The organism is Streptomyces sp. NPDC057697, assembly GCF_042799335.1.
GTDB lineage: Bacteria > Actinomycetota > Actinomycetes > Streptomycetales > Streptomycetaceae > Streptomyces.
The window spans coordinates 227,063-341,212 of sequence record NZ_JBHVJA010000008.1 but is presented as its reverse complement, the minus strand read 5'-3'; the positions used below and the strand labels follow the sequence as shown (position 1 = coordinate 341,212).

The following is a 114,150-nucleotide window of genomic DNA, read 5'->3' as shown; positions in this document are numbered from 1 at the left end:
CCGGTACCCGCTCTCCACTCGATGGTGACTGCACGTCGAGTACAGAGTGCGGGGCGTAGTCGGTGCGGTCCGGGCCACTGACCAGAAGTCGACCTCTATCGACACATTCTGACCGGACAGAACCTGAAGAACCTAACCTTCCGACCGTTTCTGCTCGCCTTGCCGGGTTGGGTCGGTCAGCTCTCCGGTCACCCTCTGTTCCGAGACCAGCGAGACGATGCGCCGTCCGCCCACTCCCATGGCGATCAGGCCGAGCCCGTCGAAGAGCAGCGCCAGCGAGAAGAAGAGGCCCAGGACGTAGAGGCTGCTGTGCGGCCAGTCGAAGAGCACCAGCAGACCCAGCAACAGGCCGAAGGCGCCCTGCAACAGCGTCCAGCCGAACTGCGGTCCGCGTACCACGACACTGCCCACCAGGCGGAACACCCCGCCGGTCAGGAAGAGCAGCGCGGCGAACATGGTCAGTGCCTCGGCGGTGCCCTGCGGATGGCGGATCACGACGACTCCGGCGGCGATGTTCAGCGCCGCCACCACGACGCCCAGCCAGAAGAAGTCGGTGCCGCGGGAGTCGATGGCGTGCAGCAGTCCGACGATGCCGCCGATCAGCAGCAGCCAGCCGAACAGGAGCATCGAGGTCAGCGTCGCGACGCCGGTGTAGACGAGACCGACGACGCCGGCCACGACGAGAAGGGTGCCGAGCAGGGCGAGCCAGCCGAAGCTGCGGCTCAGCCTCCTGCCCTCGGTTGCGGGATCGGCCACGGAAAGCTCCTCACGGTGCGTGCCTGGTCGGCGACCCCTTCTTGATCATAGGTTCGAACCGTACGGATAGCATCCGGCGCATGGACCGTACCGAGCCCGGAGTCGAGCACGCCGTCGCGGACGGCGTCGCCACCGTCGTCATCAGCAACCCCGCCAAACGCAACGCGATGACCGCCGCGATGTGGGGCGAACTGCCCGGACTGCTGGAACGGCTGGCGGCTGACCGGGCGGTCCGGGTGCTGGTGCTGACGGGCGCCGGGGACACCTTCTGCGCCGGTGCGGACATCGCCTCGCTCCGGGACCCGGGGACGGATCCGCAGGCGCTCGCCGTGGCGGCCGAGGAGGCGCTGGCGGCGTTCCCCCGGCCGACGCTCGCGGCGATCCGGGGCTACTGCGTGGGCGGCGGCAGCCAGCTGGCGGCCGCCTGCGACCTGCGGTTCGCCGAGGAGGGCGCGTCCTTCGGCGTCACCCCGGCCAGGCTCGGTGTCGTGTACGCCGCCTCGTCGACCCGGCGGCTGGTGGCGCTGACCGGCCCGGCCACGGCGAAGCACCTGCTGTTCTCCGGCGAGCTGATCGACTCCGCGCGGGCGCTGCGCGCCGGTCTGGTCGACGAGGTGCTGCCCGTCGGCGGGCTGGACGAGCGGGTCGACGCGTACGTAAGGACCCTGGTGGCCCGCTCGGGGCTGACGCAGGCGGCGGCGAAGGAGTTCGCCGCCGGACGCACGGACCGGGAGACGTACTGGGCGGAACAGGCCCGGAGCAGCGGCGACACCGCCGAGGGGGCCGCCGCCTTCCTGGAGCGGCGCGCGCCGCGCTTCACCTGGACGACGGGGCCGTGAGACCGGCGCCCTACTGGAGCAGGTAGTGGCGCTGGGACCGGAACTTCTCGACCATGGCGGCCGGGGCCTTCTCCGGTGAGCCCGCGTCGTAGGGCGGCTGCGGGTCGTACTCGGTCAGCAGCTGTACGGCCAGGGCGTGCTCGTCGCCCGCGATCCGGCCGGCCAGGGCGAGCCCCATGTCGATGCCGGAGGAGACCCCCGCCGCGGTGACGTACTTGCCGTCGAAGACGACCCGCTCCCCGGTCGGCTCGGCGCCCAGCTGCTCCAGTACGTCCAGCATCAGCCAGTGCGAGGTGGCCCGTCGGCCCGTCAGCAGTCCGGCCGCGGCGAGCAGCAACGAGCCGGTGCAGACGGAGGTGGTCCAGGTGCTGGTGGCGTCGGCGGCGCGCAGCCAGCCGAGCAGCGCCTCGTTCTCCATCTGGTCGCGCTGGCCGGGGCCTCCGGGCACGATAACCACGTCGGGTGCCGGTACGTCGGCGAGGGCGCGTTCGGCGACGAGCGTGAGGCTGCCGGTGTCGTTGCGCACCGGGCCGGGCCGCTCGGCGACGAACACGGTCCGGGCTCCGGGGGTGCGGGCGAGCATCTCGTGGGGGCCCACCGCGTCGAGTGCGGTGAAGCGGTCGAAGAGGACGATGGCGATCTGCATGGGTTCCCTTTCGTGAGCGAGCGGTCAGCCGGTGGCGGGCCGGGTGTGCGTGGCGGGCCGGCCGGGGGCGGGAGGGGTGCGGAAGCGCCGGCGGTACTCGGCGGGGGCGGTGCCCAGCGCCTTGACGAACGCGCGGCGCATCGCCTCCGGGGTGCCGTAGCCGCAGGCGCGCGAGATTCCGGTGACGCCGTCGGTGGTGTCCTCCAGCAGCCTGCGGGCCTGTTCGAGGCGTACGCGGTCGACGTACCGGCCCGGGGTGAGGCCCGTCTCGGCCTGGAAGGCGCGGGCGAAGTGACGGGGCGAGAGGCGGGCGCGGGCGGCGAGCGCCTCGACGCAGAGGTCCGCTCCGGGGTTCTCGGTGATCCAGTGCTGGACCTCGCGAAGCGGTTCGCGCCGGGCGGTCTGGGCGGTGAGCTGGGCGCTGAACTGGGCCTGGTTGCCGGGTCGGCGCAGAAAGACCACGAGGTGCCGGGCGATGGCGAGCGCGATGTCCCTGCCGTGGTCCTCCTCGACGAGCGCGAGGGCCAGGTCGATACCGGCGGTGACCCCCGCGGAGGTCGCCAGCCTGCCGTCGCGCACGAAGATCGGGTCCGGATCGACCTCGACGGCCGGGTGGGTGCGGGCGAGGTGCTCGCAGACCGTCCAGTGCGTGGTCACGCGGTGCCCGTCCAGCAGTCCGGCCCCGGCGAGCAGCAGGGCTCCCGTGCAGACGGAGACGAGCCGCTCGGCGCGCGGGGCGTGCGTGCGCAGCCACTCGACGAGTGCCGGGTCGGGGGCGCGGGTGCCCTCGCCGCCGGGGACGAGGAGGGTGTGGGGCGGCTCGGCGTCGGCGAGCAGGCCGTCCGGGACCAGGGTCAGGCCGCTGGAGGCGCGGACCGGGGCGCCGTCGAGCGAGGCGGTGCGCAGTTCGTATCCGGCCCCGGGGAAGCGGGAGGCCCCGGCGAAGACCTCCACCGGCCCGGTCACATCGAGGCTCTGGACACCGTCGTAGAGGACGACGAGTACGGATCTCTGCGTCATGACCGCCATCCTGGTGGGCGTCGCGTCGTGGCCGCAATGACGAGAATCCCACCTTTCCTGCCGTCTCGCGCTCCGGCCGGATCCGGGCGCCGTCCGGGGATACCAGCCGTACCGACCAGTCGGTAATCTGCCCTCATGAGTACTCTGCCGCCTCGCGCCGGACGCCGCTGCCACCACGCCGTCAACCCGCTCCACTCGACGGTCTACTTCTCCCCCGACCTCGGCAAGGAGCTGGGGGAACTGGGCATCACGGACCCCAACGCCGCCTACTTCGCCACGCGTTCGGCGGCGATGGGCGCCGTCGGACCGGGCACGGTCACCGCCGCGTTCTACAACTTCAACCACGACCTCGTGGCCCGGCACCTGCCCGCCGTGTGGTCCGTCGCCTCGCCGCAGGCGGTCCTGGACGCCCGGCTGCGCGCCGCCGACGCCACCCTGCGACGGCTGCTGGGCGAGGAGGCGATCGCCTCCCCGGAGCTGGCCGAGGCCGCCGGGCTGGCGCTGCGCGCGGCCGAGGGGTGCACCCGGCACGCCCGGCCGCTCTACGCCGCCCACGCCGATCTCCCGGTGCCCGACGAACCGCATCTGGCGTACTGGCACGCCGGCGGGCTGCTGCGCGAACACCGCGGCGACGGCCACATCGCCGCCCTGCTGGCCGCCGGGCTCGACCCGCTGGAGGCCCTGGTCAGCCACACGGCGACCGGCAAGGGGATGTCCCCGGCCTGGATACTCACCACCCGCGGCTGGGCCGGCGACGACTGGGACGCGGCCCGCGAACGGCTGCGCGGGCGCGGACTCCTGGACGCCGAGGGCGAGTTGACGGAGGCGGGCGTCGCGCTGCGGACGGAGCTGGAGGAGGCCACGGACCGGATGGACGCGGCCCCGTACGAGCGTCTGGGCGCGGCGGGCGTGGAGCGGCTGACCGAGCTGACGCGGGGGTTCCTGTTCACCGCGGCGTCGGCGGGCGCCTTCCCGGAGGACCTGATGGGCAAGGGCTGAGCCGCCGTCCGGCCGACTACGGGGTGGCCGGGCGACACGGCGCCCGGCCACCCGGCACAATGCACGAAGGGGCCCCGCCCCGGCATGCACAGCCAGTAGAGCCAGTACGAGAAGGCGAGTCGGTAGAACCGTGACGACGTCCATCGAAGGCAGGATCGCCGAGGAGCTCGGCGTACGCGAACGGCAGGTGAAGGCGGCCGTCGAGCTGCTCGACGGCGGGTCGACCGTGCCGTTCATCGCGCGCTACCGCAAGGAAGCGACCGAGATGCTCGACGACGCGCAGCTGCGTACGTTGGAGGAGCGGTTGCGCTATCTGCGGGAGCTGGAGGACCGCCGGTCGGCGATCCTCGACTCGGTACGCGAGCAGGGCAAACTGGACGCGGCGCTGGAGGCGCGGATCCGGGGGGCCGACACCAAGGCACGCCTTGAGGACATCTATCTGCCGTTCAAGCCCAAGCGGCGCACGAAGGCCCAGATCGCCCGGGAGGCCGGGCTCGAACCGCTCGCCGACCGCCTGCTCGGCGACCCGTCGGCCGAGCCGCTCGCCGTCGCCGCCGCCTTCGCCGACGCCGACAAGGGCGTCACGGACGGCGCGGCGGCGCTGGAGGGGGCCCGCGCCATCCTCACCGAGCGGTTCTCCGAGGACGCCGATCTGATCGGTGAGCTGCGTGAGCGCATGTGGTCGCGCGGTCGGCTGGCGGCCAGGGTGCGGGACGGCAAGGAGGAGGCGGGCGCGAAGTTCGCCGACTACTTCGACTTCACCGAGCCGTTCACCGCACTGCCCTCGCACCGGGTGCTGGCGATGCTGCGCGGCGAGAAGGAGGACGTGCTCGATCTGGTCCTGGAGCCGGAGGAGCCCTCCGGGACGCCGGGCCCCTCGACGTACGAGAACATGGTCGCCCGGCGCTTCGGGGTGGCCGACCGCGGGCGCCCCGGCGACAAGTGGCTCGGCGACACCGTGCGCTGGGCCTGGCGGACCAGGATCCTGGTGCACCTCGGCATCGATCTGCGGCTGCGGCTGCGCACCGCGGCGGAGGACGAGGCGGTCCGCGTCTTCGCGTCGAACCTGCGCGATCTGCTGCTCGCCGCACCGGCCGGTACCCGGGCCACGCTCGGGCTCGACCCCGGTTTCCGTACCGGGGTGAAGGTGGCGGTGGTCGACGCGACCGGCAAGGTCGTGGCGACCGACGTCATCCATCCGCACGTCCCGGCGAACAAGTGGGACCAGTCGCTGGCCAGGCTGGAGCAGCTGGCGAAGGCCCACGACGTCGATCTGATCGCGATCGGCAACGGAACGGCCTCCCGCGAGACGGACAAGCTCGCCGGTGAGCTCATCGACAGGCACCCCGAGCTGAAGCTCACCAAGGTGATGGTGTCCGAGGCGGGCGCCTCGGTGTATTCGGCGTCGGCCTTCGCCTCGCAGGAACTCCCCGACATGGACGTGTCGTTGCGCGGCGCCGTCTCCATCGCGCGTCGGCTCCAGGACCCGCTCGCCGAACTGGTGAAGATCGACCCGAAGTCGATCGGGGTGGGCCAGTACCAGCACGACCTGTCCGAGGTGAAGCTGTCGCGTTCGCTGGACGCGGTCGTCGAGGACTGTGTGAACGGTGTCGGTGTCGACGTCAACACCGCCTCCGCCCCGTTGCTCTCGCGGGTGTCGGGGATCGGCTCGGGGCTCGCCGAGAACATCGTCGCGCACCGCGACGCCAACGGCCCCTTCCGCTCCCGCCGGGCGCTGAAGGACGTGGCCCGGCTGGGTCCGAAGGCGTACGAGCAGTGCGCGGGGTTCCTGCGCATCCGGGGCGACGATCCGCTGGACGCGTCGAGCGTGCACCCGGAGGCGTATCCGGTGGTGCGGGCGATGGTGAAGCGGACCGGCGGCGACGTCGCCTCGCTGATCGGCAACTCGGGTGTGCTGCGGTCGCTGCGGGCCGACGACTTCGTGGACGAGAAGTTCGGTCTGCCGACGGTCACCGACATCCTGAAGGAGCTGGAGAAGCCGGGGCGCGACCCCCGTCCGGCGTTCAGGACGGCCACCTTCAAGGAGGGCGTCGAGAAGATCGGTGACCTGGCGTCCGGGATGGTGCTGGAGGGCGTCGTCACCAATGTCGCGGCGTTCGGCGCGTTCGTGGACATCGGTGTGCATCAGGACGGCCTGGTGCACGTGTCGGCGATGTCGCGGACGTTCGTGAAGGACCCGAGGGACGTGGTGAAGCCGGGCGACATCGTCAAGGTCAAGGTCATGGACGTCGACGTCCCGCGGAAGCGGATCTCGCTGACGCTGCGGCTGGACGACGAGGCGGCGGCCGGTTCGGGCTCCCCGGGCGGCAGGTCCGGGCGCGAGCGCGGTGAGCGCGGCTCCCAGGGCGGCCGGCCGCCGAGGCAGCGCCAGGGGCAGGGCGGTCAGGACCGCGACCGGCGCGGCGGCGGCTCCGCCCGCCAGACCCCGGCGCCGGTGAACAGCGCGATGGCGGACGCCCTGCGGCGGGCCGGACTGACCGACCCCGACCAGGGCGGCAGGAAGCGCTAGGGCGGGAAGGGGCGGGCCCCGCGGGGCCCGCCCCCTTTTTTGTCTCCTCCCGGGCCGGGTGAGTGCGCCCCGGTCCTGAACAGCTCCGCGCCGGACCGCGAAGTGGGGTCTCCTTCGCACCACCGGCATCCATTTCGCGCCATGCGCGCCCCCTCGCCCGCCCGGCGCCTCCCGAAGCGCCGGGCCGCCTTCCGGTAGGCACCCGGGCCCCCTGGATCGGTATACCAAAACGGTCTCGGTCGAGCATGAGCTCCAGCACTACATGAGACGCCTTGACCGGTATATCCAGCAAGATTCCAGCACTTACGGCAAACGGCATCTCATATTCCGATTGACGTTCGACCCTTCTGGTATACCGTTGCGCCTCAACAGCGTGCACCCGCGTCGGCGGCCGTCCGACCGCCCTGCCGTTCCGCTCCACCCTGCCGTCCTGCCGTACCGAAGGAGGCTTGTTCCCGTGCGTCGAATTCCGGCCACTCTCTCGGTGGCCGCCCTGCTGGTGATCACCACCGCGTGCAGCTCGCTCTCGCCCCCGGGCAAGGAAACCGCCGCCCGTGCGCGGCTCACCGACATGCGTCCCGTCCGCGACGGCGGCACGGTCACGATCGGGCTGAAGTCCGATCCCGACATGCTCGACCCGAGCCTGACCTCCACCCTGGTCGCCCGCACCGTGTTCGCGTCCATGTGCGAACAGCTCTACGACGTGGACCAGAACAACAAGTTCGTACCGCAGCTCGCCGCCTCGATGCCGAGGATCACCGACGGGGGCAGGACCTTCACCTTCGACGTCCGCAAGGACGCCACCTTCAGCGACGGTGCCCGGCTGGACGCGAAGGCCGTGAAGACCTCGCTCGACCGCCATCTGCATCTGCGTGGATCCGGGCGTGCCTCCGAGATCGACTCCGTGGAGAAGGTCACGGCGATCGGCCCCTACACCGTGCGGCTCTCGCTGAGCCACCCCGACGTCCCGCTGCTGGGACGGCTGGCCAACACGGCCGGACTCATCATGTCCCCCGAGGCGCTCAAGACGTACGGCAGGAAGTTCGCCACCCATCCCTCGTGCGTGGGCCCGTTCCGGTACGTCGACCGGGTGGTCGGCGACCGGATCGAGCTGGCGAAGGACCCGCTGTACTACGACGCGGACAAGGTCCACCTGGACCGTGTCATCTACAAGACGATCACCGACGGGAACATCCGGATGGCCAACATCCGGTCCGGCGACGTCCAGATCGGCGACCAGATGGGCCCGGTCGAGGTGCGCAACTCCCTGGGCGAGAAGGGCCTCCAGCTCCTCGACACCCCCTCGCTCGGCTACATGGCCCTGACCCTGAACGTCGGCAATGCGCACGGCATCGACAAGGACCCCGGCCCCGTCGACACCCCCTTCGGCCGCGACGTGCGGGTCCGGGAGGCCTTCGACCTCTCCCTGGACCGGGAGCTGATCAACAAGCTGGTCTTCCAGGGCATGTACGGGCCGGCCTGCGGCCCGGTGCCCCCGGGGACCCCGCTCAGCACCCCGCTCACCTGTCCGGGACGGGACGTGGCCAAGGCCCGACGGCTGCTGAAGGCGGCCGGGGTGAGAACGCCGGTGCCGCTGGAGCTGATGATCAACACGACTCCGGACGACAGCCGCCTCGGCCAGGTCGTCCAGGCCATGGCCGCCGACGCCGGGTTCGACGTCCGGCTGCGGCCCACCGAGTTCGCCACCGGCCTCACCCGCACCCTCGCGGGCGACTTCGAGGCACGGACGGGCGGCTGGGGCGGCCAGCCGGATCCGGCGGGCAACATCGACAGCCTCGTCGGCACCCGGGGCAGCAACAACCAGGGCAAGCTCTCGGACCCGACGATCGACCGGCTGATCGTCGAGGGCCGCAGCACCTCGGACGTCGCCGAACGCCGCGAGATCTACCGCAGGCTCACCACCGCGATCAACAAGCAGCACGGGGTCATCTACCTCTACCGGAACATCAACTACGTCTCCGCCTCGCAGGACGTGAGCGGGATCAAGCTCTCCGGTGACGGCCTGATCAAGGTCAAGGAAGCCGGCTACACGAAGGGGAGCCGGTGAAGACCCCGCGCGGACTGCTCACGTCCTATGCGAGCCGCCGGATCGGCATGTCCCTGGTGACCATGGTGCTGGTGAGCATCACCGTCTTCCTCGGGGTCCGCGCGATGCCCGGAGACACCGCCCAGGCACTCGCCGGTGAGCAGACCTCCCCGGAGGTACTGGCCGCGATCCGCCAGGAGTACGGGCTCGACGACAACATCGCGGTCCAGTACTGGCGTTACGTCAGCCACGCGGTCACCGGCGACTTCGGCACCTCGGCCCGCACCGGGCTCCCCGTGCTGGACTCCATCACCCAGGCGCTGCCCATCACCCTCGAACTGGCCGCGCTCTCCCTGCTGATGGCCGTGGTCGTCGGGATCGGCGCCGGGGTGCTGGCCGCCGTCCGGCGCGGCAGGCCGGAGGAGTGGCTGGCCAACGGCATCGCCCTGCTCGGCATGTCGGTGCCCTCCTTCTGGCTCGGCATCGTGCTGGTGCTGGTCTTCGCCATCGCCATGCCCGTCTTCGCGGCCTCCGGATTCGTGCCGTTCAGCACCGATCCGCTGGAGAACCTGCGCCGGCTGGTCCTGCCCGCCGTGGTGCTCGGCTCCGGCCTCGCCGCGGTGGTGATGCGCCAGACCCGGGCGGCGATGCTCGACGCGATGTCCTCGGACTACGTGCGCACCGCACGGGCCAAGGGGCTGGCCCCGGCCGCCGTGATCGGCCGGCACGGGCTGCGCAACTCGCTCGTCACCGTGATCACCGTGCTGGGCCTGCAACTGGGCCAGCTGATCTCCGGTGCCGTCGTCACCGAACAGGTCTTCGTCCTGCCGGGTTTCGGCAAGCTCACCATCGACGCGGTCTTCACCCGTGACTACGCGATGGTCCAGGGCGTGGTGCTGTTCACCTCGGCCGCCTACATCCTGATCAATCTGCTCGTCGACTTCCTGTACTCGGTGGTCGATCCGCGCATCCGGCTCGGAGGTTCCCGATGACCCTCGCCCCGTCCCCGGCGCCGCCCGCGGCCGCCGCCACGACGCGGCCCTCCCCGGTCCGCCTGGCGCGTCCGGCCGCCGCCCTGCGCCGGCTGCGCCGCAACCGCCTGGCACTGGTCGGCGCGGTGCTCGCCGCCGTCTTCGTGCTCGTCGCGCTCCTTTCGCCGCTGCTGGCCCCGTACGACCCCGCCCGGCCGGACTTCGACGCCGCGCTGGCCGAACCCGGCTGGTCGCACTGGCTCGGCACCGACGACCTGGGCCGCGACCAGCTCTCCCGGGTGCTGGTGGGGGTCACCGCGTCCATGCAGGTCGGCGTGTTGGCGGTACTGCTGGCCTTCGTGATCGCCGTCCCGCTCGGGCTGGTCGCCGGGTACTACGGCCGGTTCGCCGACACGGTGGTCTCCCGGCTGACCGACACCATGCTGGCCTTTCCCTTCCTGGTGCTGGCCGTCGGACTCGCCGCGGTGCTGGGCCCCTCGCTGGAGAACGCGACCCTCGCGATCGGGATCTCCCAGATCCCGGGGATCGTCCGCGTCACCCGCGCCGAGACCCTGCGGCTCAAGCACCTGGACTACGTCGGCGCCGCGATCGCCAACGGAGCCGGGGACGGCGTGGTCCTCTTCCGCCACATCCTGCCGAACGCGACCTCGACACTCATCGTGCAGGCCACCGTCGGCATCCCGTCCGCGATCATCGGGGAGGCGGTGCTCAGCTTCCTCGGACTCGGGGTGCAGCCGCCCGACCCCTCGCTCGGCGTGATGCTCTCCAGCGCCCAGCCCTTCATCGCGGACGCGCCCTGGATGGCGGTCTTCCCCGGCCTGGTCATCGTGCTCGCCACGCTGGCGTTCAACCTGCTCGGTGACGGCGTACGCGACGTCCTCGACCCCCGCGGAGGCTCCCGGTGACCGAAGTCGACATGCCCACCACGCCGGTGCCCGCGCCCCGGGACGGCTCCGGGCCCGTGCTCCGGGTCCGCGACCTGACCGTCTCCTTCCACGGCGCGGAACGCACCGTGCACGCCGTGGACGGGGTGTCCTACGATCTGTCCCCCGGCGAAGTGCTGGCCGTGGTCGGCGAGTCGGGATGCGGCAAGTCCGTCACCTCCATGGCCGTGATGGGGCTGCTGCCGCCGACCGCGCGGATCGGCGGGTCGATCACCCTGGACGGCCAGGAACTGGTCGGTGCCCCGGAGAGGCGGCTGCGCTCGCTGCGCGGCCGCCGGCTCTCGATGATCTTCCAGGAGCCGATGACCTCCCTCAATCCCGTGCTCACCATCGGCCGGCAGATCACCGAGGTCCTGCGCCGGCACCAGGGCATGGGCCGGGGCGAGGCGAGGGAGCGGGCCGTCGAACTGCTCGGTGTCGTCGGCATCCCGGCCCCCCGCAAGCGGGTGGACGAGTATCCGCACCAGCTCTCCGGCGGCATGCGGCAACGGGTGATGATCGCCATCGCGGTGGCCTGCGACCCGGCGGTACTGATCGCGGACGAACCGACGACCGCGCTCGACGTCACCGTGCAGGCGGGCATCCTCGATGTGCTGCGCTCCCTGCGGGACCGGCTCGGCACGGCCATCGTGCTCATCACCCACGACCTCGGGGTCGTCGCGGACACCGCGGACCGGGTCCTGGTGATGTACGCGGGCCGTCCGGTCGAACAGGCCCCGGTGGACGAACTGTTCGCCGCGCCGCGCCACCCGTACACCCGGGGTCTGCTCGGTGCCGTTCTGCGGCCCGGCAGCCGGGGCGCGGGCGGCCGGGCCAGGCTGGACGAGATTCCCGGGCTGGTGCCGGACCTGCGCGAACAGCCGGTGGGCTGCGGTTTCGCCCCCCGGTGCGCGTCCGCCGAAGCGGACTGCCTGGCGGCCCGTCCCCCGCTGTCGCCATCCGGCGGCAGCCATGCGACCGCCTGCTTCCACCCGGCCGGCGCGGCCGGTGCCGACCCGTCCCGACCCGACGCGAGCAAGGGAACCCTCCGATGACCGCCAGCCCCAACCCGCCCGCCGGAGCGGCGGGGGCCGTCACCCCGGTGCTGGCCGTGCGCGACCTCGAACGGCACTTCGACGGGGCCGGCGGCACCGTGAAGGCGGTGGACGGCGTCTCGTTGACGATCCTGCCCGGTGAGGTCGTCGGCCTCGTCGGGGAGTCGGGCAGCGGCAAGTCGACCGTGGGACGCTGTGTGGTCCGCCTGGACCGGCCGACCGCCGGCAGCGTGGAGATCGCCGGCACCGACGTCACCACGCTCTCACCGCGTGCGCTCAGGCCACTGCGCAAGGACTTCCACCTGGTGTTCCAGGATCCCTCGTCCTCGCTCAACCCCCGGATGACGATCGGCCGGATCATCGCGGAACCGCTCCGGCTGCACGGCATGGCGGACCGCGCCGGGGCCGCGCGGCGGGTGGCGGAGCTGCTCCGCCAGGTCGGCCTGCGGCCCGAGCTGGCGGACCGCAACCCCCATGAGCTGTCCGGCGGTCAGCGCCAGCGCGTCTCCATCGCCCGTGCCCTGTCGGTCGATCCGGCCCTGCTGGTGGCCGACGAGCCGACCTCGGCGCTCGACGTGTCCGTCCAGGCCTCCGTGCTCAACCTGCTCGCGGACCTCCAGCGCGACCGGGGCTTCGGCTGCCTCTTCATCACCCACGACCTGGCGGCGGTGGAGTATCTGGCGGACCGCATCGCGGTGATGTACCTGGGGCGGATCGTCGAACAGGCCCCGGCGGCCGAGCTGTTCGCCACGCCCCGCCATCCGTACACGCGGGCGCTGCTGTCCGCGGCCCCGGTGCCCGACCCCACCGTGCAGCGGGACCGCCGCAGGATCGTGCTCGGCGGCGATCTGCCGAGCCCGCTGGACCCGCCGCCCGGCTGCCACTTCCACACCCGGTGCCCACTGGCCACCGACCGCTGCCGTACCGAGTCGCCGGTGCTGCGCACCCTGCCCGGTGCGGCCGGTGCGGGGTCGGCGCCGCGTCAGGTGGCGTGTCACCTCGTCGCGGACGACGGCACCGTGCCGGATGCCGCGAAGGCGGTCGCGTAACGCCGGGGGCCGATGTGCCGGAGCCCGTCCATCGTGCGGTGGACGGGCTCCGGCACGTCGGCCCGGGGTCAGCCGACGAGCTCCAGGCCGTCCGCGACGACGCGTCCGGCGTGCAGCACCGTACGGTCGCCGCCGCGGTCCATCACGGCGGACACCACCGTCTCGCCGTCGACCAGCAGCAGATCGGCGGCGTCGCCCACCGACACCCCGGGCCGGTCGGCCACCGACGCCAGGCGCGACAGCTCCGGACGCAGGATCGAGGCGCCGCCCCGGCCCGCGACGGCCATGCAGTGCTCGATCAGCTCGTCGGCGCGGTAGCGATTGGTGAAGGCCAGTTGCCAGGTGCGGTCCAGCATGTCCCCGTTGCCGTACGGAGACCAGAAGTCGCGCTGGCCGTCCTCGCCGAGGCCGACCCGCACACCGGCGGCGGTCAGCTCCGCGAGCGGCAGGGCGCGGTGCTGCGCGGGTGCGACGGTCGCCATCGCGATGTCCAGCTCCGCGAACTCCTCGATCAGCCGTCGGGTCGTCGCCTCGTCGACCCCGCCGAGGTCGTAGGCGTGCGAGAGCGTGACCTGGCCGGCCATGCCGAGGGCACGCACCCGCTCCAGGACGAGGTCGACGCTGAACACGCCCAGCGGGCCGGGCTCGTGGAGGTGGATGTCGACCGGTGCGCGGTGGCGCTCGGCGAGGCCGAAGACGATGTCCAGATGGCGTACCGGGTCCCGGTCCAGGGTGCAGGGGTCGATGCCGCCGACCACGGCCGCGCCCGCGGACAGGGCCTGGTCCATCAGCTCCGGCACGCCCTTCTCCTTGAGCAGACCGGCCTGCGGGAAGGCCATGATCTCGACCTCGCACCGCCCGGCGTGCGCCTCCTTGGCGGCGAGCACGCCCTCGAAGCGTTCGAGGCCGCAGTCCGCGTCGATCTGCGCATAGCTGCGGACGCGGGTGGTACCGCGCTCGATCATGCGGCCCAGGGTGTATGTGGCCCGCTCGGCGACGCTCCATTCGTCCTCGCGCCAGTGGGCGCGGTCGTTCATGGTCATGGCCCAGACGCCGGGGGCGCCGGTGTGCGGGCGGAAGGGCAGCCCGATGCGGGTGGAGTCCAGGTGGCAGTGGACGTCGGAGAACGACGGCAGCGCGAGCCGTCCGCGTCCCGCCACGGTGTCGTCCGGCACGGCCCGGTCCGGGTCGTGCGGGGTGATCGCGGTGATCGCACCGTTCTCGATCTCGATGTCGCACGGCTCGCCGCCCCACGGGCGGACGTCGGTGATCAGCATGGTGCATCTCCTCGTATCGGGCACCGGAACTCGGGGGAACGGCCGCCGCACGGCCCCGCGGGGCCGCGGCCGACGGATGCGGGTCAGGCGCCGGCCGCCCCGAACGGCGGGAAGGTCGGCGGGAACAGCTCCTGGGTGCCGCGCCGCAGCGCGTCGCGCTCGCTGTACGCCGCACGCATCCGCTCGAAGAGGCTCTGGGCGCGCCGGCGCAGGCCGGCCGTGTCGATGCCGGGGATCCGGCCGTCGGTCATGACCGGGCGTCCCGCGACGACGGAGTGGGTGGCCTGGCGGGCGGTGCCGTTCAGGAGGAATGTGCGGACGGGGTCGTCCTGGACGCCGTCGCGGATGTCGTCCAGCCGGAAGGCGACCAGGTCCGCCTGGGCGCCCGGCTCCAGCCGTCCGAGGTCGGCGCGGCCCAGCGCGCGGGCGCCGCCGAGGGTGGCGGCCTCGACGTAGTGCTCGGCGGGTGCCGCGTCCGGGCGTCCGTCGACGAGCTTCGCGAGGTGGACGCCGAGGTCCATGCCCCGGATCAGGTCCGGCGGGAAGGAGTCGGTGCCCAGGCAGAGATTGACGCCCGCCCGCCGGTACGCCTCGAAGGAGTGCAGCATCTGGCCGTAGCGCAGGGAGGTCTGGGGGCAGTGGACGACCGAGACGCCGGCGGCCGCGAGCGTCGCCAGGTCGCCCCGGTCCTCGCCGTGCACGGCGGGGTGCCGGTCGATCACGATGCCGTGCGGGACGAGGAGCCGGGTGTCCAGCAGGCCGGTGCGTTCGAGCAGCCGCAGGGGGGTGGTGCCGTGCAGCTGCCGCACCAGCTCCCGCTCGTGCAGGCCCTGGAGGCAGTGCAGCCGTACGAGGGTGTCGCGCCGCCGGGCGACCGCGGCGGTCTCCCGCAGCAGCTCCTCGGTGAGCGTCTCGATGCGGCACGGCAGCAGCACGCCGTTGACCAGCGGGTCGTCCAGTCCGGCCGCGTGGTCGAGGAAGCGCACGGCGTCCCGGAGCCCGGCGCGGCCGCGGTCCTCGTCGAACGCGACGCCGCGGCTGCCGTCGGGCATCGTCACGTTCACTCCGGACCGGTAGGCGGGTCCCAGATACCCCCGCAGGCCGATCCGCCGGGAGATCCGCGCCATGGTGACGAGTTCCTCGTACGGCTCCGCCCAGGCACTGTGGACCTCCGACGCGATCGGCATGTAGGTGGTGATGCCGTGCAGGGCGAGCTGGACGAGCGCGTACGTGCGGACGGTGGCCCGCTCCTGCGCCGTGAGGACGTCGTGGCGCCGGTCGATGAAGTACTCCCGCGACCAGAGGAGTCCGGGGCCGGTCCCCGGCGGCACCCAGGAGTCCAGGACGAGGTGGTCGATGTCGGTGAGGGCGTCCAGGTCGATGAGGCCGGGCATCACCAGCGCCTCGCCGAGGTCCAGCTCCGCGTCCACCGGTCCGTCGTACCCCGTTCCGACGTACACGATGGTGTCCGCGTCCCACACGATCTCGCCGTCGCGCAGCAGCGCGTGGCCGCCGTCGCGGTGGGCGAGGACGTGGGTCGCGCGCCAGCGGGTTCGCACGGGGCCTCCTGCGGGTGCGTGCCGGGTCCGTCACGGCCGGACGGCGGTCCTTGACCGGACCGACACTAACACTTGGCATACCAAATCCCGAGGCCGGTACCATACAAGCCACCCACGCATACGGGCTCCACTCAGGGGGCGCCGGTCGGCGTGGGGCACGGGCTCGGGAAGAGCGCCCTATTCGGCATACCAGAATCGGCCGACGGGGGCCGGGGTCAGACCTCGGTCACCCTTCCCGCCGCCACCTCGACGCGTCGGGTGGTCCGTACCGCCTCCAGCATGCGCCGGTCGTGGGTGACCAGCAGCAGCGTCCCGGTGTACGAGTCCAGCGCCGATTCCAGCTGCTCGATCGCGGGCAGGTCGAGGTGGTTGGTCGGCTCGTCGAGCACCAGGAGGTTGACGCCCCTGCCCTGGAGCAGGGCCAGCGCCGACCGGGTGCGTTCCCCCGGGGAGAGGGTCGTGGCGGGGCGCGTCACATGGTCGGCGCGCAGGCCGAACTTGGCGAGCAGCGTGCGCACTTCGGCCGGTTCGGTGTCCGGCACGGCCGCGCAGAACGCCTCCAGGAGCGACTCCGTGCCGTGGAACAGCTTGCGGGCCTGGTCGACCTCGCCGACCACCACGCCCGAGCCGAGCGCCGCGTGGCCGGAGTCCAGCGGGAGGCGGCCGAGCAGCGCGGCGAGCAGCGTGGACTTGCCCGCTCCGTTGGCGCCGGTGATGGCGACCCGGTCCGCCCAGTCGATCTGGAGCGACGCCGGGCCGAAGGCGAACTCGCCGCGCACGGCCCGCGCTTCGCGCAGCGTGGCCACGACCGAGCCGGAACGGGGTGCGGAGGCGATCTCCATCCGCAGTTCCCATTCCTTGCGCGGTTCGTCGACGACGTCGAGCCGTTCGATCATGCGCTGGGTCTGCCGGGCCTTCGCCGCCTGCTTCTCGCTCGACTCGCTGCGGAACTTGCGGCCGAGCTTGTCGGAGTCCGTGGCCTTGCGGCGGGCGTTCTTGACGCCCTTGTCCATCCAGGAACGCTGCATCTGGGCGCGCCCTTCGAGGGCGGCGCGCTTGTCGGCGTACTCCTCGAACTCCTCGCGGGCGTGCCTGCGGGCCCGCTCGCGCTCCTCCAGATAGGCCGCGTAGCCACCGCCGTAGAGGTTGATCTGCTGCTGGGCCAGGTCCAGTTCGAGGACCTTGGTGACCGTGCGCATCAAAAATTCGCGGTCGTGGCTGATGACCACCGTGCCCGCGCGGAGCCCCGAGACATAGCGCTCCAGCCGCTCCAGACCGTCCAGGTCCAGGTCGTTGGTGGGCTCGTCCAGCAGGAAGACGTCGTAGCGGGACAGGAGGAGGGAGGCCAGGCCGGCGCGGGCGGCCTGGCCGCCGGAGAGCGCGGTCATCGGCAGGTCGAGACCGACGGTCAGCCCGAGGTCGGCCGCGACCTCCTCGGCGCGCTCGTCCAGGTCGGCGCCGCCGAGGGCCAGCCAGCGCTCCAGCGTCTCGGAGTACGCGTCGTCGGCGCCCGGCGCCCCGTCGACGAGGCCCTGGGTCGCGGCGTCCATCGCCGCCTGGGCCCCCGCGACACCGGTGCGGCGGGCCAGGAACTCCCGCACGGTCTCCCCCTCGCGCCTCTCCGGCTCCTGCGGGAGGTGCCCGACGGTCGCGGTGGGCGGGGAGAGCCGCAGCTCGCCCTCCTCCGGCCGGTCGAGCCCGGCCAGGAGCCTGAGCAGGGAGGATTTTCCGGCCCCGTTGACACCGACGAGACCGATCACGTCACCGGGCGCGACGACGAGGTCGAGTCCGGCGAAGAGTGTGCGGTCGCCGTGTCCGGCGGCGAGGTCCTTGGCGACGAGAGTGGCAGTCATCAGGGTGCCGATCCTAGTCGCCGCCGGGGGCGGGGCGGCCCGGCCGGTCCCGCTCCGGCCGGGGTGCGGGCGTCCCGGCCGGAGCGCTGCCCTCAGCCGTCCCCCGGCGGGCCCTCCGGGGCCGCGGTACCCGGCTCCCCGCCGTGGTCCCCGTGGAGCCCGGTGGTGACCTGGCTGCCGCCCGGACCGATCCGGATCTCGAAGTCCCCGGCGTACTTCGCGTGGCCCTCGATGACCGCGGACTCGACCGCCTCCACACCGAATTCGCGCCGCACGATCAGCGGGTCCTGGCGCAGGTCCCGCATCAGCGCCACGCACATGCCGATCATGACGAGGGTGAACGGCGCGGCGACCAGGATCGTCAGGTTCTGGAGTCCGGCGAGCGCGTCGCCCTTGCCGTTGCCGATGAGGAGCATGACCGCGGCCACGGCGCCGGTGACCACGCCCCAGAAGACGACGACCCAGGTGGCCGGTTCGAGGATGCCCCTCTGGGAGAGCGTGCCCATGACGATGGAGGCGGCGTCTGCGCCCGACACGAAGAAGATGCCGACCAGGATCATCACCAGCAGGCTCATCACCGTGGCGATCGGGAACTGCTGGAGCACACCGAAGAGCTGGGCCTCCTGGGTGACGGCCTTGCCGAGCCGGCCGGCCTCCTGGAGGTCGATCGCCGTGCCTCCGAAGATCGCGAACCAGACCAGGCTGACGGTGCTGGGCACCAGGATGACTCCGCCGATGAACTGGCGGATGGTCCGGCCGCGGCTGATCCGGGCGATGAACATGCCGACGAAGGGCGTCCAGGAGATCCACCAGGCCCAGTAGAAGACGGTCCAGTTGCCGAGCCACTCGGCCACGTCGCCCTTGCCGGTCGCTTCGGTGCGCCCGGCGAGCTGGGCCAGATTGCCGAAGTACGCGGCGATCGACGTGGGCAGCAGGTCGAGCACGATGATGGTGGGGCCCACGACGAAGACGAAGACGGCCAGAACCAGGGCGAGCACCATGTTGGTGTTGGAGAGCCACTGGATGCCCCGCTCCACGCCGGAGACCGCCGAGGCGACGAAGGCCACGGTCAGCACGGCGATGATCAGGACCAGGAGTCCGGTGCCGGTCGTCTCCTTCCAGTGCAGTTCGTGGAAGCCGCTGCCGATCTGGAGGGCGCCGAGGCCCAGCGACGCGGCGGAGCCGAAGAGGGTGGCGAAGATGGCGAGGATGTCGATCAGCCGGCCGAGGCCGCCGTGGGCGTGCCGGGTCCCGATGAGCGGCTCGAAGACCGCGCTGATCGTCTGCCGTCTGCGGCGCCGGAAGGTGCTGTACGCGATGGCCAGACCGACCACGGCGTAGATCGCCCAGGGGTGGAGCGTCCAGTGGAACAGGGTGGTGGCCATCGCCGTCTGCATAGCGTCGGCGGCGTCGAAGGGGTGCGTGCCGGGCGGCGGGTTGGTGAAGTGGGCGAGCGGCTCGCTGACCCCGTAGAACATCAGGCCGATCCCCATCCCGGCGCTGAACATCATGGCGACCCAGGACACGGTGCGGAATTCGGGCTCCTCCCCCTCCTGGCCGAGGGAGATCTTGCCGTAGCGGCTGACGGCGAGCCAGAGCGCGAAGACCACGAAGCCGGAGGCGGCGAGCATGAAGGCCCAGCCGCCGTTGTGGATCAGCCCGTCGAGCATGGAGCTGGAGACGTCCTCCAGCGAGTCGGTGGCGGTGGCTCCCCAGACCACGAAGGCGAGGGTGAGGACGGCGGTGACACCGAACACCACCCGGTCCGTCGTGGGATGCCGGTCCTGGGCCGGGTCGCCGGGGAGCTCCGCCGTCACCGGCAGTTCACCCCGGCCGCCCGTTCTCTGTTCGTCCTGCGACACGGATGGCGCCTTTCACGGAAGCAGTTTTTTCACTCTCCGTAGGCAGTACCACACGCGGCGCTCACCTCAGTGGACCAACAAGCCGTACCGTCGGCCCGGTCCGGAGGTTCGGCGGCGGATGTCAGGAGTGCGTGCCTCCCGGGACACGCGGGACGGGGCGCGGCGACGTCACGCCGGGGACCTCGGCCGCCCGGGGCGGGGCGGCCGGGGCGACCGAGCCCGTGGTGGCGCGGACGAAGGCGCCGGTGCCGCCGACGAACGGCAGCTTCGCGGACGTGCGGGCCAGGTCGAGGGTGAGCGTGGGCGTGGAGTCCGGCGGGTCGATGAGGTCCCGGTCGGTGCCCGCGACGATCAGGGCGAGGCGGTGTCCGGCCGGGACGACGTGGTCGGTGGCCGCCAGGTCGAGGGTGATCGTGTACGCCCGGCCCGGGGTCAGGGGGCGGCCCTTGCCCGCGGAGGCGTAGGTGCCGAGGTCGGCCCAGCCCCGGCTGACCACGGTCCGGTCGACGGCGGTGGTGTCGGCGCCGGTCTTCCTGTAGCAGGAGCTGTCCCCGGCCGTGCTCGGGCCCCAGCAGTCGCGGTCGGTGAGGGTGGTGATGCCCTCGCCGGAGGAGCCGTAGTCGCGGATGGTGTCCGGACCGATGTCGACGAGGACCGCCGAGAGATGGGCGGTCGAGGTGGTCGGGGTGGCGGTGACGGTGACGGTGGACGATCCGGAGAGCCGCAGGTCGGCGGTGAGCGGCGCGGTGCGGAAACCGGCCTTGGCGCCCGTGGAGCGGTCCAGGTCGGCGGCCCAGTCCGTCTCGCTCTGCGCCGGGTCGTCGGTGAACGTCTCGGTGGTGCCGGGGCGGGCGGGGCGCAGGGCCAGGGTGCCGACGCCCGGCGTGCTCCCGGCGGTGGGACGCACGGTGGTGGCGTGCGTGGCGCGGGGCGGCCAGACCCGGTCGGTGGACCACTGGTCGGGGTGGCGTTCGATGTCGGCCATCGGTTCCCGGTCGATGCCGTTGGCGTAGCCGAGGAGGTAGTGGTCGAACCAGCGGTGCAAGGTGTCGACCCACTCGGCGCGCCGGTAGTCGAAGGGGTCGACGTGTCCGGTCTGGGAGAGCCAGATCTTGCGTTCCACGCCCCGGTCCGCGAGCGCGTCCCACCACTGGCCGAGGTGCTTGGTGCGGACGTTGAGGTCCTGCATGCCGTGGACGGCGAAGACACTGGCCCGTACCTTGCGGGCGTCCTTCGCGTAGTCGCGCGCGGCCCACTGCGGCGTCCAGTCGCCGGTGCGCGGCGCCCCGTCGACGATCCGCTGCTGGGCGGCGGCGCAGCGCCCGCGCGCCTCGGGGCTCTCCACGTAGTCGGAGAGCCATTCGGGTCCGCTGTCGTAGAGGGGGGCGCCCTGGGCGAAGTAGTAGTCGTACCAGGAGGAGATGGCGCTGATCGGCACGATGGTCCGCAGCCCGTCCACACCGGTCGCCGCGACCCCGTTGGCGATGGTGCCGTCGTAGCTCTTGCCGATCATTCCGGTGCGGCCGTTCGACCAGCCCGCCGCGGCGCGGGTGGAGCCGGTGCGGCTGGTGTAGCCGCGGGCGCGCCCGTTCAGCCAGTCGATCACGGCCTTGGCGGACTGCACGTCGGAGCGGCCTCCGACGTCGATGCAGCCGTCGGAGCGGTTGGTTCCGGCCAGATCGACGGCGACGAAGGCGTAGCCGCGCGGCACGAAGTAGTTGTCGTAGTGGAGCGGGAAGCCGACCGGCCGCCCGTCGGCGTCGTAGGTCTTGAGCTGGCTCTCGTTGCCGCGCCCGCAGCAGGAGTAGTACGGGCTGGCGTCCATGATCACGGGGATCTTCCGGCCCCGCGCGGCGGGTTCCCGGGGCCGGATGATGTCGGCGGCGACACGGTCGGTCCGGCCGTCCCCGTCGCCGTCCAGCCCGGTGTCGACCCAGACCGATTCGCGGACGGCGTCCGCGTACGAGTAGACGGGCCTGCTCTCCTGCGGCCGGGCCTGGCGGGGGCCCGCGCCCTGCGCGCCCGCCGGGGAGAGCAGCACGGCCATCAGGGCGGCGACGGCCGCCACCACCAGCGATCTGTACCTCGGAAGGGGACCTCGCGCACATGTCGGCATGCGCGGAAGGTACCCCGGGTCAACTCCCGTGCGACAGAGGGCGATCAGCGGAAGATACGGCATGATCATGGCGCAAAGGTGACGGTCGCCGTGGCGGCCGAATGGCGATCGTGTGACAGCTGTGGCCATGGACACCACTGGTGCGGCAGTCGCTGAATAGTCTCGACGTGACGGTTCGAAGGATCATTCGCCCCGACCACTTGGAGTATTCCGTGCACCGCAGACTCATCGTCCCGAGCGCACTCGCGGCCTCCCTGCTGCTGGCGGTCCCGGCCTCGGCCTCCGGAGGCACCGTGGGCGCCCCGGGCATCGGCGACCCCTACTACCCGGCCAGTGGCAACGGCGGCTACGACGTCTCGCACTACGACCTGCGGCTGAAGTACCAGCCCGCGACCGATCTGCTGGAGGGCACGGCGACGATCCTCGCCACGACCACCCAGGAACTCTCCCGTTTCAACCTGGACTTCGGGCTGGACGTCTCCGAGGTCCGGGTGAACGGCAAGAAGGCCGGCCATGTGAAGAACGGCGAGCAGGAGCTGGAGATCACCCCGGCCGCCCCGCTGCCGAAGGGCAAGGCCGTCTCGGTGGTCGTGCGTTACGCCGGGAAGCCCTCCGAGGTGAAGATCAACGGCTGGACGTCCTGGGTCCGCACCCCGGACGGCGCGGTGGCCGCCCAGGAGCCGGAGTCGGCCGCGTGGTGGTTCCCCAGCAACGACCACCCGCTGGACAAGGCGACGTACGACATCTCCGTCTCCGTCCCGGACGGCACCCAGGCGATCAGCAACGGCACGCTGCAGTCGCGGAGTTCGAAGCTCGGCTGGACCCGCTTCGACTGGCGTTCCAGCAAGCCGCAGGCGACGTATCTGACGACGCTGGCGGTCGGGAAGTTCGACATCACCACGGACACCACCTCGGACGGGCTGCCGGTCGTCAACGCCTACAGCAAGGACCTCGGCGCCAACGCCGGGGCCGCCCGCGCCAGCATCGAGCGGAGCGCCGAGGTCGCCGAGTGGCTGACGGAGGTCTTCGGGCCGTACCCCTTCGACGCGCTGGGCGGATACTCCCCCAATGTGACCAGCGGCTTCGCGCTGGAGACCCAGACCCGGCCCTTCTACAGCCCGAAGCAGTTCGCCAACGGGGCGAACGTGTCGGTGGTCGTCCATGAGCTGGCGCACCAGTGGTACGGCGACAGCGTGTCGCTGAAGGGCTGGAAGGACATCTGGATCAACGAGGGCTTCGCCCGTTACAGCCAGTGGCTCTGGTCGGAGAAGGAGGGCGAGGGAACCGCGCGGGAGCTGGCGGACTACACCTACGCCCAGCACCCGGCCGACGACCCCTTCTGGACGGTGAAGCCCGGCGACCCGGGCCCCGACGACCAGTTCGACACGGCCGTCTACGACCGGGGCGCCCTGGCCCTCCAGGCGCTGCGCGAGGAACTGGGCGACGAGACTTTCTTCGCGCTGCTGAAGGGCTGGCCCGCCGAGCACGCCTACGGGAACGCGAGCGTGAACGACTTCGTCTCCTACGCGGAGCGGGTCTCGGGCAAGCCGCTCGTTGCCCTCTTCGACGCCTGGCTGTTCCGCCCGACCCGGCCCGAGGCCCTCGGGGCGGCCGGGGCGCATGCCCTGCGCGCCGCCGGAAAGCCCGCGCGGCCCGCGTCCTGGACGAAGATCGAGGCGACGAACTCCGTGCACGACCACCGCTGACGGATCCGGACGCCACCGCCCCTCTCCCCGGGGCGGTGGCGTCCGGCGGCGGGGCGGGGGCTCCGGGGCGGCCCTTATAGGCTGACGGTGTCGGTGCTGTCCGGCCGGCCCGGCCGTGTACCGGCCCGATCCCGCGTGTACGAGGAGCGTCACTTGTCCGGTCCGTCCCACGATGCCGTTCGCGATGCCCGCCCCACCCTGGAGGCCGTGGCGGCCCGCGCCGGGGTCTCACGGGCGACGGCCTCCCGGGTGGTGAACGGCGGGGCCGGGGTGCGCAAGCCGCTGGTGGACCAGGTGCGCAAGGCGGTCGAGGAGCTCGGCTACGTACCGAACCACGCCGCGCGGACCCTGGTCACCCGGCGCAACGGCGCGGTCGCCGTGATCATCGACGAGCCGGAGTTCCGTATCTTCTCCGACCCGTTCTTCTCCCGGCAGATCCGTGGCATCAGCCGTGAACTCACCTTGCACGACTCCCAGTTGGTGCTGCTACTGGTCGAGGGGCGGGGGGACTTCGACCGGGTCGCCCGCTATCTGGCCGGTGGCCATGTGGACGGCGTGCTGGCGTTCTCGCTGCACACCGACGACGGGCTCCCCGCGATCATCCGCCGGTTCCGGGTTCCGGCGGTCTATGGCGGCCGGCCCGGCCGGCCGGGCGCCGCCGACGGGCCGCCCGTCCCGTACGTCGACTGCGACAACCGCGGCGGCGCGGCCGAGGCGGTACGCCATCTGGTCGCCCTGGGGCGGCGGCGGATCGCGCACATCGCCGGACCGCGCGACCAGACCTCGGCGCTGGACCGGGTCGACGGCTACTTCGACGTGCTGCCCGACGGCGATCCGACCCTGGTCGCGGACGGGGACTTCACCGTCGAGGGCGGTGCGCGGGCGATGGCGGAGCTGCTCGGCCGCCACCCCGGCCTGGACGCGGTCTTCGCCGCGAACGACCTGATGGCCTCGGGCGCGCTGCGGGTGCTGCGCGAGCGCGGCCGGAGCGTGCCGGACGAGGTGGCCCTGGTCGGCTTCGACGACATGGTGTCCATAGCCGAGTCCACCGACCCTCCGCTGACGACGGTCCGTCAGGACGTGGAGGGCATGGGCCGGTTGATGGTGCGGATGCTGATGAATCTGCTGAGCGAGGAGGCGGGGGGCGACGACCGGGCGTCGGTCATCACCCCGACCGAGCTGGTGCGCCGGGCCTCCGCCTGATCACCGCCCCGCCCGGACGGCCCGGCGGTGGGCCGCCCGCGCCCGGCGCGCGTAGGGCAGATAGCGCAGCCGCTCGGGGAGCACGGGCACCACGCGCCGCACCACCCAGCCGAACCGCCGGAGCGCCCGCTCCTGGCCGTCCGTCCACTCCAGCCCGATGGCCTCCCGCGCCTCCGGGGGCATCAGCCCGATGGTGACGAAGCGCCGGAACCGGGCCAGCGGCGGGAACAGCAGCGGCCACAGCGCCCTCAGCAGCAGCCTGAGCGCCAGCGGCCCGCGGTCCGGCGGCGGTACGGGACGGTCGGTGGCGACCAGGTCCTCGACGACTGCGGTCGGCCCGATCTCCTCGGCGAGCATCCTGCGGTAGTACGGCCAGAACTCCTCGATCGTCTGTGGCATGTCCCGGTCGTGGATGCCGAGGATCCGGCCGACCCGGAGCCACTCCCGGTACAGGGCCCGCTCCTGCGCCGGGGTCAGCGGCCGGACGAGATAGCGCGCGGCGTGCTGGTAGACGGGGAAGCCGGTGGCGTGCACCCACGCGTAGTTGGCGGGCGACAGCGCGTGGTAGCGACGCCCCCGGGTGTCGGTGCCCTGGATGGTGCGGTGCAGCCGGCGCAGCCTGCGTCCCTCCTCGGCCGCCGCCTCGCCCCCGTACACCCAGAGCTGGAGCGAGCGCAGGGACCTCTCACCGCGCCCCCACGGGTCCGTGCGGAAGACGGAGTGCTCGTCCACACCGGCGCCGACCGCCGGGTGGGCGACCTGGAGGGTGAGCGCGGCGGGCAGCATCAGCAGGGCCCGGATGTCGCCCGAGAGGCTCCAGAGCACGCCGCCGGGCGGCGGCGGTGCGGGATTGCGGGCTTCGGCGGCTGAACTGCTCATCTCGGTGCTCCCGACGGTCGACGGGCGCGCGGCCCGGCGCCCGGCCCCCTGCGAGATCCAGTATGCGAGTGCTCCGGAAGTCCCGCGCACCGGCCCCCGCGGCCGTGGTCGCGGGTCCGCCCGTCGGCGGTGTTGACGGAACTCGTGAAACAAGTCGATAGTATTTGTAACTTTGACTCCCGGGCCGGATGGTTCGTCAGATTTCTTGCATGACAGGTGAGTTGGGACGCCGATCGGCGGCAGCCCACAGGAACGGTCCCGCGGGGAGTCGGCACCCGGACAGGAGAGCGCATCATGGGCCGATACAGCCGCCTGCACGAGATACGCCGGATGGATCCGGCACACGACTACGCGGAGATCCTCCGGCTGATCTCCGCGTACGAGTTCCCCTGGGACTACCGGCAGGGGGTGAGCGTCGCCTTCCTCCGGGACTACGGCGTCCCCCGGATCTCCGTGCTCCTCGACCGGACCCAGGAGTTCGAGCGGGCCGGACAGAAGCGGTACGACGACACGGTGCTGATCGGGTACGAGATGGCCGTCGACGGCTTCGACTCGGAGCGCGGGCGGGCGGCCGCCCGTCATCTCAACCGGATCCACGGCAGGTACAGGATCCCGAACGACGACTTCCGCTATGTCCTCGCGACCACGGTCGTGGGGCCGAAGCGCTGGATCGACCGGTTCGGCTGGCGGCCCCTGTGCGCCCAGGAGGTCCAGGCGCTGGTGGAGGCCGGACGCAGGACGGGGGCGATGATGGGCATCGAGGGGGTGCCCGAGACGTACGAGGACTTCGAACGGCTCCTCGACTCCTACGAGGAGCGGATGTTCGCGTACGACCCGGCGAACCGGCGGGTCGCGAACGCCACCTTCCGCGTGATCGCGAGCTGGTACCCGCGTCCGCTGCGGCCCCTGGTGGCACGGATGGCGCTCGCGGTGCTGGACGAGCCGCTGCTGGCGGCGCTGGGCTTCCGGCCGCAGCCGCGGTGGGTGCGGAGCTCCGCGTCGGCCGCTCTGCGGCTGCGCGCCCGCTGTGTCCGCCTGCTGCCGGCCCGGCCCCGCGGGCTCCCGGCGCGCCCGCGGCCCCGCACGTACCCCTTCGGCTGGCGGCTCGACGACCTCGGTCCGCACTGGGCCGCCGGCCGCCCCGTGGAGCCGCTGCCCGACGAGGTGGACGGCGGGACGGGAGGCGCTACCCGGCGGCGAGCAGCGGCACCAGATAGCGGCGGGCGAACGCCCGCACCCGGGTGTCGTCGTCCAGCTCGAAACAGCTGACGGGGTTGAGGAGGAAGGAGACGGTGATCCGCACCATCAGTTCGGCGACCGGGGTCGGATCGCTGACCGGCCGCCCCTCGGCGCGCCGGGCCTCGCGCAGCCGGTCGGCCAGGTACGCACGGATGGCGAGGAAGGCCGGTCCGCTCTCCAGGGTCAGGAACGGCAGCATCGTCTCGGGCTCCAGCCGCAGCAGACCGCCGATGAGCGGATGCTCGCGGATGTGCCGGAGCACCGCGGTGAAGCCCTCGACGAGCCGGTCCTCCGTCGTCGGCAGCGCGGCCACCGCCTCGTCCACCTCCACCACGAAGCGGCGGTACTCCCGCAGCAGACAGGCGGAGACGAGGCCGTCCTTGTTGCCGATCCGCCGGTACACGGTCACCCGGGAGACCCTGGCGCGCTTGGCGACGTCGTCGACGGTGGAGCGGCGCAGCCCGAAGGTCGTGAACTGCTCGCGCGCCGCGTCCAGGATCCGCTCGCTCAGCGCGTCGGAGGGCGGCGCGGCGCGGAGCGCCAGGGCCAGTCCCGCCTCGTCGGTGCTCCCTGCGGTCATGGGCCCTCCCCCGTTCCTGCGCGTCCACCCCACCATAGGAGCCGATACGGAGTGACTCACCCCGTATCCCTGTATCCATGCGGGCAGGGTGCCGGGCCGATGGCGGTGCCGTCGTGCGTGCCGTCCTTCATCTTCCGGCCGGTCACGCTTCTTCCGGCCGGTCACGATCGCGTGACCGTCGAAGGCCCCGGCGATCACGGCGGGACCGGCCCGGGAGAAAGGGCAGGCATGCGAGCAGCGGCCCGAGCGCGAGGAGGGCGAGGCGGCCCTCAGTCGAAGTCGTACACCGTCACCGCTATGTCCCGGGCGGTCAGCCGCTTCTCTATCAGGGGCTCGACGCGGGACCACGTCCCGCCCGCCAGCCCGCAGCCGATCCGCGGCATGTGGACCGAGGCCCCCAGCTCCTGCGCCCGGTCGGCCACCGCGCCCAGCGCCGTGTCGATCGCCTCGTAACGCACCGGGACTCCGTTGCTGCCCCTGCGCATCCCCCGCTGGCCCACCGCGTTGGCCACCCAGGTGTACGGGTCCACCTGCACGAACTGCACCGCGCCGAGGCCGAAGTCGTTGCCCGCGCGCTCGCGGTGCCACCGACGGTAGGCCGCTTCGGGCTCGGGCCAGCGGCGCGAGAGCGCCAGGACGAATCCCTTGCCCCAGCCGCCGAGGTCGTTGCAGACATGGACGATCAGCTTGACGCCCTTGCCGTGGGGCGCTGTCGCGTCCCCCTTGATGTAGGTAATCCCGGACATGGCTTCAGGTTAGGCGGTGCCTCTGACAACGGGCACTTTCACATCACTGGTGAGACAGCAATACTGTTGCACCGAGGTGGATCACGCGCACGGCGTCCCCCCAGGGCCGGACACGAGGAGCAGATATGGCGACCGGGGCCGAGGAGCCCACGCTCACCGTCGACGAGCTGGCGGCGCGCGCCGGGGTGACCGTGCGTACGGTGCGTTTCTACAGCACCCGCGGGCTGCTGCCGCCCCCGGTCATCGGAGCGCGCCGGGTGGGCCATTACGGCCACGAGCACCTCTCCCGGCTGGCGCTCATCGAGGAGCTCCAGCACCAGGGCATGACGCTGGCCGCGATCGAACGGTATCTGGAGCAGCTGCCGCCGGACCTGAGCGCGCACGACCTGGCGATCCACCGGGCCCTGGTGGCCTCCTGGGCGCCGGACTCCGCGGAGGACGCGACCCGGGCGGAGCTGGAGCGGCGGGCGGGCCGGGCGCTGACCGGGCAGGACATCGCGCGGCTGGCCGCGATGGGGGTGCTGGAGCGCGCGGAGCCGGTCGACGGCAATTACCGGGTGGACCCGGGGCTGCTGCGGCTCGGGGTCGAGCTGCTCGGCGTGCCGATCGCGCACGAGACGATCCTGGCCGCCCGCACGGTTCTGCTGGAGCACTCCCGGTCCGCCGCGCAGGAGCTGACCCGGCTGTTCCGGGACGAGGTGTGGGGTCCCTACCGGGAGCGGGAGTCGGACCCTGAGCACGTGGCGGCGATGAAGTCGCTGTCCGCCCATATGCAGCCCATGGTGCTCCAGGCGCTGGTGACCGCCTTCCAGCGGTCGTTGAAGGAGGAGCTGCGGGCCGCGTTCACGGCTCAGTGAACGCGGCCCGCGGTCCGGTCGTGGACGTCAGTCGTGGACGTCAGTCGTGGAAGGTCTCGCCCTTCTCGGCCTTCTCCAGGAGCAGCGCGGGCGGCAGGAAGCGGTCGCCGTACCGCTCCGCGAGTTCCCGGGCGCGGGCGACGAAGCCGGGCAGACCGCCCTCGTACCCGTTGATGTACTGGAGCACGCCGCCGGTCCACGGCGGGAAGCCGATCCCCATGATGGAGCCGATGTTGGCGTCGGCGACCGTGAGGAGGACGTTCTCCTCCAGGCAGCGGACGCTGTCCAGGGCCTCGGAGAACAGCATCCGCTCCTTCATGTCGAGGAAGGGGATGTCGGTGTCCGGCCGGGTGAAGTGCTCCCGCAGTCCGGGCCAGAGGCGGGTGCGGCCGCCGTTCTCGTCGTACTCGTAGAAGCCCGCGCCGCCGCTGCGTCCCGTCCGGCCGAACTCGTCGACCATCCGGTCGATCACCGCGTCCGAGGGGTGTCCGGGCCAGGTGCCGCCGGCCTCCTCGACGGCCCGCCTGGTCTCGTTGCGGATCTTGCGGGGCAGGGTCAGCGTCAGCTCGTCCATCAGCGAGAGCACCTTGGCCGGGTAGCCGGACTGCGCCGCGGCCTGTTCCACGGACGCGGGCTCGACGCCCTCGCCGACCATGGCGACGCCCTCGTTGATGAACTGGCCGATGACGCGCGAGGTGAAGAAGCCGCGTGAGTCGTTGACGACGATCGGGGTCTTCTTGATCCGGCGGACCAGGTCGAAGGCGCGGGCCAGCGCCTCGTCACCGGTCTGCTCGCCCTTGATGATCTCCACCAGCGGCATCTTGTCCACGGGCGAGAAGAAGTGCAGTCCGATGAAGTCGGCCGGGCGCGAGACGCCTTCGGCGAGGACGGTGATGGGCAGGGTCGAGGTGTTGGAGCAGAGCAGCGCGTCCGGCTCGACGATGTCCTGGATCTCCTGGAAGACCTTGTGCTTGAGCGCGGTGTCCTCGAAGACGGCCTCGATGACGGCGTCGCAGCCCGCGAGGTCGGCCGGGTCGCCGGTCGGGGTGATCATGGCCAGCAGCTCGTCGCGCTTCGCCTCGGTGGTGCGGCCCCGGGAGAGCGCCTTGTCGAGCAGCTTCTCGCTGTACGCCTTGCCCTTGGCCGCCGCCTCGGCGGAGACGTCCTTGAGCACGACGTCGATCCCGGCGCGGGCGCAGGAGTACGCGATGCCCGCGCCCATCATCCCGGCGCCGAGCACGGCGACCTTGGTGACCTGGCGCTCCTCGATGCCCTTGGGGCGGCTGGCGCCGGAGTTGACGGCCTGGAGGTCGAAGAAGAACGCCTGGATCATGTTCTTCGCGACCTGGCCGGTGACCAGCTCGGTGAAGTAGCGGGCCTCGATGGTCAGGGCGGTCTCGAAGTCGACCTGGGAGCCCTCGACGGCGGCGGCCAGGATGTTGCGGGGCGCGGGCATCGGGGCCCCGGCGAGCTGCTTCTTCAGGTTCGAGGGGAAGGCCGGCAGATTGGCGGCGAACTTCGGGTTGGACGGGGTGCCGCCGGGGATCCGGTATCCCTTGACGTCCCAGGGCTGCTGGGATTCGGGGTGGGCGTCGATGAAGGCGCGGGCCTTTTCGAGCATCTCCTCGCGGGTGGCGGCGACCTCGTGGACCAGACCGTTCTCCAGGGCGCGCCGCGGGGTGTACTGGGTGCCCTGGAGGAGGACCTTCAGCAGGGCGTCGGCGATGCCCATGAGGCGTACGGTGCGGGTGACGCCGCCGCCCGCGGGCAGCAGGCCGAGGGTGACCTCGGGCAGGCCGATCCGGGAACCGGGCGCGTCGAGCGCGACGCGGTGGTGCGAGGCGAGCGCGATCTCGTAACCGCCGCCGAGGGCCGCGCCGTTGATGGCGGCGACCACGGGCTTGCCCAGGGTCTCGATGCGGCGCAGCGAGTTCTTGATGGCGGTGCCGGTGTCGAAGGCCTGCTGGGCGTTCTCGGGACCGACCTTGATCATGTCCTTGAGGTCGCCGCCCGCGAAGAAGCTCTTCTTGGCGGAGGTGTAGATGATGCCGCGGATGGTGTCCTTCTCGGCCTCGGCGCGGTCCGCGACGGCCGCGATGGAGTCCTTGAAGGCCTGGTTCATCGTGTTGGCGGACTGGTCGGGATCGTCGAGTACGAGGGTGACGACGCCGGTCTCGTCCTGTTCCCAGCGGATGGTCGTGCTCTCGGTCATGTGTCTGTCTTCTCCGTAAGCAGGGGTGGCCGGGGACGGTCAGAGACGCTCGATGACGGTGGCGACGCCCATGCCGCCGCCGACGCAGAGGGTGGCGAGGCCGTAGCGCTGGTCGCGGCGCTCCAGTTCGTCGATGAGCGTGCCGAGGATCATCGCGCCGGTGGCGCCGAGCGGGTGGCCGAGGGCGATGGCGCCGCCGTTGACGTTGATCTTGTCGATCGGGAGCTTCATGTCCCGGGCGAAGCGGAGCACGACGCCGGCGAACGCCTCGTTGATCTCGACCAGGTCGATGTCGTCGATGGTCAGCCCGGCCTTGGCGAGCGCCTTGCGGGTGGCGGGGGCGGGGCCGGTCAGCATGATGGTCGGCTCGGAGCCGGAGACGGCGGCGGAGACGATCCGGGCGCGCGGCGTCAGTCCGTGGCGCTCGCCGACCTCCTGGTTGCCGATCACGACGAGCGCGGCGCCGTCGACGATGCCGGAGGAGTTGCCGGCGTGGTGGACGTGGTCGATCTTCTCGACCCAGTGGTACTTCTGGAGCGCCACCGCGTCGAAGCCGCCCATCTCGCCGATCGCCGCGAAGGAGGGCTTGAGTGCGGCGAGCGAGTCGGCGGTGGTGCCGGGCCGCATGTGTTCGTCGTGGTCGAGCACGACGAGGCCGTTGCGGTCCTTGACGGGGACGACGGAGCGCGCGAAGCGGCCGTCCTTCCACGCCTCGGCGGCGCGCTCCTGGGAGAGCGCGGCGAACTCGTCCACGTCGCGGCGGGAGAAGCCCTCGATGGTGGCGATGAGGTCGGCGCCGACGCCCTGCGGGGCGAAGCCGGTCTCGAAGTTGGTCATCGGGTCCATCGCCCAGGCGCCGCCGTCGGAGCCCATCGGGACGCGGGACATCGACTCGACGCCGCCCGCGAGCACGAGGTCCTCCCAGCCCGAGCGGACCTTCGCGGCGGCCAGGTTGACGGCCTCCAGGCCCGAGGCGCAGAAGCGGTTCTCCTGGACTCCGGCGACGGTGTCCGGGAGCCCGGCGGCGATGGCGGCGATACGGGCGATGTCGGAGCCCTGGTCGCCGAGCGGGCTGACCACGCCGAGGACGATGTCGTCGATGGCCGCCGGGTCGAGGCCGGGGAAGCGGCCGCGGATCTCATGGATGAGGCCGACGACCAGGTCGATCGGCTTGGTGCCGTGCAGGGCGCCGTTGGCCTTGCCGCGGCCGCGCGGGGTGCGGATCGCGTCGTAGACGAATGCTTCGGTACTCAAGTCAGCAGCCTTTCGGGGTGGTTGTGCGACGGGTCAGGCGAGCAGCGAGCGGCCGATGATCTCCTTCATGATCTCGGTCGTGCCGCCGTAGATGGTCTGGATACGGCCGTCGGTGAACGCCCTGGCGATCGGATACTCCGTCATGTAGCCGTAGCCGCCGTGCAGTTGGAGACAGCGGTCGGCGACGCGCTTCTGCAGTTCGGTGGCCCACCACTTGGCCATCGAGGCGTGCACGGCGTCGAGGGTCCCGTCGCAGTGGTCGACGATGCAGCGGTCGAGGAAGGCGCGGGTGACGGCGCACTCGGTGGCCATCTCGGCGATCTCGAACCTGATGTGCTGGAGCTTGGCGAGCGGCCGTCCGAAGGCCTCGCGCTCCTTGACGTACCGTGTGGTGATCTCCAGCAGGTGTTCCGCCGCGGCGATTCCGGCCACCGCTATGCCCATGCGCTCCTGCGCGAGGTTGGTCATCAGATGGATGAAGGCGCCGTCCCGCTCACCGAGCAGGTTCTCCTTGGGCACGCGCACGTCGTTGAAGAACAGCTCGGCGGTGTCCTGGGACTTCTGGCCGATCTTGTCGAGGTTGCGTCCCCGCTCGAAGCCCTCCGCGCCGCGTTCGACGACGATCAGCGAGAGCCCCTTCGCGCCGCCCTGCGGGGTGGTCTTCGCGACGACGACGACCAGGTCGGCGAGGATGCCGTTGGAGATGAAGGTCTTGGACCCGTTGAGCAGCCAGTGGTCGCCCTTGTCCTCGGCGGTGGTGCGGATGCCCTGGAGGTCGGAGCCCGCGCCGGGCTCGGTCATGGCGATGGCGGTGATGGTCCTGCCGCTGCAGAAGCCGGGCAGCCAGCGCCGCTTCTGCGCGTCGGTGGCCAGACCGGTGAGGTAGGGACCGATGATGTCGTTGTGCAGCCCGAGCGCGAGGCCGGGGGTGCCGGCCCGGGTGAACTCCTCGGCGAGCACGGCGCTGTAGCGGAAGTCGGTGTTGCCGCCGCCCCCGTACTCCTCGGGTACGGCGAGGCCCAGCAGCCCCTGGCGGCCGGCCGCGAGCCAGGCCTCGCGGGAGACGATGCCGTCCCGCTCCCACTGCTCGTAGTGCGGGAGGACCTCCTTGCTGAGGAAGGTGCGCACGGTCTCGCGGAACGCGTCGTGCTCTTCGGTGAAGATCTGCCGCTGCACTGCGGGCCTCCTGGAGCCGGTTCTCGGGGTGGGCGCGGGCCGGGCCGGTCGGGGCCCGGCGGGGATCACGGTGCCGCGAGACCGGGTACGTCCCAGTCGGCGGCGACGGCCGCGGTGTCCGCACCGGGTCGCGCGGGGCCCCGGCGTACGGAGGCGGGGGTCGCGGAGAATCGGGGCGCGGGCGCAGGCTGGGTGAGGCCGCCGTGCTCGACGAAGGTGGCGCGGGCGGCGATGTGCGGGTGGTGGGGCGCCTCGCGGAGCGAGAGGACCGGGGCGACGCAGGCGTCCGATCCCTCGAACACCTCGGTCCACTCGGCACGCGTACGGGTCCGGAACCGGTCGGCGACGACCGTGCGCAGCTCCTCCCACCGGGTGATGTCGCTCCGGTCCGGGGCCGTGTCCTCGATGCCGAGGAGCCTGCCGAACTCCTCGTAGAACCGCTGCTCCAGCGGCCCGACCGCCATGTACTGGCCGTCGGCGGTCTCGTAGGTGCCGTAGAACGGGCAGCCGCCGTCCAGGAGGTTGGAGCCGCGCCGGTCCTGCCAGCCGCCGGCCGCCAGCATGCCGTGGATCATCGTGGCGAGGTGGGCGGCCCCGTCCACGATCGCGGCGTCCACGACCTGACCCCGGCCGCCGGGGGTGCGGGCGTGCTGGAGCGCGGCGAGCACCCCGACGACGAGATAGAGCGAACCGCCCGCGTAGTCCCCGACGAGATTGGCCGGGAGGACGGGCGGCTCCCCGGCCCTGCCGATCATGGAGAGGGTGCCGGTCAGCGCGATGTAGGCGGCATCGTGCCCGGCCCGTTCGGCGAGCGGTCCGTCCTGGCCCCAGCCGGTCATCCGCCCGTACACGAGCCGCGGATTGCGGGCCAGCGCGGCATCGGGTCCGACGCCGAGACGTTCGGCGACACCCGGGCGGTAACCCTCGATCAGGATGTCGGCGCGCTCGGCCAGTTCGAGCACCGCGGCGGCTCCGCCCTCGGCCTTGAGGTCGACGAGCACGGAACGCTTGTTGCGGTTGGTGAGGTCGTACGCGGGGTCGATGCCCAGCCCGGCGCCGCCGGGCCGGTCGACCCTGACGACGTCCGCACCGAGATCGGCCAGGAGCATCGCGGCGAACGGGCCGGGCCCGATGCCTGCCAGTTCGACCACCCGCACCCCTGCCAGCGGGCCGTGCGAGCCGTGGTCCGTCGTTGCCATCAAGCCCCCAGCGGTATGACACAACTGATGTAACATCGATGATGCTAAGAACGCACCGCGCTCCGCACAACCCTTTTGGCCGAGCAAGCGCTTAGAGCGTCCGGCGGCACGCGGCACGGGTGGAGCAGCGGGCCGGGCGCCCGCGTCGCGGGGCGGAGGAGCGAGCCGTGGTGACCGACGCCGCCGCGAGGCGCGTGCCCCGGCCCCGCGCCGCCGCGCGATCCGCTGCCGGACGTTCCGAGTGCTTCCTCCGGATCCTCCCCCACCGGTGCCGCCCTGCCGCACACCGCCACGACCCCCTCCGCTAACCTCTGGCTGCCACACCGGCACCAGCCCCCCGCGGAGGCACGCGTGAACAGGCAGAACGACGCACGACGCCCCTATGACGTGGTCCTTTTCGGCGCCACCGGTTTCGTGGGCGCCCTCACCGCCGAATATCTGGCCGCCCACGCACCCGCCGGCTGCCGCTGGGCGGTGGCCGGACGCGACCGGGCCAAGCTGGAGCGCCTGCGTGAACGGCTCGCCGCGAGCGACCCGCGCCACGCGGACCTCCCGCTGCTGCACGCCGACGCCGACGACGCGCACGCCCTGCGCGAACTCGCCGAATCGGCCCATGTGGTGGCCACGACGGTGGGCCCCTACGTCTGGTACGGCGAGAAGCTGGTGGCGGCCTGCGCCGAGGCGGGGACGGACTACGCGGACCTCACCGGTGAGGCGGAGTTCGTGGACCGGATGTATCTGGAGCACGACGCGCGGGCCCGCGAGACCGGGGCCCGGATCGTGCACGCCTGCGGCTTCGACTCGGTGCCGCACGACCTCGGGGTGTACTTCACCGTCCGGCAGCTCCCGCGGGACGTGCCGCTGGCCGTCGACGGGTTCGTACGCAGCAACGCCCTCTTCTCCGGCGGTACGTTCGCCTCGGCGCTCACCGCGATGGGCCGGGGGCCGCGGATGCTGGGCGCGGCCCGGGAACGGCGGCTGCACGAGCCCCGGCTGGTCGCCCGCAGGGCCCGTGCCCCGCTCGGCGCGCCGCACTTCAGCGCGGAGACCGGCACCTGGGCGCTCCCGCTGCCGACCCTGGACCCCCGGGTCGTCGAGCGCTCCGCGCGGGCGCTCGCCCGGTACGGCCCCGACTTCCGCTACCGCCACTTCGCCTCGGTACGGCACCTGCCCATGGCCCTCGGCGGTGCCGCCGCGGTCGGCGCGCTGCTGGGTGCCGCACAGGTTCCGGCGGCCCGGTCCTGGCTGATGGACCGGTACGAGCCGGGCCGGGGCCCGGACGCGGAGCGGCGCGCGCGCAGCTGGTTCACCGTGCGCTTCGTCGGCGCGGGCGGCGGCCACCGGGTCTTCACCGAGGTCTCGGGCGGCGACCCCGGCTACGGCGAGACGGCGAAGATGCTGGCCCAGTCCGCGCTCTGCCTCGCCCTGGACGAACTCCCGCCGACCTCGGGGCAGGTCACCACGGCCGCCGCGATGGGGGACGCGCTCCTGGAGCGGCTGCGCTCGGCCGGTCTGCGCTTCCGGGTGGCGGCCACCCGCTGAGCCGTACGGGCGCCGGGCGGGAGCGGCGGCGTTCGGCGGGGCGGGCTCAGAGCGCCCAGGACACCAGCGTGACGATCATCGAGACGGCCCAGGCCACCCCCGCGATCATGCCGAGTGTCATCCCCACCGCGACCCGGCGCTGAGCGAGATAGACGGTGCCGGGTCGTGTGGACGTTCGATGTTCGTTCATATGGGCAAGCTTGCCGGTCATGATCGGCAAACGGTATCCGTACGGGTACTCAGCTTGTCCCACGACCTGCGCTGCCTGCCGCGCCGTCCCGGCGGAGTGGACCGCGCCCGCCGGACACACCAGGCCGTTCTCCGCGTCCCGAGCCGGAGCGGGCAGGAGGACGACGGCGGGCGCGGCTTCCCGAACGGGTCCGCCGATCCGTCGTCCTCAGCCCCCGGCGCGCGACGCGTGCGGGTCCGGGCCGGACGGCCCTGGCGCGCCGCGTACGAATCTCCGCAGGTGCGCACGGGTGACTTCGGGCTGTTCGAGCCAGGGTTCGTGTCCCGCGGCCTCGATCCGGGTCAGCGGGACACCGAGCCGCCGCGCGAGTGACGCGAGTGCCGACACCGGGCGGGGGTCCTCCGCTCCGCCGAGGATCTCCGCCCGCGCGGGCAGGCGGTCGCGCAGCTCGTCGAGATGCCGGTCGAGCGGGTCCGCACGCCCTTCCTCGCCCAGCTCACGGTTCATGGCCCAGTTGACCGGGCGGCGTTGCCGGGCTCCCTGCTCGGCCCAGCGCCGGCCTCGTACGGGGTCGGCGTGGTCGGTGAACCAGGAGAGCGCGAGCAACTCGGTCTCCTGGTCCTTCGTGCGGTGCGCCGAGCGCTGCAACTCCTGGAGCCGTTCCCGCTGCGCCGGGGTCATGCGGCGCTCACGTGCCGCCCGGTCGCCCGTGCGCCACTCGCCGACGAACGGTCCGCACATCAGCAGCATCGCGGCCACCCGGCCCGGGTGCGCGAGGCAGAAGCGGGCGGCCAGGGCGGCTCCGTAGGAGTGTCCGACCAGCACCGCCGAGGGCGCTTCCCAGGCGTCGAGGAGCTCGGCGAGGTCGTCGACGTGCCGGGCGAAGGTGTGACGGCCCTGCCACGGGGACCCGGCCGTACCGCGCTGGTCGTAGCGGTACACGGGCGCGAGGTCCGCCACGGTCGCGGCGACGTCGTGCAGGTAGTCCGGCAGTCCCGGCCCGCCGTGGAGCATGACCACGGGGGGCCTCCGCGTGGTGTCGCCCCGCGCCACCCAGCGGATTCGTGCCCCGTCGCCCGTCGCCGTCCGGCCCCGCGTCTCCCTCTCGTCCACCGCACAGAACCTACCGGCGGCCCGCCGGATCCGGCCAGGGGCCGGGGAGCGGGCTCAGACGGTCGCCTCCCGCAGGGTCCGCCGGCAGAGCGCGTCGGCCCTGCGGGTGGTCTCCGGCTGGCGGAAGTCACGGGCCAGCAGCAGGGTGTGGGCGCAGGCGTTGTCCAGGCCGGTCCGGTGCCCGACGGAGACGAAGACGGGTTTGACCCCGTCCTGGGTGCGCAGCGCCCGGCCGACCTCCTCCTCACCGTCCAGCAACGGCGACCAGTCGCCCCGGCGGGGGCCCGGCTGCTCGTAGGAGAAGGTGAAGGGGTTCTTGGCGACGCCGAACACCGGGAGACCGGTGAGCACCCCGAGGTGGGCGGCGAGCCCGAAGCGGCGCGGGTGCGCCCGGCCGTATCCGTCGCAGATCACGAGCCCCGGGTCGACCGGCAGGGATTCGAGGGCGGCCAGCACGGTCGGGATCTCCCGGAAGGCGAGGAGGCCGGGGACGTACGGGAAGGTGATCCGGCCCACGGCGGTGGTCTCGGCGACCACGTCGAGCGTCGCCGCGTCCAGGACGACCGCGGCCGCGACGACGGCATCGCGCTCGTCGTCGTAGGCGACATCGACCCCGGTGACCCGCCCGGTGCCGGGCGGCGGGCCGGGTTCGTCGAGCACCACGCGGGTGCGCAGGGCGTCCTGGACGGCTCGGGCCTCGGCCTCGTCGGCCGGCATCGGAAGGTCTGTCATCGTGACGCCGAGTCTAAGGGCTGTCCCGTACGTCCTGGCGGGCGCGCGGCGACAGCCACGGCACCTCGCCGCGTTGTCGGAACGCCCGGACACATCCGGTATTCGGGCGCCCCTGCGCCTCGCGGCGCACCGCGTCCGACTCCGCGCGCCGATCCACCGGGAATCACGGGACAGCCCCGGGGGTCTTTCGCCCGGATCACGCCGGGGCCGTGTGCCCCGCTCCCCGGTCCCGGCCCGATCCGGGCGAAAGACCCGGACGGTGCCCGGGGGCCGCCGGGACGCGTCCCGTAGCCTGGCGATCATGTTCGTACTGGAGTTGACCTACACCGCCCCCGTCGAGCGCGTGGACGCGCTGCTGCCGGACCACGTCGCCTGGCTGGACACGCAGTACGCGGCCGGGGTGTTCATCGCCTCGGGCCGCAAGAACCCGCGCGACGGCGGGGTGATCCTCGCCGTGGGCGACGACCGCGCCCGGATCGAGGAGACGGTCGCGGCCGATCCGTTCGCGCGGCAGGGCGTCTGCGCGTACCGGATCACGGAGTTCATCGCGACGAAGACCTCGGAGGAACTCGCCCCGTACCGGCAGCAGTTGCCCGGATAGCGGGCTCTGCCCCCGGAGGCGGGCGGGGATCTCGTCCCGCCCCCGGAGGAGTCGCGGCCGCGCTCAGCGCCCCGCGCGCGCCACCCGTCCCTGCTCGCCCGCGGCCCAGCAGCCGCCGTCCGGTGCGCAGTCGACGGTGTCGTACGACCCGGTGTCGACCGTGCGCCAGGTGCGGCCGCCGTCCGTGGTGAGGTCGGTTCCGGTCGGGCCGACCGCCAGCGCGCCGGACCTGCTGTGCGGCAGCCAGGCGACCCCCGAGCGATAGGCGGGCGGCGGGGCCGCGGCCTGCCGCCAGGTGCGGCCGCCGTCGCCCGTCACGGCCGCGGCGTCCGGCGAGGGCTCCCCGGCCCGGTAGTCGCCGCCGACCGCGATGCCGTGGTGCCGGTCGCGGAAGGCCAGTCCGAAGACGCCCCGGGCCGGGTCGCCGGCCGGGATCGTCGACGCGGACGCGGTCCAGGTCAGCCCGCGGTCCGCGGAGTGCAGCACCCGCGCGGTGGCGGCGCCGCCGGTCGCCAGCCAGACGTCCCGGGGACCCGAGGAGACCAGGCACTGGCCGCTGGCGGCGAACCCCGCCTCGCCCGGCTGCGCCTCGGGCATGCCCCGGGTGGGCAGCACCCGCCAGTTCCGGCCGCCGTCCGCGGTGGACAGGATGCGGTATCTGCCGTCCACCGGATCGCTCATCGCCAGCCCGTGCCTGCTGTCGAAGAAGGTGAGGCAGTCGTAGAAGGCACGCGCGTCGGTGTTGCGGAACGACTCCGTCCAGGTCGCTCCCCCGTCGTCGGTGCGGTACACCCGGGAGGCCTCGCCCTCGCCGATGGCCAGCGCCACCGCGCGCCGGGCGTCGAAGGCCTCGATGTCGCGGAACTCCAGCGCCTCCTGTGCCGCGCCCGGCGGTGACACGTCGCGCCAGTGCCGGCCGCCGTCGGAGGTGCGCAGCACCGTGCCCTTCGTACCCGCGACCCAGGCGGTGCGGCGGCTCACGGCGGCGAGGCCGCGGAAGCGGGCGTCGGTCCCGGTGTCGGTGAGCGTCCAGACCGGCCGCTCGCCGGGCCGGTGCCGGTCCCCCGGAGCCGCCGCGGCGGGCGGTGCGGCCAGTGCGGCGGTCAGCGCGGCCGCGCAGAGCCCCCATGACATCAGTCGTCTCGTCTTCCCCTTGACCCTCATGGCGCTGGAAGCTAGCCCACGAGCCGGGCCCCGTCCAGGGCTCGCCGGGAACGGGCCGCGCGGCGCGGCCGCGGGCGGTGACGCAGCTCACGCCCCCTTCCGGTGCACGGATGCGGGGCCTCCGTCGTCTTCATCGGTGCCGGGAACCGTTCATCTGGCCGAGAAAGGGAGCAGGTCTTGTCCACCGTCATCCAGCAGTCCGTGCAGGCCCGCATGGTCGCATCCGCGCCGCGGATGGAGACCCTTCCCGCCACCTTGCAGTACGACCCGAAGGATCCGTTCGCCGTGCGCATGGCCTTCCCCGCCCCGGCGACCCTGGAAGGCACCGAGGTCGCCTGGGAGTTCTCCCGGGAGCTGCTGACCGCGGGGATGGACGGACCGGCCGGTGTGGGGGACGTACGCGTCAGGCCGTTCGGCTACGACCGTACGGTCCTGGAGTTCCACGCCGCCGAGGGCATCGCCATGGTGCACGTCCGCACGGCGGAGCTGCGGCGCTTCCTGGAACGGGCGCAGGACATGGTGCCGGCCGGCGACGAGCACCGGTTCCTGGACCTGGACGGCAGTCTGACCGATCTGCTCGGCGGCCCCTGCTGACCGCGCGCGCGGCGGCCCGCACCGCCGGGGGCGCCGTGCGCGGACGGTGCGGGTCACCGGTGGAGTAAGGCCCAGGCCTTGCAGCCGCCCGACGGAGTCAGCGCGGGCGCCAGGCCCCAGTCCCCGCCGTGCGCGTCGACCGCGGCGGCCAGCAGCCACATGCTCTCGTTGCGGCGCTCGCGGCACCGCTCGGACGTCACGGCCGAGCCGTGGGAGGGGTGCTGGTCGTAGAGCGTGATGCGGAGGGCGTCGAACTGCCAGTGCACCCGCAGCAGCATCTCCCGGTCCGGGGTGAACCGGTAGGCGGTGCCGACCAGTTCGGAGGCGGCCAGGACCGCCGTCTCCCGCAGCTCCGCGAGGCCGTGCCGGGTGAGGAGGTCGCCGACGGCCCCGCGTGCGAGACCGGCGCAGAAGGCGCCGCCGGGCAGTGCGAACGAATAACTCAGGTTGTCGGCCACCGGCGGGTGGGGCCCGGCAGGTGCGACAGCCGGGAGACAACGCAGTGCGCCTTTCATCAAGATGCTCACATTTCGGTAATTGTGGTGACGATCACACATAGGCGCGGTCGCCCCGTGTGAGACTTGCGCTACCGACCGTAGCGCACCATGGAGCACAGTGCTACCAGTTGTGCGCTTCCGGTCATTTCGTTCCCCCTCACCGGAAGGAGCCATTCCGTGCCGCCCAGAAGCACCCCGACCGCCCGGCAGCAGCGACTCGGGTACGAACTGCGCAAACTGCGCGAGCAGTCGGGCATGCCGGTGCAGCAGGCCGCCGCCCTGCTCGGCGTCGACCGCACCCGCATCCCGAACATCGAATCGGGACGGTTCGGCATCAGCGCCGAGCGGGTGCGCACACTCGCGTTCAACTACGGATGCCCGGACACCGGACTGGTCGACCTGCTCGCCGCGATGGCCCAGGAACGCGCCAGGGGCTGGTGGGAGGAGCATCGCGGCATGCTGCTGCCCGCCCTGCTCGACATCGCCGAACTCGAATACCACGCGGCGGAGTTGACCACCTCCACCACCACACACATCCCCGGTCTGCTCCAGACCGAGGAGCACGCGCGGGCCGTCTTCGACACCGCCGATCCGCGCCTGCCCGGACCCGATCTGCTGGCCCGGCTCTCGCTGCGGCTGCGCCGCCAGGAGGTGCTGGAACGGGACGTTCCGCCGCTGTACGAATCCGTGATCCACGAGGCGGCGCTGCGCATGCAGTTCGGCGGCCCGAAGGTGGCGCGGGCCCAGCTCGACCACATCCTCGGGCAGTCCGAGCGGGACCGGATCACCGTCCGGGTGATCCCGTTCGCGGCCGGCGGTTTCCCGGGCGCGGGACAGTCGTTCACCTACGTGGGCGCGGCGGTGCCGCAGCTCGACACCGTACAGCTCGACTCCTCGCATGGTTCGATGCTGCTGGACTCCGACATGCAACTGCGCCGCTACCGCGGCCTGTTGGAGCGCCTGCGCGCACTCGCGATGCCTGCCGAGGAGTCGCGCGACTTCATCCGTTCCATAGCCCAGGACCTCTGAGGAGAGTGACCATGACCGACATCCGGTGGGACGAAGCCTTCTGCAGCGAGGGCGCCAACTGCTTCCGCTTCGGACTCGACGACCAGGGCAGGGCGTACATCGGCTCCACCACGGACGCCACCACATACGTCAGCGACTCCCTGGAGGCACTGCGGGCGCTGATCTCCGCGGTGAAGTCCGGCGCGGCCGACCATCTGCTCTGACCGTGCGGCCCGACCGTGCCGTCGCCCCCACGCGTCCGCTCCGAGTACGCCGACAGCTCAGAGCGCCCCGCGGCCGGGGGCCGGCCGGTCCCGGCGCCCACCGTCCGTCACCGGAGGCACGGCGGTTCGGAGGCGGGCCACACCCCCACGCATAACGTTACGTAACCGGGCATCGGGGCGACCGGGTTGGCGGTGGGCTTACCTCCGCTTTAACCTACGGTCTCGTAACCTACGTATCCGTAGGTAATTCTCCCGTCCCCAGGAGTCCCCGTGACGATCACCGCTCCCCACCTCGGCAGCCCCAAGGCGTGGACCGACGCCCAGCTGCTGTACGCCCTGGAAGAGGTGGTGGAGAAGGAGCTCAACCGCCATCTCAAGGTCGCCAAGGACTGGATGCCCCACGAGTACGTGCCGTTCTCCGACGGACGGAACTTCCCCGGCGTCTTCGAGGACGGCGAGGCCTGGCAGGCCGACCAGTCCAAGGTCACCGACATCGGCAAGATCGCCCTGGTGGTGAACCTGCTGACCGAGGACAACCTCCCCAGCTACCACCACGAGATCGCCTCCCTCTTCGGCCGTGACGGCGCCTGGGGCACCTGGGTGCACCGCTGGACGGCGGAGGAGGGCCGGCACGGCATCGTGATGCGTGACTACCTGCTCACGTCGCGGGCGGTCGACCCGGACAAGCTGGAGCAGTTCCGGATGGCGCACATGGCGGAGGGCTTCGAGTCGGACAACCGCCACTCGATGCTGCACTCCGTGGCGTATGTGGCGTTCCAGGAGCTGGCCACCCGCGTCTCGCACCGCAACACCGGCCATCAGTCGGGCGACCCGGTCTGCGACCGCATGCTGGCGCGGATCGCGACCGACGAGAACCTGCACATGGTCTTCTACCGCAACCTCCTCGGCGCGGCCTTCGAGCTGGCGCCCGACCTGACGATGCAGGCCGTGCGCGACGTCGTCGTCAACTTCCGGATGCCCGGTCACGGCATGCCGGGCTTCGAGCGGGCCGCCGCGCAGATGGCGATCGGCGAGATCTACAACATGCGCATCCACCACGACGACGTGATCCAGCCCGTGCTGCGCTACCTGAAGGTCCTCTCCATCGACGGCCTGGGCCCCGAGGGCCTGAAGGCGCAGGAGGAACTGGGGCTGTACATGGGCGGCCTGGACAGCGAGGCGTCGAAGTTCGACGAGAAGCTGGCGGCGCGCAAGGCGCGGATGGCGGCGCGCGCCGGGGCCTGACGGCCCCGGAGGCCGCCGGTCCGCCGGAGGGGAGAGGGGCGCCGTCGCGGCGCTCCGCCCTGCGGACCGGGGGCGCCGACCGGTCTCACACCGTCGCGTGCAGGTCCCGCGCGTAGTACTCGATCGCCGCCCGGTACTCATGCACGGACGGATCGGTGCTGCCGGACGCGAGCAGTTCCAGCAGCAGCCGCATGGCCTCGTGGTGCTCGCCGGTATTGAAGAGAGCCATCGCGAGGAACGTCCGCAGCGCACCGTCACCGGGGAACTCCTCGGCCCCGCCGCGCAGCACCTCGACGGCCTTCTCGTACCGCCCGAGCACCCGATAGGTGCTGCCCAGCCCGAGCAGAGCGCCCCTGCGGTCCTCCTCCGACAGCCCGGTCCCGGCCAGGGAGCGTACGTAGAAGGGCACCGCCTCGGCCTCCAGGCCGAGCACATCGTGGGCCCAGGCCGTCTGGTACGCGATCTCCGCGTCCTCGGGGAGCGCGGCGGCGAGGGTCAGCAGCCGCTGCCGTGCCTCCTCCTGACGGCCCTCGGTGCGCAGCCGCACCGCCGTCGCGAGCAGATCGTCCCGGTCGTGATCGTTCATCCGGACATCGTCCCAGGCCGGGCCGGCCGTCCTGATACGGCCCCCGGTCCCGGACGTCGGCCGCCCGCCGCACGCCCCGCCGCCCGGCGCCGCGGTTCCCGGGGCGAGCCGCCCTGCGGCACGGCACGCCGCGCCGTGGCCGGTACGGCCCGTCCCCGCGCGCCCGCAGCGCGTGGGGACGGGCTACGCGCGGTCGGCTCTGCGCAGCCGCTCCCGCTCCTTTTCGGACAGTCCGCCCCAGACGCCGAAACGCTCGTCGTTGGCGAGGGCGTATTCCAGACAGGCCTCGCGCCCCTCGCAGGCGTTGCAGAGCTGCTTGGCCTCACGGGTCGAGCTGCCGGGGGCCGGGAAGAAGAACTCGGGCCCCGCCTGGGCGCACAGCGCTGTCTCCTGCCAGGCGAGAGCGGGGTCGGTCACGGTGTTGATCAGCATGCGGTCCACAGTGCCCGGTCGCGATAAACGACTGATCAACGCGCCATCAATGCGGCGCGCCGATGACTTCCGGTCAGCTCTGCGGCACCCTCGTGGCCGGGACCGGGCCGGGCCCCGTCTTCGGACTGCCGCCTGCCGTGCGGTGCCCGGCACGCACGCCCGCCGGGGAGCGGGGCCGCCGACCCGTACGCTCCCGCTCCCCGGCCGGGGTCAGCGTGTGATCCCCAGGGCCGGGAGCACCGTCTCGGCCACCCGGTAGGCCTCCTCCAGCAGCGGGTTGCCGGAGAGGATGAAGGTGTCGACGCCCAGGTCCTGGAACTCCGCGAGACGCTCGACGACCTGGGCCGTCGAGCCGACGACCGCGGTGCCCGGACCGGGGCGGAACAGGCTCATGCCCGGCCACATGTTGGGGTGCGTCTCCAGCTCCCGGGCATGCGCGGGAACCCTGCCGCCGTGCTGGCGGAACTGGCGCTGCCAGCCCACCCCGTCCTCGCCCGCCCGGTCGCCGAGCTGCCGGGCGTACGTGGCCGCGCTCGTCACGTCGAGGAGCCGGTCGGCCGCCGCCCATGCCTCGTCCTCCGTGTCGCGGACGATGAGGTGGAGGCGGAGCCCGATCCTGAGCGTCCGGCCGTACGCGGCGGCCCGCTCCCTGACCCGGTCCAGCTTCTCCTTGAGCAGGTGCGGGGGTTCGCCCCAGGTGAGGAAGACGTCGACGTGCTCGGCCGCCATCTCGATGCCGGGGTCGGACGAGCCGCCGAACCACAGCGGGATGTGCGGCTCCTGGACCGGTGTCAGCTCCCTGAGGGACGCGCCCGCGTTCCTCAGATCGTAGAAGCGGCCCCGGTGGTCGAAGACCTCGCCGGCGGTGAGCCGTTTGACGATCGACCAGTACTCGGCGCTCAGTTCGTACCGCTCGTCGTGTTCCACGTGGAGTCCGTACTCCTGGAGCGACTTCGTCGAGCCGTTGACGACGTTGAAGCGGAGCCGGCCGCCGAAGAGGTGGTCGAAGCTCAGGGCCGTCTTGGCCAGCAGGGTGGGCGCGATCAGACCGGGATGGACCGCCAGCAGGGGCTTGAACCGGGTGCTGGTGGAGGCCGCCAGCGCGCTGCCGAGCGGCCAGACGTCGTACAGGTCGGTGGCGAGCAGCGCACCGCTGTAGCCGAGGCGTTCGACGGTGCCCGCGAGCTGGACGAGGTAGCCGAGGTCGACCGGCCGCCGCCCTTCGGGCTCCCAGGGGTAGGCGCCTTCGCGCGGGATGATGTACCAGAGGACTTCGGTCGCCATGTCGTCATGCCGCCTTGTCCGCACCGGCACCGGCCAGCGCGTCGGCGACGGTGACCGGGCGGTCGATGAAGCCGGTGCGGTGGAAGATGTCGGCCGCCTCCTGCTGCTCGGCGATGAACGCGTCGCTGACGGGCTCGATCGTCCAGGGCAGGGCGCGCAGCGCGGTCTCCCAGTCGTCGGCGGATCCACCGAGGTCGGCGGCGGCGATCTCGGCCGCCCGGCGGGGGTTGGCCGCCGCCCACGCGTCGGCGCGCCGCAGGGCGCGGGTGAGCGCCTCGATCACCTCGGGGCGGCTCTCGGCGAGGTCGCGGCGGGCGAAGAAGACGGAACGGTCGCTGATGAGGTCCCCGGTGCGGACCAGGACGCGCAGACCGCCGGTGCGTCGGGCGGCGGCGAGCTGGGCGCCCTGGGCCACCCAGGCGGCGACGGCGCCGGTGCGCAGCAGCTCCTCGCTGTCGTCGGTGCTGCGGACCGGGGTGATGTCGTCGGCGTAGGAGAGTCCGGCGTCGTCGAGCGCCTTGGCGATCAGGTGGGTCTGCCAGGAGCCGATCGCGAGGTGGACGGTGGCGCCCTTGAGGTCGGCGACCGTGCGCACGGGGCTGTCCTCCGGGACGAGCAGCGCGCCGTGTCCGGGGCGCGGCGCGGAGACGGCGGTGTACACGATGTCGTGGCCGGCGGCCTGGGCGGTGACCGGCGGGGTGGAGCCGGTGCCGCCGAAGTCGATGACGCCCCGGCTGAGGAGTTCGCCGGTGCGGACCCCGTTGGTGTACGGGTGGAAGACGACGGTCTCGCCGAGCGGGGCCAGTTCCTCCTGGGCGATGCCGAGCCGGGAGAGGTGGTAGAGGGACGGATTGCTGCTGTGCACACCGATGGTGATGGTCATTCAGATCACTCCGACTTCGGTACGTACGGGGGACTGTGCGGGATGCGGGGCCGTCTCGACCCCGAGGTCGTCCAGGAGCCGTCGGCGCAGCGCGCCGAAGGCGGGGTCGCCGGGGTCGCGTGGCCGGTCGACGGTGACGGGCTCGTCGGTGACCAGCCGTCCGTCGCGCAGCACGGCGACCCGGTCGGCGAGCCGTACGGCCTCGTCCACGTCGTGGGTGACGAGGAGGACGGCGGGCCGGTGCCTGCGGCACAGCTCGCCCACCAGGTCCTGCATCCGGAGCCGGGTCAGGGCGTCGAGTGCGGCGAACGGCTCGTCGAGCAGGAGCAGTTCGGGTTCGCGGACCAGTGCGCGGGCGAGGGCGACGCGCTGGGCCTCGCCGCCGGAGAGGGTGGCGGGCCAGGCATCGGCGTGCCGTTCGAGGCCGACTTCGGCCAGGGCCCGCAGCCCGTCTCCGGAGCGGCCGCGCGGCAGGGCCACCGTCACATTGGCGAGGACCTTCTTCGACGGTACGAGGCGGGGTTCCTGGAAGACGACGGTGCGGGCCTCGGGGACGAGGACCTCTCCGCCGTCGGCGCCGTCGAGGGCGCCCAGGATGCGGAGCAGGGTCGTCTTGCCGCTTCCGCTCGCACCGAGCAGGGCGACGAACTCGCCCCGTGCGATGTCGAGTCGGAGGCCGTCGAGCACGGTGCGGTCGCCGAACGCGCGGCGCAGTGCGCGCACCCGTACCGCCGGCCGGGGAGTCGGGTCGGTCATCGGGTGGCTCCCCGGGGGGTGCGCCAGGGCATCAGTACGCGCTCCAGCAGCCGTACGACGGCATCGGCGGTGAGGCCGAGGAGCCCGTAGACGAGGATGCAGACGGCGAGGATGTCGGTGCGGGCGTAGCTCTGCGCCTGGGACATCAGATAGCCGATTCCGGCCGTCGCGTTGATCTCCTCCGCGGCGATCAGGGCGATGACGCTGAGGGTCATGGAGAGCCGCAGCCCGGCGAGCAGGGACGGCAGGGCCCCGGGCAGGACGACCTCGCGCACCAGGGCGAACCGGCCCATGCCGAAGCTGCGCATGGCCTCGACGAGTTTGGGGTCGGTGTCGCGCACCCCGCTCGACGTCGAGACGTACATGGGGAAGGTGGTGGCGACGGCGATGAGGAGGATCTTCGCGGTCTCGTTGATCCCGAACCAGACCATGAACAGGGGCACCAGGGAGAGGAACGGGATGGTGCGCAGGGTCTGGAGGGAGGAGTCGAGGAGTTCGTCGCCGAGGCGGGTGAATCCGGTGGTGATGCCGAGGACCAGTCCGGCGGCGAGCCCGATGAGGAGGCCGAGGCCGGAGCGGGTGAGGGAGGTGGTGAGTGCGTCGGGCAGCTGTCCGTTGCCCCACAGCTCCCCCACCGCGCGCAGTACTCCGGCGGGCGAGGCGAGGACGTCGGGGGTGAGGACCCCGGTGGCGGAGGCCGCCCACCACAGGGCGAGGAGGGCGAGGGGGCCGAGGGCCCGGACGGTCGTGGACCAGGTCCGGCCGCGGGCCTTGCGCCGCTGGGGGCGGGGCCGGACGAGGCCCGGGTACGGGGCGGCGTCGCTCATTTCAGTTTCCCGATGTCGAGGAGGTGGGCGGCGACGTCGACCTTCTCCGTGGTGACCTTCTGCTCGGCGTAGAAACCGGCGACGGCCTCGAAGCGCTCGATGTCCTCGGCCGTGATGGGGTCGACCGTGCCGCCCTCGCGGGTGAACGCGGTCTGGACCTCCTTCGCCTTGCCGGTGACGGCGGTCGGTCCGACGTCCGTGAAGACGTTGAGGTACGCGGCGGGGTCGCGCTTCTCCTTGACGCTGGCGTCGTGGAGGTAGCGGTAGAGCGCCTCGACGATCGCGGGGTGCTGCTCGGCGAAGCCGGTGCGCACGGCGTTGAGGCTGTAGTTGTCGGACCCGATCGCGGCGCCGTCGGCGACGAAGTGGGCCTTGCCGCCGCCGATCTCGGCCACGGCGTAGGTCGCCCAGACGGCCCAGGCGTCGACCTTGCCCGCGTTGAAGACGGCGGCCGTCTGGTCGGGCCGCAGATAGACCCGCTCGACCGCGTCGGCGGGGACGCCGGCCTTGGCGAGCGCCTTGAGCAGCAGGTACTCGCCGGTGCCGCCCTGGTTGACGGCGACCTTCCTGCCGACGAGGTCCTTGACCGACGTGATGCCGGAGCCGTTCTTGACGAGGATGCCCTCACCGGCCGCGTCCGGGGCGACCGCGGTGAAGAACTTGAAGCCGGGGCGCTGGGCGAGCGAGGTGATCCCGGAGGTGATGGAGCCGGTGGCGATGTCCAGCTGGTCGGCGTTCATCGCCTGGGCCGCGGGGGCGAAGGGGCCCGCGCTGCCGGTCCAGCGCACGGTGGCGCCGACCTTCGCGAGCGCCTTGTCGAGGCTGCCGTCCTTCTTGCCGAGGGCGAGGACACCGGAGTTCCCGGGGTCGGGGATACGGATGTCCACCGTGCCCCCGGCGCCCCGGCCGCCGCTGTCGGCCTCGGAGGAGCCGCAGGCGGTGAGGGCGAGGAGCGCGGTGGCCGTGAGCAGCGCGGCGGCGGCCGTGCGCAGTGGTCGGGACGGGTTCATGGTGTCGGAGACCTCACAACTCGGGGGAAGGGACGCGGTGGACGGGGCGGGAGGCGGCCAGCGCGGTGGCGCGGCGCAGCGGCTCGGGGTCGGCCCAGGCCGTGATGTCGACGGGTTCGGGCAGGAAGCCGTGGGCGCGCAGTGCGGCTTCCTGCTCGGCGAGCAGGGCCAGGCGGTCCGGGGAGAGACCGGGGTGGAGGGCGAGATGGGTGCCGGGCCGGTAGGCCCCGGCGACGCCGTCGGCGCCCGCGCCGGTCTCGGCGCCGAGGATGCGGGCGACCTCGGCGGGCTGTCCGGTGGCCCAGTCCGCTGCCCGGAGCAGGACGGCGAGGAAGCGGTCGACGAGGCCGGGGTGGTCGTCGAGGAGCTGCTGGTGGACGGTGATGGGGCGCGGGGTGCCGTTGTTGATCCGGAACCGGCGGTCGGCCAGTTCGTCGAGTTCGACGGCGACCTCCGCGCCCTCGCGCCGGGCGGCCTCGACGGCGAGCGCGCCCTTCACGTACACGGCGTCGACGTCACCGCGCCGCAGCGCCGCCAGCTCGGCGGCCCACTGGCCCGGGTGTCCGGCGGCGGGTACGTCGACGAACGCGGCGTCTTCCGGGGCGAGCCGGGCGGAGGCGAGCGCGCCCTCGAAGCCGCGCAGCGCCATGGCCCGCCAGAAGTCGATGGCGAGGGCGTGCACCGGAACGGCGAGCCGCAGTCCGCGCAGGGCCGCCGCTCCCCGGATCCCGGAGCCAGGGCGGACGAGTACGGTCTGCCGCTCCTCGATCCAGGTGAGTCCGATCAGCCGGGTCCGCTCCCCGCGCGACCGGGCCCACAGGGCGGGCACGTTGCCGCCCTCGCGGAACAGGCCCGGCAGGGCGTGGGTGAAGTGGGCGGCCCGGTCGGCGCCGGGCGCCGCGTCCTGGAGGGAGCGCACCGTGATGCCGTCGGGGGCGAACTCCTCGGTGAGCCACCGGCGGTCGGCGGCGATGCCGGTCGCGGTGGGGACGGGGCAGCGGGTGAACCAGAGTGTCCGTGGCAGGACGGCATGCGTCATGGGGGTCTTCCCGAGGGGTCGGCGAAACGGAGTGGGTGCGGGGTACGCCGGGATGCGGTCACCGGGTACGGCCGAGGGCCCCGGCCGCGGCGGAGGGCAACAGGGGGCGCGTGGGGAACGCGGGAGAAAGGGGGGTGTCAGCGACAGGCGGAGCTGGAGACCCGCGCGAGGTCGATGTGACGGCGCAGTGTCAGGGCGAGCGGGACCGGAGCGGCGTGGGCGGGGGGCGCGGTTCGGCGTCCGGCCATGGCACTGCTCCCTTCAGCTCGTCGGTGATGACGCGCCGAGACTGCCACGCGCCGAGGCCGTCCCACAACTCGCTTCCCATGATGTGGGATTCAGTGTGAACACAGTGTTTCACCACGGCGTTCCGCACCCTCCCCACTCCCGTAATGTGGCAAGCACATGCCATGCCCATCCCCTCATGAGCGGAGTGTGGACCGATATGACCGAGGCCGCGGCGGCGCCCGCCCCCGCAGGCGCGCAGGCGGTCCGGCGCGCCCTGGACGTCCTGCACTGTTTCCACGACAACGGCCCCGACCTCAGCGCCTCCGACCTCGCCCGCCGTCTCGGGCTCTCCGTCTCCACGGCGCACCGGCTGGCCCGCACCCTGCTCGCCGCGGGCTTCCTGGAACAGGACCCCCGCACCTCCCGCTACCGGCTGGGCCCCGCCGTGACCGAGCTGGGCAGGCTCTCGTACCACCAGCGGGGCCTGCATCTCGCCGCCCCCGAGCTGACCGATCTCGCCGAGCGCACCGGCGCCACCGCCGACCTGGCGCTGCGCAGCGGCCCCCACGCGGTGATCGTCGCGGGCGGTTCGGTCACGCCGAAGGTCGGGCTGCGCAGGCCGCTGCACTCCACCGCGCTCGGCAAGGTCCTGCTGGCCTGGGCGCGGCCGGGCGAGGGCGGGCCCGCCTCGCTGCCTCCGCTGCCCGCGTTCACCGACCGCACGATCGTCGAACCGGCGGCGCTGGAGGTTGAGTTGGCGAAGGTCCGGGCCGATGCGTACGCGCTCAACGACGGCGAGTCGGCCCACGGGGTGCGGACCCTGGCGGTCCCGGTCCTGGACGGCGCCGGTCATGCCCGCTTCGCCCTGGCGGTCCGGGCCACACCGGCCGTGATCACGGACGCCCGCATTGGCTGGTTCCTCGCACAGGCCCGTTCCTGCGCACGGGCGCTGGAGGTCCTGCTGCTCTCCCCCGCCGAACGTCGGCCGCCCGCTCCCTGAGCAGCCGGACTGTCGGTGCCGCGTGGCACGATAGGAGCCGTCCGGGGCTGGTGCCGGGCAGGGCGGCAGCGGGGCTGCGCGGACAGAGGGACGTACATGACACAGGCCGGGCCGACGGCGGACGGGACGCACACGGGAAGGGCCGCCCGGGAGCTGCTGACGCGGGCCGAACGGCTGCTGGCGACCGCGCGCACGGTCCTGGCCGACCACTCCCGCGCGGTCGGCGCCGTGCACACCGCGTTGGATCCGCTGCTCGACGCCCTGGTCCGCCGGGAGCTCGCCGCCATCCCGGCCTCCCGGCTGAAGGACGTCACCGAGGGCAGGCTGCGGCTCGGCGCGGTCGAACAGGCCGGTTTCACGACCGTCGGCCAGGTCCACGAGACCAGCCGCTACGAGCTGCGGCAGATCCCCGGGGTCGGCGCGCAGACCGCCGACCAGGTGCTGGCCGCGGCCGCGCAGATCGCCCACGCGGTACGGGAGACGGTCGCGGTCCGGATAGACGTGGACGCCCCCGACGAGTCCACGACCGCGCTGGTCATCGCGCTGCACCGACTGGTCGACGCCGGTCCCGACGTCCGGCGGGCGGTGGACGCGGCGGGCCGGCTCGCCGGCCGGCTCGAACCCCTGCTGGAGGCGGCCGGACCGGCGCGCGGGCGGCTGCGCATGCTGTTCACCGGACGGCAGGCCCGCTCCCGGGCGCTGGAGGCCGTCGCCGAGGTGCACACCGCCGTCGTCGAGGCGGAGGAGCGCGAACTGCCCCTGTTGTTCGGGCAGGTCTCGGTCGACCTGCTGCGGGCCCCCGAGTCGGACGTCGCGGCCTGGGTGGATTTCGAGCTGCGGTCCGCCGAGTACTACAGCCTGCTCGCCGAGATGTCCGGTGCCGGTCCCGACCGGGACGCGGCCGAGGGGTTCCTGCCGTCCGGGATGGCGGACCGGGTCCGCGGCCTGCGGCTGGACGACGCCCAGCTGCGGGTCTCGCTGCGCGGCTACCAGTCCTTCGGCGCCCGGTTCGCGCTCGCGCAGAAGCGGGTGATCCTCGGCGACGAGATGGGGCTCGGCAAGACCGTCCAGGCCATCGCCGCGCTCGCGCACCTCTCGGCGCGGGGCGAGACCCACTTCCTGGTGGTCTGCCCGGCGAGCGTGCTGATCAACTGGGCGCGCGAGATCCGCGCCCGCTCGACCCTGCGCACCCTGCCGGTGCACGGCCCGGAGCGGCAGTCCGCCTTCGACGCGTGGAGCCGCGAAGGAGGCGTCGCCCTCACCACGTTCGACGCGCTCCACACGCTGCCGTCCGCCGTGGACTGCGGGGTGCGGCCCGGCATGCTGGTGGTCGACGAGGCCCACTACGTCAAGAACCCCGCCACCCGCCGCTCCCGGGCGGTGTCCGGCTGGACGCAGCACACCGAACGGGTGCTGTTCCTGACCGGCACGCCCATGGAGAACCGGGTCGAGGAGTTCCGCAGCCTGGTCCGCCATCTCCAGCCGGAGCTGGCCCCTTCGATACACACCACCCATGGGGCCGCCGGTTCGCTCGCCTTCCGCAGGGCGGTCGCCCCGGCCTATCTGCGGCGCAACCAGGTGGATGTGCTGACCGAACTCCCGGCGCTGGTGCAGGTCGACGAGTGGGAGCGGTTCAGCCCGGACGATCTCGCCGCCTACCGCGAGGCGGTGGAGGCCGGGCAGTTCATGCGGATGCGCCGGGCGGCGTACGCCCGGCCCGCCACGTCCGCGAAGCTGAACCGGCTGCGCGAGCTGGTGGCCGAGGCCGCGGGCAACGGCCTGAAGGTCGTGGTGTTCTCCTACTTCCGCGAGGTGCTCCACACCGTCGGACAGGCCCTGGATTCACCCGTGTTCGGCCCGCTCTCGGGAAGCGTTCCGGCCCCCCGCCGCCAGCAGCTGATCGACGACTTCGGTGCCGTGGACGGCCACGCCGTACTGCTCAGCCAGATCCAGGCGGGCGGGGTCGGGCTGAACATGCAGTCGGCGTCGGTCGTCATCCTCTGCGAACCGCAGATCAAGCCGACGATGGAGCACCAGGCGGTGGCCCGCGCCCACCGGATGGGGCAGATACGGACCGTCCAGGTGCACCGGCTCCTCGTCGCCGACAGCGTCGACGAACGGATGCTGGACATCCTGGCCCGCAAGGAGCGGCTGTTCGACCTCTACGCACGGCGCAGCGATGTCGCCGAGACGACCCCGGATGCCGTGGACGTGTCGGACGGCGCCCTGGCCCGGCGCATCGTCGAGGAGGAACAACTGCGCCTGGCGACAGCGCCGACCACGACAGAGGCCACCCCCACGACGGACGGCGCCGCCGAGACGGCCGGGACCGGCGGGACTGACGGGACCGGCGAGGCGGACGGAACCGACGGAGCCGCCGGGGCGGACGGGACCGACGGGACCGACGCCACCCCGACGACCGACGCCGCCCCCGCGACGGACGGCACCGATCGGGCGGACGGAACCGGCGGAGCCGACGCCACACCCGCGACGGCCGGGTCCGGCGGGACGCCGCCGGGGGCCTCGGCGACGGTGCCCGGGGCGCGGGAGGGCTGACGCCGTCGGGACGTACGGCCCGGCGGCGTCGGTGCCCGCGGACCCGCGGGGTCAGGCCCCGTGCGCCTGTGGGTCGTGCGCGGCCGCGCTCTTCGCGGGGGCCTCCCCGGAGGGCGCCGCTTTCCCGCGCCCGGCCCCGCCTTGAGCCGCCCCGCCTTGAGCCGCCCCGCCTTGAGCCGCCCCGCCCGGAGTCGCCTTCCCCGGAGCCTCCTTGCCGTGCGCCTTCATGTCGTGCGGCTCGTACCCCGGCACGGTGCCGTCCGGTTTGGCGACCAGCAGCAGCCCGGCCATGCCCATGTCGGAGTGGCTCTGCACATGGCAGTGGTACATCCAGGCGCCCGCGCCCACGTGTTCACCCGCGATGACCTGGAAGCCGAAGGAGTCCGCCGGGCCGACGATCTTCGTGTCGATCACCCGGCTCGGGTCGTCGGGGCCGGTGAGCAGCCCGGTCCGGTTGTCCGCCCAGTGATGACCGTGGATGTGGAAGGTGTGGTAGTACTCGCCGTGCGTGATCATGACGACTTCGAGTCGGTCCCCCACCGTGGCCTCGAAGTTCGGGCTCTCGTGGGCCGCCTTGTTGTTGATCGTCATGTCGTTGAAGACGATCGTGATCGTCTTGTCCGGCAGGATGTCGCCCTTGCGCCGGACGACGAGCGGACCGTAGAGACCCTTGCGGATGCCGCCGGTGCCGTGGTCCGTGCCGACGACGTGGTCGTGGTAGTGCCAGTAGCCCGCGCTGCCCGGCTGCCAGGTGCCGTCCTTGCGCCGGCCGGGGGCATGGGTGCGCCAGGTGTACGTACGGGTGTCGCCGGGTTCGACGATGCTCCTGTTCATCCGGGTGCCGTCGCTCGCGATGTCGAAGTCGACGCCGTGCGCGTGCAGGCTGACCGGTACGTCGGCCGTGTTCTCGAACTCGATGTGCAGGGTGTCGCCCTCGTTCATCTCGATGAGCGGGCCGGGGACCGACGCCTTCCCCTTCTCCAGGCCGTACCCCATCTGACCGTCCGCCAGTTTCTCCGCGTACAGCTTGAGATGGCGGACCGCCCCGCCCGCCGGGGCGGTGGCCAGGGACGGTTCCGCCGAGCTGGCGTCGATCGAACCGAGGGACAACGATGTCAGTCCGGTCGCGGCCGCCACTCCGCCGCCGACCAGCATCCTTCGGTTGAAGCTCCTTCTGTCCATGCCGAACTCCCCACTGGGCCACGGGATTCGGAGCGTCGACCCGCCCCGGACGGCCCACACCGTAGCCGGAGGAACCCCGTTTATCCACAGTCAGGACAAAGTTCGTGCAATTGCCGCCATAGCTATTGGCGGACCGCGAAAAGAGGTCTAGCTTCATGCGCTGTTGCAGTGACCAAAGAGGGGTGGGTGACCACATGCAGCGCACACCACATCACAGGTCCAGATCGCGACGCGGCCTCGCGGCGGGCCTCGCGGCCGGCGCACTGACCGCTTCCCTGCTCGGCGCCGGCACGGCCGACGCCAAGCCCTATCCGGAACCGCCCGGCGCTCGGGCGACAACGTTGTCCCTCCCGTCGCCGCCGGGTGGCGCCGATGTCAAGGTGCTGGTGTTCCACGCCTCGGCGACCGAGGAGTCCCCGACCGTCGACGCCGGAATCGCGGCCATCGAGAAGATCGGCCTCACGGGGCCGGAGTCCGGCCGGTTCAAGACCGTCGCCACCGACGACCCCGCGGTCTTCACCAAGGCCAAGCGGCTCGGCACCTTCAACGCCGTGGTCTTCCTGACCGGCGGCGGGGACGTCCTCGACCCGGAGCAGGAGGCCGGTCTGGAGGCGTACATGGAGGCCGGCGGCGGCTTCCTCGGCATCCACGACGCCGCACGCACCGAACCGTACTCGGACTGGTTCACCGGCCTGGTCGGCGCCCGCCCGGCGGCGGACAGCCCGACCGCCGTGCAGCGGGCGACGGTCGAGGTCGGGGACCGGCAGCATCCGGCGACCAAGAACCTCCCGCTGGAGTGGAAGCGCCCCGACAAGTGGCTGAACTGGACGAAGAACCCGTCCGGCGACGTGCACACCGTGGCCCGCGTCCGCGAGATCACCTACAAGCCGGGCGCGAGCGCCAACGGCTGGGACCACCCGGTCTCCTGGTGCCGCGACTACGACGGCGGCCGCTCCTTCTACACCGCGATGGGCGGCACGGCCGACAGCTTCGCGGAGACCGACTTCCGTGACCACCTGCGCGGCGCGCTGGACTGGACGACCCGGATCTCGCAGGCCGACTGCAAGGCCACGATCGACTCCAACTACAAGGCCGAGCGGGTCACCCAGCCCAACCAGCCGGGCCTCAACGACCAGATCGGCGAACCGCACGGCCTGGTCACCGCCCCCGACGGCCGGGTGCTGTACATCGGCCGCGGCGGCGCCGACAGCAGCAGGCCGGTGGTGACCGACTGGAACGACCCGGACGTCGGCAAGGGCCAGGGGCAGATCCATGTCTACGACCCGAAGACCCGAAAGGTGACCCTCGCCGGTGAGCTGACGGTCTTCGGCAACAAGGGCGGCGGCGACGAGCTGGTCAAGGTCGAGGAGGGACTGCTCGGCATCGAGCTCGACCCGGACTTCGAGAAGAACGGCTGGGTGTATCTGCACTACACCCCGCACGCCAAGCTCGACCGCGACAAGCAGATGGCGGTGCGTCAGGTCTCCCGCTTCACCCTGGACCTGGCCACCGACAAGCTGGACCTGTCCTCGGAGAAGGTGCTGCTGCACTGGCCCGTCCAGGTCCACAGCTGCTGCCACGCGGGCGGCGGGATGGCCTGGGACTCCAAGGGCAATCTGTACATCGCGACCGGTGACAACAACTCCTCCGGTTTCAGCGACGGTTACTCCGGCAACAACCCGCAGCCGAACTACAAGGGCGTCTCGTTCGCCGACGCCCGCCGCACCGCGGGCAACACGAACAACCTGAACGGGAAGATCCTCCGGATCCACCCGGAGGACGACGGCACCTACACCCTGCCCGAGGGCAACCTCTTCACCGGCAAGGAGCCCGACGAGGGCGGTGGCAAGACCCGTGGCGAGATCTATGTGATGGGCGTGCGCAACCCGGCCCGGATCTCCATCGACAAGTCGACGGACACGCTGTACGCGGGCTGGGTCGGCCCCGACGCGGGCGCCCCCTCCACCACCTGGGGCCCGGCCAAGTACGACACGTTCGCCGCGATCACCAAGGCGGGCAACCACGGCTGGCCGTACTGCATGGGCAACAAGCAGCCCTACCGGGACCGCAATCTGCCCGACCCCGCCAAGCCGCTGGGCTGGTACGACTGCGACCACCCGAAGAACGAGTCGCCGAACAACGACGGTCTGGTGAACCTGCCGCCGGTCACCTCCAACACCATCTGGTACTCGCCGCAGGGCGGTGGCGTGGACTACCCGCGCGACGCGAACGGCATCCCGAGCTACAAGGTCGAGGACCAGAAGGAGCTGCTGCCGTGGCTCAAGGGCGGCGGCCAGGCCACGATGAACGGCCCGGTCTACCGGTACGACGCGGCGAGCACCAGCGCCGACAAGTGGCCCTCCTACTGGGACGGCAAGTGGTTCGTCGGTGACTTCTACGACGACACCCAGCCCCGGCACGCCGTACTCACCGACCCGAGGACGGTCGGCAAGGGCGGTCTGCCGACGCACGCCGAGTCGCTGCGGAAGATCATCCCCGTCGGAGCGGACGGCATCCGCAACCTGATGGACTGGAAGTTCGCCCCGGACGGTTCGCTGTACGTCCTGGACTACGGGCGCGGCTTCTTCACCTCCGACTCCAAGTCCGCGCTGTGGCGCGTGACGTACAAGGGCGGCGGCCCGACCCCGGCCGCCGGGGACCTGGCCAGGAAGGCGGCGGTACGGTGAGACATCGTCCGGTTCTCTCACGAAAGCGCGGCCGGCCCGCCCGGCTGTGGCTCGCGTTGCTGGGTTCGTTCCTGATGGTGCTGGGGCTGACGTCGACGGCGGCGTACGGCCGCACGGCGGCTTCCTCGGGCGCGGCGGCCGACCAGGTCCTCACCTGGACCGCGGGCGACCCCATCGACCACTATCTCTCCGCCCCGAAGACCGCGGTGGCGGGCAAGGCGACCATCGTCTTCGAGAACAGCGCGGCGACCGGGAACACCACGGGGATGCCGCACACCCTCACGTTCGGCGTCTCGGACCCGGAGTTCAACGACGACGTCACGCTGAACATCCTGGCCAACCCGGGTGACGACCAGGGCGGCAAGCACACCGCCGAGGTCACGCTCTCCCCCGGCCGGTACTTCTACCACTGCACCATGCCGGGGCACGAGGCGATGCAGGGCATCCTCGTGGTGACCGACGGCGGTGGCGGCGAGGACACCACGGCGCCCGGCACCTCCGTCGCGGTGGACGGCGACAAGAACGCCGACGGCGCGTACATCGGCCAGGCGACGGTCACCGTCTCGGCCACCGACGACGGCTCCGGCGTCGACACCGTGGAGTACGCGGTGGGCGCGGACGGCGCCTGGCAGCCGTACACCGCGCCGGTCGTGGTCGGCGAGGTCGGGACGCACACCATCCGCTACCGGGCCACCGACAAGGCGGGCAACACCTCGGCCGAGAAGTCCGTCGACTTCACCGTCGCCGCACCGCCCACGGACGACGGGACGCCGCCGGAGACCTCCGCGACGGTGTCCGGCGAGAAGGACGGCCAGGGGCGCTACCTGGGCATGGCGACGGTCACCGTGACCGCCTCCGACACCGGGTCCGGCGTCAACACCATCGAGTACGCGCTCGGGGCGGACGGCGCCTGGCAGCCGTACACCGCACCGGTGATGGTGCACGGGACCGGCGACCACCAGGTCCGCTACCGGGCCACCGACAGGGCGGGCAACACCTCGGCCGAGAAGTCGGTCGACTTCACCGTCGTCGCGCCCCCGACGCAGGACAAGACCCCGCCGGAGACCTCGGCGAAGGTGGAGGGCGCCAAGAACTCCGACAACGCCTACATCACCAGCGCCAGGGTGACCGTCACGGCGACCGACGCCGAGTCGGGCGTGGACAAGGTCGAGTACTCGCTCGACGGCGGCCCGTACCTCGCGTACACCGGCACCGTGATCGTCGACCGCGTCGGCTATCACACCGTGGCCCACCGGGCGACCGACAAGGCCGGCAACACCTCCGTCGCGAAGCAGGTGTCGTTCACCGTCGCGGAGAGCGGAGGCGTACCGGCTCCGAACTGTCCGGAGTTCGACGAGCGGCTCACCGTGATCGTCGGCACGGTCGACACCGGGGTCCCCAACCGGATCACGGGCAACCGCTGCACAATCAACGAGCTGATCGAGGACGAGAAGGACTGGTCGTCGCACGCGCTGTTCCTCAAGCACGTCGACGGTGTCCTCGACAAGCTGCTCGCCGCCGGGGTGATCGACGCCCGCGAGCAGAAGAAGATCTACCGGGCGGCCAAGCAGTCGGGGATCGGGCTCCCGGGCCAGGACGAGGGCTACAAGAAGCTCTTCGACGGCACGGCGGCGTCCTTCGCCAAGTGGCAGCAGGTCGGCGGCGGCAAGTTCGGGCTCAACCCGGACGGCACCCTCACCAGCTCCTCCGCCGTGGACGGCATGGGCATGCTCTGGTTCCCGGGCCGGCAGTACGGCGACTTCTCGCTCAAGCTCCAGTGGCGCGACGACGCCCCGGGCTCGGGCAACGCCAACAGCGGGGTGTTCGTCCGCTTCCCGAACGTCCACGACAACCCGGAGGAGTCGCGCCCCGAGTGGGTCGCCATCAAGTACGGCCATGAGGTGCAGATCCTCGACCGTCCCGACGGCGACATGTACAAGACCGGCTCGGTCTACGGCTTCGACCGGATCGGTCTGGCGGGCGCCGGGGTCACGCCCAAGGGCACCTGGAACGACTACGAGATCCGGGTGGTGGACCAGCACTACTCGATCTACCGCAACGGTGTCCTGCTGAACGAGTTCGACAACAACGGCGGCCAGTTCTTCGAGCCGCCGCGCGACGACGATCCGGGCACCGACGGCCGGCGGTACGCCTCCGGTTACATCGGGCTCCAGGTCCACAGCGCCACGGACGTGGTCTCGTACCGCGACATCCGTATCAAGGAGCTGTAGCCCCGGGCGGGATCAGGTGGCCGTGGCCGCGTGCTGAGGCATGTGGTCACGGCCTCCGGGGTGCCGGTGGCGCCACACCCAGAACACCGTGCAGGAGACCAGCGCCCAGACCCCGAGCACCAGATACGGGAAGAGCCGCTGGTGGCCCTGGTAGTAGACCGCGGTGTGCTGGGCGTTGACCGAGGCTCCCGGCGGCAGCCAGCGTCCGATGTGCCCGAGCACGGACGGCAGCAGCGGCCAGGAGACCGCCCCGCCGGACGAAGGGTTCCCCAGGAGCACCATGACACCCCAGGTCGGGAGCATCGCCCAGCGGCCCATCAGGGTGTTGAACATGGAGAAGACCATGCCCGAGGTGAACATCGTGAACGCCAGGATCAGCCAGGACTGGAAGAACGGCAGGTCCACCGCGCCCAGCCACCAGTCCACCACCGCGGCGATGACGAAGGCACCGAGCAGGGCGTAGGCGACGGTGAAGGCGATCCGTTCCAGCGGGTTCAGGCCGCGGGCGTGCACGCTCAGCTGGATCGCGCCGACGAAGCCGACGATGACGGCGGCGAGAGAGATGTAGAACAGGGCCAGTCCGCGCGGGTCGCCGCGTTGCAGGGGTTTGATGTCCCGCACCGCGACCGGCTCGCCCAGCTCGGCCCCCACCTTCGCCGCGGACTCCGTGAGCAGCTGGGCGACGGCGGCGCCGGAGGCGCTCGCGACGTCCAGCGCGACACCGCGGCCCGTGACCCGCACGATCGCGAAGACCTCCTGGTCGTCCAGTGCCTCCCGGGCCCGGGAGGCGGTCGCGAACACATGGATGTCGAGGGAGGCGTCCAATGCCTTGTCCATGCCCGCGACGAACGCCTTCCCGCGCTCCGTCGTCGGGTGGCTGACCACGGCGGTCGGGATCCGGTGCGGGGTCGGGTTGGCCATCGCGTAGGTGTAGGAACCGGCGAAGAGCCCGGCCGCGGCGGCGAGGATGAACACCAGGACGACCGCCGGGAAGTACGGCGAGTCCTTGTACGCGGCCCATTTCTGGGCACGCGTCGGCGGCCTGCCGTGCGCCCCGTGCGGTGCGGCGGGCCGCGGGTCGGGCGCGCTCATCCCCCGGTGCCCTCCTCCTGCCGGGCCCGGCTGGGCTGGACCCGTTTCGGTTCGCCGGGCATCTTCGGGTACTCCGGCGGATACGGCTGGTCGCCGAGTCCGCGCTCCCGCTCGTCCCGGTCCGCCAGCTCCAGCAGCCCGTCGAGCCGGAAGGCGTGGTCGTCCATGTCCGCGTGCACGTCGCCCAGGTCGGCGTAGCGCTTCGGCATGGTCCTGATGTCGAAGTCGCGCGGTTCGGCGTCGTCGACCTCCTCCCAGCGCAGCGGGGCGGAGACGGGGGCGTGGGGCCGGGGGCGCACGGAGTAGGCGGAGGCGATGGTGCGGTCGCGGGCGGTCTGGTTGTAGTCGACGAAGATCCGCTCGCCGCGCTCCTCCTTCCACCAGGCCGTGGTCACCCGGTCCGGCATACGGCGTTCCAGTTCCCGCCCGACGGCGATGGCGGCCCGTCTGACCTCGGTGAACGTCCACTCCGGTGCGATCGGTACGTAGACGTGGATGCCCCGGCCGCCGGAGGTCTTGGGCCAGCCGCGCAGCCCGTGGCCGTCGAGCACGGACCGCAGCTCGTGGGCGGCCCGCACCGCGTCGGCGTAGTCCGTTCCGGGCTGCGGGTCGAGGTCGATGCGCAGTTCGTCGGGGTGGTCGGTGTCGGCGGAGCGGACCGGCCAGGGGTGGAAGGTGAGGGTGCCGAGGTTGGCCGCCCAGAGGACGGCGGCCGGCTCGGTGGGGCAGATCTCGTCGGCGGACCGGCCGCTCGGGAAGTCGATCCGTGCCGTGGGGATCCAGTCGGGGAGGTTCTTCGGGGCCCGTTTCTGGTAGAAGAACTCGCCCTCGACACCGTCCACGAAGCGCTGGAGGGTGGTGGGCCGGTCACGCAGGGCGCGGGTGATGCCGGGCCCCACGGCGAGGAAGTACTCGGCCACGTCCCTCTTGGTGTAGCCCTTCTCCGGGAAGTAGATCTTGTCCGGATGGGAGAGCCGTACGGCTCGTCCGCCGGCTTCGAGCTCCACTGCTTTCACCGCTGCACCCATGACGGTCACGGTAGGCCGGGCTCCCATATGGCGCATATCGGGAGACTCGCGCCCGGTGGCGGGTGAGAATCGGGCCATGGACCTGCCGGTGATGCCTCCTGTGAAGCCGATGCTCGCCAAGTCCGTGGCCAGGATCCCGCCCGGCATGCAGTACGAGGCGAAGTGGGACGGCTTCCGCGCGATCGTGTACCGGGACGGCGACGAGGTGGTGATCGGCAGCCGCACCGGGAAGCAGCTGACCCGTTACTTCCCCGAGCTAGTCACCGCCGTGCGGGAGAATCTGCCGCCGCGCTGTGTGATCGACGGCGAGATCGTGGTCGTCCACGACGGACGGCTGGACTTCGACCGGCTCAGCGAGCGCATCCACCCCGCCGACTCCCGGGTGCGGCTGCTCGCCGAGCGGACACCGGCGAGTCTGATCGCCTTCGACGTCCTGGCGGTGGGGGACCAATCGCTGCTCTCCGCCCGGCAGTCCGAGCGCCGTGCCGTGCTGGAGGCGGCCCTGTCCGCGGCCTCGCCCCCGGTCCATCTCGCCCCGGCGACCACCGACCCGGCCCTCGCCCAGGAGTGGTTCGAGCGGTACGAGGGGGCCGGGCTCGACGGTGTGGTGGCCAAGCCGCTCGGTCTGCCGTACCGGCCCGACACCCGGGTGATGTACAAGATCAAGCACGAGCGGACCGCCGACTGCGTGGTGGCGGGGTACCGCTTCCAGCGCAACGGGCCGGTCGTGGGCTCGCTGCTGCTCGGGCTGTACGACGCCGGGGGCGTGCTCCAGCACGTCGGGGTCTGCGCGGCCTTCCCGATGAAGCGCCGGGAGGAGCTGATCGCGGAGCTGGAACCGCTGCGCGTCGACTTCGCGGATCACCCATGGGCGGCCTGGGCCGACGCCGAGGCGCACGAGCGCGCGCGGCTGCCCGGGACGCCGAGCCGCTGGTCCGGGAAGAAGGACCAGTCGTGGGTGGCGCTGCGCCCGGAGCGGGTCTGCGAGGTGGCGTACGACCACATGGAGGGCGACCGGTTCCGGCACACCACCCGGTTCCGCCGCTGGCGGCCGGACCGCACCGCCTCCGGCTGCACCTACGCGCAGCTGGAAGAGGTGGTGCGGTACGACCTGGCGGAGGTGCTGTCAGCCGGCGGACGCTGAGCCAGACGGTGTGGCGCAGGGGTCCTCGCTGGTCGTCGGGTCGGGTTCCGGGGACTCGGTGGGCCCGGTCGTGTCGCTCGGGTCCGGGCTCGGCGAGCCGGTCGGGCAGCCGGTGCCCGGCTCCGAGGTGCCGGGGTCGGGGCTGGTGCCGGGGTCCGGGGTGGCGGACCCGCTGTCGGTCGGGTCGGGTGATCCGGTGCCCGGGTCGGTGGGGTCCGGGGAGCCGGCGGGGTCCGGGGAACCGGTCGGCGACCCGGAGGGCCTGGGGGTGGCCGACGGGGAGGGCCGGGGCGATCCGCCGGGCTGCGGGCCCACGATGATGCCGCCGCCGGGGGCGCCGGGGCCGCCGACCGGGTGCTTCGGCTCGTTCGGGCCGCCCGCGCCGGGGCTCTTGGGCAGGGTGCCCTTGCCGTCGGCCACCGGGTGGCTGCCCTTGCGGTAGAACTCCAGCCAGGAGAGCACGGTGCGCAGATAGGTGTCCGAGTGGTTGTAGCTGAGGATCGCCCGGTCCAGATCGGCCTTCACCGACAGATCGCGCGGCCCGGCGCAGAGGTAGTACCCGGCGGCGAGGGCGGCGTCGTAGATGTTGGCCGGATCGCGGCGGCCGTCGCCGTTGCCGTCCTTGCCCCAGTGGGCCCAGGTGGAGGGGATGAACTGCATCGGGCCGACCGCCCGGTCGTAGGTGCGGTCACCGTCGTACACGCCGTTGTCGGTGTCGGGTATCTCGGCGAAGCCCTTGCCGTCGAGGACCGGTCCGAGGATCGGGGTGAGCGTGGTGCCTCGGGCGTCGACCCGTCCCCCGGCCGCCTGGCCGGACTCGACCTTGCCGATCGCCGCGAGCAGCTGCCACGGCAGGCGGCAGCCGGGGTCGGTCTTCCCGAGCGCGCTCTCCGCCCTGCGGTAGGCGGCCAGCACGGTGGCCGGGATGCCCGCCTCGGCCCATGACCGGGCGGCGACCGGGCTCTGCTTCGCCCCGGCCTTCGGCGGCTCCGGCGACCGGAGCGGCGGCAGTTCGGTGTGGTACGAGTCGTCGTTGGGCACCTGCGACCATCTGACCTCGTCGGTCCCGTGCGGCTTCTTCGGTGTCGCGTCATGGCCCACGAGTCCCGGTGCCTGGGACGCGGTGAGCGCGGTCATCACGGCGACCGCTGCCGCGGTGCCGCCGAGTCCGCGGCGCATCGTGCCGTTGAACCTCATGCGTGCAGCTCCCCTCTCCCCCGGGTCATCGGGTGAACGTGTCCATGGCGGAGATCCGCCAGGTGCCGCCGCGGCGGACGGCGTCCACGGCGAACATGGCCGCCGCGTAGGTCGTCTCCTCCGACTTGCCGGTGCGGGTGTTGCTCTGGTCGGCGAAGATCAGCAGCCGGGCCCGGTCGCCGTCCAGGAGTTCGACACCGCTGTCGGTGACGGTGGTGGTCAGCACGAGCTTCTGCTTCTGTCCCTGGGCGCGGACCTGGGCGAGCATGTCCTTGTGCTGCTGCACCGCCTTGCCGACCAGATGGGTCCTGGCCGCCTCCTCGGACCTGCCGGGCGAGGCGTAGTTGTACGAGAACACCGCGCCGACTGCGTCGGCGATCTGGCCCTTCACCTCGCTGGTGCGGCCGATGTCGGTGAGGGCGGTGTTCTGCCGGGACGGGTCGTCGCGCAGTCCGGCCGCCGAGGTGAACGCCCAGGCGGCGAAGGCGCCGAGCAGGACGGTGAGGGCGCAGAGCACGGCGGGCAGCCGGACGCGGAGCCGGGCGGTCCGCCCGCCGCGCGGTTCCGGCTTCTCCGGGGCCCGCGCCGGCTCGTCGTCGTCCACGGCCCCGTCGTCGGGGGCGGTGTCCTTCGGCGCGGGGCCGCTCGCCGGCTCGTCCCGGGGCGCGTCCGTGGTTCCGGGCGCCGGCGCCTGGGCGGCCGAGGTGGCGCGTTCCGCGGCGACGGTGGCCAGACGGCGCTGACGGTTGACCAGATGGCGGGTGGTCGACATGTCCGGGGGTCCTCTCGGTGACGGGGTGGGGGGCGGTGGCGTCAGCCGGCCGTGTTGCCGACGGGCGCCTGGCCGAGGGCGCTGAGCTTCCACCCCTCGGAGGTGCGGGTGAGCTTGCCGAGCATCCGGCTCTCCTTCACCGCGGGCTTGCCCTTCGGCGCGGTCACGGTGACCCGCAGCGCCACCATGACCCCGGCCTTCCCGGCCCGGTCGTCGAGTTCGGTCACCGACCCGGACAGGATCTGGGCCGTGCTGACCGTCTTCGCCTCCTGGATCTGCTTGATGAACGCGGCCCGTCCGTCCACGAGTTGCTGGTGGAGATCGCCGGTGGTGGACTCCTCCCAGCTGTCGAGGCCCTTCTCCAGCTTCCGGTGGTCGAGGGTGTTCATGTTCTGTACGGCCTGTTCGCCCGCGGCCAGCGCCTCGTCGCGGGCCTGCGCGTACGTCGCCGCGTCGTCGTGCGAGGCGTCGTACCAGGACACCCCGCCCCAGGCGGCCGCGCCGGCCGCCGCGACCGCCAGCACGACCGCCGCCGCCGTCAGCGGGTTCCTCGTCATCCGTGCCCGTGCCATGTGCTGTCTCTCCCCTGCCGACCGATCCGTACCGGGTTGTGCGCGTGCGGGCGCCGCTATCTGGCGGTGATCTCGACCACGGTCCAGTGCCCGTCCCGCAGTTGGGCGGTGACCGAGAGCTGTGCCGCCGCCGTGGTGGCGGGCTTGCCCTCCCGCTCGTAGACCTGGTCGAGGAAGACCAGCAGATGGGCACTGTCGTCCGTCAGTCGGGTCACTCCGGCCCGTACGACGTGGGTGGTGAGCGTCAGCTTCTGGTCGGCGGCCTGCTTCTCGACCTGGCCGAACAGCGCCGCGTACTGCTGGAGCGCCTTGCCCGCCAGGAGCTGCTTCGCCGACTCCTTGGTGACGTCGGTGGCCTGCGGGCTGTAGGAGAAGACCTTTCCGAGCGCGTTGCTGACATCGCCCGCGACCCGGGTGGTCGCCTCGCTGTCGGTCAGCGCCCGGTTCGAGGTGGCGGGGGTGTCGCGCAGCGCCCTGCCCTCGGCGTAGAGCGCGCCACCGGTCACGAGCAGCGCGACGGCCAGCACCGCCGCCACGGCGCGCGGCCACCGCCGGGCGGGTTCCGGTTCCGGCGGCGGGCCCTCGTCGGCGGCCGCCGTGCCGGTCTCCGCGGCCTGGGCGGTCTCCTCGGCTTCCCGTGTGTCCGGGTCCGTGTCCGTGGTCACGACCGCTGTCCCTCCCCGCTCCTTCATGCGCCGCTCCCGACCGGAATCGCCGTGAGCGCCTTGACCTTCCAGCCGTCCGCGGTCCGGGCGAGCGTGGCCTCGAAGCGCTTGCGCTCGGTGCCGCCCTTCCCGGTGCGGGGGGTGACCTCGACGTCGACGGTCGCGATCATCTCGGCCGTTCCGGTCCGCTCGTCGAGCGCGGTGAGCGCCGCGTCGGTGACCTTTCCGCGCGCGGTGGCACCGGACTTGGTGAGTTCCTTCGCGTCCTTGTCCCGGGTGCGGCCCAGCTGGTCGCGGAGCGGCCCCGTCGAGGAGTCGAGCCAGGCCGCCAGCCCGCTGTCCACGGTCCCGGAGTCCTTGGCGTCGAGGCTGTTCAGCACGGCGAGGCGGTGCCTGCCGTCGGCCAGCGCGGTGTCACGGTGCTTCGCGTACGCCAGGCTGTCGTCGCCGCGGGCCCGCGCGTACGACCAGCCGCCGAGGGCGCAGACCAGCACGGCGGCGAGCAGCACCGCCCAGCCGGTCAGGGTCCTGGTACGGGTCGTCATCGGCCGCCCTCCTGTCCGAGGCCCAGCAGTCCGGCCATGCCGTCGCCGTCCGACGGCGCCCGGCCGGTGACACCGAGCGCGCCGGGGAGCCGGTCCCCGGAGTCGTGGCCCAGCAGCATCGAGCCGGGCTTGGCGGGTTCGGGCACGGCGCCGCCCTTCGGCGCGTTCGCGCTGCCGCGCACATTGATGCCGGTTCCGGGCGAAGAGGTGCAGCGGGCCTTGGTGTTGACGGGCGGTCCTGCCGTGGTGTCGAGACCGCTGCGGTAGACCGTGGAGCCGTATCCGGCGGTGCAGGGCAGCGGCTCGAAGAAGGTGACCGCCATGCCGAACCGGGCGCCGTTCTCGTCGATCACGCTGGACCCGGCGGCCGCCACGGCGGGCAGTTTCACCAGCAGTTCCTCCATGCCGCGCTGCCGGGTCACGGCAACCTCGGAGGTGGTGAGGAGGTTGGCGACGACGACGCCGAAGCTCGGGTCGAGGTCCCGCAGCAGTCCGCTGATCTGCCCGGCCGCGTCGGGGGTGACCGCGATCAGCTTGCGCAGGTCGGTGTCGGATCCCTTGAGCTGTGCGGCCAGTTCCCTGGCGCCGGAGGCGAAGCCCTTGAGCGCTTCGCCCTGTTCGGCCTGGGTGCGCAGCACGGTTTGGCCGTCGGCCATCAGCCGGGTGTTGACGGGCAGCGCGTCGTCCGCCGCCTGGACGAATTCGCTCCCGGTGTCCAGCAGTACCTGGAGGTCGTCGCCGCGCCCTTCGAACGCGGTGCCGAACTCGTCGACGACCGTGCGCAGGGACTCCAGGTCGACGGAGTGTGCGAGGTCGTTGACGCTGGTGAGGACGTTGGTCACGGGGGCCGGGACGGTGGTGTCGGCCTGGTCGATGACGGAGCCGTTCGCCAGGTACGGGCCCCCGGTGCGGGTCGGCCGCAGGTCGACGTACTGCTCACCGACCGAGGAGAGGCTGGCGACGACGGCCTTGAGCCCGTCCGGGATCTTCGGGGCGTCCTTCTCGATCCGCAGTTGGGCCTCGACGCCGTCGTCGGTGAGCTCGATCGGCCCGACCCGGCCCACCGAGACGCCCCGGTAGGTGACGTTGGAGTGGGTGTAGAGCCCGCCGGTGCGCGGGAGCTGGACCTTGACGGTGTAGTAGCTGCGCAGTCCGATGTAGTGGCCGAGGTCGGCGTACCGCACTCCGAGGTAGCCGAGCACCAGCACCGCGATGACCAGGAAGGCGATGTTCTTGAGCCGGATGGCGAGGGTGATCATCGGCTGCTCCTGTCGGTGCCCGCCGTCGGGACCCCGGGGAGCGGCAGCGGCAGCGACCGGCTGGTCGCGCCGGTGGTGCCGGTCCCGGGCTGCGGGGAGACCGCCGGGATGAGCGGCGGGACGATCTGGGTGCCGGGCATGGCCGTCACATCCAGGTAGACGTTGAGGTAGTCGCCCTTCACCCCGCGCAGCACCTCGTCCGTGAACGGGTAGGTGAGCAGCACCTGGAGGGAGTCGGGCAGGTCGCGGCCGGAGTCGGCGAGCGCCTTGAGGCTGGGGGCGAGGGCCTTGAGGTCGGCGACCATGTCGGCCTTGCTCCGGTCGATCGTGTCGACGGCGACGGCGGAGAGGGTGTCGAGCGAACGCAGCATGGTGAGGAGGGAGCCGCGCTGCTTCTCCAGGACCTTCAGGCCGGGGCTGAGTCCGGTGAGGACCGTGCCGACGTCCTGCTTGCGGGTGGCGAGGGTGGCGGAGAGCCGGTTCACCCCGTCGAGGGCGTCGGTGATGTCCTTCTTGTGGCCGTCCAGGTTCGTGACGAGGGTGTCGACGCGGCCGAGCATGGAGCGCATCTGGGGTTCGCGTCCGGCGAGGGCCTTGTTGAGCTCGGTGGTGATGGTCTTGAGCTGGTTGACGCCGCCGCCGTTGAGGAGCATCGACAGGGCTCCGAAGACCTCTTCGACCTCGGGGTTGCGGTTGGTGCGGGCCAGCGGGATCCGGGCGCCGTCGGCGAGCCTGCCCTGTGCCGTGCCGCGGGCGGGCGAGGTGAGCTGGATGTACTTCTCGCCGAGGAGGCTGGACTGCTCCAGATGGGCGTAGGCGTTGGCGGGCAGTTTCACCTCGCCGTTGACGCGCATGGTGACCTTGGCGTTCCAGCTGCCCGAGCCCAGGGAGACCTTGGTGACGCGGCCGACGGCGACGTCGTTGACCTTCACCGAGGCCTGCGGGGCGAGGCTGAGCACGTCCGCGAACTCGGCGGTGATCTCGTAGGGGTGGTCGCCGAGGTCGGCGCCGCCGGGCAGCGGGACCTGGTCGATCCCGGTGAACGACGGCAGGCCGGAGACGGTGACGACGAGGGCGAGGCCGACGCCCACGGCAAGCACCGCGGCGACGCCGGTCGTGCGGGCGCCGGGTCGGCGCGGCACACGGCTCATCGGTGGGCCCCCTTCTTTTCCTTGGCGGTCTTCGCCGGGGTGCCGTAGACGGTGCCGACGGCCGGGAGCGGCAGGGCGGGCAGCGCCTTGCGGCGCGCGGTGTCCACCGGGGTGAGGCCGGCGAGTGCGGCGGAGGCGGTGAGCGGTCCGCCCATGGAGAGCTCGTTGAGGTTGGTGCGGCCGTCGAGGGTGCGGTTCACCGGGTCGTAGGCGTTGACGACGTTGCCCGCGGTGAGCGGCAGGGTGTCCAGGGACTCGGCGAGCGAGGCCCGCTGGTCGACCAGGGTCTGGGTGAGCGGCACCAGGGCGTCCACGTTGGCCTTGAGCGCGCCGCGGTTCTTCTGGATGAAGCCCTTGACCTGGCCGAGCGCGGTGCCCAGTTCCTTCAGGGCGGCGCCGAGGTTCTCCTTGTCGTCGGCGAGGAATCCGGTGACCGAGTTCAGCTGCTGTTCCGCGGCGCGCACATTGCCGTCGTTGTCCTTCAGCATGGTGGTGAAGGTCTGGAGGTAGGACAGGGTGGCGAAGAGGTTCCCGCTGCTCTTGTCGAGGGTCTTGGTGGCCTTGCCGAACTGCTCGATGGAGTTCCCGATGGCCTTGCCGTTGCCGTCCAGGTTCTTGGCCCCGGTGTCGAGGAGTCCGGAGAGCGCTCCGTCGGCGTTGGCGCCCTCCGGGCCGAGGGCCTTGGAGAGCTGGGTGATGGAGTCGTAGAGCTGGTCCACCTCGACGGGGGTGGCGTTCTTCGCGGCCGGCAGCACGGCGTCGTCCTCGATCCGCGGTCCGCCGTCGTAGGCGGGGGCGAGCTGGATGTAGCGGTCGGCGACGAGGCTCGGCGCGACGACCACGGCGTGCGCCCCCTTGGGGACCTCGACCCCCTTGTCGACGCGGAGGGTCACCTTCACCTCCTTGCCCTCGGGCGTGACCGATTCGACCCGGCCGACCCTGACGCCGAGGATCCTGAGGTCCGATCCGGCGTACACACCGGTGGCCTGGTCGAAGTAGGCGGTGATGGTGGTCGTTCCCTCGTCGTCCAGGGCCATCACGCCGGTGGTGGCCGCGACGGCCACCACGGCGAGTCCGGCGCCGATGCCGACGATGCGCTTCATTCTCATGTCAGCGGCCGCCTTGCTGCTTGGGTGGCTTGCACTCGGCGCCGGCGGGCGTGCCCGCGGGCACATAGCTCTCCGGGACGACTCCGCAGACGTAGTTGTCGAACCAGCGGCCGCTGCCGAGGGTGTTGCCGACGAGCCTGTTGTACGAGCCCGCGAGCGAGAGCACCTTGTCGAGGCTCTTGCGGTTCTTCACCAGTACCGCGGTGACCCGGCCGAGCGAGTCCAGGGTGGGCTTGAGCTGCTTGTTGTTGTCCCGCACCAGGCCGGTGAGCTGGGTGCCCAGGTCCTTGGCGCCGGTGAGCAGCAGATGGATGGAGTCGCGGCGTGCCTGGATCTCGCCGAGGAGCAGATTGCCGTCCTCCAGCAGGGTCTCGAAGCTGCTCTTCTTGTCGGCGAGGGTCTTGGTGAGCTGCTTGCTGCCCTTGAGGAGGGTGGCGAGCTGGGCGTCCCGTTCGGAGACGGTCTTCGAGAGGGCGGAGAGCCCGTCGGCCGCGCTCTTCACGTCCGGCGGGGAGTCCTTGAAGGTGGCGGAGATCGTCTCGAAGCTCTTGGCGAGCTGTTCGGTGTCGATCTCGCCGATGGTCTCGCCGAGTCCGTTGAACGCCTGGGTGACGTCGTACGGGGACGTGGTGCGGCTCGCCCCGATGCGCTCGTCCGGGTCCTGCGGGGCGTCGCCCAGCGGGTCGACGGCGAGGTACTTCTCGCCGAGCAGCGTCTTGATGGCGATGCCGACGGTGGAGGAGTTGCCGATCCAGACGTCCTTGACCTTGAAGGCGACCTTCACCTTGGGGCCGTCGAGCGAGACGCCGGTGACCTCGCCGACCTTCACTCCGGCGACCCGCACCTCGTCGCCCTCGCTCAGTCCGGCGGACTCGGTGAAGTCGGCGCTGTAGGTGGTGCCGCCGCCGATGAAGGGCAGCGAGTCGGCGCGGTAGGCGCCGAGGGCGACGAGGGCCAGGACGACCAGTCCCACGACGGCCACGGCGACGGGGTTGCGTTCGCGTACGGGGGTGAACCTCATCCCTGGCACCTCGGCTTCCTGACCTCGATGCCGGTGGGCGGGGCGCTGCCGTCCTCGGTCGTCACGCCGCTGACCTTGGCCTCGCAGAGGTAGAGGTTGAGCCAGGAGCCGTAGGAGGCGAGCCGGGTGATCGCCGCCATCTTCGCCGGGGTCTTCTCCAGGAAGTTCTCGATCTGCGGTGTCCCCTTGTCCAACTGGTCGGACAGCCGCCCGAGTTGCTTGATATCGCTCTTGAGGGGGGCGCGGCCGTCGTCGAGGAGGTCTGCGGTGACGGTGGTGAGCGCGCCCATGGCGGTGACGGCCTCGCCGAGCGGCTTGCGGTCGCCGGCGAATCCGGTGACGAGCTGCTGCAGGGTGTCGACGAGTTCGTCGAAGCCCGCCTCGCGGTCGTTGACGGTCTTCAGGACCGTGTTGAGGTTCTTGATCACCTCACCGATCACCTTGTCCTTGGCGGCGACCGTTCCGGTCAGCGAGCCGACGTGCGAGAGGATGCTGTCGACGGTGCCGCCCTCGCCCTGGAGCACCTGGACGATGGAGCCCGCCAGCTGGTTGACGTCGGGCGGGGAGAGTCCTTCGAAGAGCGGCTGGAAGCCGTTGAAGAGCTGGGTGAGGTCGAGGGCCGGGGTGGTGCGGGAGAGCGGGATGGTCGCTCCGGCGGCGAAGCTCCTGCCGACCGGTCCGGCCCCCTGGTCCAGGTCGATGTACCGCTGGCCGACCATGTTGAGGTACTTGATCGAGGCGGTCACCGAGGCGGGCAGTCTGCGTCCCTTGCGGACGGCGAAGCCGACCTCGGCGAGCCTCTTGTCGGCCACCTCGATGGACTCGACCTGTCCGACCTTGACCCCGGCGATCCGGACGCTGTCGCCGACGACCAGCCCGGTGGCGTCGGTGAACCTGGCCCTGTACGTGGTGGTGTCACCGACCCCGGTGTTGGCGATGGACAGGGCCAGCACGGTGGTGGCCAGCACGGTCACCAGGATGAAGACGATCGATTTCGTGAGTGGACCGGCGAGAGAGCGGCGCTTCACTTGAGCTTCACCTCCGCACCGCGGAAGGCCGGACCGATGAGCACGCTGCTCCAGTCGGGCAGGGTCTGCGGCTGGACTTTCAGTGAGGGAGCGACCAGCTCGTTGACGAGTTGGCTCTCCTGCGGGGAGTTGGGCATGCCGAGGGCGGTGTTCTCGGCCGGGGACGCGGTGCCGGACGGCTCGTCACGGTGCGCGGTGCCGGACGGGGCGGCCGCCGTCGTACGGGCGTCCGCGGTCGGCACCGACTTGCCCACGTACGGCACGGAGTAGCAGTGCGGGCCGCCGGTCGCGTCGTAGACGGGGGTGTCCTTGCCGGGCACGTACCTGCCCTTCGACTTCACGGGTTTGACGGTGACGTGGAGTCCGGGCCGGTCGGTGCCCTTGCCGAGCGCCTTGTCCATGGCCGGGACGAAACCGGCCATGGTCCGCAGCGTGCAGGGGAATTCGTCCGAGTACTTCGCCAGCAGCTCCAGCGTCGGCCTGCCCGTGGCGGAGAGCCGGATCAGGTTGTCCTTGTTCTCCTGGAGGAACGAGGTGAGGTCCCGGGCGGAGGCGGTCGTGGAGCCGTAGAGCCCGGCCAGCTGGGCCTGCTGCTCGGCGATGGTGCCGCTGGTGGTGGTGAAGTCGGTCAGCGCGTCCAGGACGTCGGGGGCGGCGTCCCCGTACACCTTGCTGACCTTGACGAGTTCCTTGATGTCGGCGTTGAGCGTGGGGAGTTGGGGGTTGAACTTCGCCAGGTGGGCGTCGAGCCGGACGAGGGTGTCGCCGAGCTTCTCACCGCGGCCCTGGAGTGCCTGGGAGACCGCGCCCAGGGTGGCGGCGAGCTTCTCCGGCTTGACGGCGGTCAGCAGCGGCAGGACGTTGTCGAGGACCTGCTCCAGCTCGATGGCGTTGCTGGAGCGGTCCTGCGGAATGACCGAACCGGCGCGCAGCGCCCGCGGGGACGGCGACTCGGGCGGTACGAGTGCGACGAAGCGCTCCCCGAAGAGCGTGGTGGGCAGCATCTGGGCGGTCACGTCGGCGGGGATGCGGTCGAGCTTGCCGGGGTCGATGGCGAGGGTGAGCCGGGCCCCGTTCCCGTCCGCCGAGATGGAGCGGACCTGACCCACGACGACGCCGCGCAGTTTCACGTCGGCGTTGTCGTGCATCTCGTTGCCGACGCTGGAGGTGAGCACGGTGACGGTGGCGTCGTCGGTGAAGTCCTTCCGGTACACCGAGACCGAGACCCAGACGAGCACGGCGGGCACGAGGAGGAAGGCGACTCCGGCGAGTCTGCGGCGGACGGTCTGCGTCCGGTGGGAATTCATCAGCCGGCCACCTTCACCGTCGTGGTAGCGCCCCAGATGGCGAGGGAGAGGAAGAAGTCGGTGACGCTGATGAGCACGATGGCGTTGCGCACCGACCGCCCGACCGCGACGCCCACGCCGGCCGGCCCGCCGGTGGCGTGGAAGCCGTAGTAGCAGTGGGCGAGGATCACCATCACGCTGAAGATCAGCACCTTGAGCACCGACAGCAGCACGTCGTCCGGGGAGAGGAAGAGATTGAAGTAGTGGTCGTAGGTGCCCGCCGACTGCCCGTTGAACAGGACCGTGATGTAGCGGGACGCGAGGTACGAGGAGAGCAGCCCGATCGCGTACAGCGGGATGATCGCGACGACCCCGGCGATGATCCGGGTGGAGACGAGATACGGCATGGACCGCACCCCCATCGCCTCCAGGGCGTCGACCTCCTCGTTGATCCGCATGGCGCCGAGCTGGGCGGTGAAGCCCGCGCCGACGGTGGCGGAGAGGGCGAGTCCGGCGACGAGCGGGGCGATCTCGCGGGTGTTGAAGTAGGCGGAGATGAAGCCGGTGAAGGCGGAGGTGCCGATCTGGTTGAGGGCCGCGTACCCCTGGAGGCCGACGACGGTGCCGGTGAAGAGGGTCATCGCGACCATCACGCCGATGGTGCCGCCGATGACACCGAGCCCGCCGCTGCCGAAGGCCACCTCGGCCAGCAGCCGCTGGACCTCGCGCAGATAGCGGCGCAGGGTCCGTGGCACCCAGATCAACGCGCGTACGTAGAAGGTGAGTTGTTCACCGGATCGGTCGAGCCAGCTGAGCATCGACATCGGTCAGCTCCCCTTCGCGGGGACGATCTGGAGGTAGATCGCCGTGAGGACCGTGTTCACGAAGAACAGCAGCATGAAGGTGATGACGACGGACTGGTTCACCGCGTCGCCGACGCCCTTGGGGCCGCCGCGCGGGTTGAGCCCGCGGTAGGCCGCGACGATGCCCGCGATGAAGCCGAAGATCAGTGCCTTGACCTCGCTGATGTACAGGTCGGGGAGCTGGGCGAGGGCGGAGAAGCTGGCCAGGTAGGCGCCGGGGGTGCCGTGCTGGAGGATCACGTTGAAGAAGTAGCCGCCGAGCGTCCCGACGACGGAGACCAGACCGTTGAGCAGGACGGCGACCAGCATGGTGGCGAGGACCCGGGGGACGACGAGGCGCTGGATCGGCGAGACGCCCATGACCTCCATCGCGTCGAGCTCCTCGCGGATCTTCCGCGAACCGAGGTCGGCGCAGATGGCCGAGCCCGCGGCGCCGGAGATCAGCAGCGCCACGATGATCGGGCTGGCCTGCTGGATGACGGCGAGGACGCTGGCTCCGCCGGTGAACGACTGGGCTCCGAGCTGCTGGGTGAGCGAGCCGACCTGGAGGGCGATGACGGCGCCGAACGGGATCGAGACGAGAGCGGCGGGCAGGATGGTGACGCTCGCGACGAACCAGAACTGCTCGATGAACTCCCGTACCTGGAAGGGACGCCGGAAGACCTCCCGGCTCACGGTCGCGGCGAGGGAGAACAGCTTCCCGGTCTCGCGCAACGGGGCGAGCAGCCGGTTCGGCGGCCTGTGCTCCGGCGCCCCGGTCGGCGTCGCGTCGGCCGCCGCACCGGCGGGGGGCGGTTCGGGGGGCAGCACCGGCATGGGGGCCGTCACAGGTATTCACCGCCCGCGGCCGGGGTGTAGCTCTTCATGATGGCCGTACGGGCGGCCTCGGGCAGCTGGCCCATCATCGACAGGACCCGTTCCCGGCGGCGCAGCGCGGCCTGCCGTACGGGCATGCCGGGCGAGGGTTCCAGCTGCGGGACGACGGTGCGCGGCCCGTTGGCGGAGCTGATGCCGACCCCGTAGCCGTTCACCTCCTCGGCGGCGAGGGTGGCGGCGTCCTTCTCCTCGGCCATCCCGATGGGTCCCTCGCGGCGGCCCGCGAGGAACTGGGAGACGACCGGCATGTCGCTGGTGAGCAGCACCTCGCGCGGTCCGAAGGTGACGAGGTTGCGGCAGAACAGCATCCCCATGTTGTCCGGGACGGTGGCCGCGATGTCGAGGTTGTGGGTGACGATGAGCATCGTCGCGTCGATCTGCGCGTTGAGGTCGATGAGCAGCTGGGAGATATAGGCGGTGCGCACCGGGTCGAGGCCGGAGTCCGGTTCGTCGCAGAGGATGATCTGCGGGTCCAGGACGAGGGCGCGGGCCAGGCCGGCCCGCTTGCGCATGCCGCCGGAGATCTCGCCCGGCAGCTTGTCCTCGGCGCCGAGGAGACCGACGATGTCGATCCGCTCCATGACGATCCGGCGGATCTCCGACTCCTTCTTGCGGGTGTGTTCACGCAGGGGGAAGGCGATGTTGTCGAAGAGCGACATCGATCCGAAGAGGGCGCCGTCCTGGAACATGAGCCCGAAGAGCTTGCGGGTCTCCATGATCTCGCGTTCCGGGCTGTTCACCATGTCGACGCCGTTGATGAGGACGCGCCCGTGCTCCGGCTTCAGCAGGCCGATGATGGATTTCAGGAAAACGGTCTTTCCGGTACCGGAAGGCCCGAGCATCACGCTCACTTCGCCGGCGGGCAGGGTGAGGGTGACGTCCTGCCAGATGTTCTGCTTGCCGAAGGACTTCGTGAGGCCTTCGACGACTACTTCGATTCCCATCGGCCCTCCTTCGAAGTTGTGGTGAACGAAGTCATCTGTCAGCGCTCCGGCTCTGAGAAATCCAATGGCGGCTCGTCACACATGCACCAGGAGGCGCACGCTATGTCCGTCGAAACCGCCAGGACAAGCCGTTGAACAGCGGAAATCGACGAATCTGGGGCCCGGCGCGGATCACTTGTCACCGAGTGACAAAGCCGCGGGGCGGCTTTGTCGGAATCTGCGCAAGGTCTCTGGCCCGCGGGACTGGTCCCCACGGCCGGCGAGGCCGGATCCGTCGGAGCTCCAGAGGTAGCGAACGAACAGCCGCGGATACGTTTCGCCGCTGCTCAACCGGGACGCTACGACCCGGTAACCTGGCTTCGCAATACTGGTTCGTCAACTTTTTGCACGGCACTCGGCGGCTCTTTTTCTTTTTGTGAGCGAGTGAGCAATGCCTGTCGCGTGCTTATCGATAGGTGAGTCCTCCGGCACACCGTTGTGCATACGCCCGCCCCGCCCGGCGGAATGCGCCGGGCGGGGCGGGCGGCATCACTGATGTCCGTACTCCGGCGAGGGAGCTACGGGAGGAACTCCTACCGGGCCACTCCCGCGTGCCAGCTCTCCGACAGCAGCCGGCCGGCGTCGGGCGCCGCCCCGGTCGGCGAGGCCAGGCCGCCCGTGTACGTGGCGGCGCTGTTGAGCACCAGGTTGTTCTTGCCGGCCGCCGACGGGAGCGCCGTCTTCAGGTTGACCGCCCAGTTCAGCTCGCCGAGCGTCAGGGGCCCGCAGCCGCTCACCCCGGGGACGGCGAAGCCCGCGTCGCCCTGGTCGTTCCCGGTCAGCTCGATGCGGTTGAGCGGACCGGCGTTGTTCGGTGTGCCGTCGGCGTCGAAGCGCTTGCTGGCCACGGCCGGCTGGGTGAGGTTCTGCGGGCGCAGCACGATCGGGTCGGAGGTGGTCCCGATGTAGCACTTCGACCCCAGGAAGGGGTTCTCCAGATGGATGCGGACCGGGATGTCGACGATGATCTTCCCGCTCTGCATCCCGGCGGCCACGTCGAAGTTCCTGGGGGTGCCCGCGGACTGCACGGTGGCGACGACCCGGTTGAGGCTGTTGTCCGTCAGCTGCTGGCAGATGGCGGAGATCACCGGGACCCCGTTCGGGCACATGATGCCGAGCAGACCGCCGGGGATCTCCGTCGAGGCTCCGACGATCGCCCCGCCCGCGGGCGCCAGGATCTTGGACTGGCCCGTCGCGGTGTTGCGCACCACGCCGAACTGGAGGTCGTTGGCGCCGGTCGTCGCCAGGGTGTTGCCGAGCTTGATGGACCCGCTCTCGGAGTGCGAGGCGACACAGATCGGGATGTCCGTCTGGCCGTCCGCCGCCAGCATGGCCGGGTCGTCGACCGGACACCGGCTGAAGGGCGCCCAGTTGCCGTTCATCGCCTGGGCGGAGGCGGCGCTCGCCGGCGACGTGCTCAGCGGAATGCCGACGGCCACCGCCATCAGCGCGCCTAGGAGAGCGGGTCTGACACTTTTCGGGGCAGCTCGCATGGTTCGTCCAGCCTTTCTGGAAATCCGGGAGTCAGCGCTTGCGGAACAGCTCTCAGCGTTCGGGCTCGGGCTTCGGCGGCTCGGGACAGTTCGCCGGAACACCTTCGACGCACAGCGGGGACTGCATCATTTTCGTGTAGTTGTTCTTTCCGGAGACCGAGGCGGTGAAGAGGTTGTCGAGATCCTCCGTGACCCCGCATCCGGTGAACGGCGGCACGTCCGCGTAGCCGGTCAGGGGTCCTCCGGTCTTCACGGTGTAGCCCTCGGGGCCGCCCGCGCCGGACGCCCCCTTGCCGACCAGCTCCAGCGTCATCGAGTGCGCGCTGCGGCAGTCGGGGCCGACGTCCAGCGGCTCCCCGTTGACCTTCACGTCGTACAGACGCACATGAGCGGGGGCGATGGCGGTCGTCGTCTCCTTGTACTTGTGGGTCTCGGGGTCGGGGGCCGAGTCCCCCAGCGTTCCGATCTCGATCCGGCCGTCGAGGACGAGTTCCATCTTCGCGGTCGTCGGCATGAAGCCGAAGGTGAGGAAGGTCCCCTCGGCCGGGGGCATCTGGGGCTTGCCCCGGTAGTCGAGCGTGCCGTCGGTGGTCAGCCAGCTCTTCACGCCCGACGGGCATTTGAGGAAGGAGACCGATGTGTTCAGGTTGAGGCGCAGCCGTCCCGGGTCGTCGAACCTGATCGCCCCGTCCAGTTTGTTGACGTTGGAGTATCCCGCCATGTAGCCGAGTGCCGCCTTGGGCACCTGCGCGATCGGACCGGTCATCAGCGTGCAGTCGGCGGGCGGCTGCACGCCCCCCGAGGACAGGTCCTGCGCCCGCTCGGTCTTCCCGTCGGCGGACCGGTCGGGGGTGGTGCCCCCGGACGGCTCGGGGGCCGTACCGGAGGACGGTGTTCCGGTCTCCGCGGGAACGGCGACCGTGGCCAGCTCCGCGCTCTGGTCCGGATCGAGCGTGCACGAGATCGCCAGCGGGGGCGGTGCGTCCCCGGCGCCCTCGGCGGCGCTCGGGGCCAGGCCCAGGTCGAGCTGTCCCAGCGCGAAGACCACGTCGCCGCTCGATCTCGGTGTGATCGTCGGAACCTCGCCGGTCGCCCGGAGCGCGAGGTCTCCCGTGGCGGGGAGGGAGGTTTCCGGGATCTCCAGCCCCTGCCAGGGCACGTCGGTCGACTCGCCGCGCTGCGAGACCTGGGTCAGCAGCCGCGCGGAGCCCGAGACGGCCGCCGGTTCGGTGTCCGGCGACGCGGCGAGGGCGGAACGCGGAAGCTCGAAGGAGAGGGCCACGTCCCGGGGCTGGATCGCCGTCCCGGCGCTCGTGGTCACGGGCAGCTCCGTCGCGACGTGCACCGCGACCGGCTGCGCTCCGGAGGGCAGTTCGCAGGTGTAGGCGAGATCCGCCTCGGCGGTCCGGGTGTCGGCCGCGGCCCCCGTCCCCGGCATGAAGCCCGCCACGAGCGCCACCGCACCGACCGCGGCGATGCGTGCGGTGTGCCGCGGGTCCGTGATCCTTGTTCTCATCTCGACATACCTGCCGTCGTCTCGGTGCTCGGCACTCGTGCGGGGATGCGGGGGGGGGCGCCGGCCGACCGCGGGCCGCGAAGAGGAGGAGAACCTCCGCTCCGCGGCCCTTCCGTGCCACCGGCGCCGGTTCGGTTACGGCGAGGTGATGGTGAGCGGCGCGGCGACCTTGTACGTCGCCTTGAACGTGGCCGAGTCACCCGCGTTGAGCAGCCCCGCGCAGTTGTCGGCGCTGTCGACCTTCAGGCCGGAGCCGGTGTTGATGTTGAGCTCGCCCGTGGAGTTCGTGTAGGTCACGTTGCTCACGGTTCCGGAGATCACGGCCTTGCAGGTGCCCAGGATGGTGTCACCGGTCAGGTTGACCTTGACCCCGGACAGCGTCCCCGAGGAGACGCCCCCGCTGTAGGTGTTCGCGTTGATGCTGATGACGGCACCCGGTGCGAGTACGGCCGTGAAGTTCGAGCCGAGCGGTCCCGGGCACGGGCTGGCCGTGGATCCCCAGGCGGCGGCGGTGATCTTCGCGAGGCCGGAGCCGGAGGTGTACGTACCGCTCGGGGCGGTGCCGCTGGCGGTGCCGGTCGAGCAGTCCACCTGCTGGCTGGTGTTGGTGTCGACCAGGGTCGCCACCGTGCCGGACTTGAGCGAGGCCGTGAAGGTGCCGTTCGCGTTGGGGTTGACCACGGTCCACCCCGCGAGGGCGGTGGCCGAGGCCGACGCGGCGGCGAAGCCCAGCGCGGCCGCGGTGACGGTCGTGGCGAACAGTGCTCGTCTGAGGGTGTTTCTCACGGAACATACCTCCGGGAAGTGGAGTTGGACGTACCCGATTACCTCGCACCACACCCCGGGAATGGGCGCGGCCCGAGGGCGGCTCACATCGTGGAACGCAGAAGTCGATGGACTCGACTGCGTGATCGAACTCCGTGCGGATCGAACGTTACGAGCCAGTAGCCCGGGGCGGCAATACCCGGCGCAGAAAATCCCCGGCCCTCTCCGTAAAAGCATTCCGCCTTAGCGAGAACTCAGCAGATCGCCGCAGTTTTCTATACGAAAGTGAGTAGTTACGGCCCTGTCGTGCGCCCCGGCCCTCCCGGGACACTCACCGTGGGCGCAGTCACCGGCGACGGGGCACCCCGCCGACCGGCGGCGTACCCGCCGGTAAGATCGTCGGACGCACGGCCGAATGCCGCCACGGCCCGCCTCGCGGACCGGACGGCGGGGCCGTGCGGGACCCCCCGGAACCCGTACCCGGAGGCTGGAACACACCCCGCCGGCGGCAGCACCGGTGAATTTCCTATTCCGTCCGACCGGTTCCCCTATTGCCCCGCCAATCCGCACCCATTTCCTCCTGCCGAAGAATATGTTCCCCTTCGGATAAAACGGCACCCCGGGCGGCGGAAGTCCGCACCCGGCGCGGTCCCGGCGCTCCGGAAGAATGCACACCAGCCGCACGAATCCACACCAATCACCCGGCCGGAATTCGTTACCCCTGGTTACTTTCTTGTCGCCGGAAGAGCAGATGTCCGAAAAACATTGTCCGGAAGTGAGCACTGGCGTCCCACCTGCACCGAAGCACCACAACGGGGCGCTGGTATGTGCCCCTTGCACTTCGATCTTGTCGAATCGGTGGGCACGACCGCTGACTTGGTCTATCTTCATCGCGGACTTGGTACGCACCTGTCGGTTCGTGGGAGCGCTTTCCCCACCGCCTGACCCCCCACCGGGCGCCGGAGAGCAAGGGGACAGTCATGCCAGAACTCATACAGCCGTCGGACACGGGGGATCCGCTGGGGCCGCTCCCCCAGGAATTCGCCGCCATCATGCGGCCCGAACTGCCGAGCCTGATCAAGGAGATCGGCGTCGAGGTCACCCGGGCCTACCCGGAGTACGCCCGCCTGCTCAGCGGTCCCAACGGGCAGGCCATCCGGGTCGGCGTCGAGCAGAGCCTCTCCTCGTTCGTGGACCTGGTCGCCGAACCGTCCGCCTCCACCTCGCTCCGTGACGACATGTGCCGCCGGTTCGGGCGCTTCGAGGCGTACGAGGGGCGCACCATGGAGACGCTCCAGGGCGCCTACCGGCTCGGGGCCCGGGTCGCGCTGCGCCGGGCGAAGAAAGTCGGCCGGAGCTACAACTTCTCGCCGACCCTCATGCTCAGCTTCGCCGACGCGCTCTTCGCCTACATCGACGAGCTCGAATCCCTCTCCCGCGAGGGCTTCCTGGAGGTCCAGTCGCAGACCGGCGAACAGATCGAGGCCCTGCGCCGTCGGCTGCTCCACCTGATCCTCGCCGGCCGCCCCGCCCCCCGCACCGCCATCGCCGAGCTCTGCGAACAGACCGGATGGGCACTGCCCGAGCAGGTCACCCTGGTCGCCGTCCGCTCCCCCGCCACCCTCGACCGGGCCGTGGCGGACCGCGACGTCCTGGCCGATCTCAGCGATCCCCAGCCGCACTTACTGATCCCCGGTGCGTTCGACGACGCCCGCAGACGCATGCTGGACGAGGCCCTCCTCGGCACCCACGCCGCGATCGGCCTGACCGTGCCCACCGCCCTGGCCTCGGACTCGATCCGCTGGGCCCGTCGCGTGCTCGAACTCGTCGACACCAACATCATCGACGACGCGCCCGTCGTCCTGTGCGAGGACCACCTCATCACCCTGTGGCTCCTCTCCGACCCGGTGCTGGTCGACCAGCTCGCCCAGCGCGAACTGGCGCCGATCTCGGGGATCAGCGCCACCCGCCGGGAGCGGCTGGTCGAGACCCTGCGGATCTGGCTGGACACCCGGGGCACCGCGGCCCACATGGGCGAGCTGCTGGACGTCCACCCGCAGACGGTCCGCTACCGGATGCGCAATCTGGAGTCCATCTTCGGCGAGCAACTGACCGACCCCGCCAGCCGGTTCTCCACCGAGGCGGTGTTACGGGCCCTCCAGCTGCGGGCCCGTGGCGAGGAAACACCGCTCTGAGACCACCCCCGGCCGGATCACGGTCCTGGCCACGAGTCAACTTACTTACGAGTAAGGCGAAATAGACGGTCACTCTCAAACGGTTGCCACACGGAGACGTTCTCGACGAGAAACCGGGAAGCGCGTCCCGTACACATGGAGATGTCGGCCGCCGCACCCGGCGGCCGCACCCGGAACCACCTCCTGGCCAACCATTCCGAGAGGGCCCCATGACCGCCTCACACCTCCTCGTGCCCGTGCCGATCCCGGACCGGGTCGCCGCGCTGATCGGGTCCTGCATCCCGCCGCACATCCTGCGGGCGGAATTCGACGCCGCGTGCGCCGCGCGCGAGGTGCGCAGCTTCCGCGGCCCGTGGCTCTGCGACGAGGACCGGGCCGACCGCGAGCAGGCGCTCTCCGAACTGGCCCGCGCCAACAAGATCCTGGCCGCCCACCACCCCCGGCTGGCGGTGCGCCCCGGCAGTGCCTGGTGACGCCCCGCCCCTCAGCCGGCGACCGGGGTGAAACGGACCGGCAGCGAGCGCGGGCCCCGGGTGAAGACGCCCTGCTCGGTGGGGGTGAAGCCGTCCGCGAGCCGTAGGTCCGGCATCGCGTCGAGCAGGTGGTTCACCGCGGTCTCCACCTCCGCCCTGGCCAGCAGCGCGCCGACGCAGAAGTGTCTGCCGAGCGCGAAGGCCAGATGGTCGGCGGCGGCCGAGAAGGCGGTGGCGCCGGTCAGGTCGGAGCGGAAGATGTCGAACCGGTCGGGCTCCCGGTAACGCGACTCGTCGCGGTTCGCGGCGCCGATCAGACAGGTGACGGTGGCTCCGGCCGGTACCGTACCGCCGCTGAGCTCCACCTCCCGCGCCGTCTGGCGCATGATCATGTGGACCGGCGGGGTGTGGCGCAGGGTCTCGGCGAAGGCCCGGTCGATGAGAGTGCGGTCCTCCCGCACCGCCGCGAGCTGCTCGGGGTGGCCGAGCAGATTGGCGAAGAGGGAGGCGATCGCCTTGTCGGTGGTCTCGCCGCCCGCCGCGAGCAGCAGGCTGCAGAACGCCTTGACGTCCTCGTCGCTCATCCGTACGCCGTCGACCTCGGCGGCGCAGAGGGTGGAGAGCAGATCGTCGCCCGGCGCGTCCCGGCGGCGCCGGATGACCGGAATCATGTACTCGGCGAACTCCCGTCGGGTCCGCTCCCCCGCCGCGGCCACGTCCGGGTCGCCCGCCAGATTGCCGAGGAAGGCGATGACGGTGGTGTACCAGCCGTGGAAGCGTGCGTGGTCCGCCCGGTCCAGGCCGAGCACGTCGGCGATGACGAGGACGGGGAAGCGGGTCGCGAAGGCGTCCACGAGATCGGTCTCGCCGGTGTGCCGGAAGGCGTCGGTCAGCTCACGCGCGTTGCGTTCGATGACCGGCAGGAACTTCTCCTGGAGGTCGGTGCCCCGGAAGGCGGGGGCGACCAGGGCCCGGCGGACGGCGTGCTCGCCCCCGCTGAGCTGGAGGATCGTTCTGCCGTGGACCGGTTCGATCTGCCAGTCGTAGTTCTCGGTGGTGAACTCCTCGGCCCGGTCCTTGAAGATCCGCTCCACGTCCTCGTACCGGGAGACGAGATAGCTGCCCGTGGCCTCGTGCCGGATCAGCGGCGCGCTCTCGCGCATGATCCGGTACGCCGCGTAAGGATCGGCCGCGAAGGCGGGCGAGAGAATGTCGGGCGGCGACGGCGCTCGGGATGCGACCGGCTCGTACGGGGCAGGCGTCATGACGCTCCAGGGTCGTGAACGGGCAGCTCCGTCAAGGCTATTGATCCGCCGTCCACCGACGCATCCCCCCGGGAGAACACCATGCCCACCGACCCTCGACCGTCCGTCCTGTTCGTCACCGACCTCGCGTACGAGGCACGCGGCCGCCGCTACTGCGACGAGGACATCCTGCTGAGCTCGCGGCTGCGCGAGGAGTTCGATGTCGCGCTCTGTCATCCGCGCGACGCCGCGGCGCTGCTGGCGGGTTTCGACACGGTCGTCATACGCAACAGCGGGCCGGTGCTGCACTACCGGGCGGCGTACGACGCGTTCCGGGCACGGGCCCGGGAGCTGGGCACCCGGGTCTACAACCCGTTGCACGGCCGCGGGGACATGGCGGGCAAGCAGTATCTGGTCGACCTCTGGCGGGCCGGGCACCCGGTGATCCCCACGGTGGACCGGGCGGCCGATCTGGGAGCTCTGCCCGAGGCGGCGGAGTACGTGGTCAAGCCGAAGCTGGGGGCGGACTCGGCCGGTCTGCGGTTCGTACGGGAGGCCGTGCTGCCAGAGGGCGAGGAGGGCACGATGCTCGTCCAGCCCCGGATCGACTTCCGCTACGAGGTGTCCTTCTACTTCGTCGACCACGACTTCCAGTACGCGCTGTACGCCCCCGACCCGGAGCGGCGGTGGGTCCTGGAGCCGTACGAACCGGACGCGGCGGACCTGGCGTTCGCCCGTGGCTTCGTGGAGTGGAACAGCCTCGACCACGGCATCCAGCGGGTCGACGCCTGCCGGACCGCGCGGGGCGGGCTGCTCCTGGTCGAGTTGGAGGACCTCAATCCGTATCTCTCGCTGGACCGGGTGGCCGAGCCGGTGCGGGAGGCGTTCATGACCCGGATGACGGCCTCGGTGCGGGATCTGCTGGACCGGGCACCCGTCCGGCCGTCCCCCACATGCGCGAAGCACGGGCCGGTGTGAGGGTGCAAGCGTGACCACTGCCAGCGAGAGGGCACCCGCCGCGCAGGGTGCCGCCGCGCCGCCCGTACTCGATCCGCGCCGCCGGAACATCGTCTTCGCGACGATCGTGCTGGGAATCCTGCTGGCCGCCCTGGACCAGACGATCGTCGGCACCGCGCTGCCGACCATCGTCTCGGATCTCGGCGGCGCCGCCCATATGTCCTGGGTGGTCACCGCGTATCTGCTCGCGGAGACGGTGGCGACGGTCCTGGTGGGCAAGTTCGGCGACCTGTTCGGCCGGAAGATCATCTTCCAGCTGTCTGCGATCATCTTCATCACCGGATCGTTCCTCTGCGGTCTCGCGACCAATATGACCCTGCTGATCGTCTGGCGCGGGCTCCAGGGCATCGGGGCCGGCGGGCTGATGGTCACCTCGATGGCGCTGATCGCCGATGTGATCCCCTTGCGCGAACGCGGCAAGTACCAGGGCGCGATCGGTGCGGTCTTCGGTGTGTCGACGGTGATCGGGCCGCTGCTCGGCGGGCTCTTCACCGACCATCTGAGCTGGCGCTGGGCGTTCTACGTCAATGTGCCGATCGCGATCGTGGTGGTCGTCGCCGCGGCCCGGACGATCCCCTCGGTCAAGGCCGCCGGACGGCCCGTCATCGACTACCTGGGCATCGCGATGGTCACGGTCGGTGCGAGCGCGCTGATCCTGGCGACGAGCTGGGGCGGCAACGAGTACGCCTGGGGCTCGCCCGTCATCCTCGGTCTCTTCGCGGGCGGCCTCGTCGCACTGGCGCTCTTCTGCCTCGTGGAGTTCCGCGCCCAGGAACCGATGCTGCCCATGCGGCTCTTCCGGAATCCGGTCTTCACGGTCTGTTCGGTGCTGAGCTTCATCGTGGGCTTCGCGATGCTCGGTGCGATGATCTTCCTGCCGACGTATCTGCAGTACGTGGACGGGGACTCCGCGACCCTGTCGGGCGTGCGGACGCTGCCGATGGTCCTCGGTCTGCTCGTCGCCTCGATCTTCAGCGGCAACGTGGTGTCCAAGACGGGCCGGTACCGGGTGTTCCCCATCGTGGGCACGTCGGTCATGGCGGTGGGGCTGTATCTGCTCTCCCGGATGGGACCCGGCACCGGGGTGTGGCTGGAGTCCCTGTACATGCTGGTGCTCGGTGTGGGCATCGGCCTGGCCATGCAGGTGCTGACGATCGCCGTGCAGAACACGGTCGACTACGCGGACCTGGGTACGGCCACCTCGGGCGTGACGTTCTTCCGTACGCTCGGCAGCTCCTTCGGAACGGCGGTCTTCGGGACCATCTACGCCAACGCGCTGAAACCCAATCTGACCGACGGGGTAGCGGCGGCGGCGCGGGCCGGCGGCGATCCCGCCGCGCTGGCGAAGGCCGCGCAGAGCCCGGCGGGGCTGCACGCTCTTCCGCCCGCGCAGTCCGCGCCGCTGGCCCAGGCGTACGCGGACACGCTGCACACCGTCTTCCTGTGGACGGTGCCGGTCGCGGTCCTGGGGTTCTTCGTGGCGCTCTTCCTGAAGGAGGTGAAGCTGCGGGACACCGCGCGGGCCGGGTCCACGGACATGGGCGAGGGCTTCGCGCAGCCCGGCAGCGGCGACTCGGCCAAGGTCCTCGAATTCGCCGTGGCCAAGATCCTCGCCGGGGCCGGCCCGGACACCGCCCGGCGGATCGTCGCGGGCTCGGACACCCGGCTGGACATGGCGGGCGCCTGGGCGGTGATGCAGGTCGAACTGTTCACCCGCATGGTGGGCCACGCGGGTCTGCGGCTGATCGCGGCCCGGCACCGGCTGCCGCACGAGGTGCTGGTGCCGGTCTTCGACCGGATGATCGAGGAGGGCTACCTCACCGGCGACGGCCATCTGTTCGCGCACACGGCCGCCGGGAGCCGGGAGGCCGCGGCGATCACCGACGCGTGGGCGCGGTGGCTGGGCGAGCGGCTGGACGAGCACGGGGCGCGCCCGGACGACCGGCAGCTGCGGGCGGCGGTGGACATGATCGCGAAACGGCTGCTGGCGGAGGACCTGGCGCAGGAGCTGTCGCCGGAGAAGGTGCTGGTGGGGACGGCGGGCTGAGGGGCGGGCGCCGTCCCGGCGTCACTCAGCGAAGACCGCGCTCGCGTAGACCCAGGCGCCCTCGTGGCGGACGAAGCGGCTCTTCTCGTGGAGCGATCCCGGCCGTCCGTCGTCCGTGTAGTGCGCACGGAAGGTGACGGTGCCCGTGGTGTGGAAGGGGCTGCCGTCCGTCGTCTCCAGCACCTCCAGCCGCACCCAGCGCATCCCGGGGTCGAAGTCCAGGGAGGAAGGCCGGGTGTCGGGGTGCCAGCTGCGCAGCAGATACGCCTCGTCCCGGACGACGAAGGCGGCGTACCGGGAGCGCATCAGCGCCTCGCAGGTCGGCGCGGCGACGGTGGTGGCGTGCATCCGGCCGCAGCACCGGGCGTAGGTGGCGGGCAGGCCGCACGGGCACGGCGATTCGGCGGTGACCGCGGGCGGCCGTGCTCCGGCGGCGGACCGTCCCGGTCGTGTGGTGCGTCGTGACATGCGTCCATTGTGACCCGGGGCGCGGGGGTCCCGGGAAGCCGGGGTGCGTCCGCCCCGGCGGCCGCGTACGGTCAGGGCTTCCGGGCCACGCCCGCGTAGCCCGGGATCGGTTCGCCGCCGGAGACCTCGATGGCCTCGCCCAGCTCCGGGTGCCAGTCCGCGGAGAGGGAGACCCCGGGCTCGACGAGTTCGAGTCCGTCGAAGAACGTGGTGACCTCGGCGTGGGAGCGCAGACGCAGCGTCATCCCCCGGGCCCGGTACATGGCGGACGCCTTGGCCGCGCCCTCGGGGTCGAAGTCCCCGGTGGTGTGCGAGAGCACCAGATAGCTCCCGGAGGGGAGCCGTTCGACGAGCCGGTCGACGAGCTCGGCCGCGCCGTCCTCGTCGTCCAGGAAGTGCAGCAGGGCGAGCAGCGACAGGGCGATCGGCCGGTCGAAGTCGAGAATCCCGCCGGCCGCTTCGAGGATGGCCTCCGGCTTGCGTGCGTCGGCCTGGATGTACTCGGTGGCGCCCTGCGGGGTGGACCGCAGCAGGGCCGCGGCGTGGGCGAGGACGATGGGGTCGTTGTCGCAGTAGACGATGCGCGCGTCCGGGGCGGTGCGCTGGGCGATCTGGTGGAGATTCGGCTCGGTCGGTATGCCGGTGCCGATGTCGAGGAACTGGCGGATGCCCTTCCCGGCCAGCCAGCGGGTGGCCCGGTGCATGAAGGCACGGTTCACCCGGGCCATGTCCCGCCCCCGCGCGTCGAGGGCGAGCAGCTGCCGGGCCATCTCTTCGTCGACCGGGTAGTTGTCCTTGCCACCGAGGAACCAGTCGTACATCCGGGCGGGATGGGGCTTGGTGGTGTCGATCTCGATGGCTCGGGGGTCGTGCCCGGTCATAGCGCGCTCCATGGGTCCATAGGTCGGCGAACAACAAGAGTGTGGGGCCGGGACGGGCTCCCGCGCCGTGAATCCGGGCAAGACGACCCGGACCGGGCGTCAGGTGAGCAGGAAGTCCGCCTGACCCGACTTGGCGCCCTGGATGAAGGCCGCGATCTCACGGGGCGTGTAGATCAGGGCCGGACCGTCGGGGTCGGCGGACTGCCGTACGGCGATCCTGCCGTCGGACAGCTTCATCGCCTCGACGCAATTGCCTCCGTTCCCACCGCTCCACGGCTTGTGCCAGCCCTCGGAGCCGAGTTCGGCGGCCGGCATGCCGTTGTATATGGGATCCATCACAGCTCCTTGCGGAAGTCCCGGAGGATTTCCTTCGTGCGTTGTGCAGTCGCGGCCTGAGCCGCCATGCGGTCCATGACTTCGAGGTAGGAGGCCACCTCGGGGCGCGCGTCGAAGTAGACGGCTCCGGTCAGGTACTCGCTGTAGACCATGTCCGGGAGTTCGGGGACGCCGAAGCGGAAGAGGACGAACGGGCCGTAGGTGCCGGGGTGGTGTCCGGTCGAGAACTCCGCGATCTGGAGGGTGACGTGCGGCAGATCGGTCGCGTCGAGCAGCCGGTCGATCTGTTCCCGCATGGCCTCGACGCTGCCGACGGGGCGGCGCAGCACCGTCTCGTCCATCACCACCCACAGCTTCGGGGCGTCCGGCCGGGTGAGCAGCGACTGACGCTGCATCCGCAGCGCCACATGGCGTTCGATGTCCTCGGGTCTGGTCTGGCCGACGGCTCCGGTGCGCATCACGGAACGCGCGTAGTCCTCGGTCTGGAGCAGGCCGGGGACGAAGTGCGGCTCGTACATGCGCAGGAGGCTCGCGGCACCCTCCAGGCTGACGTACATGCTGAACCAGTCGGGCAGCACGTCGTGGAACCGCTGCCACCAGCCGGGTTTGTTGGCCTCCTCGGCGAGCTCCACGAAGGCGTCGGTCTCGTCGTCGGCGACACCGTACGCCTTCAGCAGCATCTGGACGTAGGGGATCTTGAGAGCGACCTCGGCGGTCTCCATCCTGCGTACCGTCGCAGGTGCGACCCGCAGCACCTTGGCAGCCTGGTCACGGCTCAGGCCGACGCGCTCCCGCAGATCCTGCAGGCGTTTGCCGAGAACGACCTGACCCACGGTCGGGGCGGACCGCGGTTCGCTCACTTCAGACCTCCCCATGCGCTGTTTTTGAGCAGTGTGCCATGCGCGGGCCGACCAGAACACAGCCACTCTGAAAATTTCAGAGTGCCCCTTGCCAAGTGTTCACGACAGGGGGAGAGTTGGTGAGTGAACCAGTTCACGATGTCTCGCCCGCCCCCATTCGCGTGGGAACGCGGAGCGTGACGCAGCCCCCACTGTGAGGAATCGGTTGTGGCACCTGGCAGTGCGCTCATCCCCCGGCTCATGGATCTCAGTCCCGGGACGGAGGCGCTCCGGTACTGCTTCGCGCTGCCCGCGCACCCCGAGTCGGTGGCGGGTGCCCGGAAGCTGACCCGGTCCCGGCTCGACGAGTGGCAGCTGGACGCGGACGCCCAGGACTCGGCGATCCTGATCGTCTCGGAGCTGGTCACCAACGCGGTGGTGCACACCCTGAGCACCCGGGTGGTGTGCGAGCTGCGCTGCCTGGACGGACGGCTGCGCATCGCCGTGCAGGACCAAGGACACCAGCCCGGCGGACCGCAACTGTGCCGGACCGCCGACGACGAGCACGGACGCGGCCTGCTGCTCGTCGACGCGATGTGCAGTTCCTGGGGTTCCCGCGACGCGGGCAACGGCTCGGGACGCATCGTCTGGGCGGAACTGCCGCACGGCTCGGAGCGCTCATGCTGAAGAACGCCATGTCCCATCTGCTCGCCGCGCGACGTGTCCGTGGCCCCCGGCCGTCCGTCCGCGCGGCGGGCATGGTGCAGCTGCCGGTGCCGCCGGCGCTGTCGGCCAGTCTGGGCTGCGACGCGGTGGGGGTGCCGGCCCGGTACGGCTTCCGGCTGATGTCCCATCTGCCCCGCACCGGCTGTGTCTTCGCGGACGCCGACCGCTGGTGGTGGATCGTGCCCGCGGGCTCCGACCTCGACCTGGACTGGCCGCCGCAGGCCGCGTACGCGAAGGGTGCGTTCGTCCCCGCCGTCCGGCCCCGGCTGATCCACCACCCGGACAGCCACACCCCGTACACCCCGCCCATCCCGCTCTTCCTGATGGTGTGCCAGGTCACCGGAGTGGCGCCGTCCTGGGCGCCCATGGGCGGCGAGCGCGCCGTCTCCGCCCCCTGACACCACCGGGGGGCATCACGGGTTCCGCATGACGCGCGGGGCGAGGGCGGCGGCCCGCCGGGAGACCCGGCCGCTCCGGTCGGCCCTGTACGGAGCCTCGCTGTCCGGCGCGGAATTCCATGACGCGGCCGGTCCACCGTTCCGGCCACCGGACCGCACGGTCACGCTGCGTTGTCAGTGGCCCGTTCTACTGTGCAACCACTGATCGAAAGGCCCGCGGCGGAGCGGGCCGGGCGGGAAGGGGGCGGAGCTGTGCGCCGCTGGGAACATGTCGAGGGCACCGCGCCGAAGTTCTGGGAGACCGGGGCCCAGGGCGCCATCGTGACGGTGCGCCACGGGCGCTGCGGAAGCGACGGACGGACACGGACCAAGGAGTACGCGTCCGCCGAGGCCGCCGCCGCGCAGATCGCCAGGACGATCGCGGAGAAGGAGAAGAAGGGGTACCGGGAGGTCGCCGCTTCGGCCTCCTCCCCCGCCGCTCCCGACGCCCCGGCCGCCCCCGGCGCGGCGCCGGCCGGGGGCGCGCCCGCGCTCCCCGACGAGGACACCTTCACCCTGCCCGCGAGCTGGAAGCGGGTGCTCCACCCTCGGCGCGGCGGAGTGCGCCGAGGCCCCGGCAAGGCGCGGCCGGAGGCCCTCGAAGCGATCGGGACCCGGCTCGTGGAGGAGGCCGCCTGGATCGAGGAGTTCGCGCGGTCGCCGCGCTCGGACGCCTCGGTGGCCGTCCCGCTGCGCGCGCATCTCGACGGAGACCCCTCGCCGACCGGTGCGGCCGCGCTGACCGCGATCGTCGGCGTTCCCGGATGGGCGGACCACTGGACCGAGCACTACGGCCTCCCGTTCGCCGCGCGGGCCGCGACCGAGGTGTTCTCGGTCGACGCGGACTGGCGGCAGAGCGGCCGCAAGCGGGACGCGCCCCGGCTGCTGGCGCTCCCGGCCCCCCGCCACCCGCACTGGGCCTGGCACCACCGGGCGCCGATCGACCGGGTCCGTGCGCTGCTCGCCGCGGCCGACGAGACGACCTACCGGGCCGCGGTCGAGGCGCTGGCCGAGTGCCGCACCGACACCCTGCGCAAGATCATCGTCTCCTATCTGGTGCCGAGCGAGACGCACTGGGTGGACGAGCTCTGCGCGGATCCCGCGGTCCACGCGGAGCAGGACCGGACCCTGCGTGCCATGGTGTTCAGCTCGCTCCACTCGGCCGACCAGCTGGCGCTGCTCCCCTACCGCCCGGATCTCACCCTCGGTGTCGCGATCATCGCCACGGTGGCCGAGGGCATCGGCCCGGCCGTCTCCGGGGCGCTGGCCGAAGCGCTCGACGGCAATCACTACTACTCGGACAGTGTGAAGCTCGTCGCCGGGGCCCTGACGGAGCTGCCCACCGACGAGGCGTTCCTCGGGCTGCTGGCCCACGCGGACTCCAAGCACGTCCGCCCCTCGCTCCTGGACGCCATGCGCCGCTATCCGGTACGCGCGGCACGGCTGCTGGCCGTCGCTTCGGGCGGCGCCCCGGCCTCGGCGTCCCGCGCGTCGCAGCTGCTGCGGACCCATGTCGGCGCCCACCACGAGGTGCTGTCGCAGGCACTCGGCGGTCTCGGGCCCGAGGTCGTGGCGATCGTCGAACCCCTGCTCAACCCCGCGGACCTGATCCCCGACGCACCGGCACACGCCCTGCCGGCCGTGCTGACGGCGCCGCCGTGGTCCCGGCCTCGCACCCCGGTGAAGGCGGAGGTCCTGAGCGGGCTGACCGCGGTGTCCGAGCCCTCGCTGGAGTGGCTGCCCGGGGAGCGGGAAGCCTGGGCGGCCGCCTCCTCCTGGTACACCACCCGGCGGAACACCGACGACGTGAACGAGTACGTCGACGTCCTGCGCCACGCCCCGGCCGGGGGAGACCTCCGCCCGGCGTGGGTGTTCGTCCACGGCGACGAGGAGACGGTCGCCCCGCTGCTCGCCGTCTGGGACCCGACGGATCTCTGGGACGGCGAGGACACCCTCAAGCCGGTCGCCGCGCGCTTCGGCCCGGCCGCGCTGCCCCTGCTGCTCCGTGTCGTGCCCAGACACCCGAGCTCGCTCGCCCCGCTGCTGCTGCCGTTCGTCGATATGCACGTCGCCCGCCACATGGCCGACTGGGCGGTCCGGCTCAAGTCCACCGCGGCGACCGCCCGTTCCTGGTTCGCCCGGCACGGCGTCGCCGCCGCCCCGCTGCTGGTGCCCGACGCCCTGGGCCGGGCGGGTGCGGCGCGCCGCGCCGCCGAGCAGGCGCTCAGGCTGATCGCCACGGCGCACGGCGACGAGGTGGTGCGCGAGGCCGGCCGGGTGTACGGCGAACGGGCCGCCGCCTCGGTGGACGAGCTGCTCGCCGGGGACCCGCTGGAACGGGCGCTGCCCGCCAGGATGCCGGTGCTGCCGGCCTGGGCGGAGCCCTCGGTGTTGCCACAGATCGTGGTCGGCTCCGGCGGCGCGCTGCCGGTGGCGGCGACGCGCCACGCCCTGACGATGCTGGCCCTGTCGAAGCCCGGCGAGGTGTACCCGGGGGTCGCTTCGCTGACCGGAACGGCCACGGCCGACTCGCTCGCCGAGTTCGCCTGGGCCCTGTTCGAGCAGTGGCGGCTGGCGAACATGCCCGCGAAGGAGTCATGGGCCCTGCACGCGCTGGGGCTGCTGGGCGACGACGAGACGGTCCGGCGGCTCACCCCGGTCGTCCGGCTCTGGCCCGGCGAGGGCGCGCACCACCGGGCCGTGGAGGGCCTCGACGTGCTGGCCTCCATCGGCAGCGATGTGGCGCTCCTGCATCTGCACGGCATCTCGCAACGGGTGAAGTTCAAGGCGCTCAAGGTGCGGGCCCAGGAGAAGATCGCGGAGGTCGCCGCGGGGCTCGGACTGACCGGGGAACAGCTCTCCGACCGCCTGGTCCCCGACTTCGGCCTGGAGGCGGACGGCTCGACCGTCGTCGACTACGGCACCCGTTCGTTCACGGTCGGCTTCGACGAACAGCTGCGGCCGTACGTGCTGGACGGCGACGGCAAGCGCCGCAAGGACCTCCCCAAACCGGGCGCCCGCGACGACGCGGAGCTCGCCCCGGCGGAGCGCAAGCGGTTCATGGCACTCAAGAAGGACGTCCGGACGATCGCCTCGGACCAGGTGCGCCGGCTGGAGGCCGCCATGGTGGACGGACGGACCTGGTCGGCCCAGGAGTTCCTGGAGCTGTTCGTCGGTCATCCGCTGCTGTGGCACCTGGTGCGCCGGCTGGTGTGGTTGAGCGAGACGGACGGCGCGGCGCGCACGGCCTTCCGGGTCACGGATGACCGCACGTTCACCGACGTCGGGGACGACGCCTTCGCCCTGCCGGACGACGCGACCGTGCGGCTGGCGCACCCGATGCACCTGGGCGACGAACTGGCCTCCTGGTCCGAGGTGTTCGCCGATCACGCGCTCCTCCAGCCGTTCCCGCAGCTCGGGCGCACGGTGCTGACGCTGCCCGACGAGGAGGCCGACGGGTACCGGCTCACCCGGTTCGAGGGCCTCAAGGTGCCGATCGGAAAGGTGCTCGGGCTGGAGCGGCGCGGCTGGCGGCGCGGGACGCCGCAGGACGCCGGGGTGGAGCGCTGGATCTCCAAGCGGCTGGGCGACGACCGCTACCTCGTGATAGCGCTGGACCCCGGCATCGCGGTCGGCGTGGTCGACATGTTCCCCGAACAGACCCTGGCGACGGTCTGGCTCGACGAGCAGCCCGACGACCACTGGACGCCTCGCGGCCACTCGCTCCGGTTCTCCGGTACGGACCCGGTGACCGTGTCCGAACTCCTCACCGACCTGACCGAACTCACCGGGGGCCTCGCACCATGACCGCGAGGGACGAGCCCCGTGCCACGGCACCGGGGCCACGGCACCGGGGCCACGGCACCGGGGCCACGGCACCGGGGCCACGGCACCGGTGCGGCGGCCCCGGCCGAGGTGCGGTACGCCGAGGAGCTCGCGGCGCTGCGGGCGGACGACCGCGATCCGCGTCCGGCGCGCCCCGAGCCGTGCGCTGACGATCACCCGGGGCAGATCCGGCACGACGGCCGTCACCCCGGCGGGCGCCGCCCGGACAGAGCTTCCCGAGCCGTCGCTCCTACGGGACCTCGCCGAGGGCGGGCGGGGGCGGCCGTCCGCCCCGGCTGGTCCGGCCACGGGTGGGGGCGGTCCATGTCGTCGCGCTGTCGGAGGTGGCGGGCGTCGGCCACGCCCCCGCCGAACGACGCCTCGAAGCCGTGGTGTGCGATGCGGCGGGAATCCGTGCCGTGGTGGGGCGGAGTGCCGGCCGGAGTGTCCCGGTGCGCGGGACGCCCTGGCCGAGGCCCCGGAGCGTGGAGCCCGGCGCATCGGCGGTGCGATGCACCGGTCCGGCGACGGGATCCGGATCGATCCGCCCGGGGTACTCACCCCGGCGAGCACGATCACGCCCGAACTCACCGCGGGTGACAGCTCCACGGTGAGGCGACGGCCGCCGTCCGAGGCGCTGGACAACGCGGAACCCGCAGCGTCGGCAGTGCCGTACAGCGGGCCGCGTCGTCTGGGCGCCCCCGCCCGCGCGCGGATCGGTGACGCGGCGATCGCGCTGTCCCGCACCGGTCCGTGCCGGTCCGTGCCGGTCCGGTCCGTGCCGGTCTGGTCTGGTCCGGTCCGTGCCGCGACGCTGACGCGCGCCTTCGTCGGGGCGCCGAAGGACGGGGCGGTGTCCGGCGCCAAGGGCCTCGCCGCCTGTTCCGGGGCGTGGGCGGACGCCCAGTCCCGCCCCCGTCCTTCTCCTGGTCGGCAGCGAACTCCGTTCCTCCGCGACGGGGTCCGCGACCGGCGGCCCCTGAGGCCCGGAGGGCCGCCCGAGCCGCCGGGCTGCCTACGGCCGGTTCAGATGGGCGAGGCCGGGGTGGACCTTGAGATATCCGTCGAGGAGGCGTCCGGCCACGGCCACCGAGTCGACCAGCGGATGCAGTGCGAAGGCCTTCACGGCGGCGGAGCGCGAGCCGTCGGCCACCGCGTCCAGTACCGCGCGCTCGACCGCCTTGACCGCGGTCACCAGCCCGACCGCGTGGTACGGAAGCGGGTCGACGGAGACGGGACGGGCGCCGTTGGCGTCGACCAGGCACGGCACCTCGATGACGGCGTCCTCGTCCAGCACCGAAAGCGTGGTGCGGTTGCGGACGTTGAGGATGAGCGACGTCCGTTCGTTGCGGGCGACGGCCCGCATGAGGGCGAGCGCCACCTGTTCGTAGCCGCCGGACTCCAGATCGCTCTCCTCGCGCTCGCCGACCCCGGCGACGTCCCTGTTCTCCGACATGTAGGTGGCTTCGCGTTCGGCCCGTGTGCGGTCCCAGGCGGCCAGGGCGGGCGTGGCGGGGTCCTTCATCCGGGCGTAGAAGCCCTCCTGCTGGGCGCGGAGGAAGGCACCCCGGGTCTGCTCGGCGTCCTGGTAGGCGCGGACCGCCTCGCGGTTGAAGTAGTAGTAGTGGAGGTACTCGTTGGGGACGGCGCCCAGCGACCGCAGCCAGTCGGTGCCGAAGAGCCGCCCCTCCTCGAAGGAGCCGAGGAGTTCCGGATCCGCGAGGAGCCGCGGGAGTTCGTCCCGGCCGTCGACGTGGAGCCCGCGGACCCAGCCCAGGTGGTTGAGCCCGACGTAGTCGATGCGGGCCCGGTCGGGGTCGGCGCCGAGCACCCGGGCGATGCGGCGGCCGAGGCCCACCGGGGAGTCGCAGATGCCGATGACCCGGTCGCCCAGGTGGCGGGACATGGCCTCGGTGACCAGTCCGGCCGGGTTGGTGAAGTTGATGACCCAGGCGTCGGGGGCGATCCGGGCGATGCGCCGTGCGAGGTCGACGGCGACGGGCACGGTGCGCAGCCCGTACGCGATGCCGCCCGCGCCGACCGTCTCCTGGCCGAGTACGCCTTCGTCGAGGGCCACCCTCTCGTCGGCCGCCCGGCCTTCGAGGCCGCCGACACGGATCGCGGAGAAGACGAAGTCGGCGCCGCGCAGGGCTTCGTCGAGTTCGGTGGTGGCCGTGACGGTGGGCGCGTCCGGGACTCCGGCGGCCTGTTCGCCGAGCACCCGGGCCACGGCGGTGAGCCGGTCCGCGTCGGTGTCGTAGAGGGTGACCGCCGATACGCGGCCTTCGGCGTGATCGGCGAGCAGCGCCCCGTACACGAGAGGAACCCGGAATCCGCCGCCGCCCAGAATTGTCAGCTTCACGCTTCCGCATGGTACGGGGAGCGGCCCGGCCCGGGGCCGAACGACCCCTGGCGGCGGCCCCGCCGTGCGCCCGGGGAGACCGCCGGGCCCGTCGTCCGGAACGCCGCACGGTCCGGCGGCCGCGGACCCGGGGTCCGGGGCCGCCGGACCGTGGACCGGTCGGGCCCGCGCTCCGGGGAGCAGGCCCGGTCAGCTGCCGCTCCACCACCGTGAAACGGCCTGCCACAGCCGCGCCGGTGCGGACGCGCCGCCGCGCTGCTGCGGGATCCGGCCGACGGCGGACGGTTCGGGGCCCGTGCTCACGGATTCACCGAAGGACGGTTCGGTCACCGCGTGCCCGGACTCCTCGACGGCCGTGGCGGTGGCCGAGGTGCCCGCGGCGGCCGGGGCGGGGGCGCGTCCGGGCGTGGGGGCGGTGTGCCGGACCGTCGACTGCACCTCCCAGTCCTGGCGCTGCGGGTTGGGCCGGCCCATGGACGGCGGCTCCTTGTCGTCCTGCGGCGGGCGGGCGGCGAAGTCCGCCGGAAGTTCCACCAGGTGCCGGCCCATGATGTTCCCGACCCAGCTCAGTTCGTCCTCCTCGACGGCGAGTTCGAGGTCGGGCAGCCGCATCAGCAGGGCGTCGACGCCGACGTCCGCGATGGCCCGTCCGATGTCCTGCCCGGGGCACTCGTGGGGGCCGCCGCTGAACGCGAGGTGGGCGCGGTTGCCCGCCATGTCGGCGCCGAGGTCGGGCCGGACCACCGGGTCGGTGTTGGCCGGTGCGATGCCGACGATCAGGGCGTCGCCCGCCTTGATCTGCTGACCGCCCAGTTCGGTGTCCCCGACCGCCCAGCGGCCGAAGACCGCGGTGAACGGCGGCTCGTCCCACAGCGTCTGCTCGACCGCCTCGGGCACCGTCATGTGACCGCCGCTGAGCCTGGCCCGGAACCGCGGGTCGGTCAGCACCATGCGCAGGACGTTGGCGATCAGGTTGGCGGTCGCCTCGTAGGCGGCGATGAGGACCAGCCGCAGATGCTCGCTGACCTCCTGGTCGTTGAGCCCGGCGGGGTGCTCGACGAGCCAGGTGGCGAAGTCGTCGGAGGGTTCGCGCCGGCGGCGCTGGACGAGCCGGGTCAGCGCGTCGAGCACATAGGCGTTGCTCGCCACGGCGGTCGCCGTGCCCCGCGTCATGTCACGGGCGGCCTGGACCATCCGGTCGTTGTACTCCTCGGGCATGCCGATGATCGCGCACATCACCATCATCGGCAGCCGTTCGGCGAACTGGCCGACCAGATCGGCACGGCCCTGCTGGCAGAAGTCGTTGACGAGCCGGTTGCTGTAGCGGTTGACGTGGCGGCGGACGCCGCGGGTGTCGATGCGGCCCATGCTGTCGGTGACCGCGCCGCGCAGGCGTTCGTGGGTGGCGCCGTCGGCGAACACGCACACCGGCTGCCAGGTGAAGATCGGGGCCAGCGGGTGGTCCGGGGCGACGCTGCCGTCCTGGAGGGCCCGCCACCGCCGCGAGTCGCGGGAGAACTGCGAGGGCGTACGGGTCATGTGCAGGTTCTCGCTGTGCCCGAGGACCAGCCAGGCGGGCACGTCTCCGTGCAGCAGCACGGGGGCCACGGCACCGTGCTCGGCACGCAGCTTGTCGTAGAGCCCGTGGGGGTCCCGCTCGGCCTCCGGGCCGTAGAACCGGCGCAGTCCGCCGGGGCCGATGCCGAGGCCGTGGGCCGGGCATTCGGGGGGCGGGACCGGCCCCGTGGCCGCTCCGGGCTCGTAGTGGAATGGGGTTGTCACGATCGCTCCAGGGATCAGGTTTCCAAGAACCGGACGGGTGGGGATGCGCGCGGGGGGGGTGGGTACTGCGGTCAGGCGAGCGGGAGGGCCAGACTGTGCAGATAGCGCATCAGGGTCATCAGCACATCGCGGCTGGAACCGCGCAGTCGCGCGTCGCAGTCGATCATCGGGACCTCCTCGGGGAGGTCCAGGGCGCTCCGCAGCGCCTCGACGGGATGCTTCGGGGCGTCGGGGAAGGTGTTGATGGCGACGACGAACGGGACACCGCGCTCCTCCAGCCTGCCGATGACGTCGAAGCTGACTTCGAGCCGCCGGGTGTCGATGAGGACCACCGCTCCGAGGGCGCCTTCGAACAGGCCGTTCCAGAGGAACCAGAACCGTTCCTGGCCCGGGGTGCCGAACAGGTAGAGGATCAGCTCCTCGCTGATGGAGATCCGGCCGAAGTCCATGGCGACGGTGGTGGCGGTCTTGCTCTCCACCCCGAAGTTGTCGTCCACGCCGACCCCGGCCTGGGTCATGGTCTCTTCGGTGGTCAGCGGCCGGATCTCACTGACGGAACCGACCATGGTCGTCTTGCCGACCCCGAACCCGCCGACGATCACGACCTTCACCGCGGCTGTCGCCGTGGTGGGAAGGACGTCCTCGCGCCGGGGGCCGGTGATCGTGTCAGAGCTTCTGAAGTCCATGCATCACCGCTTCGAGAAGGGACCTGTCCGGGAGGGTGGCGCGGACGATGGGTGCGCGCGATTCGATGAGTTCGGCAGCGAGGAGTTCGGTGAGGAGCGAGGTCACCACGCTGAAGGGCAGACCGAGGTACGCCGAGATCTCGGCGACGGATAACGGAGCTTGGCAGAGCCGCAGGATCACGGCCTGCTCGGGCTGGACCATCGGCGTCGGCTGTGCCTGCGCGACGATCATCGTGACCAGGTCGAGGTGGGCCCGCTCGCTGCCGTCGGGATCGCCGGTGATCACGTACAGCCGTTCCGGGTCGCTCAGCGCCGGATCGGCCTTTCGGCGCTCTCGTCGGGGAGCGTTCATCCCGTCTGCCCGTCGTGGCGCGGCGGACTCGTCAGATGGGCGCCGATCCTGACGACCATGTCACGCATCCGGGATCCGACCAGCCCCGCGTCGACCGTCTCACCGGCGAGGACCGCGAGGTAGGCACCGGTCCCGGCGGCCATCAGGTAGAAGAACCCGCCGGTGACCTCGATGACCACCAGCTTCATGAGTCCGTCGCTGTACGGGATCTCCGAGGCGACGGCGGCGGCCAGGCTCTGCAGTCCGGCACAGGCCGCCGCGAGGCGGTCGGCGACATCGGGGTCGCCGCCGTGCCGGGCGATGCGCAGACCGTCGGCGGAGAGCACCACGATCTGGTGGATGTCCGGTACGTCGTCGGCCAGTTCCTTGAGCATCCAGTCCATGTTTCCCCGCTGCTGGATCACTTCAGGTCTCCCTTGTCCCACGCATCGTCGGAGTCTTCGTCGGTCGTCGGGTCCTGCGGCACACCGTTGACGGCGTTGGTGAAGGCCTCCAGCCAGAGGCCGGGGGGCTGTTCCTTGCCACCGGGACCGCCGGGACCGTGCCCGTTGGCCTGGCCGTTGGCGTGACCGTTGGCATAGCCGTTGCGCTGGCCGGCGGTGGGGTCGACGGGCTGGGCCGGGAGGTTGTGCGAGCCCAGGGGCGCCCGGCCGCGGCTGCGGCGCTGCGGGAGCCCGCCCGCGGTCCACTCGGTCACCACGGGGATGTCGTCCTCCAGGGCGGCCGCGGGAACGGCCGGCCGGGCGACGGGGGCGACCGGTCCGGTGGCGGGTCGCTGGGCCACCGGGGTACGGGGCTTGCGGCGCGCCGGGACGACGTGCTTCATGGCCTCCTGGTCGATGTCGCTGGTGGGCCGCGACGTGGCGCCGATGCCGTGGGCGATGCCGGGGGCGGGTCCGGTGGTGATCATGGCGCGGGGCACGATGAGCACGGCACGGACGCCGCCGTACGCGGACTGCCGCAGCGAGACCTGGAGGTCGTACATCCGCGCGAGGCGGCCGACGACGGCCATGCCGAGCCGCGGGGACTCGCCGAGGTCGTTCATGTTGGAGCCGGCCTGGGCCCTGGCGAGCATGTTCTCGGCCCGCGAGCGGGCCTCCTCGCTGAGCGAGACGCCGCCGTCCTCGATCTCGATGGCGATGCCGGTCTGCACCTCGACCGCGGTGACGTGCACCCGGGTCTGCGGGGGCGAGTAGCGGGTGGCGTTGTCGAGGAGCTCGGCGCAGGCGTGGATGAGCGGCTCGACGGCGGTGCCGATGATGGCGACCTTGGCGATCGAGTGCAGATCGACGCGGGGGTATTCCAGGATCCGTGACATGGCGCCGCGCAACACGCTGAACAGCGGTACGGGCTTGGGCCACTGACGGCTGGGCCGGGCGCCGCCGAGTACCGCGATGGAGTCGGCGAGGCGGCCGATCAGCGCGGTGCCGTGGTCGATGCGGAGCAGGTCGTCGAAGACGTCGGGGTTGCGCCCGTGGTGCTCCTCCATCTCCCGCAGCTCGCTCGCCTGGCGGTGGACGATCGCCTGGACGCGCCGGGCGACGTTGACGAAGGCGCGCTGCGCGGAGTCGCGCATCGCCTCCTCGTTGTCGATGATGTTCAGCACCGTGTAGACGAGGGTGCGCTGGGCGTCGGGCAGGTCGCGGTACAGCTCGTCCGCGTCGACGACGTCACGGAGCACCTCTTCGGGCGAATTGCCCACGCGCAGCCGGTGGATCGCGGCAGGCAGGAGCTCCTTGCTGAGGCGCACGGTCTCGTCGTCGTGAGAGGCGATGCGCCGCTCCAGTTCGGCGAAGCGCCGTTCGTAGACCGCGCGCTGGGAGCGCAGGTCGCGGGCGCGCCGGGCGAGTTGGACGCTCAGGGCGACGACCGCGACGGTGGCAACGGCGCCGCACCACACGACCGGTATGCGCGCGGCCGCGGAGGCCACCGCCACCGCGGCGGCGGTGGCGCCGCCCATCAGGAGCACGGGCAGCAACACAGCACGAACGACAGGGACTTCTCGGTCGATCGGCGGTGATTCAACACGAACCATCTAAGACCTCTGGCGGTTGATTCGGGAGGTATGCACGCTTGCAGGACAGTCGTGAACAAGCGCTCGAATTCATATCAACTCGACTTCACTGCGCGTGAGCTTAGTCAGATCGAATCAGTGCTTCGGCACATTCACCCAACCCCCTGCGCGAGCGCTCCAGCGGTAATACACTCACGAGTTTTTGCACGCACCGCCGTCATCCGCACACATGGAGTGACATCGAGGGGGATCCGGTGCCGATCGAGGGCCTCCGTACCGGAGAGCGGGACAGTTTCGCCGCCTTTTCCTCTTCATGGAACGCAGTGCCCCGCGAACACGTACGGTGAAGCAGGAGATCGCGGGAGCGTCCCTCTCGGCGTCCCATGGTGTCCGTCCCGCTGAGCGGGACTTAGGAACAGGTGATCGAACCGGATCGAAAGGAGCACATTCGTGACTCCGGGTCGGGTGGTCCTCACGGTCACCGAACTGACGAGCGGTACGGCCGACGGCGGCATCGACCGCGCACGGGGCGCGGACCGCACCGGAACCGAAGGAGAACGGACACACCATGGCACCCGACCGGAGCCGCACCATCGAGTCGCTGGACACCGGACTCCGGCTGATGCAGCTCTTCCTCACCCATGACACGCTCACCGTTTCCGAGGCCGCCGGGCTGCTCTCGGTGGGCCGCTCCACCGCGCACCGCGTACTGAGCACCCTGGAGGGACGCGGCTTCGCGATCCGCGACTTCTCCGGCCGTGGCTACTCGGCGGGTCCGGAGCTGATGCGGCTCGGCCGCCCGGCGGGATTCGACGCGGCCGTCCGCGAACGGCTGGGCGCGGTGCTGGAGGACGCACTGCTGCGCACCGGCGAGACGGTGCAGAGCGTGGCGCTGATGGGCGACCGGATCATCGTCACCGACGGGCGCGCGTCCCCGCATCCGGTACGGGTGATGCCGGACGTGGGCGGTACGCGGCCCGCCCACGCCACGTCGGGCGGCAAGATGCTGCTCTCCCGGCTGACGACGGAACAGGTGTGCGCCCTCTACCCGGAGGAGGAGCTGGCCGCGGTCACACCGGACACCGTCACCTCGCGTTCCGCCCTGCTCGCCGAGCTGGAAGGGGTCCGTTCCCGGGGATACGCGCTCAGCCGCGGGGAGTCGGTGCGGGGCATGCACGCGGTGGCGGTGGCGCCGGCCGGTCCGAGCCGCCGCGACCGGCTCGCCCTGGTGGCCTCGGCACCCGCCGACCGCGGCGACGAGGCGGCTCTCGTCCGCCGCGCCGGCGAACTCCTCCTGTCGGCAGCACTGTTGGACCGCGACTGACCGGGGCCCGGACCGCCGGCGCGGCGGCGGCCCGTCGACCGGCGGTCGGACGACCGTGGCTACGCGCGGAGTTCGATGCTGTGCTCCGCCACCAGGCCGGCGATCCGGGCCAGGGCCCCGTCCACGGGCCGCGGTTCGAGCCGGGTGCCGTCGCGCAGGCGCAGGGCCACCAGCCCCTCGGCCGCTTCCCTGGCCCCGATGACCGCCTGGCAGGGCGCCAGTCGGGCCTCCCGGATGCGGGCCCCGAGGGTGCCGCGTTCCGGTCCGGCGATCTGCGCCCGCAGCCCCAGGTCGGCGCACTTCCGGGCGAGCGCCTCGGCCTCCGGCAGTTCGGCGCCGGAGACCGGGAGGACCGCCAGCTGGACGGGGGCGAGCCAGGCGGGAAGGGCCCCGCCGTGCACCTCGATCAGATGGGCGACGGCCCGCTCCACGCTGCCGATGACGCTGCGGTGGACCATGACCGGCCGGTGTTTCGCCCCGTCGGCTCCGATGTAACGCAGATCGAACCGCACCGGCTGGTGGTAGTCGATCTGGACGGTGGACAGGGTGGACTCGCGCCCCATGGCGTCGGCCACCTGGACGTCGATCTTGGGACCGTAGAACGCGGCCTCGTCCTCGGCGGCCTCGTAGGGCACCCCCGAGCGGTCGAGGACATCGGTCAGCAGGGCGGTGGACCTCCGCCACATCGCGGGGTCGTCGACGTACTTGCCTCCCGGGCCGGGGAGGGAGAGCCGGTGGCGGGCCGCGGTGATGCCCAGCGCCCGGTACGCGTCGCCGATCAGCTCCAGAGCGGCCAGCGCCTCCTCCGCCACCTGGTCCGGGGTGCAGAAGACATGCGCGTCGTTCAGCTGGATGGACCGCACCCGGGTCAGCCCGCCGAGCACTCCGGAGAGTTCGGAGCGGTACATCCCGCCCAGTTCGGCCAGGCGCAGCGGGAGTTCGCGGTAGCTGTGCGAGCGGGAGCGGTAGATGACCGCGTGGTGCGGGCACAGGCTGGGCCGCAGCACGACCTGTTCGCCGCCCAGTTCCATCGGCGGGAACATGTCGTCGCCGTAGTGCGACCAGTGCCCGGAGATCTCGTACAGCTCCCGCTTGCCGAGCACCGGTGAGTACACGTGCCGGTATCCGGCCCGTCGTTCGGCGGTGCGGACGTACTCCTCCAGGGTGTGGCGGACGACGGCGCCGTCGGGCAGCCAGTACGGCAGTCCCGCGCCGATCAGCGGGTCGGTGTCGAACAGGCCCAGTTCGCGGCCGAGCTTGCGGTGGTCGTGCATGGCGGTCTCCTCGCGGTCGTCGGGCCGGTGACCGCGAGGACGACAGAAAGCCCCGGGGCACTCGCCCCGGGGCTTCTCACTGCACAGCTGTCAGCGCGCCGGGACACTCTCCGGCGTCGTCGTCATGGCAGCGCGTTTCATGCGGTGGACGCTAGCAGCGGTGCTCCGGCGGCCGCGCGGCATTTTTTCTCCCGGGCGCCGACGGCACGGCCCGCGTCCCCGCCCCCGGTTCAGCGCCGGGCTCCCCCGATGCGTCCCTCCAGCTGCACCAGCAGTTCGCTGAGCTGGGCGCTGAGCCGGGTGCGGGACCGCTCGTCGAGACCGGAGAGCACCGAGCGTTCGTAGGCGAGCTGCCGGGGCAGCAGCATGTCCACCAGTTCGCGCCCCTCCTCGGTGAGGCGGACGTGGTTGACGCGGCGGTCGCGGTCGTCGCCCCGGCGGTCGACCAGACCGCGCTCCTGAAGGACCCGCAGGCGTTTGGTGACCGCGGCGCCGGACGAGAAGGTCTCCCTGGCCAGCTCGCCGGGGGTGAGTTCGCGGTCGGTACGGCGTACGGCGCCGAGCAGGTCGAACTCGGCGCGGGTCAGTCCGGCGGCGCGCAGCGGGGCGTCCTCGGCCTGCTGGAGCAGGGCGGCGCAGCGGTTGATACGGCCGATGAGTTCCATCGGTCCGGTGTCGAGCTCCGGGTTGACGGCCTGCCACTGCCGTACCACCGAGGCGACGATGTCGTCGGTCACACCGCTCCGTTCTCCGGGGCGTGGGCGATCGGCCCCCGCCGTGTTGCTGTCGCGGCGAGCGTACGGTGTCCGGCCCGCTCGGCTGCGAGCACCCGCTCCTGGGGCAGGGCGCGCTGCCACCACTCGCCCGCCGCGGTGTCGTCGGCCTCGCGCAGTTCGACGAGCGTTCCGGTCAGCCGGCGGCGGGCGGCGTCGAGCGCGGCGGGCGTGGTCTGCGGGGCGGCCAGCGCGTGCACGGCGTGGGCGCGGGCCAGGTCTGTGGCGGCCAGTGCCTTCTCCAGGCGCCCGCCGGCCCGCCGGTTGGTCACCAGCACGGCGGCCAGCATGCCCGCCGCGGCGCCGATGACGGTGTCCAGGACCCGGTCCCCGATGAGTTCACCGGCGGGGTGGGTGCCGCCGAACTCCAGGACCAGCAGGGCCATGGGGGTGACGGCGACGGAGCCGAGCCAGTAGTTGCGGGTGATCAGGGCCTCGGCCGCGAAGCCGAAGAAGAGGCAGAGGCCGATGAGGGCCGGCGCCCCGGTGCGGCTGACCGGGAGGACGGCGGCGAAGACGAGGACGCCGAGCAGATTGCCGAGGGTGCGCTGGAGGGCCCGGTTCCAGGAGAGCGTCACATTCGCCTGGTAGAGCGAGGCCGCGGTGACGATCGCCCAGTAGGGGCGGCCGACACCGGCCGCCTGGGAGAGGTATCCGGCCAGGGCGCAGCCGATGAGCGCGCGGGCCCCGATGGGCAGCAGCGGGGAGCCCGGGGCGAGGGAGCGCAGCAGCGCGCGGCGGGCGTCACGGCGGCTTCCGCCGCGCCGGGCGGCCCGTTCGGCGTCGATGCCGAACAGTTCCTCGGAGGTGCCCGGGGCGGGCGGCGGGGTGGGGACGGGGCCGCGGGCCCGGGTCAGCCGGGCCCAGGCGCGGAGCCGGTCGGGGTCGGGGCCGGGGCCGGGGGCGGCCGGGGGTGCGTCGGGGCCGCCTGCGGCGAGGGCCGCCTCGGCGTGGACGACGAGGCGTTCCAGTGCCCTGCGCACGGGGGTGGGGCGTCCGGCGGCCAGCAGGGTCTGCCAGGCGCCGTGCACGGCGGCGGCCGCGGCGTGCCGGGTGCGGTGGCCGGGGTCGGTGAGGTACGCCGCCGCCGCGTCGAGGGCGCGGGCCGTCGCCCGGCGCTCCGGGCCCTCCCGGCGGACCAGCGCGGGACCGGCCGTGACCAGCCAGGCGATCGCACCCCCGGCCAGGGTCAGCGCGAGGTGGCCCGGCACCTGGTCGAGCCGCTGGGGGGCGAAGAGCGCGGCGGAGGTGACGAAGGTGAAGATCACCGGTCCGGGCGGGCCGATGCGGGTGGCGTCGCAGAGGGTCTTCTGCACCGCCGCGAGCAGCGCCCCCACCGCGATCAGCACGGCGGTCGACCCGGTGAGCGAGGCCGCGACCAGGGCGGCCGCCATCCCGGCGGCCATGGCGACCACGACTCCGGCGACGGCCCTGGCGCGCCGGACGTAGGGGAGGTTGTGGCCGTACAGCGCGCAGAGCGAACCGGCCATCGTGTACATCACGAGGTCGAGGCGGTCGACGGCGAACAGCGCCAGGTCCGGTACGGCGGTGGCGACGACCACGCTCAGCGCCGGTTTGAACCACATGTCCGAGGGCCGGGCCAGACGGAGCGGGGCGGCCAGCGGGAGTCTGCGGACGGCGGGCTGCCGGGACCAGGTAGTTGTATCACTCACCCAGATACTTTAGCAGGTATTACACCTGTAAAACATTTTCTCCCGATGGCCGCCTCCTGCCCGAGGTCATAGCGTGCGAGTGCGGGGGGACGGACCGGCGCCCCGGGCCCAGGCACCGTTCCCCGCGCCCACGAGCCACGGAGGAACCCGAATGCAGCTCACCGAACCGGTGCCCGGCGGCCCCTGCTGGGTCGAGCTGAGCACCCCCGACATCCCGGCCGCCAAGTCCTTCTACGCGGCACTCTTCGGCTGGCGCCCGGAGACCGATCCGCGCGAGGAGGCGGGGGGCTACACGATGGCGCGGCTCGGCGAGGCGCGGGTGGCCGCACTCAGCCCGGTCTACCAGCCGGACCGGCCGCCCGCCTGGACGGTCTCGTTCGCCACCGAGGACACGGATGCCGCCGTCGACCGGGTGAAGTCGGCGGGCGGTTCGCTCCTGGTCGGCCCGATGGACGTGTTCGACCAGGGCAGGTTCGCGGTCGTCGCCGATCCCTCCGGCGCGGTGTTCTCGCTGTGGCAGGCGCGCGCCTTCCGCGGAGCCGACCGGCTGAACGGCCCCGGCGCGCTCGGCTGGGTCGAACTCGTCACCCAGGAGGCCGACCCGGCGCTCGCCTTCTACCCGGCGGTCCTCGGGTGGACGGTGGACGCCGCGTCGGAGCGGTACACCCGGTGGGGCGTGGCCGGCGAGGACTTCGGCGGGATGCTGGTCATGGACGACGGGTTCCCGCCGGAGGCGCAGCCGAACTGGCTGCCGTACTTCTCCGTGACGGACGTCGATGCGACGGCCGCCACGGCGCAGGGGGCGGGCGGCGAACTGTTGATGCCGCCGACGGACATCGCGGACGGGCCGCGGATCGCGGTCGTGCGCGACCCGCAGGGCGCGGTGTTCGGCATCCACCGGTCGGGCGCCACGGACTAGGGCCTTCTGGAGTTCAGCCTATGTACGAGAGCGATGCCGGGCTGCTGGCCCCGGGCCGGGCCGGCTCCCCCGCCGAGACGGCCACCGCCGACAGCGCCTTCCTGCGGGCGATGCTCGACGCCGAGGCGGCCCTCACCCGCGCCCAGTCCGGCTGCGGGCTCGCCCCCGCGGAGGCGGGAGCGGCGGTGACCTCGGCCGCGGCCGACGCGGGCCGGTTCGACGTACGGGACCTGGCGCTGCGGGCCCGCGCGGACGGCGATCCGGTCCTTCCGCTGGCCATGGACCTCGCCGCCGCGGTGGAGCCGGACATCCGGCCGTATGTGCACCGGGGCGCGACCAGCCAGGACATCCTCGACACGGCCGCCATGCTCGTCGCCGTGCGGACCCTGGCCCCGCTCCTCGACGACCTGGCGCGGACCGGCGACGCGGTGGCGCGTCTCGCCGCCGCGCACCGCAACACCCCGATGGCCGGCCGGACGCTCACCCAGCACGCCGTGCCGACCACCTTCGGGCTCAAGGCGGCGGGGTGGCGGGCGCTGGTCCTCGACGCGCGGGACCGGCTCTCGGCCGTACGGGAGTCGCTGCCCGTGCAGCTCGGCGGGGCGGTGGGAACGCTGGCCGCCTTCGAGGCGTACGCGCCCACCGAGGACGTCGACGCGATCGATCCCGGGCTGCCCCTGATCCAGGCGTTCGCGGGCGAACTCGGTCTCGCCGAACCGCTGCTGCCCTGGCACACCCTGCGCACCCCGGTCGCCGACCTGGCGGGTGCGCTCGCGTTCACGGCGGGCGCGCTCGGAAAGCTGGCGGCCGATGTGCTGAGCCTGTCCCGTACCGAGGTCGGCGAGCTCGTCGAGGGCCGGGGCGAGGGCACCGCCGCCATGACGCACCGGAGCGATCCGGTGCAGGCGACGCTGATCGCGGCGGCCGCCCGCCGCGCCCCCGGACTGGCGGCGACGCTGTACGGCTCGCTCGCCGCCGAGGACGAGCGGCCGGCCGGGGCGTGGCACGCCGAGTGGGAGCCGCTGCGCGAACTGTTGCGGCTCGTCGGCGGGGCCGCGCACCACGCCGCCGGGCTCACCGGCACGCTGCGCGTCGTCCCGTACGCCATGCGGGAGAACCTCCAGCTGACCGACGGGCTGATCGTCGCGGAGCGGCTGGCCGCGGTGTTCGCCGAACGGATCGGCCGCAGGCGCGCCGGGGAGGTCCTGGTGAGCGCCGCCGACCGGGCCCGCGCGGAGACCACGGACCTGGCCGACGTCCTCGCCGACGTGCTCGACGAGGAACCCGAGCTCGCCGGTCTCGACCTGGGCGAACTGACCGACCCCGCCCGCTACACCGGCTGCGCCGGCCCGCTCACCGATCGCGCGCTCGACCGCGGCTGACCGGCCCGCGCGTCCGGGACCAGCTCGCCCGCGCGGGCGATGACCCGGCCGCCGCGCACGACCAGGGCCGGAACCGGGCGGTCCACCACGGCCTCGGGCAGCGAAGCGGCGTCCACCAGGACGAAGTCGGCCGGGTCCCCGGCCTCCAGACGCGAGGCGGGCAGGCCGAGCAGCGCCGCGCCGCCCTGGGCCACCGCCTCGTAGCAGGCGGCGAGTTCGGCGTCGGTCCGGGCATCCGTGCGGTAGGCGAGCAGATGGGCGCGGGCCAGCATGTCGCCGTCGCCGAACGGCGTCCAGGCGTCGCGCACCCCGTCCGAACCGACGGCGAGCCGCACGCCGTGCGGGGTGAGCCGCGCCGGGTCCAGTACGGGGTCGGCACCCAGGGCGCAGGTGACCAGGGAGACCCCGGCGTCGGCCAGCAGCGCCGCGACGGCGTCGCCCTCGCCGTCCCCCAGCTCCGCCACCGCGAAGGCGTGGCCGAGGGTGACCCGTCCCTGCATCCCGGCGGCGACGGTGCGCCGGGCGATCTCGGTGACCTGGCGCAGGCCCTCGGGGCCGCCGTCGTGCAGATGGATGTCGAGCGGTGTGCCCTCGCGGAGGGCCAGTGCGAAGACGAAGTCCAGCTGGCCCGCCATGTCGCCGTCGATGCCGATCGGGTCGAGGCCGCCGACGACATCGGCCCCCTCGGACAGGGCCCGCTCCATGAGTTCGGCGGTGCCGGGCTCGCTCAACAGGCCGAGCTGCGGGAAGGCGACGATCTGGACGTCGATGAGGTCCTTGCGGGCGTCGGCCGCCGCCCGCGCCCCGTGCACCCCGGCGAGGCCGTGGACGGGAGCGACGTCCACATGGGCCCGCATGGCCCGGGTGCCGCGGGCGATGGCCCGGTCCATGAGCGCCCCGACCCGCTCCTCCACCGGACCGGTGAAGGCCGTCCTGGCCCGTACATCGCCCTCGATCAGGTCCCGGAGCGTCCCCGCCGGTTCCCGGCTCAGCCAGGGGCCGCCCCAGGTCGTCTTGTCGGGGTGGATGTGCGCGTCCACGGGCGAGGGCAGGGCGAGGGCGCCCGCGGCGTCCACGGTCGCACAGCCGTCCGGCAGCCGCGCCGGGTCGTACGCGGCGATCCGGCCGTCGGAGACCAGCAGATCACGGACGCGCCCGTCGGTGGAGCGGACGGCGGTGAACAGGACGTGCGGGGAGGCGGGGACGGGCGTCGCCATGGTGCGGGGGTCTCCTTCGGTGGGGCGCGGCGGGGTGCGCGGGGTCGTGCGCGGGTGGTGCGTGGTCAGGGCATGCGGCGAGGGGCGGGATCCGCGGGTTCGGCGGCCCCGTCGGCGGTGCCGGCCTCGGCGAGCAGTTGCAGGGCGGTCGCGCGCGTTCCGGCCACATGGCTGCGGGCGATGCGCTCCGCCGCGTCCGCGTCGCCGCTTCTGATCGCCTCGTAGAGCAGCTCGTGTTCGCCGCACATCACCGGGCCGTCGCCCGGCTCGGAGGTGAGGCTGAAGAGCCGGCGCAGGCGGCCGTCGAGCGGCGCCATCAGGCCCTGGAGCAGCGGGTTCCCGGACATGACGACGATCTGCTGGTGGAAGTCGGCGTGGACCGAGCCCAGTTCCCGGGTCCGGCGGGAGGAGTCCGCGACGCGGCGGGCCCGGCCCAGCAGCCGCTCCAGGGTGCGCAGGCCGTCCCGGTCGGCGCGTCGGGCGGCCAGCGAGGCGGCGAGCGCCTCCAGGTGTTCCCGGATGTCGAAGAAGTCGGCGGCCTCGGCCGGGCCGAGCGGGGCGACGAACGCGCCCTTGCGCGCCTGGGCGGCGACGAACCCCTCGGCCTCCAGCCGCTGGATGGCCTCCCGTACGGGGATGCGGGACACCCCCAGCTCGTCCGCCAGCTCCCGTTCGACGATGCGGTACCCGGCGGGGTGGCGGCCGTCGATGATCCGCTCGCGCAGTTCCACATAGACCTGGTCGCGCAGCGACCGGTGTGCCTCACCGATCGTGCCGGTGGCGGCGGGGCCGGCGGTTCGGCTGCTGCTCATGGACTCGCTTCCTGCCCGTGGGAGCCGGTCTCGTCCGGTTCCCGTGCCGCGATCATCGCAGATTCCGGAAAGCTTCCGCAGACCCTTGCTGGTATTCGGTATACCAGATAGCTTGAGCGCCGCGCCCAATCGGACCGCCCTGAACTGGTCTTTTCCGCCGACCCATGCCTGGGCAAGGCATCGGCTTCGGCGTCCAGTCGCCCGTTCGCACCTGAGGAACCACCGATGACCCAACCCTCGACGGCCGTCCCGCCGCCCGCCGCCCCCTCCTCGTCCTCCCCCGGCCTCCCGGATGCCGGACCGTCGTCCGGCGGTCCGGCGTCCGGGAGCCTCGCCAAGGGGCAGATCGGCACCTTCGACCTGGTCTTCTTCGTCGTGGCGGCGGCCGCGCCGCTGACCGTGCTGGCCGGTGTCGCGCCGTTCGCGATCGGCATCGGAGGTCCGGGCACCCCGCTCGGCTATCTGGTCTCCGGCGCGCTGCTGGTGCTGTTCGCCGCCGGGTTCACCGCGATGAGCCGCTACGTGCGCAACGCCGGGGCCTTCTACGCGTACGTCGCCCGGGGCCTCGGCCGCACCCTCGGCGTCGCCACGGCCTATCTGGCGACGCTCTCGTACAACCTGGTCGCCCCCGGGGTCGCCGCCGGGTTCGGCTACTTCGCCTCCACGACACTGAGCGATCTCACCGGCGCGGAACTCCCCTGGTGGCCGCTGTCGATCCTCTGTGTGCTGGGCACCGGCGTACTGGGCTGGCTGCGGGTGACCCTGAGCGCGAAGGTGCTGGGGGTGGCGCTGGTCCTGGAGGTCGCGGTGCTGCTGGTGATGGACGTCGGGGTGCTGGCGGACCGGGGGACCGCGGCCCTGGACCTCACTTCCTTCGACCCGTCGGTGCTGACCTCCTCGGGTGGCATGGCCGGGATGTTCGTCCTGGTCATCGGCGCGTTCACGGGCTTCGAGGCGACCGCGATCTACGCCGAGGAGGCACGTGACCCGGAACGCACGGTGCCCCGCGCCACCTTCGTCGCCATCGGCTTCCTGGCGCTGTTCTACGCCGTCGGGGTGTGGATCCTGATGGGCGGCTTCGGCACGGACGAGTCGGTGTCGATGGCCCGGTCCTCGGACGGCCCGCAGCTCACGTTCCACGTGGCGGAGCGGTTCGTCGGCCCGTGGCTCGCCGACTCGATGCACGTGCTGATCGTGGTGAGCGCGTTCGCCGCCACCCTCGCCTTCCACAACGCCGCCGCCCGCTATCTCTACGCCCTGGGCCGCGAGGGCCTGCTGCCGCGACGGCTGGGACGGGTGTCGGCCCGGCAGGGCTCACCGGTGACGGCGGTCGCCGTGCAGAGCGTCTTCGGTCTGGTGGTCGTGGGGGGCGGCGCGCTGATCGGCGCGGATCCGTACTCGGAGATCTTCCTGTGGACCAACAGCACCGGCGTCCTCGGCATCATGATCATGCAGGCGCTGGCCGCGCTCGCCGTCTGCTTCTTCTTCCGCCGCGACCGCTGCGGCATGTCGGTCTGGCGGGTCGCGGTCGCCCCGCTGATCGCCTTCGTGGGTCTCGCGGTGCTGTCGGTGCTCGCGACGCTCCACTTCGATCTGCTCACCGGGCGGACGGGCGCCGTCGACGCGGCCCTGCTGGTGCCGCTGCCGGTGGTGCTCGTGGCCGGGGTCGTGGTGGCGCTGCGCATCCGCCGGACCGATCCCGGACGGTACGCGCGGCTCACCGAGGTGGACGTCGAACGGGACTGAGCGCCCCGGTTCCCGGGCGGCACCGCCGCCTCGGGTCAGCCGTTCGCACCGTCCCCGCGGAGCCTGGCATGGAGGTGCATGTCGTGCCGGCCGTCGGTGTGCGCGAGGGAGCGGCGCCGGGTGCCCTCCAGGGCGAAGCCCGTCTTCTCCGCCACCCGGCAGGAGGCCGCGTTCCGCACGGAGTGGGAGAGTTCGAGCCGTTCGAAACCGATCTCGTCGAGGGCCCAGCGGGCGAGCGCCGACACGGCCCGGGGCGCCACGCCCCGGCCGCGCGCGGCCGGAAGCACCCAGTAGGAGCACTCCGCCTGACCGAGCTGCGGGATCAGGGTGCGCAGCGAGACCCGGCCCAGCACCTCCCCGACGCGGTCGTCCGCGGACCCGGGGCGCACGACGGCCCAGTGGGCTCCGGTCTCGCGGTACCAGGCGTCCCGCCACTGCCCGATCCAGTCGCGCGCCTCGTCCTCGTCGTCGGCCCGGCGCAGATGCCAGTGCTGGATCGCCGGATCGGAGAAGGCGGCGACGACGACCGGCGCGTCCTCCGGCCGCCACGGCCGCAGCAGCAGGCCGTCGGCGGCGGTCAGGACGGGCTGGGCGGAGTCCGCGAGGCGGCCCGGAGGGAGGTGGGGCTGCACCAGGTACGGCATGGCCGCATCATCGCACGGGAGGCCGGGCCCCTCCCGGCCGTGCGCCGCGCCGGACGGCGAGGCTCGAAGGAGCCGGCCCCCGCAGCCGGTGCCGCGCCGGACCGGCGGCCCGGGGAGCAGGACCCCGCCCGCCGCGCCGGGGGCGGCTCGTC

At 72.1% G+C, this 114,150-nt stretch carries 100 protein-coding genes; 34 read left to right on the top strand and 66 right to left on the bottom strand.

The features are described from left to right. Positions 1–132: 132 nt before the first annotated feature. A complete protein-coding gene (locus ACFVFH_RS22420) occupies positions 133–756 on the bottom strand; it encodes an HdeD family acid-resistance protein (RefSeq protein ID WP_383771493.1) in 624 nt (207 codons plus the stop codon). 80 nt (positions 757–836) lie between these two features. On the opposite strand from ACFVFH_RS22420, the gene ACFVFH_RS22415 reads away from it, so the two are divergent. Then, positions 837–1,595: an enoyl-CoA hydratase/isomerase family protein gene (locus ACFVFH_RS22415; RefSeq protein ID WP_383771491.1), complete on the top strand. Its 759-nt coding sequence runs from the start codon at positions 837–839 to the stop codon at positions 1,593–1,595. A 10-nt stretch (positions 1,596–1,605) separates the two neighbouring features. On the opposite strand, the gene ACFVFH_RS22410 is transcribed toward ACFVFH_RS22415, so the two are convergent. Together ACFVFH_RS22410 and ACFVFH_RS22405 are read right to left on the bottom strand one after the other, a co-directional pair. Further along, positions 1,606–2,241, bottom strand: a complete 636-nt coding sequence (locus ACFVFH_RS22410) for a DJ-1/PfpI family protein (protein ID WP_383771489.1) — start codon at positions 2,239–2,241, stop codon at positions 1,606–1,608. A 24-nt stretch (positions 2,242–2,265) separates the two neighbouring features. After that, positions 2,266–3,261 (bottom strand): GlxA family transcriptional regulator, encoded by a 996-nt coding sequence (locus ACFVFH_RS22405; protein ID WP_383771487.1) that lies wholly within the window; start codon positions 3,259–3,261, stop codon positions 2,266–2,268. A gap of 135 nt (positions 3,262–3,396) precedes the next feature. Between ACFVFH_RS22405 and ACFVFH_RS22400 the strand changes: the two genes are divergently transcribed. From ACFVFH_RS22400 to ACFVFH_RS22370, 7 genes are all read left to right on the top strand, one after another. Next, positions 3,397–4,260 (top strand): hypothetical protein, encoded by an 864-nt coding sequence (locus tag ACFVFH_RS22400; protein ID WP_383771485.1) that lies wholly within the window; start codon positions 3,397–3,399, stop codon positions 4,258–4,260. Positions 4,261–4,390: 130 nt separating this feature from the next. Then, entirely contained in the window at positions 4,391–6,790 is a 2,400-nt protein-coding gene (locus ACFVFH_RS22395; protein WP_383771483.1) for a Tex family protein, read from the top strand. A 457-nt stretch (positions 6,791–7,247) separates the two neighbouring features. Beyond that, a complete protein-coding gene (locus tag ACFVFH_RS22390) occupies positions 7,248–8,858 on the top strand; it encodes an ABC transporter substrate-binding protein (protein WP_383771481.1) in 1,611 nt (536 codons plus the stop codon). Beyond that, entirely contained in the window at positions 8,855–9,829 is a 975-nt protein-coding gene (locus tag ACFVFH_RS22385) for an ABC transporter permease (protein WP_383771479.1), read from the top strand. The genes ACFVFH_RS22390 and ACFVFH_RS22385 overlap by 4 nt, the downstream gene beginning before the upstream one ends. Beyond that, positions 9,826–10,734, top strand: coding sequence for an ABC transporter permease (locus ACFVFH_RS22380; RefSeq protein ID WP_383771477.1), 909 nt, complete (start codon positions 9,826–9,828; stop codon positions 10,732–10,734). The genes ACFVFH_RS22385 and ACFVFH_RS22380 overlap by 4 nt, the downstream gene beginning before the upstream one ends. A gap of 11 nt (positions 10,735–10,745) precedes the next feature. Beyond that, positions 10,746–11,807, top strand: a complete 1,062-nt coding sequence (locus tag ACFVFH_RS22375) for an ABC transporter ATP-binding protein (RefSeq protein ID WP_383771563.1) — start codon at positions 10,746–10,748, stop codon at positions 11,805–11,807. After that, the gene (locus ACFVFH_RS22370) at positions 11,804–12,856 is read left to right on the top strand and encodes an ABC transporter ATP-binding protein (protein WP_383771475.1); all 1,053 of its coding nucleotides are present in this window, start codon (positions 11,804–11,806) and stop codon (positions 12,854–12,856) included. Before ACFVFH_RS22375 ends, ACFVFH_RS22370 begins: the two co-directional genes overlap by 4 nt. Positions 12,857–12,924: 68 nt before the next feature. Here the strand turns inward: ACFVFH_RS22370 and ACFVFH_RS22365 are convergent, their stop codons facing one another. The 5 genes from ACFVFH_RS22365 to ACFVFH_RS22345 all read right to left on the bottom strand — a co-directional run bounded on the left by ACFVFH_RS22365 (position 12,925) and on the right by ACFVFH_RS22345 (position 21,523). Beyond that, a complete protein-coding gene (locus ACFVFH_RS22365) occupies positions 12,925–14,133 on the bottom strand; it encodes an amidohydrolase family protein (RefSeq protein ID WP_383771473.1) in 1,209 nt (402 codons plus the stop codon). Between the two features lie 83 nt (positions 14,134–14,216). Then, entirely contained in the window at positions 14,217–15,692 is a 1,476-nt protein-coding gene (locus tag ACFVFH_RS22360; RefSeq protein WP_383771471.1) for a chlorohydrolase family protein, read from the bottom strand. A gap of 215 nt (positions 15,693–15,907) precedes the next feature. Next, positions 15,908–17,545 carry an ABC-F family ATP-binding cassette domain-containing protein gene (locus tag ACFVFH_RS22355; RefSeq protein ID WP_383771469.1) on the bottom strand — a complete coding sequence of 546 codons (1,638 nt, stop codon included), beginning with the start codon at positions 17,543–17,545 and terminating at the stop codon, positions 15,908–15,910. A 92-nt stretch (positions 17,546–17,637) separates the two neighbouring features. After that, a complete protein-coding gene (locus tag ACFVFH_RS22350; protein ID WP_383771467.1) occupies positions 17,638–19,407 on the bottom strand; it encodes a BCCT family transporter in 1,770 nt (589 codons plus the stop codon). A 121-nt stretch (positions 19,408–19,528) separates the two neighbouring features. Then, positions 19,529–21,523, bottom strand: a complete 1,995-nt coding sequence (locus ACFVFH_RS22345) for a Xaa-Pro dipeptidyl-peptidase (protein WP_383771465.1) — start codon at positions 21,521–21,523, stop codon at positions 19,529–19,531. Positions 21,524–21,735: 212 nt separating this feature from the next. Here ACFVFH_RS22345 and ACFVFH_RS22340 point away from each other — a divergent pair, with 212 nt between their 5' ends. Next, on the top strand, positions 21,736–23,229 hold the full coding sequence (locus ACFVFH_RS22340; RefSeq protein ID WP_383771463.1) for a M1 family metallopeptidase: 1,494 nt from the start codon (positions 21,736–21,738) through the stop codon (positions 23,227–23,229). Positions 23,230–23,382: 153 nt separating this feature from the next. After that, positions 23,383–24,432 (top strand): LacI family DNA-binding transcriptional regulator, encoded by a 1,050-nt coding sequence (locus ACFVFH_RS22335; RefSeq protein ID WP_383771461.1) that lies wholly within the window; start codon positions 23,383–23,385, stop codon positions 24,430–24,432. Here ACFVFH_RS22335 and ACFVFH_RS22330 read toward each other — a convergent pair whose 3' ends face one another. After that, entirely contained in the window at positions 24,433–25,311 is an 879-nt protein-coding gene (locus ACFVFH_RS22330; RefSeq protein ID WP_383771459.1) for an oxygenase MpaB family protein, read from the bottom strand. It abuts the gene before it with no gap. A gap of 294 nt (positions 25,312–25,605) precedes the next feature. Here ACFVFH_RS22330 and ACFVFH_RS22325 point away from each other — a divergent pair, with 294 nt between their 5' ends. Then, positions 25,606–26,580, top strand: coding sequence for an oxygenase MpaB family protein (locus tag ACFVFH_RS22325; RefSeq protein ID WP_383771457.1), 975 nt, complete (start codon positions 25,606–25,608; stop codon positions 26,578–26,580). Here ACFVFH_RS22325 and ACFVFH_RS22320 read toward each other — a convergent pair. Then, entirely contained in the window at positions 26,498–27,130 is a 633-nt protein-coding gene (locus ACFVFH_RS22320; protein ID WP_383771455.1) for a TetR/AcrR family transcriptional regulator, read from the bottom strand. The two genes, ACFVFH_RS22325 and ACFVFH_RS22320, sit on opposite strands and share 83 nt — an antisense overlap. A 269-nt stretch (positions 27,131–27,399) precedes the next feature. After that, entirely contained in the window at positions 27,400–27,876 is a 477-nt protein-coding gene (locus ACFVFH_RS22315) for a macro domain-containing protein (protein WP_383771453.1), read from the bottom strand. Between the two features lie 125 nt (positions 27,877–28,001). On the opposite strand from ACFVFH_RS22315, the gene ACFVFH_RS22310 reads away from it, so the two are divergent. Then, positions 28,002–28,733 (top strand): MerR family transcriptional regulator, encoded by a 732-nt coding sequence (locus ACFVFH_RS22310; RefSeq protein ID WP_383771451.1) that lies wholly within the window; start codon positions 28,002–28,004, stop codon positions 28,731–28,733. A 40-nt stretch (positions 28,734–28,773) separates the two neighbouring features. Here the strand turns inward: ACFVFH_RS22310 and ACFVFH_RS22305 are convergent, their stop codons facing one another. The 4 genes from ACFVFH_RS22305 to ACFVFH_RS22290 all read right to left on the bottom strand — a co-directional run bounded on the left by ACFVFH_RS22305 (position 28,774) and on the right by ACFVFH_RS22290 (position 34,574). Next, positions 28,774–30,945 (bottom strand): 3-hydroxyacyl-CoA dehydrogenase NAD-binding domain-containing protein, encoded by a 2,172-nt coding sequence (locus ACFVFH_RS22305; protein WP_383771449.1) that lies wholly within the window; start codon positions 30,943–30,945, stop codon positions 28,774–28,776. A gap of 39 nt (positions 30,946–30,984) precedes the next feature. Next, complete coding sequence (locus tag ACFVFH_RS22300; protein ID WP_383771447.1) at positions 30,985–32,199, bottom strand: acetyl-CoA C-acetyltransferase; 1,215 nt, start codon at positions 32,197–32,199, stop codon at positions 30,985–30,987. A 33-nt stretch (positions 32,200–32,232) separates the two neighbouring features. Then, on the bottom strand, positions 32,233–33,375 hold the full coding sequence (locus tag ACFVFH_RS22295) for an acyl-CoA dehydrogenase family protein (protein WP_383771445.1): 1,143 nt from the start codon (positions 33,373–33,375) through the stop codon (positions 32,233–32,235). Positions 33,376–33,440: 65 nt separating this feature from the next. Then, on the bottom strand, positions 33,441–34,574 hold the full coding sequence (locus tag ACFVFH_RS22290; protein ID WP_383771443.1) for a CaiB/BaiF CoA transferase family protein: 1,134 nt from the start codon (positions 34,572–34,574) through the stop codon (positions 33,441–33,443). Positions 34,575–34,925: 351 nt separating this feature from the next. Between ACFVFH_RS22290 and ACFVFH_RS22285 the strand changes: the two genes are divergently transcribed. Next, a complete protein-coding gene (locus ACFVFH_RS22285) occupies positions 34,926–36,116 on the top strand; it encodes a saccharopine dehydrogenase family protein (RefSeq protein ID WP_383771441.1) in 1,191 nt (396 codons plus the stop codon). Between the two features lie 46 nt (positions 36,117–36,162). Here ACFVFH_RS22285 and mmpA read toward each other — a convergent pair whose 3' ends face one another. The 3 genes from mmpA to ACFVFH_RS22270 form a co-directional block, all read right to left on the bottom strand. After that, a complete protein-coding gene (gene mmpA, locus ACFVFH_RS22280) occupies positions 36,163–36,327 on the bottom strand; it encodes a morphogenic membrane protein MmpA (RefSeq protein ID WP_383771439.1) in 165 nt (54 codons plus the stop codon). 186 nt (positions 36,328–36,513) lie between these two features. Then, positions 36,514–37,320, bottom strand: coding sequence for an alpha/beta fold hydrolase (locus tag ACFVFH_RS22275; RefSeq protein ID WP_383771561.1), 807 nt, complete (start codon positions 37,318–37,320; stop codon positions 36,514–36,516). Between the two features lie 153 nt (positions 37,321–37,473). Next, the gene (locus ACFVFH_RS22270) at positions 37,474–38,151 is read right to left on the bottom strand and encodes an endonuclease V (protein ID WP_383771437.1); all 678 of its coding nucleotides are present in this window, start codon (positions 38,149–38,151) and stop codon (positions 37,474–37,476) included. Between the two features lie 301 nt (positions 38,152–38,452). Here ACFVFH_RS22270 and ACFVFH_RS22265 point away from each other — a divergent pair, with 301 nt between their 5' ends. Beyond that, entirely contained in the window at positions 38,453–38,752 is a 300-nt protein-coding gene (locus ACFVFH_RS22265) for a YciI family protein (RefSeq protein ID WP_383771435.1), read from the top strand. Positions 38,753–38,815: 63 nt separating this feature from the next. Here the strand turns inward: ACFVFH_RS22265 and ACFVFH_RS22260 are convergent, their stop codons facing one another. After that, complete coding sequence (locus tag ACFVFH_RS22260; protein ID WP_383771433.1) at positions 38,816–39,916, bottom strand: WD40/YVTN/BNR-like repeat-containing protein; 1,101 nt, start codon at positions 39,914–39,916, stop codon at positions 38,816–38,818. 177 nt (positions 39,917–40,093) lie between these two features. Between ACFVFH_RS22260 and ACFVFH_RS22255 the strand changes: the two genes are divergently transcribed. Next, complete coding sequence (locus ACFVFH_RS22255) at positions 40,094–40,510, top strand: SsgA family sporulation/cell division regulator (protein ID WP_383771431.1); 417 nt, start codon at positions 40,094–40,096, stop codon at positions 40,508–40,510. 53 nt (positions 40,511–40,563) lie between these two features. Here the strand turns inward: ACFVFH_RS22255 and ACFVFH_RS22250 are convergent, their stop codons facing one another. After that, positions 40,564–40,968 carry an ATP-binding protein gene (locus tag ACFVFH_RS22250; RefSeq protein ID WP_383771429.1) on the bottom strand — a complete coding sequence of 135 codons (405 nt, stop codon included), beginning with the start codon at positions 40,966–40,968 and terminating at the stop codon, positions 40,564–40,566. Between the two features lie 216 nt (positions 40,969–41,184). Between ACFVFH_RS22250 and ACFVFH_RS22245 the strand changes: the two genes are divergently transcribed. From ACFVFH_RS22245 to ACFVFH_RS22235, 3 genes are all read left to right on the top strand, one after another. Then, positions 41,185–42,036 (top strand): Scr1 family TA system antitoxin-like transcriptional regulator, encoded by an 852-nt coding sequence (locus ACFVFH_RS22245; RefSeq protein ID WP_383771427.1) that lies wholly within the window; start codon positions 41,185–41,187, stop codon positions 42,034–42,036. An 11-nt stretch (positions 42,037–42,047) separates the two neighbouring features. Next, on the top strand, positions 42,048–42,239 hold the full coding sequence (locus ACFVFH_RS22240; RefSeq protein WP_383771425.1) for a hypothetical protein: 192 nt from the start codon (positions 42,048–42,050) through the stop codon (positions 42,237–42,239). Between the two features lie 270 nt (positions 42,240–42,509). Next, positions 42,510–43,484, top strand: coding sequence for an acyl-ACP desaturase (locus ACFVFH_RS22235; protein WP_344510534.1), 975 nt, complete (start codon positions 42,510–42,512; stop codon positions 43,482–43,484). A gap of 85 nt (positions 43,485–43,569) precedes the next feature. Here the strand turns inward: ACFVFH_RS22235 and ACFVFH_RS22230 are convergent, their stop codons facing one another. The 9 genes from ACFVFH_RS22230 to ACFVFH_RS22190 form a co-directional block, all read right to left on the bottom strand. After that, on the bottom strand, positions 43,570–44,070 hold the full coding sequence (locus ACFVFH_RS22230; RefSeq protein ID WP_383771423.1) for a tetratricopeptide repeat protein: 501 nt from the start codon (positions 44,068–44,070) through the stop codon (positions 43,570–43,572). Between the two features lie 183 nt (positions 44,071–44,253). After that, on the bottom strand, positions 44,254–44,502 hold the full coding sequence (locus ACFVFH_RS22225) for a WhiB family transcriptional regulator (RefSeq protein ID WP_383771421.1): 249 nt from the start codon (positions 44,500–44,502) through the stop codon (positions 44,254–44,256). A gap of 210 nt (positions 44,503–44,712) precedes the next feature. Further along, on the bottom strand, positions 44,713–45,786 hold the full coding sequence (locus ACFVFH_RS22220; protein WP_383771419.1) for an LLM class flavin-dependent oxidoreductase: 1,074 nt from the start codon (positions 45,784–45,786) through the stop codon (positions 44,713–44,715). Positions 45,787–45,790: 4 nt separating this feature from the next. After that, the gene (locus ACFVFH_RS22215) at positions 45,791–46,669 is read right to left on the bottom strand and encodes an ABC transporter substrate-binding protein (protein ID WP_383771417.1); all 879 of its coding nucleotides are present in this window, start codon (positions 46,667–46,669) and stop codon (positions 45,791–45,793) included. Continuing rightward, entirely contained in the window at positions 46,670–47,425 is a 756-nt protein-coding gene (locus ACFVFH_RS22210; protein ID WP_383771415.1) for an ABC transporter ATP-binding protein, read from the bottom strand. Beyond that, positions 47,422–48,252: an ABC transporter permease gene (locus ACFVFH_RS22205; RefSeq protein WP_383771413.1), complete on the bottom strand. Its 831-nt coding sequence runs from the start codon at positions 48,250–48,252 to the stop codon at positions 47,422–47,424. Before ACFVFH_RS22205 ends, ACFVFH_RS22210 begins: the two co-directional genes overlap by 4 nt. Continuing rightward, the gene (locus ACFVFH_RS22200; RefSeq protein WP_383771411.1) at positions 48,249–49,262 is read right to left on the bottom strand and encodes an NrtA/SsuA/CpmA family ABC transporter substrate-binding protein; all 1,014 of its coding nucleotides are present in this window, start codon (positions 49,260–49,262) and stop codon (positions 48,249–48,251) included. Before ACFVFH_RS22200 ends, ACFVFH_RS22205 begins: the two co-directional genes overlap by 4 nt. A 13-nt stretch (positions 49,263–49,275) precedes the next feature. Next, a complete protein-coding gene (locus ACFVFH_RS22195; RefSeq protein WP_383771409.1) occupies positions 49,276–50,301 on the bottom strand; it encodes an ABC transporter substrate-binding protein in 1,026 nt (341 codons plus the stop codon). 137 nt (positions 50,302–50,438) lie between these two features. After that, on the bottom strand, positions 50,439–50,549 hold the full coding sequence (locus ACFVFH_RS22190) for a putative leader peptide (RefSeq protein WP_383771406.1): 111 nt from the start codon (positions 50,547–50,549) through the stop codon (positions 50,439–50,441). A 197-nt stretch (positions 50,550–50,746) separates the two neighbouring features. Here ACFVFH_RS22190 and ACFVFH_RS22185 point away from each other — a divergent pair, with 197 nt between their 5' ends. After that, positions 50,747–51,529 carry an IclR family transcriptional regulator gene (locus ACFVFH_RS22185; RefSeq protein WP_383771559.1) on the top strand — a complete coding sequence of 261 codons (783 nt, stop codon included), beginning with the start codon at positions 50,747–50,749 and terminating at the stop codon, positions 51,527–51,529. A gap of 96 nt (positions 51,530–51,625) precedes the next feature. After that, a complete protein-coding gene (locus tag ACFVFH_RS22180) occupies positions 51,626–54,085 on the top strand; it encodes a DEAD/DEAH box helicase (RefSeq protein WP_383771403.1) in 2,460 nt (819 codons plus the stop codon). Between the two features lie 51 nt (positions 54,086–54,136). Here ACFVFH_RS22180 and ACFVFH_RS22175 read toward each other — a convergent pair whose 3' ends face one another. Further along, complete coding sequence (locus ACFVFH_RS22175) at positions 54,137–55,267, bottom strand: multicopper oxidase domain-containing protein (RefSeq protein WP_383771400.1); 1,131 nt, start codon at positions 55,265–55,267, stop codon at positions 54,137–54,139. Between the two features lie 194 nt (positions 55,268–55,461). Here ACFVFH_RS22175 and ACFVFH_RS22170 point away from each other — a divergent pair, with 194 nt between their 5' ends. Together ACFVFH_RS22170 and ACFVFH_RS22165 are read left to right on the top strand one after the other, a co-directional pair. Continuing rightward, positions 55,462–57,954: a ThuA domain-containing protein gene (locus ACFVFH_RS22170; RefSeq protein WP_383771398.1), complete on the top strand. Its 2,493-nt coding sequence runs from the start codon at positions 55,462–55,464 to the stop codon at positions 57,952–57,954. A gap of 74 nt (positions 57,955–58,028) precedes the next feature. Then, positions 58,029–60,185, top strand: a complete 2,157-nt coding sequence (locus tag ACFVFH_RS22165; protein WP_383771557.1) for an OmpL47-type beta-barrel domain-containing protein — start codon at positions 58,029–58,031, stop codon at positions 60,183–60,185. A 12-nt stretch (positions 60,186–60,197) separates the two neighbouring features. Here ACFVFH_RS22165 and ACFVFH_RS22160 read toward each other — a convergent pair whose 3' ends face one another. Both ACFVFH_RS22160 and ligD read right to left on the bottom strand, forming a co-directional pair. Continuing rightward, a complete protein-coding gene (locus ACFVFH_RS22160) occupies positions 60,198–61,277 on the bottom strand; it encodes an ABC transporter permease (RefSeq protein WP_383771395.1) in 1,080 nt (359 codons plus the stop codon). Further along, positions 61,274–62,284, bottom strand: coding sequence for a non-homologous end-joining DNA ligase (gene ligD / locus ACFVFH_RS22155; protein ID WP_383771555.1), 1,011 nt, complete (start codon positions 62,282–62,284; stop codon positions 61,274–61,276). The genes ACFVFH_RS22160 and ligD overlap by 4 nt, the downstream gene beginning before the upstream one ends. 97 nt (positions 62,285–62,381) lie before the next feature. On the opposite strand from ligD, the gene ACFVFH_RS22150 reads away from it, so the two are divergent. Then, positions 62,382–63,449, top strand: a complete 1,068-nt coding sequence (locus tag ACFVFH_RS22150) for an ATP-dependent DNA ligase (RefSeq protein ID WP_383771392.1) — start codon at positions 62,382–62,384, stop codon at positions 63,447–63,449. Here the strand turns inward: ACFVFH_RS22150 and ACFVFH_RS22145 are convergent. The 17 genes from ACFVFH_RS22145 to ACFVFH_RS22065 form a co-directional block, all read right to left on the bottom strand. Then, positions 63,432–64,646 carry a lytic murein transglycosylase gene (locus ACFVFH_RS22145; protein WP_383771389.1) on the bottom strand — a complete coding sequence of 405 codons (1,215 nt, stop codon included), beginning with the start codon at positions 64,644–64,646 and terminating at the stop codon, positions 63,432–63,434. The genes ACFVFH_RS22150 and ACFVFH_RS22145 overlap by 18 nt on opposite strands. Positions 64,647–64,671: 25 nt before the next feature. Next, on the bottom strand, positions 64,672–65,418 hold the full coding sequence (locus tag ACFVFH_RS22140; RefSeq protein WP_383771386.1) for a hypothetical protein: 747 nt from the start codon (positions 65,416–65,418) through the stop codon (positions 64,672–64,674). 41 nt (positions 65,419–65,459) lie between these two features. Beyond that, the gene (locus tag ACFVFH_RS22135) at positions 65,460–65,990 is read right to left on the bottom strand and encodes a hypothetical protein (protein WP_383771383.1); all 531 of its coding nucleotides are present in this window, start codon (positions 65,988–65,990) and stop codon (positions 65,460–65,462) included. Between the two features lie 56 nt (positions 65,991–66,046). Next, on the bottom strand, positions 66,047–66,682 hold the full coding sequence (locus ACFVFH_RS22130; RefSeq protein ID WP_383771381.1) for a hypothetical protein: 636 nt from the start codon (positions 66,680–66,682) through the stop codon (positions 66,047–66,049). Further along, entirely contained in the window at positions 66,679–67,200 is a 522-nt protein-coding gene (locus ACFVFH_RS22125) for a hypothetical protein (RefSeq protein ID WP_383771378.1), read from the bottom strand. Before ACFVFH_RS22125 ends, ACFVFH_RS22130 begins: the two co-directional genes overlap by 4 nt. Next, positions 67,197–68,459 (bottom strand): MCE family protein, encoded by a 1,263-nt coding sequence (locus tag ACFVFH_RS22120; RefSeq protein WP_383771375.1) that lies wholly within the window; start codon positions 68,457–68,459, stop codon positions 67,197–67,199. The genes ACFVFH_RS22125 and ACFVFH_RS22120 overlap by 4 nt, the downstream gene beginning before the upstream one ends. After that, positions 68,456–69,610 carry an MCE family protein gene (locus ACFVFH_RS22115; RefSeq protein WP_383771372.1) on the bottom strand — a complete coding sequence of 385 codons (1,155 nt, stop codon included), beginning with the start codon at positions 69,608–69,610 and terminating at the stop codon, positions 68,456–68,458. Before ACFVFH_RS22115 ends, ACFVFH_RS22120 begins: the two co-directional genes overlap by 4 nt. Beyond that, positions 69,607–70,719: an MCE family protein gene (locus tag ACFVFH_RS22110; protein WP_383771369.1), complete on the bottom strand. Its 1,113-nt coding sequence runs from the start codon at positions 70,717–70,719 to the stop codon at positions 69,607–69,609. Before ACFVFH_RS22110 ends, ACFVFH_RS22115 begins: the two co-directional genes overlap by 4 nt. Before the next feature lies 1 nt (position 70,720). Next, entirely contained in the window at positions 70,721–71,740 is a 1,020-nt protein-coding gene (locus ACFVFH_RS22105; protein ID WP_383771367.1) for an MCE family protein, read from the bottom strand. After that, positions 71,737–72,768 (bottom strand): MCE family protein, encoded by a 1,032-nt coding sequence (locus ACFVFH_RS22100; protein WP_383771364.1) that lies wholly within the window; start codon positions 72,766–72,768, stop codon positions 71,737–71,739. The genes ACFVFH_RS22105 and ACFVFH_RS22100 overlap by 4 nt, the downstream gene beginning before the upstream one ends. Then, a complete protein-coding gene (locus tag ACFVFH_RS22095) occupies positions 72,765–74,075 on the bottom strand; it encodes an MCE family protein (RefSeq protein ID WP_383771361.1) in 1,311 nt (436 codons plus the stop codon). The genes ACFVFH_RS22100 and ACFVFH_RS22095 overlap by 4 nt, the downstream gene beginning before the upstream one ends. Further along, positions 74,075–74,878 (bottom strand): ABC transporter permease, encoded by an 804-nt coding sequence (locus ACFVFH_RS22090; RefSeq protein ID WP_072485014.1) that lies wholly within the window; start codon positions 74,876–74,878, stop codon positions 74,075–74,077. Before ACFVFH_RS22090 ends, ACFVFH_RS22095 begins: the two co-directional genes overlap by 1 nt. Positions 74,879–74,881: 3 nt before the next feature. Continuing rightward, positions 74,882–75,745, bottom strand: coding sequence for an MlaE family ABC transporter permease (locus ACFVFH_RS22085; protein WP_383771359.1), 864 nt, complete (start codon positions 75,743–75,745; stop codon positions 74,882–74,884). Then, positions 75,742–76,737, bottom strand: coding sequence for an ABC transporter ATP-binding protein (locus ACFVFH_RS22080; RefSeq protein WP_383771356.1), 996 nt, complete (start codon positions 76,735–76,737; stop codon positions 75,742–75,744). The genes ACFVFH_RS22085 and ACFVFH_RS22080 overlap by 4 nt, the downstream gene beginning before the upstream one ends. A 572-nt stretch (positions 76,738–77,309) precedes the next feature. Next, a complete protein-coding gene (locus ACFVFH_RS22075; protein ID WP_383771353.1) occupies positions 77,310–78,269 on the bottom strand; it encodes a hypothetical protein in 960 nt (319 codons plus the stop codon). Positions 78,270–78,321: 52 nt separating this feature from the next. Continuing rightward, complete coding sequence (locus ACFVFH_RS22070) at positions 78,322–79,785, bottom strand: DUF6801 domain-containing protein (protein ID WP_383771350.1); 1,464 nt, start codon at positions 79,783–79,785, stop codon at positions 78,322–78,324. A gap of 135 nt (positions 79,786–79,920) precedes the next feature. Beyond that, positions 79,921–80,571: a hypothetical protein gene (locus ACFVFH_RS22065; protein ID WP_383771347.1), complete on the bottom strand. Its 651-nt coding sequence runs from the start codon at positions 80,569–80,571 to the stop codon at positions 79,921–79,923. 959 nt (positions 80,572–81,530) lie between these two features. On the opposite strand from ACFVFH_RS22065, the gene ACFVFH_RS22060 reads away from it, so the two are divergent. Both ACFVFH_RS22060 and ACFVFH_RS22055 read left to right on the top strand, forming a co-directional pair. Next, positions 81,531–82,745 (top strand): helix-turn-helix domain-containing protein, encoded by a 1,215-nt coding sequence (locus ACFVFH_RS22060; RefSeq protein WP_383771344.1) that lies wholly within the window; start codon positions 81,531–81,533, stop codon positions 82,743–82,745. Positions 82,746–82,954: 209 nt separating this feature from the next. Further along, on the top strand, positions 82,955–83,218 hold the full coding sequence (locus tag ACFVFH_RS22055; RefSeq protein ID WP_383771342.1) for a hypothetical protein: 264 nt from the start codon (positions 82,955–82,957) through the stop codon (positions 83,216–83,218). A gap of 11 nt (positions 83,219–83,229) precedes the next feature. On the opposite strand, the gene ACFVFH_RS22050 is transcribed toward ACFVFH_RS22055, so the two are convergent. Beyond that, positions 83,230–84,483 carry a cytochrome P450 gene (locus ACFVFH_RS22050; protein WP_383771339.1) on the bottom strand — a complete coding sequence of 418 codons (1,254 nt, stop codon included), beginning with the start codon at positions 84,481–84,483 and terminating at the stop codon, positions 83,230–83,232. Positions 84,484–84,564: 81 nt separating this feature from the next. On the opposite strand from ACFVFH_RS22050, the gene ACFVFH_RS22045 reads away from it, so the two are divergent. Together ACFVFH_RS22045 and ACFVFH_RS22040 are read left to right on the top strand one after the other, a co-directional pair. Continuing rightward, positions 84,565–85,440, top strand: coding sequence for a hypothetical protein (locus ACFVFH_RS22045; RefSeq protein WP_383771336.1), 876 nt, complete (start codon positions 84,565–84,567; stop codon positions 85,438–85,440). Positions 85,441–85,450: 10 nt separating this feature from the next. Then, positions 85,451–87,526, top strand: coding sequence for an MDR family MFS transporter (locus ACFVFH_RS22040; RefSeq protein WP_383771333.1), 2,076 nt, complete (start codon positions 85,451–85,453; stop codon positions 87,524–87,526). Positions 87,527–87,547: 21 nt separating this feature from the next. Here the strand turns inward: ACFVFH_RS22040 and ACFVFH_RS22035 are convergent, their stop codons facing one another. The 4 genes from ACFVFH_RS22035 to ACFVFH_RS22020 all read right to left on the bottom strand — a co-directional run bounded on the left by ACFVFH_RS22035 (position 87,548) and on the right by ACFVFH_RS22020 (position 90,071). Next, on the bottom strand, positions 87,548–87,994 hold the full coding sequence (locus tag ACFVFH_RS22035) for a YchJ family protein (protein WP_383771330.1): 447 nt from the start codon (positions 87,992–87,994) through the stop codon (positions 87,548–87,550). A 71-nt stretch (positions 87,995–88,065) separates the two neighbouring features. Further along, on the bottom strand, positions 88,066–88,875 hold the full coding sequence (locus ACFVFH_RS22030) for an SAM-dependent methyltransferase (RefSeq protein WP_383771328.1): 810 nt from the start codon (positions 88,873–88,875) through the stop codon (positions 88,066–88,068). A gap of 99 nt (positions 88,876–88,974) precedes the next feature. Beyond that, positions 88,975–89,211 carry a DUF397 domain-containing protein gene (locus ACFVFH_RS22025; protein WP_072485026.1) on the bottom strand — a complete coding sequence of 79 codons (237 nt, stop codon included), beginning with the start codon at positions 89,209–89,211 and terminating at the stop codon, positions 88,975–88,977. Then, positions 89,211–90,071, bottom strand: coding sequence for a helix-turn-helix domain-containing protein (locus ACFVFH_RS22020; RefSeq protein WP_383771325.1), 861 nt, complete (start codon positions 90,069–90,071; stop codon positions 89,211–89,213). Before ACFVFH_RS22020 ends, ACFVFH_RS22025 begins: the two co-directional genes overlap by 1 nt. Positions 90,072–90,278: 207 nt before the next feature. On the opposite strand from ACFVFH_RS22020, the gene ACFVFH_RS22015 reads away from it, so the two are divergent. The 3 genes from ACFVFH_RS22015 to ACFVFH_RS22005 all read left to right on the top strand — a co-directional run bounded on the left by ACFVFH_RS22015 (position 90,279) and on the right by ACFVFH_RS22005 (position 95,020). After that, positions 90,279–90,737 carry an ATP-binding protein gene (locus ACFVFH_RS22015; RefSeq protein WP_383771322.1) on the top strand — a complete coding sequence of 153 codons (459 nt, stop codon included), beginning with the start codon at positions 90,279–90,281 and terminating at the stop codon, positions 90,735–90,737. Further along, complete coding sequence (locus ACFVFH_RS22010) at positions 90,731–91,174, top strand: hypothetical protein (protein ID WP_383771319.1); 444 nt, start codon at positions 90,731–90,733, stop codon at positions 91,172–91,174. Before ACFVFH_RS22015 ends, ACFVFH_RS22010 begins: the two co-directional genes overlap by 7 nt. Before the next feature lie 252 nt (positions 91,175–91,426). Next, positions 91,427–95,020, top strand: a complete 3,594-nt coding sequence (locus ACFVFH_RS22005; RefSeq protein WP_383771317.1) for a WGR and DUF4132 domain-containing protein — start codon at positions 91,427–91,429, stop codon at positions 95,018–95,020. Between the two features lie 1,033 nt (positions 95,021–96,053). Here the strand turns inward: ACFVFH_RS22005 and ACFVFH_RS22000 are convergent. The 6 genes from ACFVFH_RS22000 to ACFVFH_RS21975 form a co-directional block, all read right to left on the bottom strand. After that, a complete protein-coding gene (locus ACFVFH_RS22000; protein ID WP_383771314.1) occupies positions 96,054–97,400 on the bottom strand; it encodes a 6-phospho-beta-glucosidase in 1,347 nt (448 codons plus the stop codon). 189 nt (positions 97,401–97,589) lie between these two features. Further along, positions 97,590–99,182: a cytochrome P450 gene (locus ACFVFH_RS21995; protein ID WP_383771311.1), complete on the bottom strand. Its 1,593-nt coding sequence runs from the start codon at positions 99,180–99,182 to the stop codon at positions 97,590–97,592. A 71-nt stretch (positions 99,183–99,253) separates the two neighbouring features. After that, entirely contained in the window at positions 99,254–99,868 is a 615-nt protein-coding gene (locus ACFVFH_RS21990; RefSeq protein ID WP_383771308.1) for an ATP/GTP-binding protein, read from the bottom strand. After that, positions 99,849–100,220 (bottom strand): DUF742 domain-containing protein, encoded by a 372-nt coding sequence (locus ACFVFH_RS21985; protein WP_383771305.1) that lies wholly within the window; start codon positions 100,218–100,220, stop codon positions 99,849–99,851. Before ACFVFH_RS21985 ends, ACFVFH_RS21990 begins: the two co-directional genes overlap by 20 nt. After that, a complete protein-coding gene (locus tag ACFVFH_RS21980; RefSeq protein ID WP_383771303.1) occupies positions 100,217–100,624 on the bottom strand; it encodes a roadblock/LC7 domain-containing protein in 408 nt (135 codons plus the stop codon). The genes ACFVFH_RS21985 and ACFVFH_RS21980 overlap by 4 nt, the downstream gene beginning before the upstream one ends. Beyond that, positions 100,621–102,255: a sensor histidine kinase gene (locus ACFVFH_RS21975; protein ID WP_383771300.1), complete on the bottom strand. Its 1,635-nt coding sequence runs from the start codon at positions 102,253–102,255 to the stop codon at positions 100,621–100,623. The genes ACFVFH_RS21980 and ACFVFH_RS21975 overlap by 4 nt, the downstream gene beginning before the upstream one ends. Before the next feature lie 547 nt (positions 102,256–102,802). Here ACFVFH_RS21975 and ACFVFH_RS21970 point away from each other — a divergent pair. Then, the gene (locus ACFVFH_RS21970) at positions 102,803–103,558 is read left to right on the top strand and encodes an IclR family transcriptional regulator (protein ID WP_383771298.1); all 756 of its coding nucleotides are present in this window, start codon (positions 102,803–102,805) and stop codon (positions 103,556–103,558) included. 59 nt (positions 103,559–103,617) lie between these two features. Here the strand turns inward: ACFVFH_RS21970 and thrS are convergent, their stop codons facing one another. From thrS to ACFVFH_RS21955, 3 genes are all read right to left on the bottom strand, one after another. After that, entirely contained in the window at positions 103,618–104,919 is a 1,302-nt protein-coding gene (gene thrS, locus ACFVFH_RS21965) for a threonine--tRNA ligase (RefSeq protein ID WP_383771553.1), read from the bottom strand. A gap of 143 nt (positions 104,920–105,062) precedes the next feature. After that, on the bottom strand, positions 105,063–105,569 hold the full coding sequence (locus ACFVFH_RS21960; RefSeq protein ID WP_383771295.1) for a MarR family winged helix-turn-helix transcriptional regulator: 507 nt from the start codon (positions 105,567–105,569) through the stop codon (positions 105,063–105,065). Further along, on the bottom strand, positions 105,566–107,191 hold the full coding sequence (locus tag ACFVFH_RS21955; RefSeq protein ID WP_383771551.1) for an FUSC family protein: 1,626 nt from the start codon (positions 107,189–107,191) through the stop codon (positions 105,566–105,568). Before ACFVFH_RS21955 ends, ACFVFH_RS21960 begins: the two co-directional genes overlap by 4 nt. A 238-nt stretch (positions 107,192–107,429) precedes the next feature. Here ACFVFH_RS21955 and ACFVFH_RS21950 point away from each other — a divergent pair, with 238 nt between their 5' ends. Together ACFVFH_RS21950 and pcaB are read left to right on the top strand one after the other, a co-directional pair. Further along, positions 107,430–108,197: a VOC family protein gene (locus ACFVFH_RS21950; protein WP_383771294.1), complete on the top strand. Its 768-nt coding sequence runs from the start codon at positions 107,430–107,432 to the stop codon at positions 108,195–108,197. 20 nt (positions 108,198–108,217) lie between these two features. After that, entirely contained in the window at positions 108,218–109,579 is a 1,362-nt protein-coding gene (gene pcaB / locus ACFVFH_RS21945; protein WP_383771292.1) for a 3-carboxy-cis,cis-muconate cycloisomerase, read from the top strand. Here the strand turns inward: pcaB and ACFVFH_RS21940 are convergent. Then, a complete protein-coding gene (locus tag ACFVFH_RS21940) occupies positions 109,528–110,796 on the bottom strand; it encodes an amidohydrolase (RefSeq protein ID WP_383771289.1) in 1,269 nt (422 codons plus the stop codon). The genes pcaB and ACFVFH_RS21940 overlap by 52 nt on opposite strands. A 65-nt stretch (positions 110,797–110,861) precedes the next feature. Continuing rightward, positions 110,862–111,608, bottom strand: coding sequence for a GntR family transcriptional regulator (locus ACFVFH_RS21935; RefSeq protein WP_383771286.1), 747 nt, complete (start codon positions 111,606–111,608; stop codon positions 110,862–110,864). Positions 111,609–111,833: 225 nt separating this feature from the next. On the opposite strand from ACFVFH_RS21935, the gene ACFVFH_RS21930 reads away from it, so the two are divergent. Further along, complete coding sequence (locus tag ACFVFH_RS21930; protein WP_383771284.1) at positions 111,834–113,354, top strand: APC family permease; 1,521 nt, start codon at positions 111,834–111,836, stop codon at positions 113,352–113,354. Positions 113,355–113,389: 35 nt separating this feature from the next. On the opposite strand, the gene ACFVFH_RS21925 is transcribed toward ACFVFH_RS21930, so the two are convergent. Then, positions 113,390–113,998, bottom strand: coding sequence for a GNAT family N-acetyltransferase (locus ACFVFH_RS21925; protein WP_383771281.1), 609 nt, complete (start codon positions 113,996–113,998; stop codon positions 113,390–113,392). Between the last annotated feature and the right edge of the window lie 152 nt (positions 113,999–114,150).

Bases quoted from the DNA above. Each gene is read 5' to 3' on its own strand.
- ACFVFH_RS22415 (WP_383771491.1), top strand. From the start codon at position 837: ATGGACCGTACCGAGCCCGGAGTCGAGCACGCCGTCGCGGACGGCGTC.
- ACFVFH_RS22410 (WP_383771489.1), bottom strand. From the start codon at position 2,241: ATGCAGATCGCCATCGTCCTCTTCGACCGCTTCACCGCACTCGACGCG.
- ACFVFH_RS22405 (WP_383771487.1), bottom strand. From the start codon at position 3,261: ATGACGCAGAGATCCGTACTCGTCGTCCTCTACGACGGTGTCCAGAGC.
- ACFVFH_RS22400 (WP_383771485.1), top strand. From the start codon at position 3,397: ATGAGTACTCTGCCGCCTCGCGCCGGACGCCGCTGCCACCACGCCGTC.
- ACFVFH_RS22380 (WP_383771477.1), top strand. From the start codon at position 9,826: ATGACCCTCGCCCCGTCCCCGGCGCCGCCCGCGGCCGCCGCCACGACG.
- ACFVFH_RS22375 (WP_383771563.1), top strand. From the start codon at position 10,746: ATGCCCACCACGCCGGTGCCCGCGCCCCGGGACGGCTCCGGGCCCGTG.
- ACFVFH_RS22370 (WP_383771475.1), top strand. From the start codon at position 11,804: ATGACCGCCAGCCCCAACCCGCCCGCCGGAGCGGCGGGGGCCGTCACC.
- ACFVFH_RS22365 (WP_383771473.1), bottom strand. From the start codon at position 14,133: ATGCTGATCACCGACGTCCGCCCGTGGGGCGGCGAGCCGTGCGACATC.
- ACFVFH_RS22355 (WP_383771469.1), bottom strand. From the start codon at position 17,545: ATGACTGCCACTCTCGTCGCCAAGGACCTCGCCGCCGGACACGGCGAC.
- ACFVFH_RS22345 (WP_383771465.1), bottom strand. From the start codon at position 21,523: ATGCCGACATGTGCGCGAGGTCCCCTTCCGAGGTACAGATCGCTGGTG.
- ACFVFH_RS22330 (WP_383771459.1), bottom strand. From the start codon at position 25,311: ATGAGCAGTTCAGCCGCCGAAGCCCGCAATCCCGCACCGCCGCCGCCC.
- ACFVFH_RS22325 (WP_383771457.1), top strand. From the start codon at position 25,606: ATGGGCCGATACAGCCGCCTGCACGAGATACGCCGGATGGATCCGGCA.
- ACFVFH_RS22320 (WP_383771455.1), bottom strand. From the start codon at position 27,130: ATGACCGCAGGGAGCACCGACGAGGCGGGACTGGCCCTGGCGCTCCGC.
- ACFVFH_RS22315 (WP_383771453.1), bottom strand. From the start codon at position 27,876: ATGTCCGGGATTACCTACATCAAGGGGGACGCGACAGCGCCCCACGGC.
- ACFVFH_RS22310 (WP_383771451.1), top strand. From the start codon at position 28,002: ATGGCGACCGGGGCCGAGGAGCCCACGCTCACCGTCGACGAGCTGGCG.
- ACFVFH_RS22305 (WP_383771449.1), bottom strand. From the start codon at position 30,945: ATGACCGAGAGCACGACCATCCGCTGGGAACAGGACGAGACCGGCGTC.
- ACFVFH_RS22290 (WP_383771443.1), bottom strand. From the start codon at position 34,574: ATGGCAACGACGGACCACGGCTCGCACGGCCCGCTGGCAGGGGTGCGG.
- mmpA (WP_383771439.1), bottom strand. From the start codon at position 36,327: ATGACCGGCAAGCTTGCCCATATGAACGAACATCGAACGTCCACACGA.
- ACFVFH_RS22275 (WP_383771561.1), bottom strand. From the start codon at position 37,320: ATGCTCCACGGCGGGCCGGGACTGCCGGACTACCTGCACGACGTCGCC.
- ACFVFH_RS22270 (WP_383771437.1), bottom strand. From the start codon at position 38,151: ATGACAGACCTTCCGATGCCGGCCGACGAGGCCGAGGCCCGAGCCGTC.
- ACFVFH_RS22265 (WP_383771435.1), top strand. From the start codon at position 38,453: ATGTTCGTACTGGAGTTGACCTACACCGCCCCCGTCGAGCGCGTGGAC.
- ACFVFH_RS22260 (WP_383771433.1), bottom strand. From the start codon at position 39,916: ATGAGGGTCAAGGGGAAGACGAGACGACTGATGTCATGGGGGCTCTGC.
- ACFVFH_RS22240 (WP_383771425.1), top strand. From the start codon at position 42,048: ATGACCGACATCCGGTGGGACGAAGCCTTCTGCAGCGAGGGCGCCAAC.
- ACFVFH_RS22230 (WP_383771423.1), bottom strand. From the start codon at position 44,070: ATGAACGATCACGACCGGGACGATCTGCTCGCGACGGCGGTGCGGCTG.
- ACFVFH_RS22225 (WP_383771421.1), bottom strand. From the start codon at position 44,502: ATGCTGATCAACACCGTGACCGACCCCGCTCTCGCCTGGCAGGAGACA.
- ACFVFH_RS22220 (WP_383771419.1), bottom strand. From the start codon at position 45,786: ATGGCGACCGAAGTCCTCTGGTACATCATCCCGCGCGAAGGCGCCTAC.
- ACFVFH_RS22215 (WP_383771417.1), bottom strand. From the start codon at position 46,669: ATGACCATCACCATCGGTGTGCACAGCAGCAATCCGTCCCTCTACCAC.
- ACFVFH_RS22210 (WP_383771415.1), bottom strand. From the start codon at position 47,425: ATGACCGACCCGACTCCCCGGCCGGCGGTACGGGTGCGCGCACTGCGC.
- ACFVFH_RS22205 (WP_383771413.1), bottom strand. From the start codon at position 48,252: ATGAGCGACGCCGCCCCGTACCCGGGCCTCGTCCGGCCCCGCCCCCAG.
- ACFVFH_RS22200 (WP_383771411.1), bottom strand. From the start codon at position 49,262: ATGAACCCGTCCCGACCACTGCGCACGGCCGCCGCCGCGCTGCTCACG.
- ACFVFH_RS22195 (WP_383771409.1), bottom strand. From the start codon at position 50,301: ATGACGCATGCCGTCCTGCCACGGACACTCTGGTTCACCCGCTGCCCC.
- ACFVFH_RS22190 (WP_383771406.1), bottom strand. From the start codon at position 50,549: ATGGCCGGACGCCGAACCGCGCCCCCCGCCCACGCCGCTCCGGTCCCG.
- ACFVFH_RS22185 (WP_383771559.1), top strand. From the start codon at position 50,747: ATGACCGAGGCCGCGGCGGCGCCCGCCCCCGCAGGCGCGCAGGCGGTC.
- ACFVFH_RS22180 (WP_383771403.1), top strand. From the start codon at position 51,626: ATGACACAGGCCGGGCCGACGGCGGACGGGACGCACACGGGAAGGGCC.
- ACFVFH_RS22175 (WP_383771400.1), bottom strand. From the start codon at position 55,267: ATGGACAGAAGGAGCTTCAACCGAAGGATGCTGGTCGGCGGCGGAGTG.
- ACFVFH_RS22170 (WP_383771398.1), top strand. From the start codon at position 55,462: ATGCAGCGCACACCACATCACAGGTCCAGATCGCGACGCGGCCTCGCG.
- ACFVFH_RS22165 (WP_383771557.1), top strand. From the start codon at position 58,029: ATGGTGCTGGGGCTGACGTCGACGGCGGCGTACGGCCGCACGGCGGCT.
- ACFVFH_RS22160 (WP_383771395.1), bottom strand. From the start codon at position 61,277: ATGAGCGCGCCCGACCCGCGGCCCGCCGCACCGCACGGGGCGCACGGC.
- ACFVFH_RS22150 (WP_383771392.1), top strand. From the start codon at position 62,382: ATGGACCTGCCGGTGATGCCTCCTGTGAAGCCGATGCTCGCCAAGTCC.
- ACFVFH_RS22145 (WP_383771389.1), bottom strand. From the start codon at position 64,646: ATGAGGTTCAACGGCACGATGCGCCGCGGACTCGGCGGCACCGCGGCA.
- ACFVFH_RS22140 (WP_383771386.1), bottom strand. From the start codon at position 65,418: ATGTCGACCACCCGCCATCTGGTCAACCGTCAGCGCCGTCTGGCCACC.
- ACFVFH_RS22135 (WP_383771383.1), bottom strand. From the start codon at position 65,990: ATGGCACGGGCACGGATGACGAGGAACCCGCTGACGGCGGCGGCGGTC.
- ACFVFH_RS22130 (WP_383771381.1), bottom strand. From the start codon at position 66,682: ATGAAGGAGCGGGGAGGGACAGCGGTCGTGACCACGGACACGGACCCG.
- ACFVFH_RS22125 (WP_383771378.1), bottom strand. From the start codon at position 67,200: ATGACGACCCGTACCAGGACCCTGACCGGCTGGGCGGTGCTGCTCGCC.
- ACFVFH_RS22120 (WP_383771375.1), bottom strand. From the start codon at position 68,459: ATGATCACCCTCGCCATCCGGCTCAAGAACATCGCCTTCCTGGTCATC.
- ACFVFH_RS22115 (WP_383771372.1), bottom strand. From the start codon at position 69,610: ATGAGCCGTGTGCCGCGCCGACCCGGCGCCCGCACGACCGGCGTCGCC.
- ACFVFH_RS22110 (WP_383771369.1), bottom strand. From the start codon at position 70,719: ATGAGAATGAAGCGCATCGTCGGCATCGGCGCCGGACTCGCCGTGGTG.
- ACFVFH_RS22105 (WP_383771367.1), bottom strand. From the start codon at position 71,740: ATGAGGTTCACCCCCGTACGCGAACGCAACCCCGTCGCCGTGGCCGTC.
- ACFVFH_RS22095 (WP_383771361.1), bottom strand. From the start codon at position 74,075: ATGAATTCCCACCGGACGCAGACCGTCCGCCGCAGACTCGCCGGAGTC.
- ACFVFH_RS22090 (WP_072485014.1), bottom strand. From the start codon at position 74,878: ATGTCGATGCTCAGCTGGCTCGACCGATCCGGTGAACAACTCACCTTC.
- ACFVFH_RS22080 (WP_383771356.1), bottom strand. From the start codon at position 76,737: ATGGGAATCGAAGTAGTCGTCGAAGGCCTCACGAAGTCCTTCGGCAAG.
- ACFVFH_RS22075 (WP_383771353.1), bottom strand. From the start codon at position 78,269: ATGCGAGCTGCCCCGAAAAGTGTCAGACCCGCTCTCCTAGGCGCGCTG.
- ACFVFH_RS22070 (WP_383771350.1), bottom strand. From the start codon at position 79,785: ATGAGAACAAGGATCACGGACCCGCGGCACACCGCACGCATCGCCGCG.
- ACFVFH_RS22060 (WP_383771344.1), top strand. From the start codon at position 81,531: ATGCCAGAACTCATACAGCCGTCGGACACGGGGGATCCGCTGGGGCCG.
- ACFVFH_RS22055 (WP_383771342.1), top strand. From the start codon at position 82,955: ATGACCGCCTCACACCTCCTCGTGCCCGTGCCGATCCCGGACCGGGTC.
- ACFVFH_RS22050 (WP_383771339.1), bottom strand. From the start codon at position 84,483: ATGACGCCTGCCCCGTACGAGCCGGTCGCATCCCGAGCGCCGTCGCCG.
- ACFVFH_RS22045 (WP_383771336.1), top strand. From the start codon at position 84,565: ATGCCCACCGACCCTCGACCGTCCGTCCTGTTCGTCACCGACCTCGCG.
- ACFVFH_RS22035 (WP_383771330.1), bottom strand. From the start codon at position 87,994: ATGTCACGACGCACCACACGACCGGGACGGTCCGCCGCCGGAGCACGG.
- ACFVFH_RS22030 (WP_383771328.1), bottom strand. From the start codon at position 88,875: ATGACCGGGCACGACCCCCGAGCCATCGAGATCGACACCACCAAGCCC.
- ACFVFH_RS22025 (WP_072485026.1), bottom strand. From the start codon at position 89,211: ATGGATCCCATATACAACGGCATGCCGGCCGCCGAACTCGGCTCCGAG.
- ACFVFH_RS22010 (WP_383771319.1), top strand. From the start codon at position 90,731: ATGCTGAAGAACGCCATGTCCCATCTGCTCGCCGCGCGACGTGTCCGT.
- ACFVFH_RS21990 (WP_383771308.1), bottom strand. From the start codon at position 99,868: ATGGACTTCAGAAGCTCTGACACGATCACCGGCCCCCGGCGCGAGGAC.
- ACFVFH_RS21985 (WP_383771305.1), bottom strand. From the start codon at position 100,220: ATGAACGCTCCCCGACGAGAGCGCCGAAAGGCCGATCCGGCGCTGAGC.
- ACFVFH_RS21975 (WP_383771300.1), bottom strand. From the start codon at position 102,255: ATGGTTCGTGTTGAATCACCGCCGATCGACCGAGAAGTCCCTGTCGTT.
- ACFVFH_RS21970 (WP_383771298.1), top strand. From the start codon at position 102,803: ATGGCACCCGACCGGAGCCGCACCATCGAGTCGCTGGACACCGGACTC.
- ACFVFH_RS21955 (WP_383771551.1), bottom strand. From the start codon at position 107,191: ATGTGGTTCAAACCGGCGCTGAGCGTGGTCGTCGCCACCGCCGTACCG.
- ACFVFH_RS21950 (WP_383771294.1), top strand. From the start codon at position 107,430: ATGCAGCTCACCGAACCGGTGCCCGGCGGCCCCTGCTGGGTCGAGCTG.
- pcaB (WP_383771292.1), top strand. From the start codon at position 108,218: ATGTACGAGAGCGATGCCGGGCTGCTGGCCCCGGGCCGGGCCGGCTCC.
- ACFVFH_RS21940 (WP_383771289.1), bottom strand. From the start codon at position 110,796: ATGGCGACGCCCGTCCCCGCCTCCCCGCACGTCCTGTTCACCGCCGTC.
- ACFVFH_RS21935 (WP_383771286.1), bottom strand. From the start codon at position 111,608: ATGAGCAGCAGCCGAACCGCCGGCCCCGCCGCCACCGGCACGATCGGT.
- ACFVFH_RS21930 (WP_383771284.1), top strand. From the start codon at position 111,834: ATGACCCAACCCTCGACGGCCGTCCCGCCGCCCGCCGCCCCCTCCTCG.
- ACFVFH_RS21925 (WP_383771281.1), bottom strand. From the start codon at position 113,998: ATGCCGTACCTGGTGCAGCCCCACCTCCCTCCGGGCCGCCTCGCGGAC.